Raw genomic sequence first — 115,343 nt, 5'->3', positions numbered from 1 at the left:
TTTGTCGGGCGTGAGAATGTCCGCGCAGGGGTCCAATGGCTTTCTAAACGCATTCCCTCAACTGAAGAGCTTGTCGATCAACGGCAATGAGTTGCCGGCATTACCCGATGCCGTCCAACACATGGACCAGCTTGAACGATTGGAGCTGTCGGGCAATCAATTCTCCAGTCTTGGACCCTTGTATCAACGTCAGGGCAACGAGCGCCTGCGGTGGATTGATCTGAGGCAGAACATCCTGGCCACTTTCGATTGCCGCCCCTTCTCTCATCTGGAAACACTGGAGCTTGGCTACAACTCGCTCACACAATGGCCGCAGGGGGCACTGGAAGCTCGGCATCTGCGCGCATTGGACCTGACAGGCAACTCGATCACTGACGTCCCAGAAGCACTGTTGAGCGGCAATCATGACGAATTGGTAGCCGGCACAGACATGGGTGACAACCTTGATCTTTCACTTCCAACCCTTGAGCGCATCAGGGGCTACAGCGATGCAAACGGGGGCGGGAGCGTGATGGGGATATCACGAGAGGAGTTGAACAGGAGAATTGAAGACCCGCTAAGCGATGATGGGAGCGGTTCCGAGGATATATCGGATGATAGCGATGATTCTGACGATGATTCTGACGGTGACGATCGTCCTGACGCGGATGCCACCGTTCGGCCCGTCGAACCCCTTTATCGTCCTGGGCTCGATACGGCAGCACCGGCATTAGAGCCCTGGCTTGCCAATACAAGCACTGAACTGGCAGCGCTAAGGCGTGATATCTGGAGGCGCCTGGCCCAGGAAGACAATCATGAACGCTTCTTCCAGTTGATTACGCTGTTGCGTGATACCGATGAATTCAGATTCGTACGCGCTGACCTGACACGACGGCTGTGGGATGTCATGGATGCCGCCGCCGAAAATACCGAACTGCGGGAATTGCTGTTCCATAACGCCGAGACCCACGGCACCTGTATCGACGGGCGAATTCTGACGTTCAGCGAGCTGGAAGTTCGCGTGTATGTGTACCGCGCCTTGCGTGACATTCCCCCAGGACGCCCCCTGCAGCGAGGCCGGGCCCTGTTGCAGCTGTCACGGCAGCTGTTCAGGCTGGAGAGAGTCGAAACAATAGCGGAGGCAGCCGCACAACGCCGCGATAGAGCCGAGGTGCGCCTGCGTTATCGCATTGGTTTGGCGGGGGGCTGGGAAGACGGGTTGGAGCTGCCGGGGCAGCCCGCGCACATGGCGTTCGACAGACCCATCAGAGGCCAACTGTTGGCGGATACCCGGGCATCGATCCTTGCCGCCGAGCGTTCCGATGCGTTACTGCACAGTATGGTCGCCAGGGATTACTGGACGGAGTACCTGCAGGAGCGCTATCCCGACGAGATCTCTGCCATCGAGGAAGCACTTGGCGAAGAGCGCCTGCAACAACTGAGTGAATTGGAGGACCGTAGAGCGAATGGGGCGATCGCCGATCAGGAGTACGAGAAGGACGTGGTTGAACTGGGCAAGCAAACCCAGACCAGACGCACGCAGAAACTGATCGAATTGTCCCGAAGGGCAATACAGGCGCTTCAGGCTTTGGCCGGTGAGACGGAAGTGCCGGGAACCCTTTCGCCCCAGCCAGGACCGTCACGACGTAACTGATCTCGTTTGTGCCACCCTGAGTCACTAGAACCTGTAGCAAGATTCGCCCGCGAAGGCGTCCTCAGATACGCCAGAAACTTCGCGGGCCACGGGTAGGGGCAGGCCCCTTCCCGTAATCGATACAGCCTCAGTTGTCGTAACCCAGGTTCGGTGCCAGCCACCGCTCGGTCACACTCAACTCCTGACCCTTGCGCGACGTGTAGCTCTGCACCTGATCCTTGTCGATCTTGCCCACGGCGAAGTACTGCGCCTGCGGGTGAGCGAAGTACCAGCCGCTGACCGCTGCCGCCGGGAACATCGCGTAATGCTCGGTGAGGAACACACCGCTGCGCCCGGCCTGCATTTCGCTGGCTTCGGGATCGAGCAGGGTAAACAGCGTGCCTTTCTCGGTGTGATCGGGGCAGGCCGGGTAGCCCGGAGCAGGGCGAATGCCGGTGTATTGCTCTTTGATCAATGCCTCGTTGTCGAGCGTTTCGTCCTTGGCGTAACCCCAATAGTCCTTACGCACCTGCTGGTGCAGCCACTCGGCGCAGGCCTCGGCCAAGCGGTCGGCCAGGGCCTTGACCATGATCGAGTTGTAATCGTCGCCAGCGTCCTGATAGGCCTTTGCCACTTCCTCGGCGCCGATGCCGGCGGTGGTGATGAAACCGCCGACGTAGTCGGTGATTTCGCTGTCCTTTGGCGCGACAAAGTCGGCCAGGGAGAAATTCGGCTTGCCGTCGGTCTTGATGATCTGCTGACGCAGGTGATGCAGCTTGGCGATGGGCTTGCCGTCATCACCATATACTTCAATGTCGTCGTCACGCACCTGATTGGCCGGCCAGAAACCGAACACCGCGCGGGCACTGATGAGCTTCTCGTCGATCAGTTTGGCGAGCATTTCCCGGGCATCGGCGTACAGCGACGTAGCGGCTTCACCGACCACTTCATCGGTGAGGATGCGCGGGAACTTGCCGGCCAGGTCCCAGGAGATGAAAAACGGCGTCCAGTCGATGTATTCGGCGAGGACTTTCAGGTCGATGTTGTCCAGCACCTTGGCGCCGGTGAACGTTGGCTTGACCGGGGTGTAGGTGCTCCAGTCGAACTGCGGTTTCTTGGCGATGGCGGCCGGGTAGCTCAAGCGTTCGGTGCGCGCGCTGCGGTTGGCCGTACGCTCGCGAACCTCGACGTATTCCAGGCGGGTTTTCTCGACGAATGCCGGTTTCAATTCCTTGGACAGCAACTGCGTCGCCACGCCCACCGCGCGGGAAGCGTCGGTCACGTAGATCACTGCATCGTTGCTGTACTTGGGTTCGATCTTCACCGCCGTGTGCGCCTTGGAAGTCGTCGCGCCTCCGATCATCAGCGGCAGGTGGAAATCCTGGCGCTGCATCTCGCGGGCCACGTGGACCATTTCATCCAGCGAAGGCGTGATCAGGCCGGACAGGCCGATGATGTCGCACTTCTGCTCCTTGGCCACTTGGAGGATTTTCTCCGCCGGCACCATCACGCCGAGGTCGACGATGTCGTAGCCGTTGCAACCCAACACCACGCCGACGATGTTCTTGCCGATGTCGTGCACGTCACCCTTGACCGTGGCCATCAGGATCTTGCCCTTGGCTTCGGGTTTGTCGCCTTTTTCCAGTTCGATGAACGGGATCAAGTGGGCTACGGCCTGCTTCATCACCCGGGCGGATTTCACCACTTGCGGGAGGAACATTTTGCCGGCGCCGAACAGGTCGCCAACGATGTTCATGCCGGACATCAACGGGCCTTCGATCACTTCGATCGGGCGGGCAAACGACTGGCGCGACTCTTCGGTGTCTTCAACGATGTGTGTGGTGATGCCTTTGACCAGCGCATGCTCCAGACGCTTGTTGACCGGCCAGCCACGCCATTCTTCGGTCTCGGCTTCCTTGACGCTGCCGTCGCCTTTGTACTTGTCGGCGATGGCGAGGAGGGCGTCGGTGCCTTCCGGGGTGCGGTTCAGCACCACGTCTTCCACGGCGTCACGCAGCTCGGCCGGGATCTGGTCGTAGATCTCCAGCTGGCCGGCGTTGACGATGCCCATGGTCAGGCCGTTGCGGATTGCGTACAGCAGGAACACCGAGTGAATCGCTTCGCGCACCGGGTTGTTGCCCCGGAACGAGAACGACACATTGGACACGCCGCCGGACGTCAGCGCATACGGCAGCTCGTCGCGGATGTAGGCGCAGGCATTGATGAAGTCCACGGCATAGTTGTTGTGTTCTTCGATGCCGGTGGCGACGGCGAAAATGTTCGGGTCGAAGATGATGTCTTCCGGCGGGAATCCCACTTCGTTGACCAGAATGTCGTAGGAGCGTTTGCAGATTTCTTTTTTGCGCGCTTCAGTGTCGGCCTGGCCGGCTTCGTCGAACGCCATCACCACCACGGCGGCGCCGTAGCGCTTGCACAGTTTAGCGTGGTGAATGAACTGCTCGACGCCTTCTTTCATGCTGATCGAGTTGACGATGCCCTTGCCCTGAATGCACTTGAGGCCGGCTTCGATCACTTCCCATTTCGAGGAGTCGATCATGATCGGCACGCGGGAGATGTCCGGTTCACCGGCAATCAGATTGAGGAAGGTCACCATGGCCTTCTTCGAATCGAGCATCCCTTCGTCCATGTTGATGTCGATGATCTGCGCACCGGCTTCAACCTGTTGCAGGGCAACTTCCAGGGCTTCGGTGTAGTTGTCTTCGCGGATCAGGCGGGCGAATTTGGCGGAACCGGTAATGTTGGTCCGCTCGCCGACGTTCACGAACAGCGAACTGCGATCGATGGTGAAAGGTTCCAGGCCCGAGAGGCGGCAGGCCTTGGGAATGTCCGGAATCTCGCGCGGCGCGTAACCGGCCACCGCCTTGGCGATGGCTTCAATGTGGCCCGGCGTGGTGCCGCAGCAACCGCCGACGATGTTCAGGAAGCCGCTTTGCGCGAACTCCTCGATGACTTTGGCGGTCTGCGACGGTAATTCGTCGTACTCACCGAATTCGTTCGGCAGACCGGCGTTCGGGTGCGCCGATACGTGAGTGCCGGCCTTGTTCGACAGTTCTTCCAGGTACGGACGCAGCTCGCTGGCACCCAGGGCGCAGTTCAGGCCGACCGAGATCGGCTTGGCGTGGGCCACGGAGTTCCAGAACGCTTCGGTGGTCTGGCCGGACAGGGTGCGGCCAGAGGCATCGGTGATGGTGCCGGAAATCATGATTGGCAGTTCGAAGCCCAGTTCTTCGAACACTCCCTGTACGGCGAAGATCGCCGCTTTGGCGTTGAGGGTGTCGAAAATGGTTTCGATCAGAATCAGGTCGGAGCCTCCTTCGATCAGGCCTTTGGCGGCCTCGGTGTAGTTTTCCACCAGCTCATCGAAGGTCACGTTGCGGTAGCCGGGGTTGTTCACGTCAGGCGACAGCGAGCAGGTGCGGCTGGTCGGCCCGATCACGCCGGCCACAAAGCGCGGCTTGTCCGGGGTTTCCAGGGTCTTGGCGTCGGCGACCTTGCGGGCCAGGCGCGCACCTTCTACGTTTAACTCGTACGCCAGGCCTTGCATGCCGTAGTCGGCCAGGGAAACCTGGGTGGCGTTGAAAGTGTTGGTTTCCAGAATGTCGGCGCCGGCATCCAGGTAAGCCTTTTCAATTGAGCCGATCACGTCCGGGCGGGTCAGCACCAGCAGGTCGTTGTTGCCCTTGACGTCGCTCGGCCAGTCGGCAAATCGTTTGCCACGGTAATCCTGCTCCTCGAGCTTGTAGCTCTGGATCATCGTGCCCATGCCGCCATCGAGAATCAGGATGCGCTCTTTGAGGGCGTGCTTGAGAGCTTGAAGGCGAACACTACGATCGGACATGTGGACTACTCGGAAAGACCATTACGAAGGGCCGGGATCATAGCAAACCTGTGCGCTTTTAGAGCATGCCGTGGTTTTGCATGAATATCGCTCATGTTGGTGGTGGGCACAGCCCGGTAGAATCGCGGCGTTTTTTCATGATCGGGACCAGGGACATGTCGTATCGCGTCGCCATCAGCATGATTGTGCTGTGTTTAAGCTGGGGCGCCGAGGCGCAAGGTCCAGTCATTGCACCTGTATCATCCCCGGCCATTTCCTACAGTCGGGACATACAACCGATCTTCACTGAAAAGTGTGTGGCCTGCCACGCCTGCAATGACGCCGCTTGTCAGCTCAACCTGGGCAGCGGCGAGGGCGCAGCACGGGGCGCGTCAAAGGCCCCGGTATACGATGGCGAACGCAGAAGCGCAGCCGCGCCGACCCGACTGTTTTATGACGCCTTTGGTCAACACGCCTGGCAGCAGAAGGGTTTCTATCCGGTGCTCGACGGCCAGGCCAGTCAGGCGTCGTTGATGGCGAGGATGCTGGAGCTGGGCCACAACACCCCATTGCAGCCCAATGCGAAGTTGCCGCAAGACATCGTGCTCGGCATGAACCGACAAAACATGTGTGCCATGCCGTCCGAATTCGCTGGTTACGCCAGCGTTCATCCGAAAGAGGGGATGCCGCTGGCGGTTACGGGCCTGACTGACCAGCAATACCAGACCTTGCAACGTTGGCTGGCCTCCGGCGCGCCAATCGATGAGCAAGGCCTGGTGCCGTCGGCGCAGGAAGCGTTACAGGTGGTGCAATGGGAGAACCTGCTCAATGCGCCTGGTGCGCGGGAAAGCCTGGTGGGGCGGTGGTTGTTCGAGCACTGGTTTCTGGCGCACGTTTACTTCAAAGACGGTGAACCGGGGCATTTCTTCCAGTGGGTGCGCTCGCGTACGCCTACCGGACAGCCCATTGACCTGATCCAGACACGCCGTCCCAATGACGATCCAGGGACTCAGGTGTATTACCGCCTGTGGCCTGTGCAGGGCGTCATTGTGCAAAAGACCCACATCACCTACCCGTTGAGTGCGGCGAAGATGGCGCGGGTCAAAACCCTGTTCTACAGCGGTGACTGGCAGGTCAATGCATTGCCGGGTTACGGGCCGAAACGTCGAGCCAATCCGTTCTCCACTTTCGAAGCGATTCCGGCGCAGGCGCGCTATCAGTTCATGCTCGATAACGCTGAATACTTTGTGCGCACGTTCATTCGTGGGCCGGTTTGTCGTGGCCAGATCGCCACCGACGTGATTCGCGATAACTTTTGGGCAATGTTCCAGGCGCCGGAACACGACCTCTACATCACCGACCCGAATTATCGCGGCCAGGCCACGCCTTTACTGGCAATGCCGGGGCAGAACGATGACGTCGGCAGCGTGTTGACCCTGTGGCATGACTACCGCAACAAGCGTAACGAGTACGAGGCGTTGCGCCGTGACAGCTACGCCGATGCGCCGGCGCCGAGTTGGTCGACCTTGTGGGCCGGAAACGACAATGCATTGCTGAGTATCTTCCGGCATTTCGACAGCGCTTCGGTGAACAAGGGCCTGATCGGCGAAGTGCCTCAGACGATGTGGCTGTTCGACTTCCCGTTGCTGGAGCGCACCTATTATCAGCTGGCGGTTAACTTTGACGTATTCGGCAATGTCAGCCATCAGGCGCAGACGCGGCTGTATTTCGACTTGATTCGTAACGGTGCGGAGCAGAACTTCCTGCGCTTGATGCCGGCCGATTCCCGGGAGGGTTACCTGGATGACTGGTATCAGAACGGCGGCAAAATCAAGATGTGGCTGGATTACGAGTCCATCGACAATGACAAAGACACCGCGCTGAAGCTTGACGCAAAAGACCCCAAGCGCGATTTTTCCATGCAGTTGCTGGCCCGGTATGGCGACCTCAATGCCAGCCCCGATCCGATCAATCGCTGCGACGGTGCGTATTGCTCGCGCCCGAACATCGATCCTGATTTACAGAATGCCGAACAGGCCTTGAGTAACCTGACGTCCCGTCCGGCGGCGGGGTTGAGGGTGATCGATCAATTGCCGGAGGCGACGATGCTGCGTATCGAAACCGCGAGTGGCAAACGTGCGGTTTACAGCCTGCTGCGCAACCGGGCGCACAGCAATGTGGCGTTTCTGCTGGGGGAATCGCTGCGCTATCAGCCGGGGCTCGATACGCTGACTATCTACCCGGGCGTGCTCAGCAGCTATCCGAATTTCATGTTCAACATTCCCGCCGATCAGGTGCCGGCGTTCGTTGCCGCCATGGAAAATGCCAAGGACGCCAATCGCTTCGAGAAAATCGTCGAGCGTTGGGGGATTCGTCGCAGCCATCCGCAGTTCTGGTTCTACTTCCACGATATGAGCCGCTACGTGCATGAAACCGACCCGTTGGAGGAGGGCGTGCTGGATATGAATCGGTACGAGAATCTTTGATCGACCTTTGAGCGGTGGCGGGTGTCCGATCTATCAAGCACCGCTGATACCTGCAGGAGCAAGCTTTGCTCCTGCAACAGGGAGGTGGTGGATTTTTAGATCGGAGGGCCATCAATGTTGATTTCAGTGCAGGCATTGCGTGCACTCGCGGCCTGGGCGGTGGTCGGCCACCATTTCATGCAGATTTTCTTCGACTTCCAGGCCCGCGGCCCGGTGGGGCAGTTTTTCATCGACAAGGGTGCGGTGGGCGTGGATGTGTTTTTCGTTATCAGTGGTCTGGTGATTTTTCTGTCCACCGAGGGCAAATCGCTACCGCCAGGTCGATTCCTGCTGTATCGGCTGTTTCGCATTGTTCCGGCGTACTGGCTATACACGGTGCTCATGGCACTGGTGGTGGTGTTCGCGCAGCCTGTGTTGCCGGATCAGACGGTCGACTGGTCGCACTTCCTGCTGTCGCTGTTGTTCATTCCTACCGAAAACCCCGGCGGCTACGGGATTTATCCGACGCTGAATGTCGGCTGGACGCTGAACTTCGAAATGCTCTTTTACGTGGTGTTTGCCTGGGCGTTGTTGTTTCGCTTGCAAGTCAGGTTGATGATCGTTGCGGCGCTGCTGTTTGCGGTGTGCCAGGCGTGGACGGGGTATGGCTGGATCAGTGAGTTCTATCGTTCAGACATTGTCTATGAGTTTTTGCTGGGGATCGCCATCGGCATGATCTACCGTCGTGGCTGGATCAAACCCGGCTTGTGGTTGCCGCTGTTAAGTATTGGGGGCGCATTGCTGGCGATCTATCACCTTGCACCGCAACCCCGATTGTTGACCTGGGGCCTGCCCAGCGCGGTGCTGGTGATGGCGAGCATGTCGCTGGAACGGTACTTCGAACACAATCGGGTGCTGAAACTGTTGGGCGATTGTTCCTACTCGGTGTACCTGATGCACGTGCTGGTGCTGTCCGCCGGTGGTTTCGTCGCGCAACGTTATGGCGTGAATCCTTATGTGATGTTTGCCGTGTGCGTGCTGGCCATCGGCGTGGGTTCATGGGCCAGTTACGAATGGGTGGAAAAACGCAGCTATCGGTGGCTTAAAGCCCGAGTTGATGACTCGACAGCCACAGAGACGGCCCCGACGCTTTCCCGACAAAAATACTAGGACTTTGTGCGGCGCGTTGATTGGCGTAAACTGCGCCCAAGCCTGCGAGGAGTTTCCATGACCGCTATTACCATCACCGACGCCGCACACGATTACCTGGCCGATCTGCTGTCCAAGCAGAACACCCCGGGTATCGGCATCCGCGTCTTTATCACCCAGCCTGGCACCCAGTACGCCGAAACCTGCATTGCTTACTGCAAGCCGGGCGAAGAAAAGCCTGAAGACACCGCTCTGGGGCTGAAAAGCTTCACGGCCTACATCGATTCGTTCAGCGAAGCCTTCCTGGATGATGCGGTTGTCGATTACGCCACCGACCGTATGGGCGGCCAGCTGACCATCAAGGCGCCAAACGCCAAAGTACCAATGGTCAACGCCGACAGTCCGATCAACGAGCGGATCAACTATTACCTGCAGACCGAGATCAACCCGGGGCTTGCCAGCCACGGCGGTCAGGTCAGCCTGATAGACGTGGTTGACGACGGTATCGCCGTTCTCAAGTTCGGCGGCGGCTGCCAGGGCTGTGGCCAGGCGGACGTCACCCTGCGTGAAGGTATCGAGCGCACCTTGCTCGAGCGCGTTCCCGAGCTCAAGGGTGTGCGGGACGTTACCGACCACACGCAGAAAGAAAACGCCTACTACTAAGGCGTTCGCTGCGAAATGAAAAAACGGCACCCGTGAGTGCCGTTTTTTTATGGGTAAAGCTAAAAGATCGCAGCCTTCGGCAGCTCCTACAGGGGAATGAGCTCTCCTGTAGGAGCTGCCGAAGGCTGCGATGTTTTGATCTTAGGGGCGATACAAATGTGCATGCCCCGCACGGTATAGCGATGACTCGCTGAACTGATCACTCCCCAGCACCCGACCCACCAGAATCAATGCCGTACGCCTGAACCCCTTCGCCTCAACCTTCCCGGCAATGTCCTCAATCGTCCCCACCACCCAATCCTGATCCGGCCATGTCGCGCGATGGATCACCGCGATCGGGCAGTCGGCGCCGTAATGGGGAAGCAATTCGGCGAGGATTTTTTCAAGGTGATTGACCCCCAAATGGATCGCCATGGTCGCCTTGTGCTGCGCCAGGCTGGCGAGTTCTTCGCCAGCGGGCATCACGGTCTTGTCGGCATAACGGGTCAGAATCACGCTTTGGGAGATATCCGGCAGCGTCAGTTCGGCTCCCAATAGCGCTGCGCAAGCCGCGGTTGCGGTCACGCCGGGAATGATTTCAAACGGGATGTCGAGCTCACGCAAGTAGCGGATCTGTTCGCCAATCGCGCCGTACAGGCTCGGATCACCGGAATGCACCCGCGCCACATCCTTGCCTTCGCTGTGGGCGGTTTTGATCAATTCAATGATCTGTTCCAGATGCAGTTCGGCGCTGTTCACCACCGTTTCGGCGTGATGCCCCTCCAAGACTGCAGCGGGCACCAGAGATCCTGCATAGATGATTACCGGGCAGCTGCGAATCAGCCGCTGGCCTTTGACGGTGATCAGTTCCGGGTCGCCGGGGCCTGCGCCAATGAAGAAGACGGTCATCGTCGTATCCTGTGAAAAAAGGGGCGAGGCACACCTTCAGATGAAGATTGCTCATGATCGGGGTGGGGATTATCGAAGATTTTAAGCGGCACACGCCAATGCGAGGGTCGCCTGAGCGTATTTTTGTCGCGAAATCAGCAGCTTTGCCGGTGCGTCAGCCAGCTGTTCGGCGAGGGCCAGGGCGGCGCTTTCGGCGATGCCATAGCAACCCGTGCGCTCAAAGGCGATGTCTGAATGATGACTGAGCTGCCCGTGATAACCCGCCAACTGCTCACTGCTGAAGTACACGATCGGTAGCTCCAGCTGTTCGGCGAGTGCGATCAGGCCCGGTTCATCACGTTTCAGGTCGATGCTGGCAAGTGCCTTGATCTGGTGAAATTCAATCTGATGAGCCTGCAGAGCCTGATCGAGCAGCGCCCGCAACGTGCTGACAGGGCAGCCGCGTTGGCAGCCCAGGCCGACCACGAGTGTCTGCGCTGTGCTGGCATGGGTCATGCGCGGTATTGGCCTTCACCTTTGCGGCGGAACAACCAGGCGCTGATCAGGCCCAGGGCCAGCCAGAACGCGACGTTGGTCAACTGCGAAGCGATTTTGAATTGAGCTTCCAGCGCTTCCGGGGCGAGCATCGAGTGCACTTCCGGTTGCGGCGCGCCGATCACGTGGGGAACGGCCAGGATCGCCACGCCCAGGACTTTCATCAGCCAGTGACGGCTGAACACGATCAATGCGATACCGACGGCGGTAGAGGCGGCGGTGCCGATCCACCAGATCTGGCGTTGCGCCAGGTCGGCAGCGGCAGTGCCGGGCAATTCAGGCGGCAGGCCCAGGGTTGGCGCGAGCACGAACGTGGCGTAACCGGCCAGTCCCCACAGCAAGCCTTGCGCGGTGCTATTGGGCGCACGCAGAGTGTAGAGGCCAGCGAGCATCAAGGCGAAACCAACCGCTACAACCAGGTTGCCACCGGTGGTGGACAGCACGCGCTGCCAGCCGTCTTGCGGCTCCCAGGCTTCGGCATCGTGGGCATGAGCGGCCATGGCGGTGCCGGTATGCTCATGGATTTCTACCGCGGCAGGCTCTGATTTTTCGTAGGTCTCGGCCTGCATAATCAGCGGAGCTACCCAGAAGCTCTGCAGCAGGGTCAGCAGCAGGGCGGCCAGCAGCCCGGTGAACCCTGCGGTTTGCGCAATACGCTTGATCATGTCGGCAGGTCTCAATGGCACGGGAATGCGGAGCTGTGACGGGTATCGTGGGCGGCGTTGTGCACCGCTTCGATGTGGGAGAACCCGGCAAAGTACACAAGGCATGCGCCCAGGATCGACGCACACAAGGCGGCGGTCAGGCGTTGGGTCAGGGTCGTGGTGGTGCTGGCGGTGTTGCTGCCGGTGGTGCTGATGGTCGACATGGCGCTTCCCTCTGGTCTGTCAGCGGGTGAATAGAGCGCATGGAAGATCCCTGCGAATCGGGCACGCAGAGATGCAACAGCGCCCGCCCACCGCGGGTTTGTTATTCAGTGAAGGTGAAAATCACTGTGTGTTGCGGGCCGGTCTCCGGGCTCACGAGGGGCTGGGGCTTCGCCTCAACCTGCAAGAATCACCTTCCCATGCCGAACTGCTGGCACAGTGGATTCGATTCCTCACTCGCTTACCGTTGCGGGGGCAGCACCGGACTGACATGGCCTTGAGTAAAGCACATGATTCACCGGTTTCCCGTTTCACCCTGTGAAGGGCACCCGTAACAAGGCGTGTAGGAGAGCATGGGCGGGGGTTTGGCGTCAATTGGCAAGGGTTCTCAACTCGGTATCGAATGTCTGGGGTTTACTTGTGGTGAGGGGATTCAGCGAAACGTCGCACCGCCCCGTTGGGTCGCGAAGCGGCCCCTTCAGAAACCTTAAAAAGAGCAGGACTGCTGCGCAGCCCAACGGGGATAAATCCCCTCGCCACAGGGGCCGTGTTGCCTCACGAACATTGACCGGCCCCAAGACCATGCGTAGCCTTGCGCTTTCGAGGTTCTTCGGTATTTACCGAAGCTAAGAAGGGAACGCGGTTCAAGCCGCGGCTGCCCCCGCAACTGTGAACGGTGATGTTCGCTGCCACGCCACTGCAAACCCTGTCCAACGGGTTCGCGGGAAGGCGCAGCGAATGCCAGGCGAAACCGCCAGGCACGCCGTCAGCCAGGAGACCTGCCTCGAAACAGATTCTCACTACAACCGGGCGGGGTGATCCGGTGGCGAACTCTTCCGCGCGCGCACCTGTCGCAGCGATTGTCGTCCCGCATGCCCGCCACCTTGCCAAAGGGCATCCGATGAAAACACTGGCCAAACTCCCCGTCACCATCGTTACCGGCTTCCTCGGCTCGGGCAAGACCACCTTGCTGCGGCACATGCTCGACAACGCTCAGGGCCGGCGCATCGCCGTCATCGTCAACGAGTTTGGCGAGCTGGGCATCGACGGTGAAATTCTCAAGCAGTGCGCCATCGGCTGCACCGAAGAAGAAGCCAACGGCCGCGTCTATGAACTGGCCAACGGTTGCCTGTGCTGCACCGTCCAGGAAGAATTTTTCCCGGTCATGCGCGAATTGGTTGCCCGTCGTGGTGACCTCGACCACATCCTTATTGAAACCTCCGGGCTGGCACTGCCCAAGCCATTGGTGCAAGCCTTCCAGTGGCCGGAAATCCGCAGCGCCTGCACCGTTGACGCGGTGATTACCGTGGTCGACAGCCCGGCCGTGGCGGCTGGCACCTTTGCCGCTTTCCCGGACCAGGTCGATGCCCAGCGCAAACTCGACCCGAACCTGGATCACGAGTCGCCGCTGCACGAATTGTTCGCCGACCAGTTGGCCAGCGCCGACCTGGTGATCCTCAACAAGGCAGACCTGATCAGCCCTGAAGACCTGGCCCGTGTGCGCCTCGAAGTCGCCGAAGAACTGCCGCCCGCAGTCAAGGTCATCGAAGCCAGCAGCGGCCGCGTTCCGCTGGATGTGCTGATCGGCCTCGGCGCCGGTTCCGAAGAACACATCGACAGCCGCCACAGCCACCACGATCACCACCATGAAGGTGAAGACGACCACGATCACGACGCATTCGACTCTATTTCCATTGAACTGCCGCAAGCCGACGAAAGCCTGCTGATGGACGCGTTGACCCAACTGGTGGTCAAGCACGGCATTTTGCGAGTCAAAGGTTTCGCGGCGATTCCGAACAAGCCGATGCGGCTGCTGATTCAGGGCGTGGGCACGCGTTTCGACAAGCACTTCGACCGTCAGTGGGGCGTTGACGAAGCGCGCACCACGCGTCTGGTGTTGATCGGCCAGGCGTTGGACGCTGCTCAACTTGAAGCGCAGTTGCGCGCTGCGCTCAGCGTTTAACCCATGCACCTGCTCAGGACTCAGCCCGGCGGATTCGTCTCGGATGACAACATTGCCGACCTTGGACAAACCCCCGCCGAGCTGGTGATCCTGTGCAGCGGTGACTCCAGCCTGGCGTTGCTCGCCGAAGCGGCGCAGCAGCTGCCCGACGATTACCCGAGCGTACGCCTGGCCAACCCGATGCAGGTGCAGAATCACGCTTCGGTCGACCTGTATGTCGACGAAGTGCTGCGCCATGCCAAGGTGATCCTGATCTCGCTGCACGGCGGCATCGGCTACTGGCGTTATGGCGTCGAGCGGCTGGTGCAGTTGTCCGAGCAAGGGGTGCAGCTGATCCTGGTGCCCGGCGATGATCGCCCCGACCCGGAACTCAGCGACCTGAGCACAGTGGCTGCCGGCGACCGTGACCGGCTCTGGCAGTTTTTGCGCCAGGGTGGCCTGAGCAACGCGCTGGACTTTTTCCGCTGCCTGGCCAATCGCTGGCTGGGGCGCGATTACGCCTGGTCCGAGCCGCAAACCCTGCCGCGCACGGCCATCTACCACCCTCATAAAAGCCCCGCCGATCTGAAGGACTGGCAAGCCGATTGGCAAGCCGATCAGCCGGTCGCCGCCGTGCTGTTTTACCGCTCGCATTTACAGGCGGCGAACACCGCGTTTATCGATGTGTTCTGCCAGCGCTTGCAGGCAGCGGGGTTAAACCCGTTGCCGATTGCGCTGGCCAGTTTGAAAGAGCCCGGCTGCCTGGCGGCGGTCGAGGATTGGCTGGATGAGGTCGACGCCGGGGTGATTCTCAACACCACCGGTTTCGCCCAGTCCAGCCCTGAAGCACCGCATTTGCGACCGTTTCGTCGCAATATTCCGGTCATTCAGGCGATCTGTGCTCAAGACAACGAGCCGGGTTGGCGTGCCAGTGAACAGGGACTCGGCCCTAGGGATCTGGCGATGCACATTGCGCTGCCGGAACTCGACGGGCGAATCATCAGCCGGCCGATCAGCTTCAAGGACCTGGCCTGGCGCAGCGAACGCAGTCAATCGGACGTGGTGTGCTACCGGGCGCAACCCGAACGCATGGATTTCGTCGCCGAACTGGCGCGGCGCTGGATCGATCTGGCGCGGGTGCCGAACGGCGAAAAACGCATCGCGCTGATTCTGGCCAACTACCCGACCCGGGACGGACGCATCGGCAACGGCGTCGGTCTTGATACACCGGCCGCTGCACTGAACATCCTGCGCGCGTTGCACACAGAAGGTTATCCGTTGCCTGCCGAACTGCCGGACAGCGGCACTGCGCTGATCCAGCAACTGCTTGGCGGCGTCAGCAACGACCTTGACACGATCGACCAGCGTCCGTGCCAGCAAAGCCTGGGGCTGGATGATTATTGGCTGATGTTCAACGCATTGCCCGAGGCCAACCGAGAAGCTGTCCTGGAACGTTGGGGGGCGCCGCAAAACGACCCGATGTTCCGCAGCGGCCGAATGATGATCGCCGGCCTGCGTTTCGGCCTGACGTTCGTCGGTATTCAACCGGCGCGGGGCTATCAGGTTGATCCCAGCGCGGTCTATCACGACCCCGACCTGGTGCCGCCGCACGGTTACCTGGCGTTCTATTTCTGGTTGCGCAACACCTATGGCGCTCATGGGGTTATTCACGTCGGCAAGCATGGCAACCTCGAATGGCTGCCGGGCAAGGGCGTCGGGCTGTCGGAAAACTGCTGGCCGGACGCACTGCTCGGGCCGCTGCCGAACATCTATCCGTTCATTGTCAACGACCCGGGCGAGGGGGCTCAGGCCAAGCGGCGCACTCAAGCGGTGATCATCGATCATTTGATGCCGCCGCTGACCCGCGCCGAAACCTACGGGCCGCTGCGCAACCTCGAATTGCTCGCCGACGAGTATTACGAAGCGCAGTTGCTGGACCCACGCCGGGCGCGGGAGCTGCAGCGCGACATCCTGCAACTGGTGCGCGATACCCACATCGACCGTGAGCTGCAACTGGACGAAAAGCTCAACAGCGATGCCGATGCGGCGATCTGGTTGCCGCGGCTGGACACGTATTTGTGCGACTTGAAGGAATCGCAGATCCGCGACGGCCTGCACATCTTCGGCGAGTCGCCGACCGGGCGGTTGCGCATCGACACCTTGCTTGCATTGCTGCGCATACCCCGGGCTGATGGACGAGGTGCGCAATCGAGTCTGTTGCGGGCGCTGGCCAAGGCGTTTGGCTTGGGTTTCGATCCATTGGATTGTGTGCTCGCCGAGCCGTGGATCGGTCCGCGTCCGCCTGAGCTGCAAGCCCTCACCGAGGAAGTCTGGCGCACGGCAGGCGATACCCGCGAACGTCTGGAACTGTTCGCCGCAGATCTGATCTCGCAGACTCTGAATGCCGAAGGCGACGCTGAACTCTGCGGGAGCGAGCTTTTGTGGCGAGGGGATTTATCCCCGTTGGGTCGCGAAGCGGCCCCAGAAAATGGGACTGCTGCGCAGTCCAACGGGGCGGTGCGACGTTTCGCTAAATCCCCTCGCCACAAAAGCGCGTTCCCACAGACTCCCGGCTGGGCTGAAGTAAACGCAATCCTCGATACTCTGCGCGAAGTGGTCGCGCCCCGACTGGATGCCTGCGGCCCCGCAGAAATGCGCGGTTTGCTCGACGCCTTGAGCGGCCGCTTCGTCCCGGCAGGCCCCAGCGGCGCGCCAAGTCGAGGTCGTCTGGACGTACTGCCGACCGGGCGCAATTTCTATTCGGTGGATGTGCGCAACCTGCCGACCACCACCGCGTGGCGTATAGGTTTCCAGTCGGCAAACCTGATTCTCGAGCGTCACCTGCAAGACCACGGCGACCATTTGCGTCAGCTTGGCCTGTCGGTCTGGGGCACCGCGACCATGCGTACCGGGGGCGATGACATCGCGCAGGCGATGGCATTGATGGGGGTACGGCCGGTGTGGGCCACGGGCAGTCAGCGGGTCGACGACTTCGAGATTCTACCGCTCAGCCTGCTGGACCGTCCGCGCGTGGACGTGACCTTGCGGGTCTCGGGCTTCTTCCGCGACGCCTTCGCCAACCTGATTCGCCTGTTCGACGCCGCCGTGCAAGCAGTGGCCGCGCTGGACGAACCGGACGACCTTAATCCGCTGGCGGCCAAGGTGCGCGCCGAGCGCGAAGCGTTGCTGCAATCGGGGCTGGACGAAGAGGCTGCTCGACGTCAGGCCGGCTGGCGCATCTTTGGTGCCAAACCCGGTGCTTATGGCGCGGGCGTGCAGGGCGCCATCGACGGTCGCTTGTGGCAAAGCCGCGAGGACCTGGCCGAGGTTTATCTGAATTGGGGCGGCTACGCTTACGGTGGCTCCGACGAGGGCACTGTCGCCCGAGACCAATTCGCCCAGCGCTTGAGCCAGGTGCAGGCAGTGCTGCAGAACCAGGACAACCGCGAGCACGACCTGCTCGATTCCAACGACTATTACCAATTCCAGGGTGGCATGCTGGCGGCCGTCGAGAGCCTCAGCGGTGAATCGGCCGCCAGCTACCACGGCGATCACAGCCAGCCGGACTTGCCGAAGATTCGAACGCTCAAAGAGGAACTGAACCGGGTGATTCGCTCGCGGGCGGCTAATCCGAAGTGGATCGACGGCGTGAAGCGCCATGGCTACAAAGGCGCGTTTGAACTGGCTGCGACGGTGGACAACCTGTTCGCCTTCGACGCCACCACGCAGCTGATCGATGACCATCAGTATGCGTTGCTGGCCGACGCCTATCTGCTCGACCCGAGCACCCGGGATTTTGTTCGTGAGCATAATCCTCATGCGCTACGGGATATGACCGAGCGGATGCTGGAGGCGCAGCAGCGGGGGATGTGGAAGGAACCGGGGGAGTATCGCGAAGCGCTCGAGAGTTTGTTGCTGGATATAGAAGAAGACAGTTAGAACACTAAGGCCCCTGTGGGAGCGGGCTTGCCCGCGAAGGCGTCCTTCGAGTCAATATCAATGCTGAATTTGATGGCCCCATCGCGGGCAAGTCCGCTCCCACAGGAACCGACGCACCTGTGAGATATATTGATCAATGCCCGACCATCACCGAGTAATGAAAATGACCGACACCCCCCATTTCCCGCTCTCCGCCGTGGTCGGCGCTGACGATCTCAAACTCGCGCTCTGCCTTACTGCCATTGACCCGAAAATCGGCGGCGTGCTTATCGAAGGCCCTCGGGGCATGGCCAAATCGACCCTGGCCCGTGGCCTGGCGGACTTGCTGGCCAGCGGTCAATTCGTCACCTTGCCCCTCGGAGCGACCGAAGAACGTCTGGTCGGCACCCTCGACCTCGATGCAGCCCTGAGCGAGGGTCGCGCGCAGTTTTCCCCCGGTGTATTGGCCAAGGCTGACGGGGGCGTGCTCTACGTCGATGAGGTCAACTTGTTGCCTGATCACCTCGTTGACCTGCTGCTCGACGTCGCGGCCAGTGGCACCAACCTGATCGAGCGCGACGGCATTTCCCATCGGCATTCGGCGAAGTTCGTACTGATCGGCACCATGAACCCGGAAGAGGGTGAATTGCGCCCGCAACTGCTTGACCGCTTCGGCCTGAACGTCGCCCTCAGTGGCCACACAGTGCCGACCGAGCGCGGCCAGATCATCCGTCGGCGCCTCGATTTTGATAGCGACCCACAACATTTCTGCGCGCAATGGGAGAGCCAGCAGCAGTCCCTGCGCGAACAGTGCGAGCGGGCGCGCAGCGCGTTGGCTGGTATTCCACTCGACGATCAGGCGCTGGCACAGATTACCCAGCGCTGCTTCGCTGCCGGCGTCGATGGCCTGCGCGCAGACCTGGTCTGGTTGCGCGCTGCGCGTGCCCATGCAGCCTGGCGCGGATTGAAGGCCATTGCCGAGGAGGATATCGACGCCGTCGCCGAGTTCGCCTTGCGCCATCGTCGTCGTGAGCACACCCCACCGGCCCCGCAACATGGCCAGCCACCCTCCGGCGAGAACACGCAGCCGAGCGAAGGCCAGGGTCAATGGGGTGAAATGCCTGCTCAGGCGCTGCCGGTCGGCGCCCGACGTGAAGTGCCGAGCTGGCCAAAAAAGCCTTAGGCATTCGCCCTCGATCGGACGTGGGGGCGAATGCCAGACCCCGTGCCGGACGGCTCGATAAGGGCAAGCAGGGCAAACGTCATGCGGCACGCAGTGGTTCGATCAATTGGCCCGGCACGTTACTCAATGGCCGTCCGCGTCAACGTGAGGACGTCCTGTTCCACCTGCGCACCCGGTCGCCCCATGAGCTGTGGCTGGTGATCGTCGATGCCTCGGCTTCGACGCGTCGCCATCAGGCCTTAAGCGATGCCAAAGGGCTGCTGGCCCAGCTGTTTGATGACGCCTATCGCCAGCGTGCGCGGTTGGCGTTGCTGACCGCCAGTGGTGCGGTGCCGAATTGGCAGGTGCAAGGGTTGAAAGCGTCGAGCGGTCTGCGCACCTGGCTGGATGGGTTAGGTGCCGGAGGAGGAACGCCATTGCTGGCGGCACTGGGCGAAGCGGGGCGTTGGCTGATCGCTCGGCAAAAGCGTTTTCCGGCTGAGCAACAGCGTGTGCTGCTGCTGACGGATGGGCGCTTGAAGGCGTGGTCGATGTTGCCGACGCTGGCATGCCCGGGGGTGCTGATCGATATCGAGCGAGGGCCGATTCGGTTGGGACGGGCGAAGTTGCTGGCGGCGGAACTGCAAGCGCAATACCGGCATATCGACGATCTGGGTTGAGGCACTGTAGGAGCAAGCTTTGCTCCTACAGATATCTGCATTGTGGGAGCAAAGCTTGCTCGCGATTGGGCGTTACACGATCATCAGCGAAACAGGTTGGTCCGCGCCAACTCGATCACCTCATCCCCACGCCCGCTCATTACCGCTTTGAGCATGTACAAACTGAACCCCTTGGCCTGTTCCAGCTTGATGGTGGGGGGCATCGCCAATTCCTGGGTGGCGGTCACCACATCCACCAGCACCGGCCCATCATGCGCCAGCGCCCGGCGCAACGCCTGTTCCAGATCCTCTGACTCCTCGACACGAATCCCCAGAATGCCCATCGCATTGGCCATCGCCGCAAAGTCCGGGTTGTGCAGATCAGTGCCGGTATCCAATAGCCCGCTGGACTTCATTTCCATGGCGACGAAGCCCAGTGACGCGTTGTCGTAGACGATGATTTTTACCGGCAACTTCAACTGCGCCAGGGAAATGAAATCCCCCATCAACATGCTGAAACCACCGTCTCCGGACAGGGAAATCACCTGGCGATCAGGGAACGCTGCCTGCGCGCCGATGGCTTGAGGCATGGCGTTGGCCATCGATCCGTGATTGAACGAACCGAGCAGGCGCCGCTTGCCGTTCATTTTCAGATAACGGGCGGCCCACACCGTCGGGGTGCCGACGTCGGCCGTGAAGATCGCATCGTCTTCGGCCAGCTCGCTGAGCAGGCGCGTAAGGTATTGCGGATGAATCGGGCGACCTGGTGCTGAAGGTTGCGCCAGGTCATCAAGGCCCTGGCGCGCTTTTTCGTAATGCTTGAGCGAGGATTCCAGAAAGCTCCGGTCCGCGCGATACGGCAAGCGCGGAAGCAGCGCCGCCAGGGTTTCGCCAACGTCTGCGGCGATTCCGAGATCCAGCGCGGTGCGGCGACCAAGGGCTTGCGGGTCATGGTCGATCTGAATGATGGTGGCGTCGGTCGGGTAAAACTGGCGATAGGGGAAGTCGGTACCGAGCATCACCAGCGTGTCGCAGTTGAGCATCGCGTGATAACCGGAGCTGAAGCCGATCAAACCGGTCATGCCGACATCGAACGGGTTGTCCCACTCGACATGTTCCTTGCCGCGCAATGCGTGAACCACCGGCGCGCCAAGGGCGTCGGCCAGTGCCACCACCTGATCATGCGCGCCTGCGCAACCGGCACCGCACATCAGTGTCACGGCTTTGCCCTGGCTCAACAACTCGACCAGTCGATCAAGGTCGTGAGGCGCTGCCAAGGTGCGCGGTTTGGCGAGGGCTGGCCAGGGCTTGAGGTTGTCTTCGACTTCCTGCAGGGCGACGTCACCGGGAATCACCACTACCGCCACACCACGATTGAGAATTGCACTGCGCATGGCCCGGTGCAGCACATGCGGCATCTGGGCCGGGCTGCTCACCAGCTCGACGAAATGGCTGCATTCCTTAAACAATTCCTGGGGGTGGGTTTCCTGAAAGTAATTCAGGCCGACTTCCGAAGACGGAATCTGCGCAGCAATCGCCAGCACCGGCACATGGTTCCTGTGGCAATCGAACAGCCCGTTGATCAAATGCAAATTGCCCGGTCCGCAACTGCCCGCGCACACCGCCAGTTCCCCGGTCACCGCTGCTTCCGCGCCGGCAGCAAACGCGGCGACTTCTTCATGGCGCACATGCATCCACTCGATGCTGTCCATGGTGCGCAGGGCGTCGGTCAGGCCGTTGAGGCTGTCGCCCGTCAGGCCCCAGATGCGTTTGACGCCGGCCTGTTCAAGGGTGGTGGCCAGTTGCTGGGCAATGGTGATTTTCGCCATGGGAAGGGCTCCAGTGATCAATGAGTTGTCTTCAGGGTTTAGAGAGGACAACTCAACGCAGGCCATGACTCCCTTGTTTATTCCAGGCTCATGGACACGCGAGTCGGCACCGGAATTGGATTGCGCATCAACGTGCCCACCACCAGGGCTCCCAGCAGTGCCAGCAAACCGGCGACCAGCAGCAACAAACTGAAGCCACCGACGAACGCCTGACGTGCCATGGTTTCGACTGCCGCGCGAGCGGTTTCAGGCAGCAGACTCATGGCCGCCGTCATGTCACCGGCCACCACGCGAGATGCAATGCCCTGCGTCTGATCGAGCCATTGCCCACCCTGTGTCGCCAGTTGGCCGCGCAGCAAGGCTTCGGTATGGCTCGACAGCAAGGCGCCGTACACACCGATGGCCAGCACGATGGCGCTGAAACGCATGGTGGTGCTCATGCCCGACGCCATGCCGGTGCGTTCCCGAGGCACGCAGGCCATGATGTTTTTCTGCGTGTCGCCATTGAGCAGGCCCGCGCCGGCCCCCGTCACGGCGATCGCCAGGGCAAAGAGCAGGTAGCCCCCGCTGGAGACGGCCCAGGCACTGAGCAGGTTGCCGCTGCCGACCAGTGCCAGTCCTGTCGCCATCAAGGTTGCCGGCGCAAACCGCGTCGCCAGTCGGGCGCCAATCTTCGGGCAGATCAGCATGGTCACGGCAAACGGCAACATCCCCACTCCCGAGGCAATCGCGGAAAAGCCGAGGCCGTTTTGCAGGTAGAACGGCAGCAAGGTCATCATCACCTGGGCACATCCGGCGTAGGCAAACATGCCCAGCAACGCGCCGATGAAGCGTGGATGCCTGAACAATTGCAGGTCGACCATGGGGCGCTGCTGCATCCGTTCGATCACGACGAACGCGCCTAGCAGTAGCGCGCCCCCGACGAGTCTTGCGTAGGTCAGCGGGTTGCTCCAGCCGATCCGGTTGGCCTCGATCAGGCCCCAGATCAGGCACGCCAGACTGGCACTGAACGCCAGGCTGCCCCAAGGATCGAGGCGCGCCGACTGGGTGTCCCGGGACTCGGGAATCGCGCGCCAGACCATCACCATCAGCAACAGACCCACGGGCAGGTTCAGGTAGAAAATCCAGCGCCAGCCGATGTATTCGGTGATCACGCCACCCAGGGTGGGGGCGGCCGTCATCGCCACGCCCATGCACGCACCCCAGAACGCCCACGCCTTGGCTCGCTCCACCTCATCGTGAAAAGCGTGGCCGATGGAGGCCAGCGCCGAGGTCAACAGCAGCGCCGCGCCGACACCTTTGATGGCCCGTGCGATGTCCAGGAATAACGCGTTCGGCGCCGCCCCGCAGCCGATCGACGCCAGGATGAAAATGCTCAGGCCCCAGATCAGGGTTTTCTGTCGTCCGAAGCGGTCGGCAAAACTGCCCGCCGGCAATAGCAGCGCGGCAAATGCCAGCATATAGGCGCTGACGACCCATTCGATGTCCGCGAAATTCGCGCCCAGATCTCTGGCGATGGTGGGCAACGTCACGGCGACAATGTTGGTGTCGAGGACAATCAGCGAACAGACGCCTGAGGCCGTCAATAACGTCAGGCGCGGACTGACGCGGCTCATGACGGGATTGCCTTTTGGGCAAGGTCGCTGGTCGCGGAGAAATTACGAAGCTTAGTGGGCATGATTCGGGCTCTTTACTGTGATTGCCCGATGAGCTTATCGTGACCCACCAGGGACTTTGTTAGCCAGGCCCCTGGACTTCATTACCTTTGAGCTAATGCATTCATGGACATACGGCATTTCCGCTATTTTCTGGCCGTTGCCCGGCAAGGCAACTTCACCCGCGCCGCCGAGCAACTGGGTATCGCGCCGCCGACCCTGACGCGACAGATTCAGGACATGGAGAACGAACTCGGTACACGCTTGTTCGTGCGGCAAACCCGTGAAATCAGCCTGACCGAGGCTGGCGCGGCTCTGGTGATCGAAGCCGAAGCGACGGTGCGGCAATTTGAATTCGCCCAGCAAAATGCCCAGCGCGCGGGACGTGGGGAGATCGGTCATATCGAACTTGCCTACGTGGCTTCGGCGGTGTACTCGGGCCTGCTGCAGAAACAAGTGCAGGCCTTCAGCCGTGCATGCCCCGACGTCAGTGTGAACGTGCGCGAATACCCGATGGCGTCATTGCCGGCGATGGTGGACGAGGGTCGATTCGATATCGGTTACGTACGTTCACCCATGACATTGCCTGAAGGCCTGGAAGCGATCCGTCTTGACGCTGAGGGTTTCGTATTGGCACTGCCGAGCGAATCATGGCTATCGCGACTGACGGAGATCGGCCCGGAACACCTGCAGGGCGAGACGTTCATTCTTCCGGAACAGATCAGCGGCACCTTGCAAGTTGCCGCCGCTGGCGGGTTTGCGCCCAGATTGGGGGCTCAACCGGGCGGGCTGGTGGCGGTGCTGGCGCTGGTGTCCTTGGGACAGGGCGTGGCGGTGGTGCCGGAGTCGGTGGTCGGGCATGTCGGGTTGCCGGGTGTGGTGTATCGGTCGATCAAGGGCTGTGAGGCGAGTTCGTGGTTGTCGCTGGTGTATCGGCGGTTCGAGAAGTCGGCGGCGGTGGTCAGGTATATCGAACTGGTTAAACAACGCTAAAAGCTTCGCGAGCAGGCTCTCTCCAACAGGCGGATTGCGAAACGGCACACATCCAGTGTGGGAGCGGGCTTGCCCGCGATGGCGGCCACCCGAACAGCAACTATCCCGAGGTTCTACAGATTTTGTAATAATTCCAGGCTGTAGGAAAAGAGACTTTCGCCTGTACGCTTCAAGACCTTTTTCCTTTCAGGATTTGCATGAACACCGTTTCGGAGCCTCCCAGTTACCCTTTCCCCACGCGCAACCGCGCGGTCCTGATGCACGCGAAACATCCGGTCTTCCGACTTCAGAACGCCTTTTTCATTGCCACTCCACGGCCCCTGCGCCGTGCCTTGCCGTGTTCGGCATTCTGAATTCACTGAAGAGATCGAGACGTTTTTATGGAATGGATTGCTGACCCTACCGCGTGGCTGGGCTTGTTGACGTTGATCGTGCTGGAGCTGGTGCTCGGCATCGACAACCTGGTGTTTATCGCCATTCTGGCGGACAAACTGCCGCCGGAGCAGCGGGATCGGGCACGTCTCATTGGCTTGTCGCTGGCGTTGTTGATGCGTCTGGGCCTGCTGGCGAGTATTTCCTGGCTCGTCACCCTCACGCAGCCATTGTTCGAAGTGTTCGATAAGAGCTTCTCCGGACGTGACCTGATCATGTTGTTCGGTGGTGTGTTCCTGCTGTTCAAGGCCACCATGGAATTGCACGAGCGACTCGAAGGTCATGTCGGCGAACGCTCGACCAACGCAGCTTATGCGCTGTTCTGGCCGATCGTGGCGCAGATTGTGGTGCTCGATGCGGTGTTTTCCCTGGACGCAGTGATCACCGCCGTGGGCATGGTCGATGAGCTGGCAGTGATGATGATCGCCGTGATCATTTCCATCGGCCTGATGATTGTCGCCAGTAAACCGCTGACCCGTTTCGTCAACGCGCACCCGACAGTGATCATGCTGTGCTTGGGCTTCTTGATGATGATCGGCTTCGCGCTGACCGCTGAAGGCCTGGGTTTCCACATTCCCAAGGGTTACCTGTATGCGGCAATCGGTTTCTCGATCCTGATCGAGGTGTTCAACCAGATCGCCCGGGCGCGTCGTAAACGCTCGATGCAGGGCGTACGTCCAATGCGCGAACGCACGGCACATGCGGTGATGCGTTTGCTCGGTGGCCGCAGGCTGGCGGCTGAAGAGGTCGATGACGAGATTGCCGACCTCCTGGACAACGGCGAGGCGCCGAGTGAAGTGCTGTTCGACCGACGTGAGCGGGTGATGATCAGTGGCGTACTGCAACTGGCCGAACGCCCGATTCGCAGCCTGATGACCGTGCGCGCCGACGTTGATCACATCGACTTGTCTGACGACGCCAGCGCGATTCGCACGCGGCTGATGCATTCGTCCTACTCGCGTTTGCCGCTGATCCGCGATGGTGCGGTCGATGAGCCGCTGGGCTTCGTGCACAAGAAGGAGCTGTTGAAAGAGTACCTGGCCGGCAACGAGCCCGACCTTGAGCATCTGGCGCGCAAGGCCATCAACTTGCTGGAAAGTTATTCGATCCTCAATGCCCTGGAGCAGATGCGCAAAGCCTCGACGCACATCGCGTTTGTGGTCAATGAATTCGGCGACTTCGTGGGTGTGCTGACCATGACCGACATTCTTGAATCCATTGCCGGCGAGTTGCCCGATGCCAGCGAAATCGAAGGCCCGGATGTGGTTGAGGAACAGGGCGGGTTCATGGTCAGCGGCGCGCTGAACCTGATGCGCGTACGGCAACTAACCGGTTTCGCCGCGGAACCGACCGAGGATTATCAGACCCTGGCCGGTTTGGTGGTGAGCGTGCTCGACCGGCTGCCGATGATCGGGGACAGCCATGAGTGGGAAGGCTGGCGGATGACCGTCATGGCGGTCGAAGAGCGACGGGTGACGCGAGTGTTGCTGGTGCCTGTCGGCTCGTAGTCATTCGCCGATTCTCAGGGCCTCATCGCGAGCAGGCTCACTCCCACCCTGGACTGCACTCGCCAATGCGGCTCGGTCTCTTGTAGGAGTGAGCCTGCTCGCGATGGCAATCTCCCCGAGAGCTGAAAACTCAGCCCATGTCGCACACATGGGCATCGGCGCACCGATTGTGAACCTCATACCCGCCTGCCGTAGCTAACGGTAGCGCTTGTGCCCTGTGCCTTTCGTAACACCGGTTTTCGCGTTTTCTTGCATCCCTCTGATTCAAAACACTTTCCATTCTCCTCAACATTCCCGTCACAACCTGTGGCACACTTTCTGCTGTCTATTCCGCTGTTACAAACCACTATCCGCTATAGCGGAATAAACAACACCCTGGAGTGCTTGCCATGCATCGCCGACCTTCCTTGTTTAAAGCGTGTGTTTTTCTGTTTGTAGCTTCGGCTGCTGCCGTGGGTGTGGCCCAGGCGGCGGACGGTAAGCTCGATAGCGTGCTGGCCCGCGGAAAGCTCATTGTGGGTACGGGCAGTACCAATGCGCCGTGGCACTTCCAGGGAGCGGATGGCAAATTGCAGGGTTTCGATATCGACATCGGGCACATGATCGCCAAGGGGCTGTTTAACGACCCGAGCAAGGTTGAGTACGTAGTGCAATCGTCCGATGCGCGGATTCCCAATCTGCTGACCGACAAGGTCGACATCAGTTGCCAGTTCATTACCGTCACCGCCAGCCGTGCCCAGCAGGTGGCGTTCACCCTGCCGTACTACCGCGAAGGTGTGGGGCTGTTGCTGCCGGCCAACAGCAAGTACAAGGAAATCGAAGACCTGAATGCCGCGGGCGACAGTGTGACGGTGGCGGTGCTGCAGAACGTGTACGCCGAAGAGTTGGTGCATCAGGCGTTACCCAAGGCCAAGGTCGACCAGTACGACAGCGTGGACCTGATGTACCAGGCGGTGAACTCCGGCCGTGCCGACGCGGCGGCGACCGATCAATCGTCGGTTAAATACCTGATGGTGCAAAACCAGGGTCGCTATCGCAGCCCGGCCTACGCCTGGAGCCCGCAAACCTACGCCTGTGCGGTCAAACGTGGCGATCAGGACTGGCTGAACTTCGTTAACACCACCTTGCATGAAGCCATGACTGGCGTTGAGTTCCCGGCTTACGCGGCGTCGTTCAAGCAGTGGTTCGGTGTGGATCTGCCTACCCCAGCCATCGGTTTCCCCGTCGAATTCAAATGACCCCGTGAGAGTGGGGTGCCCAACAGCGCCCCGCTCAAGGTACTGCTGACCATGAACTATCAGTTGAACTTTGCCGCCGTGTGGCGCGATTTCGACACCTTGCTGGCAGGGCTCGGTCTGGGGCTTGAGCTGGCGCTGGTGTCGATCGCCATCGGTTGTGTGATCGGTCTGATGATGGCGTTTGCCTTGCTGTCCAGGCACCGGGCGCTGCGGGTGATGGCGTCGGTGTATGTGACGGTGATCCGCAATACGCCGATTCTGGTGTTGATTTTGTTGATCTATTTCGCGTTGCCAAGCCTGGGCATTCGTCTGGACAAGATTCCGTCGTTCATCATCACCCTGTCGTTGTATGCCGGGGCCTACCTGACCGAAGTGTTCCGTGGCGGACTGTTGAGCATTCCCAAGGGCCAGCGCGAAGCGGGGTTGGCGATCGGTTTGGGCGAGTGGCAGGTCAAGGCCTACGTCACCGTGCCGGTGATGCTGCGCAATGTGCTGCCAGCCCTGTCGAACAACTTCATTTCGCTGTTCAAGGACACCTCGCTGGCGGCCGCGATTGCGGTGCCGGAGCTGACCTATTACGCGCGCAAGATCAATGTCGAGAGCTACCGGGTGATTGAAACCTGGATGGTCACCACTGCGCTCTATGTCGCGGCCTGTTACCTCATTGCCATGATGCTGCGTTACCTCGAGCAGCGTCTGGCGATTCGCCGATAGGAGGCCCCATGTACGAATCTCCCAGTTGGTTGCATGAGTTATGGGTGGCGCGGGAAGTCCTGTGGCAGGGCTTTCTGACCAGTGTGCAGGTCTCGGCGCTGGCCATTCTGTTGGGCACGCTGGTCGGCATCGTCACGGGGTTGGTGCTGACTTACGGCAAGTTCTGGATGCGTGCACCGTTCCGTTTTTACGTCGACATCATTCGCGGTACACCGGTGTTTGTGCTGGTCCTGGCCTGCTTCTATATGGCGCCGGCGCTGGGCTGGCAAATCAGTGCGTTTCAGGCCGGAGCCCTGGGGCTGACGCTGTTTTGTGGTTCACATGTCGCCGAGATCGTGCGCGGTGCGCTGCAAGCGTTGCCGAGCGGGCAGATGGAAGCGAGCAAGGCCATTGGCCTGACGTTTTACCAATCCCTCGGGTATGTGCTGTTGCCTCAGGCGTTGCGGCAGATCCTGCCGACCTGGGTCAATTCTTCCACCGAAATCGTCAAGGCCTCGACCCTGTTATCGGTGATCGGCGTGGCGGAATTGCTGCTCAGTACGCAGCAGATCATCGCTCGCACGTTCATGACCCTGGAGTTTTATCTGTTCGCCGGATTTCTGTTTTTCGTCATCAACTACGGCATCGAGTTACTCGGCCGGCACATTGAAAAGCGGGTGGCCTTGCCATGACTCAGATCTCAAACGCAAACAACGTCAATCCTCAGAGCGGTCAGCCACTGCTGGATATTCGTGGGCTGCATAAGCAATACGGCAAGCTCGAAGTGCTCAAGGGCGTCGACCTGAGCATGCAGCGTGGCAACGTCGTGACGCTGATCGGCTCCAGTGGCTCGGGCAAGACCACACTGCTGCGCTGCGTGAACATGCTCGAAGAATTCCAGGGTGGGCAGATCGTGCTCGACGGTGAGTCCATCGGTTATGACGAGGTCAACGGCAAGCGCGTGCGGCACCCGGAAAAAACCATCGCGCGGCATCGGGCGATGACCGGGATGGCGTTCCAGCAGTTCAACCTTTTTCCGCACCTCACCGCGCTGCAGAACGTCACCCTCGGTTTGCTCAAGGTCAAGAAGCTGCACAAGGATGAAGCGGTGGCCCTGGCGGAGAAATGGCTGGAGCGGGTCGGCCTGCTGGAGCGTCGCGACCACTTTCCCGGTCAACTGTCCGGCGGCCAGCAGCAGCGCGTCGCGATTGCCCGGGCGATTGCGATGAACCCGAGCCTGATGCTGTTCGACGAAGTCACCTCGGCCCTCGACCCGGAGCTGGTGGGCGAAGTGTTGAACGTGATCAAGGGGCTGGCCGATGAAGGCATGACCATGCTGCTGGTGACCCACGAAATGCGCTTTGCGTTCGAGGTGTCGGACAAGATCGTTTTCATGAATCAGGGGCGAATCGAAGAGCAGGGGCCGCCCAAGGAATTGTTCGAACGCCCGCAATCGCCGCGACTGGCGGAATTTCTCAAGAACACGCGTTTTTGATGTTTACCCAAACATCTTCACTTTCAAATCAGGAGAAACACTCATGAGCATTACTCGTTACGGCACCGGTAGCACCGCCGCTGGCGGTCAGCCTCGCCCTTTCGCCCGCGCCGTTGAAGCCGATGGCTGGCTGCACGTTTCGGGGCAGGTGCCGGCGGTGGACGGTGAGATCATGTCGGGCGGCATTGTCGAGCAGACCCACCAGACGATGAAGAACCTGATCGCAATTCTCGAAGAGGCCGGTTATGGCCTGGAGGACGTGGTGCGTGCCGGCGTATGGCTGGAGGACCCGCGGGATTTCACGAGTTTCAACAAGGTCTTCTCCGAGTACTTCAAGCCCGAGCATGCCCCGGCCCGGGCCTGTGTGCAGGCGAACATGATGGTCGATTGCAAGGTCGAGATCGACTGCATCGCGTACAAGAAAAAGGCCTGAACCGCGATCGCTCTTGTAGGAGCTGCCGAAGGCTGCGATCTTTTGGCGTTTTTGCAGCTACCCCAGAAGCAAGATCGAAAGATCGCAGCCTGCGGCAGCTCCTACAGGGCGAATTTGTATGGGAATCACTGACATGACCGAAGACACCATCAAACGCCGGGCTCGCGGTCTGGATCGGGCGTTCGATATCCTCGATTTCCTCAAGGAAATCGGCAAACCCCTGCGTCCGAACGAGATCGCCAGCGGTATCGGCAGCCCTAAATCCACGGTCTACGAACTGGTGGCATCCTTGCTCGAACGGCGGATCCTCGAGCTCGTTGGCAAGGACGGTCACGTGTACCTGGGCCGTCAGCTGTACTTCCTCGGGCAGGCGCACCTGCGTCATTTCGACCTGACCCGCGAAGCCGATCACGCCTTGCAGGAAATCGTCACCCAGACCCGTGAAACTGCGCAGATGTGCCTGCTTAACGGGCGTAAGTACACGGTTGCCTTGATGAAGGAGGGCGAACGGCATTTCCGGATTTCCTCCGATATCGGAGAGAACGCGCCGATCCCGTGGACCGCGTCCGGGCGACTGCTGTTGGCGCACCTGAGCGATCAGGAAATCGTCGACCTGATCGACTATGACGACTTCATCCTGCCCGACGGCGAACGCCTGCCACTGGAGCAGTTTCTCAAGGAAATTCGTCAGGCCGACATCGACGGTTTTTTCTCTTTCGACAGCGTTGCCGACACCTTTACCCATTGCTTCGCCGCCCCGGTCAAAGACCCCAGTGGCGTGGCAATCGCGACCCTGTGCATCGTCGCTCCCCGAGCCGATGCCAAAAACAATTACAACGACTATCGCCAGGTGCTGATCGACAGCGCCAACAGCCTGGCCCGTCGCATCAACGAATAACAGCGACTGCCAGCAGCCGCGAAAAGTAAGGAGTTCGACCATGTCTATTGCCCAACGTACTGCCGCCGTCGAAAAGGGCTTCGCCCATACCGGCGCCAACCTGGTACGCGACGTCAGCCTGCCGGCCCTGGTACTGCACCGTGAAGCCCTGGAGCACAACATCCGCTGGATGCAGGCCTTCGTCAGCGACAGCGGCGCCGAGCTCGCGCCCCACGGTAAAACCAGCATGACGCCGGCACTGTTTCGCCGCCAACTGGACGCCGGCGCCTGGGGCATCACCCTGGCCAGCGCCACGCAAACCCGTGCGGCGTATGCCCATGGCGTGCGTCGGGTGTTGATGGCGAACCAACTGGTGGGCACGCCGAACATGGCGCTGATTGCCGACCTGCTGGCGGACTCGGGTTTTGAATTCCATTGCATGGTCGATCACCCGGATAACGTCGCCGACCTGGGGGCGTACTTCGCTTCGCGCGGAGTGCGGTTGAACGTGATGATCGAGTACGGCGTGGTCGGCGGGCGGTGCGGTTGCCGTACGGAAGAGGAAGTGGTCGCACTGGCCAAAGCCATCGCGGCGCAACCGTCCCTGGCGCTGACCGGCATCGAGGGTTACGAAGGGGTGATTCATGGCGATCACGCGGTGACGGGTATCCGCGAGTTTGCCGCTTCACTCGTGCGGCTGGCGGTGCAGTTGCAGAACAGCGGCGCCTTCGCCATTGCCAAACCGATCATTACCGCATCGGGCTCGGCCTGGTATGACCTGATCGCCGAATCCTTCGAAGCACAGAATGCCGGCGGACGCTTCCTCAGCGTTCTGCGTCCCGGTAGCTACGTGGCGCATGACCATGGCATCTACAAAGAAGCGCAATGCTGCGTGCTCGACCGGCGCAGTGATCTGCATGAAGGACTGCGTCCGGCGCTGGAAATCTGGGCGCATGTTCAATCGTTGCCTGAGCCAGGGTTTGCGGTGATTGCCCTGGGCAAACGCGACGTGGCTTATGACGCCGGCTTACCCGTGCCATTGCTGCGTTACAAGGCCGGTGTCGTGCCAGCCGTGGGCGACGATGTGGGTGCCTGCAAGGTGACGGCCGTGATGGACCAGCATGCGTTCATGACCGTGGCGCCGGGGGTCGATTTGCGGGTGGGTGACATCATTTCCTTCGGTACTTCGCATCCTTGCCTGACGTTCGACAAGTGGCGTGTGGGGTGCCTGGTGGATGAGCAGTTGAATGTCATCGAGACCATGGAAACCTGTTTTTAAGGTTTGAAACCGAGGTGCGGCCATCGCGAGCAGGCTCACTCACACAGTGATCTTCAGTGACCACAACATTTGTGTACGACACGAATCCCTGTGGGAGGGAGCCTGCTCCCGATGGCGTCCAGCCGGACACCCTCGAATCATCAGAGAACAACAATGACCACCCCCAACACCCCACGCATCGCCCTGATCGGCGAATGCATGATCGAACTGCAACAACGCGCCGACGGCAGCCTGCAGCAAAGCTTTGGCGGCGACACCTTGAACATGGCGGTTTACCTGTCCCGGGCACTTGGTGCAGGCGGTTCGGTGGATTACGTCACCGCCCTGGGCGATGACAGTTTCAGCGACGCCATGTGCCGCACCTGGACCGACGAAAACATCGGTCTGGGCATGGTCCAGCGCTTGCCCGGTCGCTTGCCCGGCCTTTACTGCATCCAGACGGATGCCGCAGGCGAGCGGCGCTTTCTCTACTGGCGCAACGAAGCCGCCGTCCGCGATTGCTTCACCACCCCGGCAGCCGCACCGATCCTCGCGGCGTTGCCGGGTTATGACGTGCTGTATTTCAGCGGTATCACCTTGGCGGTGCTTGGCGCGCAAGGCCGGGAAAAGTTGCTGGAAACGCTGATCGAAGCCCGACAGCGGGGCGCTCGGATTGTCTTCGACAACAACTATCGACCGCGATTGTGGACTTCGGTGGACGAGGCGCGGGCGGCCTATCGCAGCGTGTTGCCGCACGTGGACCTGGCGTTGCTGACCGTCGATGACGAGCAGGCACTGTTTCAGTTTTCCGATTGCGAGGCGGTGTTTGCTGCCTATGAGCAGATCGGAACACCCGAGATCGTGCTCAAGCGTGGCGCCGAAGCGTGTTTGATTCGCTGTGGTGGGGAGTCGTTTGAAGTGCTGGCGCAGAGGGTCGAACGGGTGGTGGACACCACGGCTGCGGGGGATTCATTCAGTGCTGCGTATCTGGCGAGCCGGCTCAAGGGCGGCAGCCCGGAGGAAGCCGCGGAGGCCGGGCATCATTTGGCGAGTCGGGTGATTCAGGTGCCGGGGGCGTTGATTCCCAGGTAAGTGGAGGATGGCCGCTGGCTGCGCCAACGGATCGCCAGCAGGCTGGCTCCCACAAGGGGGTGTGGGCACTGAAGATGCATTGTAGGAGCTGACTCCCACATTGGTGTGTGGGCACTGAAGATGCATTGTAGGAGCTGACTCCCACATTGGTGTGTGGGTACTGAAGATGCATTGTAGGAGCTGGCTCCCACAAGGGGGTGTGGGCACTGAAGATGCATTGTAGGAGCTGACTCCCACATTGGTGTGCGGGCACTGAAGATCCACTGTGAGCTGGCTTCCCCAGGGTTTGTGGGCACTGAAAATCCATTGTGGGAGCCAGCCTGCTGGCGATGGGGCCCTTAAGCCAACCCGTCAATCCCGATAAAACACCTGCACCAGGTGATACCCGAATTTGCTCTTGATCGGCCCATGCACCACCCGCAACGGCTTTTTGAAGATCACCGCATCGATCACCCCGACCATCTGCCCGGGCCGCACTTCACCCAGGTCGCCGCCGCGCTTGCCGGACGGGCAGGTGGAGTACTTCTTGGCCAGCACATCAAACGCTTCACCCTTGGCGATGCGTTGTTTGAGCTGCTCGGCTTCTTCCGAGGTTTTCACCAGAATATGGCGGGCTTGAGCTTTCATGGGGCAGGTACCTTGCAACGGTGCTGACAGCGGGGCGGCGATTATGCCTTAACTCACTCGTGTTGGCCGATCATCGTGCGAATCTTGCTGGCCAGCAGGTCAATGGAAAAAGGCTTGGCCACCATGTCCATCCCTTGCTCAAGGAAGCCTTGGCGCTCGGCGGCTTTCTCCGCATAACCGGTCATGAACAGCACTTTAAGATCGGGCCGGTGCTGGCGCGCGATTTCCGCCAGTTGCCGACCATTCATGCCCGGCAACCCCACGTCGGTCACCAGCAGATCCACGCGTAAATCGGACTCCAGCAGCGGCAGGGCAGCTTTCGCATTTTCCGCTTCATGGATGTGATAACCCAGCTCCCGGAGCAGGTCGAGCACCAGCATTCGCACCGCCGGGTCGTCTTCGACCAGCACCACGGTTTCGCCAGCAATGGCCGCCGGGGCCTCGCCTGTGAAGGGTAGCAACGTGTTTTCCGGCGCGGTGACTCGCAAACGCGGCAAGTACAGGCGTACACAGGTGCCCTGATCGGGCACGCTGTCGAGGTGGACATGGCCGCCGGACTGCTGGGCAAACCCATAGATCATCGACAACCCGAGTCCCGTGCCCTGACCGATGGGTTTGGTGGTGAAGAACGGATCGAACGCTTTCGCCAGAATGGACGGCGTCATGCCAGTGCCGTTATCACTGACGGCAATCATCAAGTAGTCACCGGCCTTGACCGGTTCCAGGGTGATGATGTCGCTGTCGTCGAGGTAAACGTTAGCGGTTTCAATCAGCAGCTCACCGCCGTCGGGCATCGCGTCCCGTGCGTTGATCACCAGGTTGAGCAGGGCATTTTCCAGCTGGCTGACGTCGGTGCTGACGGGCCACACGTTGTCGACCAGTCGCAGTCTCAGCTCGATATGGTCGCCCTTGGTACGGCTGAGCAGGTCTTCCAGGGAGTGGATCAGGTCGTTGGCGTTCAACGGCTTGCGGTCCAGCGACTGCCGTCGGGAAAACGCCAGCAGACGATGGGTCAGGGCGGCGGCGCGGTTGGCGGAGGACACGGCAGCTTCGGTAAAACGGCCGATCTCGGCGGCGCGTCCATCTGCGATGTAGCGCTGCATCAGGTCGAGGCTACCGATGATGCCGGTGAGCATGTTGTTGAAGTCATGGGCAATGCCACCGGTGAGCTGGCCGACTGCTTCCATCTTCTGCGCATGGCGCAAGGCGTCCTCGGCGCGTTCACGTTCGATCATCTCGTTTTGCAGCCGCTCGTTGGCTTCCGCAAGCTGCTGGGTTCGCGCGGCGACACGTTCTTCCAGGGTTTCGTTGAGGTTGAGCAGCGCGTCTTCGGTCTTTTTACGCTCGGTTTCATCGATCACGAAAATATAGAAGCCATTCACGGCGCCGTCCGGCCCGTGACGCGGCAGGTAGTTCATCAACGCGTGGCGGCTGCTGCCGTCGCGGTGTCGGGTCTTGATGCTGAAGCGACAGGTCTTGCCGTTCAACGCCTTGGCGATGTGCTTGGCGCGCAGGGCGTAGGCTTCGTCCCCTATCACTTCGCGGATGGTGCGGCCGTACAGTTCCTGAGGCGTGCGACCGTACCAGTCGAGGTAGGCGGCGTTATTGAGGCGGAAGCGCTCTTCGCTGTCGACGTAACTGATCAGGATCGGCATCGCGTTGATGATCAGCTGCAGTTCGGTCTGGCTCTGGCGCAGCGCCTGTTCGGTGTGTTTGCGTTCGGTCAGGTCGAGTGCGGCACCCAGGAAGCGGATCGGTCGGCCATGATGGTCCTTGTAGCAACGCCCGCGGGCGAACACCCAGCGCACCTGGCCGTCAGGCTGCAGCAGGCGATATTCCTCGGTGTATTCAGTGCCGTGGGTGATGGCGTGCTTGATGCTGCGAGTGACCATGGCGCGGTCTTCGGGATGCACGCCCTGAAGGTACGCGCTGATCGGCAACTGGCTGGCGAGTAGCGGGTCGACGCCGTGTAGTTGAGCAAAGTGGGTGTCGGCGATGAATTGGTCGTCATTGATGTTCCAGTCCCAGGTACCTACCGCATCGGTCGCCGCGAGGGCAAGCTGCAGGCGTTCCTCGGTTTCGCGCTGGGCTTTGAGGCTGGCGGCGGAACGTTGTTCGAGTTCCAGGGCGATGCGCCGGCGTTCGTTGGTTTCAATGGCGGTGATCAGAATGCCGGCGACCTGGGCGTTTTCATCGCGAATGGGGCTGTAGGTCAGATCCAGCCAGAATTCGGATTCACCGTCGCCACGCTGCAACGTGAAGCGCTGCTCGCTGTAGGTGCGCACTTGTCCTTGTAGGACGGCGCTGTAAATCGGGTCGGTAAAATCTCTAAGTTCTGGCCATATCTGGTGGGTAGGCTGTCCGAAACCCTGTGGGTGCTTGTCACCGGCCAACAAGGCAAAGCCGTCGTTGTAGATCTGCGTCAACTGCGATCCCCACAACAGCAGCATGGGCATCGGCGAGTGAATCACGATGTCCACGGCGGTTCTCAGGCTCTGCGGCCAGGTGCTGGCGGGGCCCAGCGGGCTGCGGGTCCAGTCCATTCGGGCAATCAAAGCCTGGGCATCGCTGCCGATGGGTGATGCGTTCATCAAAAAATCCTGCACTAAAGTCGCTGAGGCGGCGTCTACTATCCTAGGCGGTAGACGCTGGATGACCCGATTGAGGTCATTTTTTTTACTCGATTGCTTCGCGGGTGCAATGTGCCATGGAAATCGATGCACTGTTAACGCTATTGGCTCAACAGAATGGTTCCGACCTTTATCTGTCCACTGGCGCGCCACCGAGCGCCCGGTTTGATGGGACGCTCAAAGTCCTGACCGACCAGCCATTCAAACCGGGGGAAGTCGCGGCCATTGCCGCCTCCATCATGGACGCCGAGCAACGCCTGGAGTTCGATCGGGAATTGGAGATGAACCTGGCGATTTCCTTGCCGGGTATCGGGCGCTTTCGGGTCAACATTTTCAAGCAGCGCAACGATGTGTCCATTGTGGCGCGTAACATCAAGCTCGACATTCCACGTTTCGAAGACCTTAAACTGCCGCCGGTGCTGCTCGAAACAGTGATGCTGAAACAAGGCCTGATGCTGTTCGTCGGTGCGACCGACTGTGGCAAGTCGACCTCGCTCGCGGCGTTGATCGACTACCGCAACCGCCACAGCAGTGGCCATATCATCACCATTGAAGACCCGGTCGAATACATCCATCGGCACAAGCGGTCGATCATCAATCAGCGTGAGGTGGGCGTCGATACGCGCAGTTTTCATGCCGCGTTGAAAAACACTCTGCGCCAGGCGCCGGACGTGGTGTTGATCGGCGAAATTCGCGACCGCGAGACCATGGAGCATGCGCTGGCGTTTGCTGATACCGGCCATCTGGTGATTTCCACGTTGCACGCGCACAACGCCAATCAGGCGCTGGATCGCATCATCAACTTCTTCCCCGACGAACGCCGAACCCAACTGCTGCACGACCTGGGCAATAACCTCAAGGCGTTCGTTTCGCAGCGTCTGGTACGCACCCGCGATGGTCAGCGCCGGGCGGCGGTGGAGGTGATGCTGGGCACGCCGACGATTGCGGATTTGATACGGCGCCATGAGTTTGATGAGCTCAAGGGGATCATGGAGAAGTCAGCGAACGTGGGCATGCAGACCTTTGATGGCGCGCTGTTCGCGTTGGTCGCCGAGGGAGCGATTGATGAAGCGCAAGCGTTGAAACATGCGGATTCGGTGAATAATTTGCGCTTACGCCTCAAGTTGCACAGTGAGGCGTCGCCCGGCTCACCGCCAGTCACAGGCGAATGGGGACTGATGGACTGATACATATCCCCCTGTAGGAGCTGCCGCAGGCTGCGATCTTTTGATCTGTTTTTTAAGATCAAAAGATCGCAGCCTGCGGCAGCTCCTACAGGGGGTATTTTTTCAGCTCTGGAGTTCAGCGCGGTTGCGAAATTGTTCCAGTGCCTCGGGATTGGCCAGTGCGTCGGTGTTTTTCACCTTCTGCCCATGCACCACATTCCTCACGGCCAGCTCGACCACTTTGCCGCTGATGGTTCGGGGGATGTCCGTAACCGCGAGAATCTTTGCCGGCACATGCCGGGGTGTGGTGTTGGCGCGAATGACCTGGCGAATCTGCTGCTCAAGCCATTCGTCCAGTTCGACGCCGTCACACAGTTTCACGAACAGCACCACACGCACATCGTCCTGCCATTGCTGACCAATGGCCACGCTGTCGATGACCTGCGTGACTTTCTCCACCTGACGATAGATCTCCGCCGTACCGATGCGCACGCCGCCGGGGTTGAGCACGGCGTCCGAGCGTCCGTGAATCATCATCCCGCCGTGGTGCAGTTCTTCGGCGTAATCACCCTGGGCCCAGACGCCGGGGAACTGGGTGAAGTACGACGCCCGGAGTTTTTCGCCGTCAGGGTCATTCCACAACCCGATGGGCATCGCCGGGAAGTGTCGCGTGCAGACCAGTTCGCCTTTATCGCCAATGACCGGTTGGCCGTCGTCGTTCCAGACTTCGATGGCCATGCCCAGGCTCTTGCCCTGCATTTCGCCACGGCGAACCGGCAGCAGCGGATTGCCGATGACGAAACACGAAACGATGTCGGTGCCGCCTGACATCGAGGCCAGGCACAGGTCTGGCTTGATGTCGCGGTAGACGAAGTCGTAGCTCTGGGGCGACAGCGCGGAGCCCGTGCAGAGCAGGGTTTTCAGGCTGTTCAGGTCATGGGTTTGCCGGGGTTTGATGCCACTGTTTTCCAGGGTCGCGAGAAACTTCGGGCTGGTGCCGAACACGCTGATGCGCTCGTCATCGATCATGTCGATCAAACGCTCGGGCTCCGGGTGAAACGGCGAGCCGTCATACAGCACCACTGCGCTGCCGACCGCCAGGGCCGAGACCAGCCAGTTCCACATCATCCAGCCGCAGGTGGTGTAGTAGAACAGTCGGTCACCGGCGCCGAGATCGGCGTGCAACCCGTGTTCCTTGACGTGTTGCAGCAGCACGCCACCGGTGCTGTGGATGATGCATTTGGGCACGCCGGTGGTGCCACTGGAGTAGAGGATGTACAGCGGGTGCGCGAAGGGCACTGGGACGAAATCCGGCTCGCCGCCGGCTTCATAAAAATCGTCCCACAGGGTGACATTGGCGGGGGTGTGGAAATCCCTGGCATGGGCCTGTGATCGCGCATAAGGCACAACGATCAATTCCTGCAGGGACGGCAGTCGTTCGATGACTTCGTTGATCTTGGCGGTCTGGTCGATTTCTTTGCCGGCATAGCGGTAACCGGCGCAGGTCACCAGGACTTTCGGTTCGATCTGACCAAAACGGTCGATCACCCCTTGGGTGCCGAAATCCGGCGATGAGCAGGACCAGATGGCGCCCAGGCTGGTCGTACCGAGCATCGCCACCAGGGTTTGCCAGGTATTCGGCATGCACGCGGCTACCCGGTCACCGACGCCGACACCGGCAGCCTTAAGGCTGTTCTGAAAACCTGCGACGTGTTCGGCCAGTTCGGCCCAGGTCAGCTGTTCGCGCTGGCCGTTTTCAGCAATGGCGATCACCGCTACCGCGTCGTCGCGGCGGCGCAGCAGGTGATCGGCAAAATTCAAAGTGGCGCCCGGAAACCACTGAGCGCTGGGCATCTGTGGGCCTTCCTGCAGTACCGCGTCGGGCTGGTCGTGAAAGCGGATGTCGAAAAAGTCGACGATGGCTTGCCAGAAACCTTCCCGCTGATCGATGGACCATTGATGCAGGGCGGGGTAGTCGTCGATGTGCAGGTGGTGTCGTTGCGCGATGAAGCGCCGAAAGGCCTCCATGCGAGTCTTGGCGATGCGCTTGGCGTCGGGTTGCCAGAGGATGTCGGACATGGCTTGGCCTCTTGTTCTTATGTCTGTTCAGGCAGTGGCTGACGTTTACTGCGCAGCTAAAGACGCTTCGTGTGGCGAGGGAGTTTACTCCCGCTCGGCTGCGCAGCAGTCGTAAAAACAGGTGTCGCGACCATTTTTTTGGGCGGCTGCGCCACCCAGCGGGAGTAAACTCCCTCGCCACAAAAGCGCCTTTGCCACTGAACTGGGCGGGGTTACTGCGCCAACCAGCCGCCATCAATGTTCCAGGCCGCGCCACGCACCTGGCTGCCCGCTTCGCTGCACAGGAACAGCACCAGTTCACCCAGTTGCGAAGGCGTAACGAACTCCAGAGAAGGCTGCTTTTCGGCCAGCAAATCATGCTGCGCCTGCTGCGGGTCGATCCCTTTGGCCGCGCGATCATCGATCTGCTTCTGCACCAGCGGCGTCAGGACCCAGCCCGGGCAGATGGCGTTACAGGTAACGTGGGTCGTGGCGGTTTCCAGGCCGACGACTTTGGTCAGGCCGATCACCCCATGCTTGGCGGCAACGTACGCGGCCTTGCCGGTTGAACCGACCTGGCCGTGCACCGAGGCGATGTTGATGATGCGGCCCCAGTTCTGCGCGCGCATGTGCGGCAGGCCCAGGCGGGTGCTGTGGAATACCGATGACAGGTTGATCGCGATGATTGCGTCCCAGCGTTCCACCGGAAAATCTTCCACCGCCGCCACGTGCTGAATGCCGGCGTTATTCACCAGAATGTCGACGCCGCCGAATTCACGCTCGGCGTAGGCGAACATCTCGGCAATCTGCGCGGGGTCGCTGACGTCGGCGGGATGATGACCGACCTTGCTGCCGAACTGCTGTACCTCTGCGATGACCTTGGACGCATCACCAAACCCGTTGAGAACCACGTTGGCACCCGCCTTGGCCAGGCTCAGGGCGATGCCCAGGCCAATGCCGCTGGTGGAACCGGTGACCAGTGCGGTCTTGCCCGAAAGAGTCGTCATGAATACCTCACACAATGCCAGTGGCGTAGAAAGTACCGATCACCACAAAAACCGCCAGGGTCTTGATCAGCGTAATACAGAAAATGTCTTTGTAAGCTTCACGGTGCGTCAGGCCGGTGACGGCCAGCAGGGTGATCACCGCGCCGTTGTGCGGCAGGGTGTCCATGCCGCCACTGGCCATGGCGGCCACCCGGTGCAGCACTTCCAGAGGGATGTTGGCGGCGTGGGCGGCACTGATGAACTGCTCGGACATCGCCGCCAGGGCGATGCTCATGCCGCCGGACGCGGAGCCGGTGATGCCGGCCAGCAACGTAACGGTAATCGCTTCGTTGACCAATGGATTGGGGATGTTCTTGAGCCAGTCGGCCAACACCAGGAAGCCCGGCAGGGACGCGATCACCGCGCCGAAACCGTATTCCGATGCGGTGTTCATGGCCGCCAGCAATGCACCACTGACCGCGCTCTTGCTGCCTTCGGCCAGTTTGCTGCGAATGGCCGTAAAGCCGAACGCCAACACCATCAGGATGCCGATCAGCAGCGCGGCCTGAACCGCCCAGATCGCGGTGAGCTTGGCAATTTCGGTCGTCACCGGCGTGGTCATTCCCGGCAGCGCGAGGCTGTGGGTCTTGCCGTACCACTGCGGAATCCACTGGGTGAACAGCAGGTTCATGATGCCCACGGCCAGCAGCGGCGACAGGGCGATCCAGGGATTGGGCAGCTTGATGTCTTCAGCGGTTTCCGGTTCGTTGCGCAGTTCCGTGCCATAGCCTTCGCCCGCACGCTGGGCCTTGTTGCGCTGGCGCTGCAGAAACAGCATGCCGGTGCAGAACACGAAGATCGTGCCGATCACACCCAGCCACGGCGCTGCCCACGCGGTGGTGTTGAAGAAGGTGCTGGGGATGATGTTCTGGATTTGCGGGGTACCGGGCAGGGCGTCCATGGTGAACGAGAAGGCGCCGAGGGCAATGGTGGCCGGGATCAGGCGTTTGGGAATGTTGCTCTGGCGGAACATCTCCGCCGCGAACGGGTAGACGGCAAACACCACCACAAACAATGACACGCCGCCGTAGGTCAGCAACGCGCAGACCAGCACGATCACCAGCATCGCCTGGCGCGTCCCCAGCAGGCTGATCGCCGCTGCAACAATGGAGCGCGAGAAGCCTGACAACTCGATCAGCTTGCCGAAGACGGCGCCGAGCAGGAACACCGGGAAATAAAGTTTGATGAAGCCGACCATTTTCTCCATGAACACGCCCGTAAAGGCAGGCGCGACGGCGGACGGGTCGGTGAGCAGCACGGCGCCGAGGGCGGCAATGGGGGCAAAGAGGATAACGCTGTAGCCACGGTAAGCAGCCAGCATCAGCAGCGCCAGGGCTGCCAAGGCGATGATCACACTCATGGTGTGTCTCCTGGATTGTTATTTTTTTGGGTGAGGCTTGGTCGGAGAGTGTTAGCGAGTTTCGTGCCATCGTTGTAACGTGTTGATAAATAACGATATTTCTTTTTTATTGTGGGGTTTTTTGTTTATTTGTCTCTTTCTTGAGATATGCATTGCCATCATTGGCCTCATCGCGGGCAAGCCCGCTCCCACAGTGGTCCAGTTGTCTGGGCTAACGCCGTTCCCTGTGGGAGCGGGCTCGCCCGCGATGAGGCCTGATCTATCAATGGAGATTGGTGTCTCGTTATAGAGATTCTGCAATCCCCAGCGCCACCATCTTTTTGTACAGCGTCGACCGCCCCAGCCCCAATTGCGCGGCTGCTTCAACAACTTTTCCGCCACATTGCGCGAGGGCGGCTTCAATCACTTGCCGATCAGATCGCTCCCGAGCTTCGCTGAACGTCTCTCGGGGAGTCGGTTCCCGGTTAAGCGCCGCCGCGCGTTCCACCGGCGTAAACGTGCCAATCGCCGCCCGTATTTCTGTCGCGTCGAGGATCAGGTCATCGCTGAGCAACGCCGCGCGCTCCAACACGTTGCGCAGTTCACGAATATTCCCCGGCCAGGCGTGTTGCCCCAACAGCTCCAGCGCTTCGCCATTGAGTTCGTGCTGGCTGCGCAGTTCTTCGAGGATCGCTTCGCTGAGCGCCGGCAGGTCGTCGAGGCGATTACGCAGCGGTGGGACCTGAATGGGCAGTACGTTGAGGCGGTAATACAAGTCCGCGCGAAATTCACCACGTTTGATCGCCGCTTCCAGGTCCGTGGACGTGGCAGCGATCACGCGTACATCGCTCTGGATCATCTCGTTTGAGCCCACCGGCTCGAATTCCTTTTCCTGCAATACGCGCAGGAGTTTGCTTTGCAGGGGCAGCGGCATGTCGCCGATTTCATCGAGAAACAACGTACCGCCCTGGGCGAGCTGCAACTTGCCGACACGGCCTTTGCGGTCGGCGCCGGTAAACGCGCCGGGCGCTGTGCCGAAAAACTCGGCCTCCAGCAATGCCTCGGGGATCGCCGCGCTGTTGATGCTGACGAACGCTTTGTGCGCCCGTGGGGAGGCGCCGTGGATGGCCTGCGCGAGCAACTCTTTGCCCGTGCCGGTTTCACCGAGCAGCAACACCGGCGACTCTGCGCTGGCACTGCGTCGGGCGCGGCGTTTGACTTCCAGACTGGCGGCGCTGGTGCCGATGAAATGGGCAAAGTTGTACTTGCTTTGCCGGGCCCGCAACAGCGAACGCGTGGACGCGAGTTCTTCCTGCATGCTCATGTAGCGCTTGAGCATCGGCGACAGGCTGCGCAATTCGTCGAACAGCGCAAAACCGATGGCGCCGATCACCTCGCCGGTGTCGTCATGAATCGGCAGGCGCATGACCACCAGCGGTTCTTTCGGGGTGTCCTGCATGTCGAGCAGTATTGGCCGGCCGGAGCGCACCACCTCGCGCAACAGGCTGCCGGGGATCACGCTTTCGCACGGTTTGCCGATCGCCACCTGCGCCGATTCCAGGCCAAACCGGCGGGCATAACGTTCGTTCATCCAGACGATGTTGGCGTCGCGATCGACAATGACCGTGCCTTCGCTGGATTGCTCGATGATCTCGAACAACGAACGGATCGCCAGCAGGCGCACGCGTTGGTAGTCCTTGAGGCTTTCGGTGGGGTTCATGGGGTATTGATCCTGAATATTTTCGCCAGTTAGGGCCTCATCGCGAGCTGGCTCACTCCTACAGGGGATTTAAGTTGCCAGCAAAATCCCTGTGGGAGACAGCTTGCCCGCGATGGGCGCGACGCGGTTTCAAGCCTGCATCGAATCATGTCGCCCCGACATGCGCCGCCGCCAGCAGCTCCTTGGTATAGGGATGTTGCGGCGATTCAAACACCTCATGACTCGCTCCACGCTCAACGACCTTGCCATCCTTGATCACGATCATGTCATGGGCCAGCGCTCGCACCACCGCCAGGTCATGGCTGATGAACAGGTACGTCAGCCCGTGTTTTTCCTGGAGCTGGCGGAGCAGGGCGACCACTTGTTTTTGCACCGTGCGGTCCAGTGCCGAGGTTGGCTCATCGAGCAGGATCAGCGCCGGTTTCAGCACCAGTGCGCGGGCGATGGCGATGCGTTGGCGTTGACCGCCCGAGAACTCGTGGGGATAGCGATCGCGACTTTGCGGATCGAGACCGACTTCCTCAAGGGCCCGTATCACCTCGGCCTTGCACTCCTCAGCCGTCAATTGGCTATGCACTTCGAGGCCTTCGCTGATGATCTGCGCCACCGACATGCGCGGGCTCAGGCTGCCATAGGGGTCCTGGAACACCACCTGCATTTTCTTGCGCCATGGCCGCAGCTGCTTTTGCGTCAGGCCATCCAGCGCTTCGCCCTGAAAGCGAATGCTGCCTTCGGAATCGAGCAGGCGCAGGATCGCCTGGCCCAATGTCGACTTGCCGGAACCGGACTCGCCGACAATACCCAGGGTCTTGCCGCGCTGAATATTCAGGCTGATGCCATCCACCGCGTGCAGCCAGGTCTTGCGCTGAAACAGCCCGCCAGCGAGGGCGAACTTCACGCTGAGGTTGTCCACTTCCAGCACATTCTCGCGTTCGTCCCGAGTTAGTGCTTCGCCCTCCGGCTCGGCGTTCAGCAGCACGCAGCTGTAAGGATGCTTCGGCTCGGTAAACAGTGTTTCGCAGGGCGCTTGCTCGACGATTTCGCCGGCCTTCATCACGCACACCCGCTGGGCGATGCTGCGCACCAGATTAAGGTCATGGCTGATCAGCAACAGCGACATGCCGAGGCGTTGCTGTAGCGATTTGAGCAGCAACAGGATCTTGCGCTGCACGGTGACGTCCAGCGCCGTGGTCGGCTCATCGGCGATCAACAGCTCCGGTTCACAGGCCAGGGCCATGGCGATCATCACCCGCTGGCGTTGGCCGCCGGACAATTGATGCGGGTAGGCTTTGAGGCGCTCCTTGGGTTTTTGAATACCCACCAGGTGCAGCAATTCAAGGGTTCGCGCCTGTGCCGGTTTACCGGTGAGGCCTTTGTGCAGCAGCAAGGTTTCGCCGATCTGTTTTTCGATGGTGTGCAGCGGGTTCAGCGAGGTCATCGGCTCTTGGAAAATCATCGCGATCCGGTTTCCGCGCAGCTCTCGCAGCACTTTCGACGAGGCACCGAGCAGTTCCTTGCCGCGATAACGGATGCTGCCGGTGGACTGAGTGCCGGTTTCGGGCAGCAGCTGCAGGATCGAATGCGCGGTCACCGATTTGCCGGAGCCCGACTCACCCACCAACGCCAGGCATTCGCCGGGGAGGATGTCCAGGCTCAGATTGCGCACCACGGTCTGCCCGCTGAAGGCCACGCTCAGGTCACGGATTTCGATCAGGTTACTCATATCAACAGTTCGTCTCTAAAGATCGCAGCTCAAGATCGCGGATCAAGATCGCGGATCAAGATCGCGGATCAAAGGCATCACGCAGCGCCTCGCCGATAAACACCAGCAAGGACAAAATCAGTGCGAGGGTAAAGAACGCGGTCAATCCCAGCCACGGCGCTTGCAGGTTTTGCTTGCCCTGACCAATCAGTTCGCCCAGCGACGCGCTCCCCGCCGGCATGCCGAAACCGAGGAAATCCAGCGCCGTAAGTGTCGAAATCGCTCCGGTCAGGATGAAGGGCAGATAGCTCAGGGTCGCGTTCATCGCGTTGGGCAGAATGTGCCTCACGATGACTTTACGATCAGTCAGCCCCAGTGCCCGGGCGGCCTTGACGTATTCCAGGTTGCGTCCGCGCAAGAACTCGGCGCGCACCACATCGACCAGGGCCAGCCAGGAAAACAGCGCCATGATCCCCAGTAGCCACCAGAAATTCGGCTCGACAAATCCAGAGAGAATAATCAGCAAATAAAGCACGGGCAGACCGGACCAGACTTCCAGCAAGCGCTGGCCAAGAAGGTCCACCCAGCCGCCGTAATACCCTTGCAGTGCACCGGCGGCGATGCCGATGAGGGCGCTGACAACGGTTAGCATCAGCGCGAACAAAATCGACACCCGAGCGCCGAAAATCACACGGGCCAAGACGTCGCGCGCCTGGTCGTCAGTGCCCAGCCAGTTGACACTTGAGGGTGGGCTGGGCGCCGGTTTGCTCAGGTCGTAGTTGGGCGTGTCATCGCTGAACGGAATCGGCGGGAACAGCATCCAGCCGCCGTCCTTCTCGATCAGTTTTTTCACGTAATCGCTACGGTAATCGGCCTGGAACGGCAGTTGCCCGCCGAACTCCTGTTCGGTGTGTCGTTTGAATGCCGGGAAGTACAGCTCGCCCTGATAGCTCACGACCAGCGGTTTGTCGTTGGCGATCAGTTCACCGCCGAGGGTGAGCAGGAACAGGCCGATGAACAGCCACAGCGACCACCACCCACGACGGTTTTTCTTGAAGCGTTCGAAGCGCCGGCGACCCAGCGGCGAGAGCTTGAGCATCAGGCGTTCCTCGCGGCGAAATCGATACGCGGGTCGACCAGGGTGTAGCAGAGGTCGCCGACCAGTTTTATCAGCAGGCCAAACAGCGTGAAGATGAACAGCGAGCCGAACACCACCGGGTAATCCCGTGAGACGGCTGCTTCGTAACTCATGCGGCCCAGGCCATCGAGGGAGAAAATGACCTCGATCAGCAGCGAGCCGGCGAAGAACACACTGATGAACGCCTGGGGAATGCCCGAAACGACCAGCAGCATGGCATTGCGGAATACATGGCCGTAGAGAACGCGACGTTCGCTCATGCCCTTGGCGCGGGCAGTGACCACGTATTGGCGGGTGATTTCATTGAGGAAAGAGTTCTTGGTCAGGATGGTCAGGGTGGCGAAACCGCCGATGACCAGCGCCGTGACGGGCAGCACCAGGTGCCAGAAGTAGTCGGCGATCTTGCCCACGGTGGACAGTGACTCGAAGTTGTCCGAGACCAGCCCGCGCACCGGAAACCAGTTCAGCGAAGTGCCGCCGGCGAACACCACGATCAGGAACATCGCGAACAGGAACGCCGGCATGGCATAGCCGATGATGATCGCGGTGCTGCTCCAGATGTCGAAGTGGCTGCCGTGGCGCACGGCCTTGCGGATGCCCAGCGGGATCGACACCAGGTAGGTGATCAGCGTTGCCCAGAGGCCGAGGGAAATCGTCACCGGCATTTTTTCCAGGATCAGGTCGGTGACGGTGGCGCCGCGGAAGAAGCTTTTGCCGAAGTCCAGGCGGGCGTAGCTGGTGAGCATCAGCCACAGGCGTTCGTGGGCGGGCTTGTCGAAGCCGTACTGCTTTTCGATCTCCTTGATCAATTGAGGGTCGAGCCCACGACTGGCCCGTGAGGTGCCGGACAGGGTTTCGCCGGAGCCACCGCTGACACTTGCGCCGCCGATGCCTTGCAGGTGCGCGATGGCTTGTTCCACCGGGCCGCCCGGCGCCGCCTGGACGATGACGAAGTTGACCAGAAGAATGATCACCAGCGTCGGGATGATCAATAGCAGGCGACGCGCTATATAAGCCCACATCAATGCGGTCCTCCGGGTTTGCCGCGGGTAATGCGTTCGGCGGTCATTTGCTGATTGGTCAGCGGCGTGGTGCTCACTTCCCACCAGCTTTCGATGGCCTCGTCATTGCTCGCCTGTTCGTTGGGCATGCCGAAACGGTTCCACCACACGGTGGAAGATCCGGGCGGGTAATAGTTGGGGATCCAGTAGTAATTCCACTGCAACACCCGGTCCAGTGCGTGGGCGTAGCGCAGCATGTCGACCTGGGTGGTAGCGCGGATCAGGCCGTTGATCAGGGTGTCGACCGCAGGGTTTTTCAGCACCATGTAGTTGTTGGCGCCGGGGTCGTTGGCCGAGACCGAGCCGAAATAATTCAGCAGCTCGCCACCGGGCGACGTGGTCACCGGGTAGCCCGTGACGATCATGTCGTAGTCGCGGCTCATCAGGCGGTTGACGTACTGGGACGCGTCGATACGGCGGATGTTCATGTCGATGCCGATCTGCTTCAGCGTACGCTTGTAGGGCAAGAGCAGACGGTCCATGCCGTTTTGGCTGACCAAAAAGGTGAAGTTCAGCGATTTGCCATCGGCGTTGACCAGTTGATCGCCGTCCGGTTTCCATCCGGCCTGTTCGAGCAGCTCCAGAGCTTGCAACTGCTTGTCGCGTATCACGCCGCTGCCATCGGTTTTCGGTGCTTCGAAGACCTTGGTGAACACTTCGTCCGGCACTTGCCCGCGCAAGGGCTCAAGAATCGCCAGCTCGCCAGCGTCCGGTAGATGGCGGGCGGCCAGGTCAGTGTTGGAAAAATAGCTCTGCTGGCGGATGTACAGGTTGCGCATCATCTGCCGGTTGCTCCATTCGAAATCCCAGAGCATGGCCAATGCCTGGCGCGTGCGGCGATCCTGGAACATCGGGTTTTGCAGATTGAAAACAAAGCCCTGGCTGGGTTGCGGTGCCTGGGTCGCCAAATGCGCTTTCTGCAGTCGTCCATCGCTCAGGGCAGGGCTGTCGTAGCCGATGGAGTAACCCGTGGCGGAGAATTCGCGGTTGTAATCATAAGCGCCGCCGCGCAGCACCTGACGCGCCACGTCGGTGTCGCCGAAATACTCAATGCTGAAATGATCGAAATTGTAGAGCCCACGGCTGACCGGCAGGTCCTTGCCCCACCAGTCGGCATTGCGCTCGAAGGTGATGCTGCGCCCGGAGTCGACTTTGCCGACCCTGTACGGACCGCTGCCCAATGGCGCTTCGTATCCACCGCCGCCGGCAAAATCACGGGTCTTCCACCAGTGCTCGGGAAACACCGGCAGGGTCGCGATGTCCAGCGGCAGGGTGCGGTTTTCATTGCTTTTGAAATCGAACCGGACGGTCAGCGGCGATTCGATCTCGACGCCTTTCACGTCGGCGAACTGGGTGCGATAACGCAGGCTGCCCTGGGTCATCAGCAAATCGAAGGTGTAGCGCACGTCTTCAGCGGTGATGGGCTTGCCGTCGGCAAAACGGGCTTTTGGATTGAGGTAGAAGCGCAAGGACAAACCGTCTTCGGCGCGCTCCATTTTCTGTGCCACCAGGCCGTACACGGTGTAAGGCTCGTCCATCGAACGCTGGGCGAGCGGGGAGTAGAGCATGCCGTCGATCTGCGTGACGCCGATGCCTTTGTCGATGTACGGGAGAATGTGGTCGAAGTGACCGATTTCCACCGCCGAACGGCGCATCGTGCCGCCCTTGGGGGCTTGCGCATTGGTGTAGGCAAAATGACTGAATCCGGCAGGATACTTTGCCGGTTCGCCGTAGACGGTCAGCGCATGTTGCGGTGCTGCATTCACACCGGCAGCGCCCAACAGCAGGGCTACGGCAGTGAACAACAAAGTAGGGAAAGCCAGTCGCATTGTCAGCCTTAAAGCCGGATGGTCGATATCCGCAATTTGTACGCTAGCGGCGCATCCCTCGCCAGCCGTATTACACGTCGCAAACACAACGGCCCACCAAAAAGGCGGGCCGTTATAAGAAAGACTTCGCGGATTGATCAGTCCTGGCGACTGGTCACTTCCAGCAGGTGGTAGCCAAACTGGGTCTTGACCGGACCTTGCACAACGTTGATGGGTGCGCTGAAAACGACGGTGTCGAATTCCTTGACCATCTGGCCTGGACCGAACGAGCCCAGATCACCGCCCTGGCGGCTCGATGGGCAAGTGGAGTTGGCTTTGGCGACTTCGGCGAAATCAGCGCCGCCTTCGATTTGGGACTTCAGTTCGTTGCACTTGTCTTCGCTGGCAACCAGGATGTGACGGGCAGTAGCTTTAGGCATGGGAAAACTCTCCATTTAATGTTCAGTAAAGTGCTGAGCGTACCGGATTCAGTGGCCTAATTCTTCTCAAAGTTCCTTGCGGTATCACAGACCGGCCTTTCGCAAGCGATCCGCATGCTCCACATACAGCTCCACCGGGTTGACGCTTTTCCAGGTGCGACCGGCAGTCTGGTTAATGGTGCCCAGGTGATCCAGCGGATAGTCGGAGCGGATCACTTTGCCCAGGTGAGAACTGAAGCGCCCAACCAGGCCATCATTCTGATCGGCCTCGTTAATGAAGTAGTGAGAAAAGGCGCGGGACAGGAAATGCAGGGGATCGAGCGCATTCAGCCCGTCGTCGAGAATGCTGCCCTGCAAGGTGCCGCTCCAGGAATAGTAGTGAACCCCGCCAACCTTCTGCTGCCCCATGCCACCCCATTGCGTCGGTAACCCTTGCGGGTATTTCAGATTAAAGGCGCCGACACCTTCGGTGGTCAGGGCAGTCAGTGCCGCAATGGCGTTCTGGGGCATTTGTGGTTGGCCACTGAGCAACGACAGGAAGTCGGCGAACAAGGTCGCCACGGTCTCGGCGACCTGTTCTGGCAGGCCACCAGGGGTCAGCGCTTTGCGCAGGAAGTCGGCCAGTTCCGAACCGTGATTAGGGCCGCTGACCGACGTGACCGAGGCGACCATTTGTGGCGCGATCGCCGCGGCATAGCGTGACGCCAGTGCGCCTTGGCTATGCCCGATCAGGTTGACTTTGTCGTGCCCGGTGCCTTCCAGTACCCGTTCGATCTGTGCCAAGAGCTGCTCGCCGCGCGCCTCGTTGCTGTGTGTCGCGGACAGCTGAGGTACGAAGACCCTGGCACCGGCGAATCGCAGGGCCGGCCTGATGTCATGGAAGTGTTCCAGCGTGCCGATCCGATCAAAGCCGAATAGCCCGTGGACCAGCAGGATCGGGTACTGAGTCTGTGCATTCCGTTGCATGTTCATCCCTTTTTTCGAGAGTTAGGGTCGTGTACTGCGCCTCACTCTAATGCACTGTCATGCCGCGGGATGTCTGAAAAAGCCGCTGTCCTGTGGTGAAAACGGAGTAGGGGAGTGAGAAAAATCGCGGGTGGGTGCGGGGTGTTTCGCGGGTGTCGTTATTTCAAGATCGCTATTTCATAGTGGGAAACAACCTTCCAGCCCTCGTTTGAAGACTGGAAGGAGATCGCTGATTACGCGGGCTATCGAGCGCTGTGTTGTTCGCGCAACTGCTGCGCTGCCTCTCGCAACAAGTGCTCCGTCCCGCTCCAACCCAGGCAGCCGTCAGTCACGGAAACGCCGTAACGCAGCGAAGCGCTCAGCGGCTGGCAACCTTCGAACAGATGACTCTCGATCATCATGCCGATCAGCGAGCGATTGCCTTGCAGGCGTTGTTCCAGGACGTCGTTGAACACTGCCGGTTGGCGCAGCGGGTCTTTGCCGCTATTGGCATGGCTGCAGTCGACCATGATTCGCGCCGGGATCTTGAGTCGGGTCAGGTCGCTGTGTATTTGAGCAACGCTGTCGCGATCATAGTTTGGCCCGCGATGACCGCCGCGCAATACCAGATGGGTGTCCGGGTTTCCGGGTGTCTGGATGATTGCCGGATGCCCTTGGCTGTCGACGCCGAAATGACGATGTGGATGAGCGGCCGAGCGCATGGCGTCGCTGGCGACACCGACTCCACCATCGGTGCCGTTCTTGAAGCCTACCGGCATGTTCAGGCCGCTGGCCATTTCCCGGTGAATTTGCGATTCGGTGGTGCGCGCACCAATGGCAACCCAACTGAGCAGGTCGTCGAAGTAGCCTGCCGCCATGGGCTGCAGCAGTTCAGTGGTAATCGGCAATCCGAGCTGGATCATTTCGCGCATCAGTTCGCGCGACAGGGTCAGGCCGCCGGCCATGTCGTCGCTGCCGTCCAGGTGCGGATCGTAGGCCAGGCCTTTCCAGCCGACAGTGGTGCGGGGTTTTTCGACGTAGGCGCGCATGACGAGCAACATCTGATCACTGACGTCGGATGCCAGGCGCGCGAGGTGGGCGGCGTATTCCAGGGCTGACTGAGGGTCGTGAATCGAGCAAGGGCCGACGATGACCAGCAAACGGGAGTCTTCACCGTTGAGAATCGCGCGGATCGCCTGGCGATGGGCGGCGACTTGCTGGGTCAGGGTGTTGCTGAGGGGTAATTGCTGTTTGAGCTGCAACGAGCTGGGCAGACGCAGGGTCAGCGCTTCATTGGCCGGGCTCAAGTTGGACAGTGGCAGAGCAGAGACGGACGAGTTCATGTTCGGGCTTCCTGGGCTGGCGGCGGGTTCGTTCCCGCGCGCTCGGCCCTAGTGGGGTGTTCGACAATTAGCCGGATTGGCTGCGTGTGTGTGCTTGCCACCTGTGGGTGACCGATCGGAGGCGGCAGGCTGTCCCGAGCGGAGGCTGGTAAATCGCCAGGCGGTAAAAAAGTCGTAACGGTAATAAGTGGCGTAGTTCATTTTCTAAATCCTCGAGATGTCTGGTGTGTCGCTAAAAATGTGTGGGGCTGAAAAAACAAAACCCCCGGTCGGGAGGCCGACCGGGGGTTGAGAATTCTCTGGTGGCGACCCGTTTAAAGTGGGCGCCGTGTGGGTATCAGGCGCGCCAGTGGCTAAACCAATACCCAAAATAAAAGCTGACCGGAGCACAAACGTCTTTCACCCGGACAGCCGCAACCGAGCGCAAGGCGCTGGCGGTACGAAGCTGTGAAAGGGTGTTGAACATGGTCTGTCTCCGATGGATGCGCCGAGCTTACTAGAGGCGGGTACGTGGATTCAATCAGAAATTGCTATCGGCTGCCGTTGGCCTTTCCTATCGCTTGAGCGCTCCAAAGAGGTATAGCACGAGCGGTGCCTGTTGATTAGTCACGAGATTTGCTGGTCATTGCTCGCCATACCGCTGGTTGACCTCTGAAGCACGCATGCGACAAGCCTTACAAGACGTATTGAAACTTTTTATATAGCGCTTGCCGCTAGGTCTGCCAGTTGCTTTTTGCTAAGGTGTCCGGCAACCAACAAGCCCATTGCGCGAGGTGTCTGCTTGATTAGGGTGCTAGTAGTCGATGACCATGATCTCGTTCGTACAGGCATTACACGAATGCTGGCTGACATCGATGGCCTGCAAGTGGTCGGCCAGGCTGAGTCAGGGGAAGAGTCCCTGCTCAAGGCGCGAGAATTGAAGCCGGACGTGGTCCTGATGGATGTGAAGATGCCCGGTATCGGCGGTCTTGAAGCCACGCGCAAGTTGCTGCGCAGTCATCCCGACATCAAAGTCGTTGCGGTCACCGTGTGCGAGGAAGATCCGTTTCCTACACGACTGTTGCAGGCGGGGGCCGCGGGTTACCTGACCAAAGGAGCCGGTTTGCCCGAAATGGTCCAGGCCATTCGCCTGGTATTTGCCGGCCAGCGCTACATCAGTCCGCAGATCGCCCAGCAACTTGCCATCAAGTCTTTCCAGCCCACTAGCGATTCGCCGTTCGACGCCTTGTCCGAGCGGGAAATCCAGATCGCGCTGATGATCGTCGGTTGCCAGAAAGTCCAGATAATCTCCGATAAATTGTGCCTGTCGCCAAAAACCGTAAACACCTACCGATACCGCATTTTCGAAAAGCTTTCGATCAGCAGCGACGTCGAGTTGACGCTGTTGGCGGTTCGTCACGGCATGGTTGATGCCAGCCTCTGAAATGACTGAAATTTTCGATCCAAGCGCTTTTCTGTCGACGGTCAGTGGGCGTCCCGGTGTGTATCGCATGTTCGACAGCGATGCGCGCCTGCTCTACGTCGGCAAGGCCAAGAATCTCAAGAGTCGCCTGTCCAGTTACTTCCGCAAATCCGGTCTCGCCCCCAAGACTGCAGCACTGGTCGCGCGTATCGCGCAGGTCGAGACGACGATCACGTCTAACGAAACCGAAGCTTTGTTGCTCGAGCAGACGCTGATCAAGGAATGGCGTCCGCCGTACAACATCCTGATGCGGGACGACAAATCCTATCCTTATGTCTTCCTTTCAGATGGTCAATTTCCTCGTCTGAGCATCCATCGCGGTGCGAAGAAGGCCAAGGGCAAATATTTCGGTCCTTACCCCAGCGCTGGTGCGATTCGCGAAAGCCTCAGCTTGCTGCAGAAGACGTTTTTTGTTCGTCAGTGCGAAGACAGCTACTACAAGAACCGCACGCGCCCTTGCCTGCAATACCAGATCAAACGTTGCAAGGCACCCTGCGTCGGACTGGTCGAGCCCGAGGTTTACGCCGAGGACGTCCGGCACTCGGTGATGTTCCTGGAAGGGCGCAGCAATGCGCTGACCGACGAATTGTCCGCCGCCATGGAAGAGGCGGCGATCAACCTCGAGTTCGAGCGGGCGGCCGAGTTGCGGGACCAGATATCGCTGCTGCGCCGGGTTCAGGATCAGCAAAGCATGGAAGGCGGGACTGGTGATGTCGACGTGATCGCCGCGTTCGTCAATCCGGGCGGCGCCTGCGTTCATTTGATCAGCGTGCGGGGCGGCCGGGTTCTGGGCAGCAAGAACTACTTCCCTCAAGTTGGTATTGATGAAGACGTTTCCGAAGTCATGGCGGCTTTTCTTGGGCATTACTTCATCAGCAGCCCGGAACGCGACTTGCCGAGCGAGTTGATCGTCAACGTGGTGCATGAAGACTTTCCTACGCTGATCGCAGCCATTGAGGAATTGCGCGGCCGTGAACTGTCGATCAGTCATCGGGTGCGGGGTACGCGAGCCCGCTGGCAACAATTGGCGGTGACCAATGCCGAACAGGCACTGGGTGCGCGCTTGGCCAACCGGCAGCATGTCGCCGCGCGTTTCGATGCGCTGGCAGAAGTACTGAACCTGGATGAGCCTCCACAGCGCCTCGAGTGCTATGACATCAGTCACTCGAGCGGCGAGGCGACGGTGGCGTCGTGCGTGGTGTTCGGCCCGGAAGGTCCGATCAAATCGGATTACCGTCGTTACAACATTGAAGGCGTTACCCCAGGCGATGATTACGCCGCCATGCACCAGGCGTTGACCCGTCGTTTCAGCAAGCTGAAGGACGGGGAGGGCAAATTACCGGACATTCTGCTGGTGGACGGTGGTAAAGGTCAGCTGTCGATGGCGCGTGATGTACTCAACGAGTTGGCGGTACCCGACCTGATTCTGCTGGGTGTGGCCAAGGGGGCAACCCGAAAGGCCGGCTTCGAAACTTTGTACCTGAATGATGCAGCGCATGAGTTCACGTTGCGTGGGGATTCGCCGGCACTGCATCTAATCCAGCAAATTCGTGATGAAGCTCACCGATTCGCCATTACCGGGCACCGCGCCCGTCGCGGCAAAACCCGCCGTACGTCTACGCTTGAAGGCGTAGCCGGGGTCGGGCCGACACGTCGGCGCGATTTGCTTAAACATTTTGGTGGATTGCAAGAGCTGTCTCGTGCCAGCATCGAAGAGATCGCCAAAGCGCCCGGGATCAGTAAAAAACTCGCAGAGTTGATTTATGCAAACCTGCACAGCGAGTAGAATGCCACCTCACCTCGTAGCCAGTTGTGCCGATGAATATCCCTAATCTGATTACCGTTCTACGCGTCCTGCTCATCCCGATCTTCATACTGTTGTTTTACCTGCCATACCATTGGAGCTACATGGCGTCCGCTTCGGTGTTTGCATTTGCCGCCGCTACGGACTGGCTGGATGGTTATCTGGCCCGCCGTCTGGAGCAAAGCACGCCGTTCGGGGCTTTTCTCGACCCGGTTGCCGACAAGCTGATGGTCGCCGTTGCGCTGGTGTTGCTGGTGCAAGAACACGGTAACTTGTGGCTTACGCTGCCGGCCGCCGTCATCATCGGTCGTGAAATTGTCGTGTCGGCACTGCGTGAGTGGATGGCCGAACTCGGTGCCCGCGCTCATGTGGCGGTGTCGAACCTGGGTAAATGGAAAACCGCTGCGCAGATGTTGGCACTGGTGATCCTGCTGGCCAATCCGTCAGACTTCACCTTCTGGGTATTGGTGGGTTATGGCTTGCTGTTGGTATCAGCCGGACTGACGTTGTGGTCGATGGTCCAGTACCTGCGGGCTGCGTGGCCGCATCTGAAGACCGACGTTGAAAAGAAATAAAACTTTTTTGAATCAAAGGGTTGACGGGGCTTCTGGATTCTATAGAATGCGCCACACCAAGACGCGGGAATAGCTCAGTTGGTAGAGCACGACCTTGCCAAGGTCGGGGTCGCGAGTTCGAGTCTCGTTTCCCGCTCCAAATACAAAGAAAAAGCCACTCAATAGAGTGGCTTTTTTTTGCCTGAAATTTTAGAAGACGCTTCGGCGTCTTTTTTCGTTTTGTGGCAAAAAGCGGGCTAAACGCACATTGCCATTCAATTTTCATAAAAGCGTAACAATCCTATTGCAGAGTACGGGAGCCCGAAATCACAAGGAGTTCCCTGAATGAAAAGCTTGATGAAGTCTGCTGCACTCGCCGTTGCGGTTTCTCTTTGTGCCAGCTCGATGACTTTCGCTGCGGAAAGCGTTCGTCTGACCGGTTCCGGCGCCAGTTTCCCGGCCCCGATCTACCTCACCTGGTTCAAGGATTTCAGCAAGAAAACCGCAGGTGTCACTGTGGATTATCAATCCAAAGGCAGCGGCGCGGGTGTGCAGGACTTCCTGAATAAAACCGTCGATTTCGCCGCCAGTGATTCGGCCATGAAAGACGAAGACATCGCCAAAGTTGCCGAAGGCGCACAGTTGCTGCCGATGACGGCGGGCGAAATCGTGCTGGCCTATAACCTGCCAGGCAACCCCAAGGGCCTGAAGCTGCCACGGGATGTTTACTCCAATATCTTCCTGGGCAAGATCACCAAGTGGAACGATCCGCAGATCGCTGCCGCCAACCCGGACCTGAAGCTGACTGATACGCCGATTACCGTCGTCGTACGTGCAGACTCCAGCGGTACCACTGCGGTGTTCACCAAGCACCTGTCAACGATCAACCCGGAGTTCCAAAAGGCGCTGGGTGAAGGCAACACGGTCAACTGGCCAGCCAGTGACAAATTCATCAAATCGCCGAAAAACGATGGCGTCACAGCCACCGTGCGCCAGACCCCGGGCGCCATTGGCTATATCGAATACGGCTTCGCCAAGCTGGCCAAGGTCGACTTCGCCCAGTTGCAGAACAAGGCCGGTCATTACGTCGTACCGAACGCCGAAAGCGGTGCCGAGGCCCTGGCCGCGGTGAACATGCCGGAAAGCCTGGTGGCCTGGCTGCCGGATCCGGACGGTGCCAAGTCCTACCCGATCACTTCCTACACCTGGATGATCTTCCGCAAGGACAACGGTAACCCGGCCAAGGCCAAGGCCATGCGCGAAATGGTCGAATACAGCCTGACCGAGGGGCAGAAAATCGCCGATTCGATGGGTTACATCCCGTTGCCGCAATCGGTTGTCGATCAGGTTCGCAAAGCGTCCGCCAACATTCAGTAACGCTCGTAAGGCCTCTCTCGGCGTGCGCGTTCAGCCTGCCGGGGGAGTTTTCCCCCTGTACCGGAATTAGCCAATGAACACACCTTTTGTCGTACCGGTTAACCCGGGTTCGGCCTGCCAGCCGCCTTCCACGAAGGACTTCCTGGTTGATCGCACCTTCCGTGCGCTTGCGCGAATAGGGGTGGTTCTGATTCTGGCGTTGGTCTTTGCCTTGGTTTTCGAGGTGGGACGCAAGGCCCTTCCTGGCATGGAAAAACACGGTTTTGACGTGATCTTTGGCAGCGTCTGGGACGTTAACCAAGGCAAGTACGGCATTCTGCCGGCGATTTGGGGCACGCTTTACAGTGCCTTTATCGCGTTGCTGATCGCAGGCGTTTTCGGCGTCAGCATGGCGATCTTCCTCACCCAGGATTTCCTGCCGGCGAAGCTGGCAGCGGTGTTTCGCACTATCGTCGAATTACTCGCGGCCATCCCCAGCGTCGTTTATGGCCTGTGGGGGATTTACGTGGTAATCCCGGCGATCCGCCCCCTTACGGCGTGGTTGAACAGCGAACTGGGTTGGATTCCTTTTTTCAGCACGTCCTTGAGCGGTCCGGGACTGCTGCCTGCGGCGCTGGTACTGGCCATCATGATTCTGCCAACCATCGCTGCCGTTTCGCAGGACGCCCTGACCGGCGTACCGATGAAAACCAAACAGGCGGCCTACGGCATGGGGACCACCCATTGGGAAGCGATTCTCAAGGTGATGGTGCCATCCGCCGCCACCGGCATTTTCGGCTCCCTGGTCCTCGGCCTGGGTCGCGCGCTGGGTGAAACCATGGCGCTGGCCATGCTGGTGGGCAACGCCAACAACATTTCGCTTTCTCTGTTTGCGCCGGCCAACACATTGGCTGCCTTGTTGGCGCTGAACTTCCCCGAAGCCGGTCCCAACGAGATCGAGGTGTTGATGTATGCCGCACTGGTGCTGATGTTCATCACGCTGCTGGTGAACGTCCTCGGTTCCATGATCATGCTCTACGCCCAGCGGGGTAACAAATAATGACTGACCTCACGTCCCCTATCACCGCCGTGCCGAGCCTGCAGCGCAAGTTCGAAGGCCGCGCCCTGCGCAGCCTCGTGTTGACCACGCTGGTGTGGACCGGTGCGGTGCTGGCCAGCGTCCCGCTGATTTCCGTGCTGTACATGCTGATCATGCGGGGCGGGGCACGCTTGAGCCTGGAAGTATTCACCGAATTGCCGCCCACCGGTTTCGAGACGGGTGGAGGCTTTGGCAACGCGATGGCAGGCACCTTCGTGATGGTCGGTATCGCCGCCGCCATCGCGGTTCCGGTCGGCATCATGGCCGCCATCTTCCTGGCTGAACTCGGGCCCGACAGCAAGCTGGCAAACACCGCCCGCTTTGCCGCCAAGATGCTTACGGGGCTGCCTTCCATCCTGGCCGGGGTGTTTGCCTACGCCCTGGTGGTGATGACCACCGGTACTTACTCGGCGCCGGCAGGCGGCGTGGCACTGGCGGTACTGATGCTGCCCATCGTTGTACTGACGGCTGAAGAGTCGATGAGGATGGTGCCCAAGATCATGAAGGATGCGGCGTACGGCATGGGCTGCACGCGCTCGCAGGTGATCTGGAAAATCATCTTGCCGACCGGCATGCCGGCGATCCTCACAGGCGTGATGCTGGCCGTGGCACGCGCAGCAGGCGAAACCGCGCCGCTGTTGTTTACCGCGCTGTTCAGCAACTACTGGATCTACCACGACGGCAGCCTCGCGGTGATGAACCCGACGGCATCGCTTGCCGTGCTGATTTACAACTTCTCCGGCATGCCCTTCGACAACCAGCTGGAGCTCGCATGGGCGGCCTCGCTGGTGCTGGTGATGATCGTGCTGGTCGTGAATATATTGAGCCGTATTTTCGGCAAGCCCAAGTATTGAGAACGGGAGCACCTGAATTTTGAACGTATCAACTGCGCAAATAGCCGCTCCGTTTGTTACCAAGACACCTGTGGTCATGGACTGCAAGCTCGACAAGATTTTCTACGGCAACTTCATGGCGGTACGCGACAGCCATGTGCCGATTGAAAAAAACAAGATCACCGGGTTCATCGGTCCGTCGGGCTGCGGTAAAAGCACCGTGCTGCGCAGCCTTAACCGAATGAATGACCTGGTCAAAGGGTTCCGTTTCGAAGGCCATGTACATTTTCTGGGGCAGGACGTGTACGGCAAGGGCGTTGATCCCGTGGTGGTACGCCGCTACATCGGCATGGTGTTCCAGCAGCCGAATCCGTTCTCGATGAGCATCTTCGACAACGTTGCCTTCGGCCTGCGCCTCAATCGCTATAAAGGTGACCTGGGCGACCGCGTCAAGCACGCCTTGCAGGGCGCCGCGTTATGGGATGAGGTCAAGGACAAGCTCAAGGTCAGCGGGCTGTCGCTCTCCGGCGGTCAGCAGCAACGGCTGTGCATCGCCCGCGCCATTGCCACTGAACCGGAAGTGCTGTTGCTGGATGAGCCGTGTTCAGCGCTTGACCCGATAGCCACTCGCCGGGTTGAAGAGCTGATGGTCGAGTTGAAGAAGGACTACACCATCGCCTTGGTGACTCACAACATGCAGCAGGCCATCCGCGTGGCCGATACGACAGCCTTTTTCTCGGTGGATATTTCCCAGGGCACGCGCACCGGCTACCTGGTAGAGATGGGCCCGACCGCCCAGATCTTCGGCAGCCCGCGTGAGCAAATGACCGAGGATTACATCAGCGGCAAATTCAGCTAAGCGGCACACGTCTCGTTTTAGTTTTTTATTTTACGGATTCGCAGGATCGCCAATGTCTGCAACGCGTCGTCTTGATTTACCCGCGATAGAACGAGCACTGCGCAAAGTGCAGGGCCGTTTTGCCGAGCTCAGCCGGCACTTTACCGAGCCGCGAGATCCCTTGACCGACGAGGTGTTGCAGAACGTGCTCGAAGGCTATGCGCTGATTGATGACTATGTCGCACGTGGCGTCGACCTGTTTGATCTCCAGCAACTGAACCTGATGCTGGAGATCAATGCCACCGTGCTGTGCGGCCGAGACCCGGCGCGCCGGCTTGAGTACGCCCAACACCTCGCGGCTACGGAAGAGCACTTCTTCAACAATGTGGAGGGGGGAATAAAGGATCTGTACAACTGGTATTGCGCCTATCACAGCGAGTCCGTGTGGAAGCGCGCGGCGGGCGTGTATGTGCGCATCCTCAGCAAGCCGCAGTTGTTCATTGAAGGTAACAACCGCACCGGGTCGCTTATCGTCAGTTATTTGCTCATGCGTGCAGGCTTGCCGCCATTCGTGCTGACGCTGGAAAACGCCGAGGGCTATTTCAACCCGTCATCGGTCATACGCAACTCCGCCAAGCACGGCGTCAAGGCACTGTACGAATTACCCAAGATCAAGAAAAAATATGCAGCCTTCCTGGAAGAACAGGCGCCTGATCCGAAGAAGTTTTTCCTGGACGAAACGCCGCTAGCCATTGTTCAGGGAGGCCGTTGATGAGCGAGTCTCCAGCGCTGTCAAAATGCCGGGCCGCGATCGGCCGAGTGTGGCAAGCCATCCCATTGATCTCGGTCCAGCGTCCGCGTATCCGTATTTCGTTCGATATCGATGACACATTGGCTTGTCAGCTCGACCACAGCGCCGTCGAGCACAGCCGGCTGCCGGCCTGCATTCACCGTTGGCTGGGCGAGCCGTTGCGCATGGGAACACGCTCCCTTACGCGTGAGCTGCGCCGTCAGGGTTGCAGTATCTGGGTCTACACCTCGTCCGGTCGAACGCCTTCCTACATTCAGCGTTGGCTCATGCTGTATGGCATCCGCGTAGACGGTGTGGTCAACAGCGTGCTGCATAATCGTGCCCTGACAGCACACGGGCTAACGAACACTCCCTCGAAATATCCTCCCGCATTCGATATCGACCTGCATGTCGATGACTCCGAGGGCGTGCGCATTGAGGGGCATGACCATGGTTTTCGCGTGGTTGTGGTGGATCCGCAGGATGAGAACTGGGCACAAAAAGTCCTGGATGCTGTCGCACACGTCCAGGCGCAACTCGCCTGGCAGCAACCACAACGGTACAAGCAGCCGGCGCGTTCAGAGGCTTTTTCCTCTTGAGTTCTTTACCTCAAATACTGTTGGGATGAGAGCCCCGGGACCGCAGCCAGGTGTGAGTCTCATGCTCCCAATCAGCAAATACGCCACTTGTTTAGAGTGGCGTTTTTGCTTGTGCGCTTTGCGCCTGGATTTCATTCAGCGGGTATGCACTCAAATTTCAGCTAGTGATGTTATAGGGTAACAATGTAAGCTTTGCGGCGATCTGCCTGAGGCACACATTTATCAACCCTTGGTATCGCGAAATCTCCATGACGAATACGGCGACTCTCTCCACCGGCCAGGCGAACAGCCGGCTTACGTCCATCGATGCGTTAAGAGGCATGGTGATTGTGCTCATGCTGCTTGACCATGTCCGCGAAACCTTTTTCCTGCATCGGCAAGTGTCCGACCCCATGGACATTGCCACGACGGAACCTGCACTGTTCCTCAGCCGGACACTCGCACATCTGTGCGCTCCCGTATTTGTACTGCTCACCGGTCTATCAGCCTGGTTGTACGGCGAGAAATACGCGGGCAAGGCTGATGTGTGCAGCTTTCTGTTCAAGCGCGGGCTGTTTCTGGTGGTGCTTGAGTTCACCTTGGTGAACTTTGCCTGGACGTTTCAGTTTCCACCCTCGGTGATTTACCTGCAGGTGATCTGGGCCATCGGTTTGAGCATGATTGCGCTCTCGGTGATGGTCTGGCTGCCTCGAGCTTTATTGCTGTTGCTGAGCCTGGTAATCATCGCCGGACACAACGCATTGGACGCGCTTCATTTTCCGGTGGATTCGGTCATGCACCTCCCGTGGGCCATTCTTCATGACCGGGGCTGGATCGAGTTGAGTGAAGGCTTGCGTCTGCGGACTTCTTACCCGGTGCTGCCGTGGATAGGTGTCATCGGTCTTGGCTACGCCATCGGGCCCTGGTTCAGCCGGGCAATGGATGCTCGCAAGCGTCAACGGCAACTATTGCTATGCGGCGCCATCGGGCTTTGCGTTTTCATCGCGTTGCGCCTGCTCAATGGTTACGGCGAGAAGCCCTGGTCTGCGGGAGATACGGGCGTGCAGACACTGATGAGCTTTTTCAATATCACCAAGTATCCGCCGTCTTTGCTGTTCGTGACGCTGACCTTGAGCGTGGGTTTGCTGTTGCTGCTGGGGTTCGAGCGCGTGCAGAAAAGCCGCTGGCTGCGTCCGCTGACGGTATTTGGATCGGCCCCGATGTTCTTTTACTTATTACATCTATACGCCCTGAAGGTGCTGTACATCATGGCGGTCGCGTTGTTTGGATTGAACCAGGGGGCATGGTTCGCTTTTGACTCGGTAGCGTCTGTCTGGCTGGCCGCCGCTGTCATGGCCATTGCGCTGTATCGGCCGGTCAACTGGTTCGCTGAACTGAAAGCACGACGTCGGGATATTGCCTGGCTCAAATACCTGTAAGGACGTGCACTTTTATAAGGCCGCGGAGCGTTCGCTGCACTATGGCATGGCAGTGGACGGGGCTTCCTGAGTGCGTCTGCCCGAGCTTAGGCCCGCGCATAGGGGCGTAGTAACGATCTGGCACAAACGCTGCATTACGTTGAACAGGCCCATTGCGAGAACATTCGAATGGGCAGCCCTCACGGTCAACGACGACCGATTGGCCGCACAGGTCGTGGGCAGCAGCGGTGGATCGGGCAGAGACGTCCGGTTTTAACGCCGCAAACGAACAGGCAAAGACGCCTGGAACCGAAAGGTTTCAGGCGTTTTTTTTTGCTTTTTTTCCGTGACGGGCTTTGGCCGGGTGCTATTTATGAACTCCATTGTTGCCACGTTGAACAAGTTGCAGACGCTGATCGTGATCGGTAATGGCATGGTCGGACATCACTGTGTCGAGCAGTTGATTGAGCGCGGCGCCCTTAATCATTACCGGGTGCACGTCTTCAGCGAGGAGCCCGTACGCGCCTATGATCGCGTGCATCTTTCCGAGTATTTCACCGGGCGGGACGCTGAGGCGCTGGCGCTCAGCGAAGCCGCGCTTTACCAGACTCCGGGTGTTACGTTGCATCTGGGCGTGCCGGTCCTAGAGATCGACCGCGCCCGCCATGAGGTGATTACCGCCCAAGGCTCGGTCGCGTACGACAAACTGATCCTGGCAACGGGTTCGTACCCATTTGTGCCATCAATTGAAGGCGCGCAGGACGATTCACGCTTGGTGTACCGCACGCTCGAAGACCTGGACGCTATTCGAGCCGCCGCTGCCAACGCGCGACGTGGTGTGGTCGTGGGAGGAGGGCTTCTCGGGCTTGAGGCAGCCAATGCACTGAAGAGTCTGGGCCTGGAAGCCCATGTCGTCGAATTCGCTCCGCGCTTGATGCCTGTGCAACTGGACGAACACGGCGGCCTGGCGCTCAAGGCGCAAATCGAAAAGCTGGGCGTCGGTGTGCACCTGTCGCGAGCGACACAATCGATCAGCGCCGGCGAGCATTACCGGTACCGGATGAATTTCGCCAATGATGAATTCCTCGAAACCGACCTGATCGTGTTCTCCGCCGGCATTCGTGCGCAAGACGCACTGGCTCGTCAATGCGCGCTGGCGATCGGGCCACGCGGCGGGGTGGTCATCGACGACGCGTGCCTCAGCAGCGATCCAGACATTTACGCCATTGGCGAATGTGCCTCATGGAACGGCAGCCTGTTCGGCCTGGTGGCGCCGGGGTATCAAATGGCGCGCAGTGTGGCGGCCAGGCTTTGCAAGCAGGTCGCCGAGCCGTTTATGGGCGCCGACATGTCGACCAAGCTCAAGCTATTGGGCGTCGACGTGGGCTCCATTGGCGATGCTCACGGTATTACTCCGGGCGCACGTAGTTTTCAATTTATCGACGAGAGCACCTCCAGCTATCGACGCCTGGTGGTAGATGCCACGGGTAAACAGGTGCTCGGCGCTGTATTGGTCGGTGATAACAGCTACTACGACACGCTGCTGCAATACATGCAGAACGCGATTGCACTGCCAAAGGAACCGGCTGGCTTGATTCTGTCATCGTCCGGGGGCGCACCAACGCTTGGACCAGGCGCATTGCCCCAATCGGCCACGGTGTGTTCGTGTCACAACGTCACCAAGGGCTCGATCTGCTCAGCCATCGATAGCGGCTGCACCGATCTGGCTCAACTCAAGTCGCAAACCAAGGCCTGTACCGGCTGCGGAGGCTGTGCCGGGTTGCTCAAGCAAGTCTTCGAGCACGAGTTGACCGCGCGTGGCGTCAATGTCGACAAAAGTCTGTGCGAACACTTTGCCTACACTCGCCAGGAACTCTACGCGCTGGTGCGTGTGGAAGGGGTGATCACCTTCGAAGAACTGCTGGCCAGACACGGTAGCGGTCACACGGGCTGTGATGTGTGCAAGCCGGCGGTGGGCTCGATTCTCGCCTCGTGCTGGAACCAGCCCATCATGGATCCATCGCTGGTGCCACTTCAGGACACCAACGACACCTTCATGGCCAACATGCAGAAAAACGGCACCTATTCAGTCGTGCCGCGAATAGCCGGGGGTGAAATCACAGCCGACAAGCTGATCGCGATTGGGGTGGTCGCGAAAAAATACGAGCTCTACACCAAAATCACCGGTGGCCAGCGAATTGACCTGTTCGGCGCGCAACTGCATCAACTGCCAGACATCTGGGCGGAGTTGATTGAGGCGGGATTCGAAACCGGCCACGCGTACGGTAAATCGACGCGTACAGTCAAGTCATGCGTTGGCAGCACCTGGTGCCGTTACGGCGTTCAGGACAGTGTGAAAATGGCGCTGTTGATTGAGGATCGTTACAAGGGATTGCGCTCGCCACACAAGCTCAAGTTCGCCGTGTCCGGCTGCACCCGCGAATGTGCCGAGGCGCAGAGTAAAGACGTTGGCGTGATCGCTACCGAGAAGGGCTGGAACCTCTACGTATGCGGCAACGGCGGCATGCGCCCGCGCCACGCCGAGCTGTTTGCCACCGACCTCGACGATGCGACCCTGATCCGCTACATCGACCGCTTCCTGATGTTCTACATCCGCACGGCCGACAAACTGCAGCGCACATCGGTCTGGCGTGAAAGCCTGGAGGGCGGCCTGGATTACTTGAAGGAAGTGATCATCAACGACAGCCTCGGGCTTGGTGATGAACTCGAATCGCAGATGCAGCTGGTGGTCAGTCGCTATGAATGCGAATGGGCCAATGCGCTGAAAAGCCCGGATAAGCTCAAGCGCTTCCGCACCTTCGTCAACGATAAGCGTCCGGACCCGGACATCCACTTTGTCGAGGAACGAGGGCAGCGGCGGCCAATCATGGCCAGCGAACTCAACCTTATTCCAGTCCGCGAGGAGATTGTCTGATGAACCCATTAAATACCCTGCGCACCCATGACACTCTGGCGTCTGAACAGGACGCGGTCTGGCAATCGGTGTGCAGCGAGCAGGATCTGGTCATCAACTCCGGGGTCGTGGTGTGGCTCGACGGCGCACAAGTCGCGCTGTTTTACCTGCCAGACGCGCAAGGCAAGATCCTCTACGCTATCGACAACCACGACCCGAAATCCGGGGCCAATGTCATTGGTCGCGGTTTGATCGCCGATATCAAGGGTGAACTGGTGGTGGCGTCGCCTATTTACAAGCAGCACTTCCGTCTTGAGGACGGCACCTGCCTCGAGTATCCGCAACAGTGCCTGCGTGTCTGGCCGGTGCGGTTGAGCAGGGGAGACGTGGAAATCGACTGCCGGGGTCGTGGTTAATAAGGCAAAAAAGGCCCGGCAGAATAAATGCCGGGCTGGATAATTTTTTTTGAAATCAAGGGGTTGCCAGCCTCCGTAAATCAGTCCATAATTCACGCCATCGAAAGCACTGACCGCTTAAAAAGCTCAATGTTTTCAAGGGCTTAGATCTTGTATCTAAATCCAAGTTTGTATGCGTAGGGTGTTGTGCTACATGACATCAAACGTTTGAGGCCGAGTAGCAAAATGGTTATGCAGTGGATTGCAAATCCACCTACGCCGGTTCGATTCCGACCTCGGCCTCCACTTTAAACAAGCTCCGTAGATCGATGATTTACGGAGCTTTTTTATTTGCACCGCCTGGCAAGATTTAGTCTTGAAAATGCCAGATGCGAACTTGCTTCACCGGGGCGGGATGTATATATTTCCACCTCTGCTGCACAAGCGTCTGAGTGGTGTAAGGGTCGTTGACCCGCCTCCAGACAGCTTCACCGCGCTACCGCCCGAATGGCGAAACTGGTAGACGCATGGGACTTAAAATCCCCCGCTCGTAAGGGCGTGCCGGTTCGATTCCGGCTTCGGGCACCATCTTAAATCAAAGGTTTGCGGGCGAAAGCTGTCGCAAACCTTTGTTTGTTTCTGATCCGCATTCGTCACTTCATAAGCCCAGCCATCGCGCTGGGTTTTTTGTATCCGCCGTTCGTCCATCGTCTGGCACTTAGGATCCTCGGCCGTCTCTCAATGCTAAGCACGCGCAATTCTGCGTTTCACAAGGGAGAGCGAGTATGGACATTGATGAAAATGCACCCGGGAATATTTCCCAGAAGGGCGTAATGAGTGGCACCGATAACGAAATGGGCCACGACCCTAGAAGAACTGATCCAGAGGTCCCGTTACCGGCGGACGATGAGTCGCCGGTCGATGAAGACATGGCCGACGTTGCTGCCACTGACTCGGTATCGAGTGAGCATCCAGAAGCGGGTACGGCCAGCCGCGTCGCTAACCCGAAGGCCGACCCACAGATGAACGATCAGGACGAAAATGAACAGGAGGCTCGCGGCATGCCTGCTAGCGATCCTGAATCAGGCGCTTGAATGAGTTCGACTGCTCTAGCGTAGTAAAACGCGAAAGCCCGGCACCAGGCCGGGCTTTCTTTTGCACGTGGCCAAATCCTTTTGGCTGATTGCAGTGTGATTGGGCAGTGTGACGAGCACGTGACGGGTAAACAAAAAAAAGATGACGGATTAGAGATGACTCAAGCAGTCAGCCCGCCATCGCAATTCTCAGCGCTACCGATGCCTCGAGCAATTTGTTGGCCTGATCCGACACGGTCGTTGACAGGACATCATTCCCATCGTCTTTGAGCATCGTGGCTAAATCGAGCAGTTTTCCCACCTCAATCTCTACGACACGAACGGATTCGGTTATCTGGTATTTGAGTGAGTGAGCCATGGGATAAGCCTATTTTCAGATTCTTGGCGGTCATCTATTAAACCTCGCAACCCTGCGACTTCGCCAATTCCGATCCGGTCCAGCGCCCGATATATAGAATCCAAAGCCTCATGGTGCACGCTTGATTTCGCTGTCGAGTAAAGCACTGCTCGGCAGTTTACCCGAATGAACAACAACCTGACGGAGTCTCTGCAGGGATGTCAGCTGCACCTTTGTAATGTTCCGCCAACTACCTGGCCTTTATCTGGTTTTCCAACTACCGCCACCGGTTTCGCAGTCGATCTTTGATTGATTCAAGTGCTCGGCCCCGTAGTAGTACGTGGTGATTTGGGCATTGTTAGGGATGTTGACCGACTGGCTGTTTTTGTCCTTGCTGATGGACTGGGGATTCGCCAGGGATTCTTGCGTCAGTGTGGCCAGGCAGGTGGCTTGATAATGATCACCACATTGTTCGACTTTTTTCTTGGTGCTGGTGAGCATCTCTTTGCTTTCATTGCTGCAGGACCAGTCGATGGCGTCCACCGGCATGCCTTCGTATTCGTAACAGGTGTGGGATTCAACAACCGGGACCGAAGGGCTCTGGGACCGGGTCATCACGTCACACCCTTGGGCCATGACCAGGTTCGGACTCAGGCTGACGATGACGAGAAGCAGGAATCGACTGTTCATCAGGATTTCCTCTGCAGCAAGGGCGGCTGAGCACCGATGACCGGATCCAGCCGCCGACCATCAAGCTAAACGAAAGGTTGACCGGTAAATCCGCGAGGCAATCGCTGTCGTCCGGCCAGCGCGGTGAGGCGCTCGACCCAAGCCGCGCGCCAGTCATTGGCGGTATGCGTGACTTTGGTTTTGCGTGCAGCCCGGCGTGCCGAGTTGCGTTGATCTTTGCGTGCATCTTTGTACGCGTCGGTGTTTCGGCAGCTTCTGCATTTCACCCGGTTCAGTTCGCGCGTTGAAACCAGGTTTTTGCCTTGGTGACCGCAGGCAAGATGCCCGCTGACGCTGAAGTGAGTAACCATTAGACGTCTCCTTGTGACGTGTAAGGTTTTGACCTTCTGTGCTCGACGACGTTCGATGGTCCGAAAAAAGGCAAAAAAATGGCCCGCATGCGGGCGGGCCAAGGGGATTCATCAAAGGAGTGATTCCACCTTAGGGCAAGCAATGTGAAAGCAACGTGAAAGGTATGGGCAAAAAAAATCCCGGCGCGGGGCCAGGCGGTATTTGCAAGAGCACTCAGACAAGGACGCACCCGGTAGCGATAACGCCGCCGTTCATGCGTCCTGAATCAGGCCATGTCCGCGAATCGAGTATCCCGATCAGACTATCTGAAACGTGGCAGCGGCCGGTCGACGGGTTTGAGCGAAGACAGGGTGTTGCGGATCAACGGTGTGTCTTTCTCGATATCGTTCAGGCGATCACGGATTCGCAGGGCAGTCGGGTGTCCGCCTTGGTGATCGACCCAGTCGGCGATTTCCTTGCACGCCGCAGCCAAACGCGCCTGGCGTGAATCAAGCAAGGTGAGCAGGGTGGTGATGGACTCTTTTTCGGACATGTAACACCTCCGTTCAAGAAACCTGGCAATGGCAGCAAAAAGCCCGCGAGGTGCGAGCTTTCTGCCGATGGGGACGCTGTTCCTTCAGCTTTTTCAGTATAGACCCGCCTTTCAGCCTTGTCGGGCCGTCACGCGGGACCTGGCATTAAGCAGCTGGCATGCGCGCCGGGCGTCTTCTTCAAGATCGAAGCCGTCACCGATGAAGCCGCGAGTGCGGGAATCGGCAATTCGATACCAGACAGCGGCGTCGGGGGGTTGATGACTGACTTCCCCGGCTCGGCGGCCATGGATGATGATCTTGTTGCAACGCTTAACGACGAAAATGTCTTCCATGGCGCCACCGCAGCTGATTTCTGTCACATCAACTATAGAAGCCATTTGCAATCGTGCAAAACCAGGACGGTTCAATTCGTCTGATCGCGCTCATCCATCGTCGATAAATGCCATCCCTGCGACGCCCAGTTGAGGGCATGAGTCGGTGCCAATGCGGCGAGAAAATGCTGATCGTGAGAGACCGCCACGATTGCTCCGGGAAATGCCTGCAACGCTGTTTCAAAGGCTGATATGGATTCCAGGTCGAGGTGATTGCTCGGCTCATCGAGCAGCAGCAGTTGCGCGGGTGTTTGCCGCCACAGCGCAATAGCGATCGCAGCCTTCAAGCGTTCGCCGCCGCTGAGTAAACCGCTCGGGCGGGTGACGTGGTTGGCGCCCAGGTGTAGATGTGCCAGGTGGCTACGCAACGTGCCTTCTGTCAGTGGTGTATCCAACAGCGCCAGTTGTTCCAGGATGGAGCGCTGATCATCCAGTATCGCCAGTTGCTGATCCAGAAAAGCGCAGGGAACGTGAGTACTGCACTGTCCACTGACTGGCTCGACTTCCCCCGCGAGCATCCGTAACAAAGTCGACTTGCCGCAACCGTTCGGGCCACTCACAACGATTCGCACGGGCCCCGCGAGAGAAAGGCTTAAAGGCGCTGCGTCTGCTGGCTGCCAAGGCAGCTGCACGTCAACCAGCGTCAGTACTTGCCTGGTCGTCGGGATCAGCGTGCCGGGCAAGTACACCATGACGGGCTCATCGAGCAGTGTTCTGGCGTTGGCATCGGATACCCGAACATCGAGCAGGTTTTTGCGGGCCTTATGTGCCCGGTGAATGGGCCCCATCGCATCCATGGCCGCGCCCTTCATTTTTGCGCGTTCGAATCCCGATACGTTGGCGCTTTCAGCCTTTTTACGGGCGCAGGCAGCGTGTCGCTGAACCGTGTCGTGCTCACGCTGCAAACGAACCCGTTCCCGCTTGCGATCAGTGCGTGCCCGATCAAGCGTCGCACGGCTCGCCGCTTGGTCGATCGCTCGTTGGGCCCGGAACACCTCATGGTTGCCGCCAAAAACGTTTGATCCAAGCGGCGTGAGTTCGACGATTCGATCAACCTGATTGAGCAGCTGTCGATCGTGGCTGACAACAATCAACCCGCCGCGCCATTGTGCAAGTTTGCGCTTCAGCCACTGACGTCCTTCCGTGTCCAGATGATTAGTGGGCTCATCCAGCACCAGCAATTGCGCCTGCGCGAGAAACGCGCCGATCAACGCGATCCGCGCTTGTTGTCCGCCGCTCAGGAGGTGAGTCGGGGTGTCGTGCCGAACGTCGAAAAGCCCTGCTTCGTCCAGCTGCGAGCGCAGCCGGTCCGCCACATCCCAGCGTTCAGCCAGGGTCTCGAGATCTTCATTCGAGGCAATTCCCAGACGCACACGCGACAACGCCATCAGCGCGTCTGCGGTACCCGTCGCCTGGGCGACCGTTTGCTCGACGTGTAGCGAAAATGTTTGCGGCACATACCCCACCTCAGCCTGGACATCCAGTGTTCCTGAGGTGGGTTTGAGTCGTCCGGCAATCAAGCGGGCAAGCACGCTTTTGCCAATGCCATTTCGGCCGACGATGGCTGTATGAACGCGGTCGAAGCTCAGGGTCAAGGCGTCGAAAACAGTTTCGCCATTGGCGAACTTGAAACCCAGATGGTTCAGTGAGACGAGTGCAGGCAGACGCGTGACGTGAGTCATAGGCACCTCCGGAAAATGTCGAAAAGACCAACAAGCGCCGTTGGCAACTTGTCGTGGAAACATTTTTTGGAAGGCTTAGTTGTTCACGTCGAAGGTCATCCTGAAGGGAAGGAGAAGGCGGCTAGCCTAGACGAGGATTCAGCATCGTTCAAGATTCCTGTAGGAGCAGCCTTCGACAGCTCCTACAGGGATCACCGAAGTTCAGCGTTCTGCGCAGCTTCGACCATTTGCTCCAGAAACATCGCCAGCCCGACTTCCTCAGCCCGCAGTCCTTTGCGCGTCCTGGGTTTCGGCAGTTCGGCCAGCGCACCCAGCAGAAATCCGTCCAGCACCGCCGGATGGATGTAGCACTTGCGGCAGACCGCAGGGGTGTTGCCCAGCTGTTTGGCGACGTTCTTCACCATCTCCACCACATGCCGCTTGGCATCCGATTCCGGCTCCCAGTGCAATTCGCGCAACACCGACAACGCCAGCGCGCTGCCGGCCCAGGTGCGGTAATCCTTGGCGGTGAAATCTGCGCCAGTGAGGGATTGCAGATAGGCGTTGATGTCGGAGGAGCTGACGGTATGGCGTTCGCCGTTTTCGTCCAGGTACTGGAACAGATTTTGCCCGGGAATCTCCAGGCAACGCTTGATGATCCGAGCCAGGCGCCGGTCTTTCACCGTGATCTGGTGTTCAACGCCGCTTTTGCCGCGGAATTGAAACAGGATGGCACTGCCATTGACCTCAACGTGACGGCTGCGCAGGGTGGTGAGGCCATACGAACGGTTGTCACGAGCGTATTGGGTATTGCCGACCCTGATCAGAGTGGCGTCAAGCAAGGTAATCACAGTGGCCATGACTTTCTCGCGACTGAAGCCTGGAGCCTCCAGCAACGCCTCAAGCTGTTTGCGCAGTTTTGGCAGGGCCCGTCCGAAATCCCTCAGGCGTGAGTATTTATCTGCGTCGCGTACTTCGCGCCAGCGCGCGTGGTAACGGTATTGCTTACGCCCGCGTGCATCGCGCCCGGTGGCTTGCAGATGGCCACGCGGGTCGGCGCAAATCCACACATCAATGTAGGCCGGTGGGACGGCGAGGGCATTGATGCGTTTGATTTCATCCGGGTCAGTGATGCGCTGACCTGAAGGATCGAAATAACAGAACTTGCCGCGCAATTTCTTGCGCGTGATTCCAGGCTGCGTGTCATCGACATAATGCAGGTCCGGTGGCAGCACATCAGGCAACGCGGTATCGGGCATGGCGGTTTTCCTTGGCGCAAATCAGGGGCCGTTACAGCCATTGACCGCGCACTTTTGCAGTCGTGCCAGCGGATTTACGCCAGCACGGCCACCGCCTTGATCTGCGCCCAGAGTTGCTGGCCCGGGTGTATGGCCAGTTGGTCTCGGGAAAAACGCGTAATGCGTGCCAGCAAGGGTGTGCCCGCGGCGTCCAGGCGCACCAGCACGTGAGCGGCGTTGTCCGCACCCATTTCACTGATCACCGTGACGGGCAGGCGATTGAGGATGCTGCTTTGTCCGACACTCTGCAGGCTCAGGCTGACATCCCGTGCGTGAACTTTGCAGCGCAACGCCTGACCTTGGGTCATGGGCGCGTGGGCCACGCGAATGCTCATGTCGGTGTTCGGCAGTTGCAACGTCAGCAGTTGGTAGTCAGCGTCATAGGCGCTGACATGGCCTTCGATCACCACGCCGGCATCACCGCCCATCGCCAGCGGCAGGTCCAGGCGCGCGAGGGTTTCACCAATCGGGCCGCTGGCCAGCGCTTTACCGTCGTTGAGTAAAACGATGTGGTCGGCCAACCGCGCCACTTCATCCTGAGAATGGCTGACGTACAAAACCGGGATGTCCAGCTCATCGTGCAACCGTTGCAAGTAAGGCAGGATTTCGTTTTTTCGCTGACTGTCGAGCGCTGCCAGCGGCTCGTCCATCAGCAACAATTTCGGGCTGGTGAGCAGGGCACGAGCGATGCCGATGCGCTGACGTTCGCCGCCTGACAGATGCTGGGGATGCCGGTCCAGCAGATGGCCGATCCCGAGCAGTTCGGTGGCGTGGGCCATGTCGACCCGGCGTTGTGCTTTCGGGATTCGCTTGAGACCAAACTCCAGATTGGCCAGCACTGACAGATGAGGAAACAGGCTGGCTTCCTGGAAAACATAGCCCAGCGCGCGTTTATGCGGCGGGACGAAAAGGTGCTTTTCGCTGTCCTGCCAGACTTCATCGTTGACCTGGATAAACCCCAGATCGGCTTTTTCCAGGCCGGCGATGCAGCGCAAGCAGGTGGTCTTGCCGGAGCCGGAGTGCCCATACAGCGCGGTGACGCCACGACCCGGCAACTGCAGGTCCACGTCCAGAGCGAACCCGGAATAACTGAGTTTAAGGCGCGTATGAATCATCGGTCAGCTCCAGCCCGTTTTGATTTTGCGGCTGGAATAGAGCGCCAGCAACACGGCAAAAGAGAAGACCAACATGGCACCGGCCAACCAATGGGCCTGGGCGTATTCCATGGCCTCGACGTGATCGTAAATCTGCACTGAGACCACTCGGGTCTTGTCCGGAATGTTGCCACCGATCATCAGCACCACGCCGAATTCACCCACGGTGTGAGCGAAACCGAGTATCGCCGCCGTTATGAAACCGGGGCGCGCCAGTGGCAGGATCACGCTGAAAAACGTGTCCCAGGGATTGGCGCGCAACGTCGCGGCGACCTCCAGTGGGCGGGTGCCGATGGCAGAAAAAGCGTTTTGCAGCGGCTGAACCACGAAGGGCATCGAGTAGAGCACTGAGCCGATGACCAACCCTGCAAAACTGAAGGTGAGGGTGCCGAGCCCGAGTGACTGGGTGAACTGGCCGATAAACCCGTGCGGGCCGAGTGCCAGTAACAAGTAAAAGCCAATCACCGTGGGCGGCAGGACCAAAGGCAGGGCGACGATCGCCCCGACCGGTCCGCGCAACCAGGACGAGGTGCGCGACAGCCATAACGCGATCGGAGTGCCGATCACCAGCAGGATAACCGTCGTCAGCGACGCGAGTTTCAGGGTCAGCCAGATCGCGGCGAAGTCGGCACTCGATAGCGTCATTTAGAGTTGGTAACCGTAGGACTTGATGAGAGCGGCGGCTTTTGGACCTTTGAGGTATTCAACCAGCGCCTTGGCGGCCGGGTTGTCCTTGCCTTTGTTGAGGATCACCGCGTCCTGCTTGATCGGGTCGTGCATGTCGGCCGGAACAATCCAGGCCGAACCACCCGTGACTTTGCCGTCCTTGTAGATCTGTGAAAGGGCGACGAAGCCCAGTTCGGCGTTGCCGGTGGAGACGAACTGATAGGCCTGAGTGATGTTCTGGCCTTCAACGATCTTGCCTTTGACCTGGTCGGTCAGGCCCAGTCTGGCCAACACCTGGGTGGCGGCCAGTCCGTAAGGCGCCGTTTTCGGGTTGGCGATGGAGAGGTGCTGATACTGGTTGTCGCTCAACACTTTGCCTTTGCTGTCGACGTAACCTTCCTTGGCCGACCACAGCGCCAGCGTGCCGATGGCGTAAGTGAAGCGCGAGCCCTTGACCGTATCGCCTTCGGCTTCCAGTTTTTGCGGGGTGGTGTCGTCTGCCGAGAGGAACACCTCGAACGGCGCGCCATTCTTGATCTGGGTGTAGAACTGACCCGTCGCACCATAAGCAGCCACCAGTTTGTGCCCGGTGTCCTTTTCGAAATCAGCGGCAATGGCCTGAATCGGCGCGGTGAAGTTGGCCGCGACGGCCACCTGAACTTCGTCAGCCTGGGCAGAGCCGAAGGCGAATACCGCGATCAGGCTGGCAAAGGCTGTGGGGGCAAAACGTGAGGCGCATAGGGTCATGAAACGGCTCCGTAGTCGGCAGGACAGCGAGTTGGGTAAACGCTATGTAGCGAAATATATAGCGAAATGCCTGCAAACGGAACGGGATTGTATACATCTGATTGGCTATAAACCGTATAGCAGCTGGCGAAGCCTGCGTTCGCCTCTGTTGTGGAGAGGGGATTTATCGAAACGTCGCACCGCCCCGTTCGGCTGCGCAGCAGTCGTAAAAATTTGGGGCCACTGCGTGACCCAACGGGGATAAATCCCCTCGCCACAGAGCCGCCGAACGCAGGCTTCGCCAGCCGCTACACGGGTCGAGGTGTTTACCTAACCTAACGAATCAACTTCGCCAGGCCTTCTTCCGCCAGCCGTCGGGTCAGCTCTTCGGTGGTCAACTCCACTCCGAGGGTGAAAGCCTGACCCGCCCACAGGTTACTGAAATCCGCTTCTCCTTTGGCCCGCAACGGCATCAAAGCGCCACCCGCAAGTGGGAAGGCCGGCGCTGTGTTGCTGATCGGCCCGAGTTCGCGCATCACCCGATTGAGAATTCCCCGCGCCGGGCGCCCCGTGAAAATATTGGTGACGGCGGTTTCACTTTCTTTGGCCGTTCGCAGCGCCTTGTGGTGTGACGCGCTGACCTTGGCTTCCGGCGTAAACAAGTATGCGGTGCCGACCTGCACCGCCGACGCGCCCAGCAGAAACGCCGCCGCGACACCGCGAGCGTCGCTGATGCCGCCTGCTGCAATCACCGGCACAGTCACCGCGTCGACAATCTGCGGCACGAGCGCGAAGGTGCCCACCTGGCTGTTGAGATCATCGCTCAGGAACATCCCGCGATGGCCGCCGGCTTCATAGCCCATGGCGATGATCGCATCACAGCCCTGACGCTCAAGCCATATGGCTTCTTCGACGGTGGTGGCCGAAGACAGCACTTTTGCGCCGGTTGCCTTGACCCGATCCAGCAACGATTTTTCGGGTAGGCCGAAATGAAAACTCACCACAGGAGGACGGAGCGCTTCGATCACTTCACAGGTGGCGTTATCGAAGGGCGCGCGATTGGACACCGGCGTCGGTGCGTCGAAGTCGACACCCAACTCGCGATAGTACGGTTCCAGCAGGTTCTTCCAGTCACGGGTACGCTGGTCATCTGGTGCGGGAGGTTGATGGCAGAAGAAGTTGACGCTGAACGGCCGCTGGGTCTGCTGGCGAATGGTCGTCAGTTCCTCACGCAACTGATCGGTACTCAGCATGGCGGCGGGCATCGAGCCCAGGCCACCGGCATTGCTGGCAGCGATGACCATGGCCGAGCCGGTCGCACCGGCCATGGGGGCCTGAATGATGGGCAGTTCGATCCCTAACAGGTCGAGAATGCGCGTGTCTGGCCATTGACTCATTGGGTGTGCTCTCCGGCGAAATAACAGGACAGGGCAGTGGCGCTGAATGTGTATCTTAATGCCTGACGCAAGGCCAGCCCAACCCATCGCCCGCCCCATCAAACCCGGATTGGCTTAAAGTCGGGTAGGGCAACACAGTGCCAAGTGCTATTTGAACGGCACCCACTCTGCAAGTTTTCTCAGGAGGCATCAATGTTCAACGGCATTCTGATCAACAAAGATGACAGCGGTTACCAGGCCACACTGCAAGCGATCAATGACGATCAATTGCCCGAAGGCAATGTGACGGTGCGCGTGGCTTACAGCACGCTGAACTTCAAGGATGGCCTGGCGATTACCGGTAGCAGCCCGGTGGTGCGAAAATTCCCGATGGTGCCGGGAATCGATCTGGCCGGTACTGTCGAAAGCAGCGAGCATCCGGACTACAAAGTCGGGGATAACGTCTTACTCAATGGCTGGGGTGTGGGTGAAGGGCACTGGGGTGGATTGGCACAAAAAGCGCGCCTGAACGGCGACTGGCTGATTCCGTTGCCCGAGGCGTTCACAGCGGCCCAGGCGATGGCCATTGGCACGGCGGGCTACACGGCGATGTTGAGTATCCTGGCGCTGGAACACAACGGTGTGACGCCGGAACAGGGCGAAGTACTGGTCACGGGTGCCAACGGAGGCGTAGGCAGTTTCGCCATCGCATTGCTGAGCAAGCTGGGCTATCGGGTGGTCGCGTCCACGGGCCGGACTTCCGAGCATGAGTACCTCAAGCAATTGGGTGCCAGTGACATCATTGATCGTGGCACATTGTCCGAGCCGGGCAAGCCGTTGGCCAAGGAACGCTGGGCGGCGGTCATCGATTCAGTCGGCAGCCATACCCTGGCCAACGCCTGCGCCGCCACAAAATCCAACGGAACCGTTGCAGCGTGCGGGCTGGCACAAGGGATGGATTTCCCGGCATCTGTTGCCCCTTTCATTTTGCGCGGCGTCACCCTGGCCGGTATCAATAGCGTGACCCAGCCAAAAGCCAGGCGTGTGCTGGCCTGGGATCGCCTGGCGCGGGATCTGGACGTCGCATTGTTGCCGCTGATCAGCCACGAGATCGGATTGAACGAGGTCATCGAGGCCGCTCCACGGTTGCTGGCGGGTCAGTTGCGGGGGAGAGTGGTGGTGGACGTTAATCGCTAAATTTAAAAGATCGCAGCCTCGTTTCACTCGACAGCTCCTACAGGTGTACGCATAACCCTTGTAGAAACTGTCGAGTGAAACGAGGCTGCGATCTTTTGATCTTGAAAACCTAACGCCCCTCACGCTCCAACAATTGCCGCTTGCGCTCAACCCCCCAGCGATACCCTGAAAGATCGCCATCGCTGCGCACAACCCGGTGGCAAGGAATCGCCACCGCCAGGCTGTTAGCCCCACAGGCTTGAGCCACGGCGCGGTAGGATTTCGGCGCACCGATACGCTGCGCGATTTCGGCATAGCTGGCCGTACTGCCTACAGGAATCTCGCGCAATGCCAGCCAGACCCGCTCCTGAAACGCGGTACCGCGCAGATCCAGCGGCAAGTCCAGGCCAAGCGCCGGGGCCTCGATAAAGCCAACCACCTTGGCGATCAGTTGCTCGAACGCGTGATCAGCGCCAATCAGATTGGCTCTACGGAATTTGTCCTGCAGATCGCAGACCAGTTGATGCGGATCATCGCCCAGCAGGATCGCGCAAACGCCGCGTTCACTTTGCGCCACCAGGATCGCCCCCAGCGAACACTGGCCGACGGCAAACCTGATGTCGTTGTTTTGGCCGGCGGCTCGGTAATCAGCGGGTTTCATGCCCAGCACATGGTCCGCCGCTGCGTAAAACCGGCTATTGGAATTGAAGCCGGCGTCGTACAACGCATCAGTGACCGAGCCGCCATTGCCCAGATGCTCGCGCACTTTGCGAGATCGATGTGCGCGGGCGTACTCCCTGGGCGTCAGCCCGGTCACGGCCTTGAACACCCGGTGGAAGTGAAAGCTGCTGAGCCCTGCCGCTAACGCCAGGTCACTGAGCGCCGGTAGCTCCTCGGCCTCTTCGATCTGCCGGCAGGCACCGGCGACCGTGGCCGCATGCTGCGCCGCGATCTCGCTCTGATCTTTTGCTGCGCGTTTGCTGGGGCGATATCCCGCGGCCTGGGCCAGTTCGGCGGTGTCGAAGAATTCGACATTTTGCGGGTTGGGCAACCGCGCCAGACTGCTGGGCCGGCAATAGACGCCGGTGGTTTTGACCGCGTACACGAATTGCCCGTCCGCACGCGGGTCGCGTGCAACCACGGCGGCCCAGCGCGGGTCGTTCTCGATGGTGATCCTGGTCGAATGAGTGGTCATTGCGTCATTTCCGTTGCGACGTTTCATTCAGACTAAGTCCCGCACCCGTTCACCACACTCCGGTGCTTGCGGTTGAATTCGGATGTTCATCGGGCGGTACGAAACGTGAAGTTGATCCGTTGTTCGCCCAGTCGCGGGTGCTGCCCTTCCTTGATAGGCAAAACGCCGTGATATCGCAAACGGTCGACACCGCCCCAAACCACAATATCGCCATGCAACAGCGGCACTCGTTGGCATTTATCGCTGCGTTCAAATCCGCCGAACAGGAACATCGCCGGCAACCCCAGGGACACTGAGACAATGGGCGCGTCGTAGGACGTTTCGTTCTTGTCCTGGTGCAATGACATTTTTGCACCGGGAACGTAGCGATTGATCAAGCAGGAATCAGGCAGGAACGCTTCGAATCCCGCCTCTCGCGCTGCTGCCTGGGCAAGATGAAAAAACACCTCGGGCATGTCCGGCCAAGGCTCGCCACTTAGCGGGTCTTGTCGGGTATAGCGATAGCCACTGCGGTCGGTCGTCCAGCCCCAGGTGCCGCAACTGCTCATGGCTGCCGACATGGTGAACCCGCCCGGCGTGACCATCTGCCGAAATGGTGCAGCCTTCAGCACCGCCTCGAGTTCAGGCAGTAATCGATCCAGCCAGGGCAGGGCGAAGCCCCTGAGCACGTAGGACTGTTTCCCCATCTGCTCGCGCCTGGGATGTTGCTCGGGTTCGAGGTTGGCGAACATGTCTAAAGTAGTCGGGTTCATGGCTCATAACGCGTCGTGAAAGATGATGCCCAAGGTGTGCCGCTTTCCAGTGTGCAGACGACTCACGCCATGGCGCAGGGTAACGCGGTAGTCACCGCGGATGCCTTTGACCGGACGTTGATTGACCGCAAAGATGACCCCGTCGCCTTTTTTCAGACCGATGACTTGCGGGCGCGACTGCATTCGTGGGCGCTGTTCGGTCAGCACGAACTCGCCTCCTGTGAAGTCTTCATCCGGTTCTGACAGAAGAATCGCCACTTGCAGCGGGAAAACGTGTTCACCGTACAAATCCTGGTGCAGGCAGTTGTAGTCTTGAGGACCGTACTGCAGCAATAAGGGGGTCGGACGTTCCTGACCAGCGGCATGGCAGCGCTGAATAAACGCTTCATGTTGATCGGGGAATCGGGTGGGCAAGTTCATGCATTCGTACCAGCGATTGGCGATCGCCACCAGACGAGGGTAGAGCGCGCGACGCAAGCGGCTGACGAGTTCAGGCAGTGGATACTTGAAGTACTTGTACTCGCCACGGCCAAAGCCATGGCGAGCCATCATCACTTGAGAGCGGAATGGCTCGAATTGCGAATACATCGCGCTGATATCCGCGCAATCCTCATCGCTCAACAACGACTTGATCACGGCGCAGCCATCCTGGTCGAGTTGCTGTTGCAGACCGTCCCAGTCGAATCCATCGAGCGAACGCTCATCAAACATGTCCTGACTCCTTAACGCAGGGTTAAAGGTGACAGTCTGGGACGGGCCTGCGGCGGAATCACTCCGGCGCTTGCGGTCGAACTCTGGCAGGCGCCGGTCGCATTGCTCCTACAGCGCTTTGCTCACGCTAATTTCGCTTATCACGTCGTCGCCTTGGCCGTGAATCACATCCAGCGCAGCCTTGGCTTCTTCTGTCGTGCCGTTTTCGAGCTGTGCAAACTCGAACCGACGTTCGCCGTTGAGTTTGTATTTGATGACGTATTTGGTCGTTTGGGCCACGGTCATTCCTGCTGTCTTCGTGTAAGAGCGTTACTCAACTCAGTTTCGAGTTGGAGCGGCGGATGATCTTGATCGAGTGTGTCAGGGTCGGTTTGCGGGTCACGCTGATGGCCCGGTTGCTGACCGTGTCGATCGTGATGTTCCAGAAACCGGTACTCGGTGCAGTAATTCGCGCCGGGAAAGTGTCAAACGCTCCGCCGTGATACGTATGACGGCCGCCATTTTTGAAGCTGCGAAAGTTGGCGTCGTTCATCAAGCGGATGTTGCAGGTTTGGGAGCATTGAATGACGACGATGTCGTCTTCGTTGAGGTGCTCGCGCTGGTGGATAAATTTCATGAGGCGCCTCCAGAAGGGCTTTTTCTACAAAATCAAAACGATAGCTTGGGCGATGGGCGCAGTTTATCAGCCCGAACAGGTTATTATCCGGCCGCCGTGGTCCACTTTGACAATTAAACCGGTTATTTGGAGATCCATGAGCGATAAACGCAGTGAGCCTCGGAGAAAAACGGCATTTGTGCTGTCGGAGGCTCTTTATCGGAGGTTTTGTATGAAGTGGGGTGTGTTGGTTTTGCCATTGGCGTTGTCGATCGGTGGTTGCGCAAGTGTTTCGGAGATCAATGAAACGTTGCCGACCATGAGCGTGATCTCAGGCAAGAAGCCCCAGGAGTATGCGCAGTGCCTGACCGAGAAGCTGGCCAGTAGCCGGGGCGCTCTGCAAATCGAACCGCACAAGGACGGTGTCCGAGTGATCGTTCCGCAAAAGCTGACCTCTGGGCCGGCCGCGGTGTTTGATATCGAAGATCGCTCAACGGGCAGCAGCATCAAGCTGCACGAGCGCATTTCCAATGTGCCGTTGCGCCCATGGGATGTTCGAAATGCCGCCACGGCCTGCATATCGGGCTGATAAACTACAGTCCGCACGCATAGATGCCGTCAAAGCAACGCTTTGGCGGCATTGTCATTTCTGGAGTCGAGTAATGAAAAGAGAGCAGGTACGGGAACGTCATGCAGAGGGCCTGATTTCTGCCACGCATGTGATTCAGAACCCGGCCAATTCAGGGGAGTGGATCGTTTTTTTCAAGAAAAGCGAGGGGCGTAGCTACTTTCTGGTCGATGAAAACGACGAAGTCGAATCCTTCAGTCGTCTCGACGATTTGATCGAGACCGTTCGAGGTCTCGGAATCAAATTCGCCGAAATCCACATGTAGGGCAGGGGCCCTACTTGCACACCACCACGACACTGCGGTTTTTGAAGTTGCCGACATCGACGCCCAAGGTCTTGTCGCTTTCCTTGAGTGAAGGTGTGCCGTCAGTGCCTACGATTCGATAGCCGGTACCGGCGCACGATGCATCGGCTTTCTCGTAACACGTTGCCCAGGAATTGGCTTCCCCGGAGCAATCGATCGCAAGCCCTTGTTCCCCGTTGTTCAGGTAGGTTGTTTCGGATGTTGCGCAGCCGCCAAGGGCCAATAGTGCGATCAGGGGTAAGAATTTATTCATGTCGTTGTCGTCGTCAGGATAATGGGGCTAAGCCTGTGACAGCGCTGGCATCAAAAGGTTATAGCGAAAGGCCACTTCGTTGCGGGTCATCACAAAAAAGCCCTGCACAGTGCAGGGCTTCTGTCACGAATAAGTTCAAATCAGATCTTGTCTTTACCGCGTCGCTTGGTGGGCGGGTGTTCGAGTTGCAACACTGATGCCACTTCAATCGCGCTGGCTTCAGTCGGGAACGGCCCGGCAATACTCTCGCCATTAGCGCCAGCCACCCACCATTGTCCGTCCTTCGCCTGATTGATCAGGAACCCGTTGACGCTTTTTGCTTCCGACATCTATCTGCCTCGTTGGCTTGGTTCAATGCGCAATGATAGCGCCAAATGCCCTAAGGTGGTGCCGATCAGCGTATGGTGATCCGACGCCTGCCCGATTGCCGGTACAGGCAGGACGGACGATCTCTGCTATCTATAGGAGCCGGCGCAATCTACAAAACCGGTTTGCGGAACTATCCGACAGAATATTTCTCTATGATGGCATCGGTTAGCCAGCGCGGGGCATTGTAAGGTGCCCGCCGCCTGATTAGACTGCGCCGAAACTCGTACACACAGCCCTTACAAGGACTTTTATGATCAAGAAATGCTTGTTCCCAGCAGCCGGTTACGGTACTCGCTTCCTGCCAGCGACTAAAGCCATGCCCAAAGAAATGCTGCCGGTGGTAAACAAGCCACTGATCCAGTACGGCGTTGAAGAAGCCCTGGACGCTGGGTTGACCGAAATTTCCATCGTGACCGGTCGCGGCAAACGCGCACTGGAAGACCACTTCGATATCAGCTACGAGTTGGAAAACCAGATCAAAGGCACCGACAAGGAAAAATACCTGGTCGGTATCCGCAAACTGCTCGACAACTGCTCGTTCTCCTACACCCGCCAGACCGAAATGAAAGGCCTGGGCCACGCAATCCTGACCGGTCGTCCGCTGATCGGCGACGAACCGTTCGCCGTGGTGCTTGCGGATGACTTGTGCGTCAACCTTGAAGGTGACGGCGTACTGACCCAGATGGTCAAGCTGTACAAGCAGTTCCGCTGCTCGATCGTCGCCATCCAGGAAGTCGATCCGCAAGAGACTCACAAGTACGGTGTGATTGCCGGCGAGATGATCCGCGATGACATCTACCGCGTTCACAGCATGGTTGAAAAACCAAAGCCTGAAGACGCGCCGTCGAACCTGGCCATTATCGGTCGCTACATCCTGACACCGGACATCTTCGACCTGATCGAACAGACCGAGCCAGGCAAGGGCGGTGAAATCCAGATCACCGACGCGCTGATGAAACAGGCGCAGAATGGCTGTGTGATGGCCTACAAGTTCAAAGGCAAGCGTTTCGACTGTGGTGGTGCTGAAGGCTACATCGACGCGACCAACTTCTGCTTCGAGAACTTCTACAAGACTGGCAAGGCCTACTAATAGCGCCTGACCTGCTTGTATTGAAAAAGCCACCTTCGGGTGGCTTTTTCATGTTCAGCCAATACCGAATGCTTTACCTGTAGCAGCTGCCGAAGGCTGCGTCCGACTGCGAAGCGGTCGCTTTTGCGGGATGCTTTGATGTCGGCTTGAAAATCAGGGCCGCTTCGCGCCCCAACGCAGGCTGCGCCAGCTGCTACAGGGGGTCTCCGGCTTTTGTCGGTCAGGTCCGTTCCAAAATCGTGTATTGCGCTTGCCCGCCCGGCGTCTGCGGGTATGCTGTTGGCCTGCCGAGGAGATTGAAGATGGCCTACGATTTTGACCTTTATGTGATTGGTGCCGGTTCCGGCGGTGTGCGTGCTGCGCGTTTTGCGGCGGGATTTGGCGCGAAAGTGGCAGTGGCTGAAAGCCGCTATCTGGGTGGCACCTGTGTAAACGTCGGCTGTGTGCCGAAGAAATTGCTGGTCTACGGTGCGCATTTTGCCGATGACTTCGAGCAATCGTCCGGATTTGGCTGGACACCGGGCGAGGCTGATTTCGATTGGGCGACGCTGATCGCCAACAAGGATCGCGAGATCAACCGCCTGAACGGGATTTACCGCAACCTGCTGGTAAACAGTGGCGTGACCTTGCATGAAGGCCACGCCAAGATCGTCGATCCCCATACCGTCGAGATCAATGGCGCGCGCCATACCGCAAAAAACATCCTGATTGCCACCGGTGGCTGGCCGCAGATCCCGGAAATCCCAGGGCATGAACATGCGATCAGCTCCAATCAGGCGTTCTTCCTGAAAGAGTTGCCCAAGCGTGTACTGGTCGTCGGTGGCGGGTACATCGCGGTTGAATTTGCCGGGATTTTCCAGGGGCTGGGCGCCGAGACGACATTGCTGTATCGCGGCGATCTGTTCTTGCGCGGTTTCGACGGTTCGGTGCGCAAGCATTTGCAGGAAGAGCTGACCAAGCGCGGCATGAATCTGCAATTCAATGCCGACATCGAGCGTATCGACAAGCAGTCCGACGGCAGCCTGAAAGCGACCCTCAAGGACGGTCGCGAGCTGCACGCCGACTGTATTTTCTACGCTACGGGTCGACGTCCGATGCTGGACAACCTGGGGCTGGAAAACACCGGCGTCAAACTGGACAAGAAAGGCTTTGTCGAAGTCGACGAACAGTATCAGACGGCAGAGCCTTCGATACTGGCGCTGGGCGATGTAATTGGTCGAGTGCAGCTGACCCCCGTCGCACTCGCCGAAGGCATGGCCGTTGCGCGTCGCCTGTTCAAGCCTGAGCACTATCGTCCGGTGGATTACAAAATGATCCCGACGGCAGTGTTCAGCTTGCCGAACATCGGCACTGTCGGTTTGACCGAGGAAGAGGCGCGGGATGCCGGACACGACGTGGTGATCTACGAAAGCCGTTTCCGTCCGATGAAACTGACCCTGACCGAATGCCAGGAGCGCACCCTGATGAAACTGGTGGTGGATGCCAAGACCGACAAGGTGCTGGGATGTCACATGGTCGGTCCGGACGCGGGTGAAATCGTCCAGGGCCTGGCAATCGCCCTGAAGGCGGGCGCCACCAAGCGTGACTTCGACGACACCATCGGGGTGCACCCGACTGCCGCCGAAGAGTTCGTCACCATGCGAACGCCTGTCGCGGGTTAATCGGCCTCCGCTGTGGCTGGCGCTGTCGCAACGACAGCCGCCAGTCGCACGCGCTCATCGAGACTCGCCTGAGTCTTGAGCAATTCAATCTCCAGCATCTTGTTCGCCTGCGACTGCTCCTCGACGCTCTGTTTAAGTGACTGGCTTTCCAGCAGTGCTGCACGCAAGCGTTCCTGGAGGAGGGTGCGTTCGGTGTCGATCCGGTTGACCTGTTCGAGCAACTGATCCTGCCGGCTGTGCGTTTGCTTGAGCTGGTCCTGCAGCAGGCTCAATTCGCGCAACGTTCCGCGGTTTTCCGTCAGCAGGCGCTCATTGTCGCGGTGCAGTTGCGTGATTTCGTCCTGACGTACCAGTGCGCTTTGCTGCGCCTGACGCAACTCCATCTGCACCTGTTGCACCTGTCCTTCGTGGCGTCGCTGCTCCTGCTCGCGTTGCTCTTTGACCGCGTTGCGGTAGTGCTCCAGAGCATCCCGGGCGTGCAGGTGTTTCTCTTCAAGGGAGCGGATCTGCTCATCCTTGTCTTGCAACCTTAATTCGAAATCGGCCAGTGCCTGGTTCAGTCCGGCATTGCGGGTCTGTTCGGTTTGCAGCAGGGCGACAGTGTTCTGCAGCGTGTCCGATTCCTGTGTCAGCGCCAGCGTCTGAATCTCGTACTGATGATGCAATTCGGTGTTGGCTTCCTGTGCCTGTGCCAACTGCGCATCCAGTGCGGTCTTTTGCTGATCGAACTGGGCGCGAGCCTGGTCGATGGGCTCCTGGGCCTGTTCTTTGAGGCGCTGCGCAAGGCGAGAAACCAGCGCAGTCAGCTCATCATCGATGGGTTCGGATGGGCTTTCTGTGGGTTCTACGCCGTCATCCAGCTCTTTCAGATACCGATGAATCGTGGTTTTAGAACCGGTATTGCCCATCTCGATACGTACCGCGTCGATGCTGGGATGCTCGCCCCGGGCAAGGATTGCCAGGCGTGCCGTTTGAACCACTGCTTTATTGATGCCGCCGCGAGCCATGCACTCTCCTACGATTTCGTACTGTGGTACGTACCACTAAAAACGGCAGTGTACCACGTTGGTTGTAAAGTTAAATAAGGTCACTTTATGATGCGGGATATACTGGTATTATCCCGTGTCAGCGCATTTTTGACGCGTTTTCACCGCTATGTCCGTACACCCCAACCCCGTAGGAGCAAGCGATGCTCCCACAGGCTCTGCGCAAGGCCATTTCCATGAGTGATCTCGATCGATACCTGCAAGCCGCCACTCGGGACAACACCCGTCGCAGCTATCGCGCGGCCATCGAACACTTTGAGGTCAGTTGGGGCGGCTTCCTGCCTGCGACTGCAGACAGCGTCGCGCGTTATCTGGTGGCGCATGCCGGTGTGTTGTCGATCAATACGTTGAAGCTGCGTTTATCGGCGCTTGCGCAATGGCACAACAGCCAGGGCTTCGCCGATCCCACCAAGGCGCCTGTCGTGCGCAAAGTGTTCAAGGGCATACGCGCGCTTCATCCGGCTCAGGAGAAACAGGCCGAGCCTTTGCAGTTGCAGCATCTTGAGCAAGTAATTGCCTGGCTGGAGCAGGAAGCGCAGACCGCTAAATCTGAGCACGATCAATCGGCACTGCTTAGGGCCCGACGCGATACGGCGCTGATCCTGATGGGCTTCTGGCGTGGCTTTCGCAGCGATGAGCTGTGCCGAATCCAGATCGAGCACGTTCAAGCGAGCGCCGGCACCGGCATCAGCCTTTACCTGCCTCGCACCAAGGGTGACCGCGAAAACCTTGGCAAGACGTACCAAACGCCAGCGCTGCAGCGTTTGTGTCCCGTGCAGGCCTATATCGAGTGGATCACCGAAGCCGCGCTGGTGCGGGGGGCGGTGTTTCGAGGGATTGACCGTTGGGGGCATTTGAGCGAGGCGGGCCTGCACCCTAACAGCGTGATCCCGCTGCTGCGTCAGGCGCTGGAGCGCGCAGGCATTTCTGCCGAGCATTACACCAGCCATTCGCTGCGACGCGGATTTGCTACGTGGGCACATCAGAGCGGATGGGATTTGAAGTCGCTGATGAGTTATGTCGGCTGGAAGGACATGAAGTCAGCCATGCGTTATGTGGAGGCGAGTCCGTTTCCAGGCATGACGCGACTCACGGAAAAACCGTTGGCACCCTGACGCTGCACATCACCCTGAAGCAGCTGTCGATCCTGGTTCTTGTGGTGAGGGGATTCAGCGAAACGTCGCACCGCCTCGTTGATTTGCGAAGCAACCCCGAAATCCGGTTATCAGGTGAATCAGGCATACCGCGCGCACTGGTTTTGCGACGACTACGTCGCCGAACGGGGATAAATCCCCTCGCCACAAGTGCTCGGCTCCTGGCTCTTGGCTCTTGGCTCTTGGCTCCAGGCTTATGGCACCTGACTCTTGGTTCCTGGCTCTTAGCGCTCACCGAACCCCGCTAGATACCCATTTCTTCTATTAATACAGTCGGCTAATAGCCAAAACCAATCAGCAGCATGAGCTTTGCCAATGAGCCATCGGGGAATTGAATAGGTAGGATTCATTCCATCAACTTTTCAACCCCTGACGGAGAGTCATCGATGCCTATCATCAACAGCCAAGTTAAACCCTTCAAAGCTGACGCCTTCAAAAACGGCGACTTCGTAAAAGTGTCGGACGCTGACCTGAAAGGCAAATGGTCTGTCGTGTTCTTCTACCCAGCCGACTTCACTTTTGTTTGCCCGACCGAGCTGGAAGACCTGGCTGATAACTACGACGCATTCCAGAAACTGGGCGTCGAGATCTACAGCGTTTCCACCGACACCCATTTTGCCCACGCTGCCTGGCACAACACGTCGCCAGCCATTGGCAAAATCCAGTACACCATGATTGGCGACCCGACCCACGCCATCTCCCGCAACTTCGACGTACTGATCGAAGACGCCGGTCTGGCTGACCGTGGCACTTTCGTGATCAACCCTGAAGGCCAGATCAAAATCGTCGAGCTGAACGACGGCGGTGTGGGTCGTGACGCTTCCGAACTGCTGCGCAAAATCAAGGCTGCTCAGTACGTCGCTGCTCACCCAGGCCAGGTTTGCCCAGCCAAGTGGAAAGAAGGCGAGGCTACTTTGGCTCCGTCTTTGGACCTGGTCGGCAAGATCTAAGTCTGTGACACGCACCATCAGGGCGGTCTCCCGCACCTAAGTAAGCTGCACCGCCCTCAAAAACGCCCGGGCGAGATTCGCTCGGGCGTTTTTTTTACGAATTCAAAAAAAGGAAATCGCCCGTATGTTGGACGCCAATTTAAAAGCCCAGTTGAAGTCATACCTGGAACGGGTCACCCAGCCGATCGAGATCGTTGCCTCCCTCGACGACGGTGCGAAATCCCGTGAAATGCTCGAACTCTTGAAAGACGTTGCCAGTCTTTCCACACACATTACGTTGCTCGACAACGGTGACGATGCGCGCAAACCATCGTTCTCGATCAACCGCCCGGGTGCCGATATCAGCCTGCGTTTCGCCGGTATCCCCATGGGCCACGAATTCACCTCGTTGGTGCTGGCCCTGCTGCAAGTGGGTGGCCACCCATCGAAAGCCAGCGCTGAAGTGATCGAACAGATCCGTTCCATCAAGGGCGAGTTCAGCTTCGAGACCTACTTCTCGCTGTCCTGCCAGAACTGCCCGGACGTGGTCCAGGCGCTGAACTTGATGGCGGTGCTCAATCCGAACATCCGCCACGTGGCCATCGACGGCGCGCTGTTCCAGGCGGAAGTCGATGAGCGCCAGATCATGGCCGTGCCAAGTATCTACCTTAACGGGGTGAACTTCGGTCAGGGTCGCATGGGTTTGGAAGAAATCCTCGCCAAGATCGACACCAGCGGTATCGAGCGTCAGGCCGAAAAAATCAGCGCCAAAGAAGCCTTCGATGTGCTCGTGGTCGGCGGTGGCCCTGCCGGTGCTTCGGCTGCCATCTACGCTGCCCGTAAAGGCATTCGTACCGGTGTTGCGGCGGAGCGTTTTGGTGGGCAGGTGCTGGACACCATGGCGATCGAAAACTTCATCTCCGTACAGGAAACCGAAGGGCCGAAACTGGCTGTGGCGCTGGAAGAACACGTCAAGCAATACGACGTCGACATCATGAACCTGCAGCGTGCCGACAAGCTGGTGCCGGGCAAGAATGGCGAGCTGCACGAAATCCACTTCGCCAGCGGTGCGTCGCTGAAAGCGCGGACCGTAATTCTGGCGACTGGTGCGCGGTGGCGTGAAATGAACGTCCCGGGTGAGCAGCAGTACCGCAACAAAGGCGTGGCGTACTGCCCGCACTGTGACGGTCCGCTGTTCAAAGGCAAGCGCGTGGCAGTGATTGGCGGCGGCAACTCCGGCGTCGAAGCGGCCATCGATCTGGCGGGTATTGTCGCTCACGTGACCCTGCTGGAGTTCGACGTGCAACTGCGCGCCGACGCCGTTCTGCAACGCAAATTGCACAGCCTGTCCAACGTGACGGTGATCACCAGTGCGCAAACCACGGAAGTGACGGGCGACGGTCAGAAGGTCAATGGCTTGCGTTACAAGGATCGTCAAACTGACGAGCTGCGCACCGTCGACCTGGAAGGCATCTTCGTACAGATCGGTCTGTTACCGAACACCGATTGGCTCAAAGGCACCATTGAGCTGTCGCCACGCGGCGAGATCATTGTTGATGCTCGAGGCGAGACATCGATGCCGGGTGTATTTGCCGCTGGAGACGTGACCACGGTGCCGTACAAACAGATTGTGATTGCAGTGGGCGAGGGCGCCAAGGCTTCGCTCAGCGCATTCGATCACTTGATCCGCACGTCCGCCCCGGCATAAACGCCGGCGCTGAAAACACAAAAACCCCATGAGCGATCATGGGGTTTTTTGTGGGAACGATCATCTTTTGATTTTGATTACATCGGCGCTGGCTGAATGATCTCGACCCAGTAAGCATCCGGGTCCTTGATGAACGCCAGGCTCTTCATGCGGCCGTCGTTCAGGCGCTTCTGGAAATCGCAACCCAGCGCTTCAAAACGCTCGCAGGCAGCCACGATATCCGGCACCGAAATGCAGATATGGCCAAACCCACGTGGGTCGGTGTTGCCGTTGTGGTAAGCGAAATCCGCGTCGTTCTCGGTGCCGTGGTTGTGCGTCAGTTCCAGAATGCCAGGAATCGACTTCATCCATTCGGTGCGCGCGGCAGCGTCGGCAGGGATCTGGTTTTTATCGACCAGTGCCAGGAAGTACAGGCTGAATTCGGCGTCCGGGAAGTCGCGCTTTTCAACCAGCGAGAAACCCAGGATGCGGGTGTAGAAATCCAGCGACTTGGTGATGTCCTTTACTCGCAACATGGTGTGGTTGAAGACGAACTTCTGGGTCGCGGAATCAGGTTGGGCGGTGACGCCAGGGAAGGTGTTCAATTCGTGCAGGCTCATGGGCCCTCCGGTAAATAAGTGGGGCTAACGAATGGCAGCAATGATACGCAAGGCTTGGGACATCACCAAACCCAATGCATCCGCTATTGCCTGACGGGCGGGCGCAGCTCAGACTTTACCGCTCCACCCCTGAGTGTTTAGCGCAATGTCCCGATTTCGTGTATCGACCCTCGTCTTGATTGGCTCACTGTCTGCCGTGACCTGTGTTCACGCGCAGACACCGGTGATCACCTGGCCAATCGGTTGGGAAATCGAAGCCATCGTGCCCGACGACGCAACGTCCAGGGTTTCGCGCCAGCGTGCAGTGAAAAACGATCAGGACGGGTCACCGACACTGGTCATGGAGTTGACCATGACGCAGGTGGAAAACGGGCATCAAGTCAACCTTGAGGGGGTGTTGCTGGAGATGCGCAAAGCCGTCCAGAAAGACTTCTTCCAGAGCGGTTATCAAAGTGTTTGCAACAAGATTCACGAGACGCGCTTGAGCCGTTTAGCGGCACTGGAAACCACCTGCACCATCACACAAAACGGGCGGCATGTGCTGTCACAAACATTGGTTGCCGCGGTGGATGGCGATAAGGCCTATGTACTTTCGTATGCGGGACAGGCGCAGGTTTATAAGGCGAGCCAGGAAGAAATAGCGGCGGCTCGCAACAGTTTGCAACTTTAACCGAAGGGGCAACGCGTGACGCGATCGATGATGTTTGGATGCCCAAAAGGATTAAGCCGAAAGTTAGTCGGGCGCTACCGATTTAACATTCTTTAGTCCATGTCTTTTAGTGTGCCCATGAAAAAGCCCTGCAGGACAGGGCTTTGTTTTATCACGGAGATGCTTTAACCGCGCAGCCAGGCGTCAACGGTGTCGGCACCGTATTGTTCCTTCCATGCTTTCAGGCCGCGGTGGTTGCCGCCCTTGGTCTCGATCAGCTCACCGGTGTGCGGGTTCTGATAAACCTTGACCACGCGAGCGCGGCGGGTTTTGGGTGCCGAGGCCTGTTGCAGGCCGGACCTTGCCGGGTTCGGATCGAGAATGGCGATGATGTCGCGCAAGCTTTTGCCGTAAGTTTTCATCAGGCCCTGGAGCTTCTCTTCGAATTCGATTTCTTTCTTGAGCCCGGCGTCATTCTTCAGGGATTCCAGCTGTTTGAGCTGCTCTTGAAGGGCTTTTTCAGCTGCACGAAATTCAGCGAGTCTGGACAAAATCTTTACTCCAATAGTGTGTTTGGCTAATACCTACCGCAAACAAAGCTATAAGCCAAGAGCCTTGAAGCGACCCGGTGATAGTGGCTCGCCCTGCCAATTTTGCACAGGCAACAAAAAGTGTAGTAGTTAATGCGCCAAGAGTAAATCATGATGTTTTCTTCATGTAACAAAAGTGAATGTCTGAAATATTTTGGTGCATTGTCTCGTCGGGTGTATTTAAGCTGCTAGTTAATGGTCACTTAATTTAATAATGAACTGCTCGCCAGGCATCGGCCGGCCGAACAGATAACCCTGCAAATAGTTTACGCCGTGAGCAGTCAGGTAATCACTTTGCTCCTCGGTTTCCACGCCCTCGGCAACGATGCCCAGGTCGAGCTTGACCGACAGCTCGATAATGCTGTCGAGGATGTGCCGGGACAGGGCATCGGCGCCAATCATGGCGACAAAACTCTGGTCGATTTTCAGAAAGTCCACGTTGAATTCGCGCAGGTAACCGAGGCTCGAGTGGCCGGTACCAAAGTCGTCGATGGCGATCATCACGCCAAGCGCGTGAAGTTGTTCGAACAGTTGATGGGTGATGGCCGTCGGTTCGATCAGTTCTCGTTCGGTCAACTCCAATACCAGGCTGATGGACCCGGGCGCGAAGTTGGCCAGGAACTCGCGACAATCCTCAACCAGTTGCAAGTCCTTGCAGTGCCGGGCGGTGATATTGATGCCGATATGGAACGGCGCCTCGAACGATCCTGACAGCGGCGCCAACAGCGCTGCAGTTTGGCGCATCAGTGAGCGTGTCATCGGCACGATCAGCCCAGAGTGCTCGGCGAACGGGATGAACAAATCGGGTCGTACCAGGCCTTCCTTCGGATGGTTCCAGCGCATCAACACTTCGGCGCCGGACCACTTCTTGTTGTCGCCAAGAACCACCGGTTGAAAATAAGGAATGAACTCCGCGGCTTCCAGCGCGCGTTGCATTTCAACGCTGGGCGATGTCGAGCGCTTTTGCAGAACGTGTCCGATCAACCCGGACACAACGCCGAAAAAAATCAGCAAACTGAACAGCGGCGGGTACTCACTGAGCATGTATCGCCAGGTCTCACCTTCAGGAAACCCCGCCGCCACGGTGAAGGCATAACGCGAGGAGTTCAGCGTGGTTTGCGCCACCGGTAAATCGGGAAGAGGACCTGCGTGGTATTTCCCGTCAGGCGACAGCCAGTTCGATCCGACCTGCAACAGCAGTATCGTCTTGCGGCCGATCAATCGCAGTACGTTGCTCAGGTGATAGCCGTCCAGGGTGCTCAGTGCACCGCGTTGCCCGTCGCTGAGTCGATACACCAAAAGCGCAGTGCCAGGGGTAACCGGGTTGCCGTTCATGAGCCACAGTTTGCCTTCGGTGTAATCGCCGGGGTCGATTTTTTCGTGGATATCCCCGAACAGCGAACTGCAGTAAAGCGTGTTGTCCTTTACCAGATTGGTCGAGCGCACAAACGGTCGGCGGGTGACTTGCTCGCGTAATGCCAGCGTGACGTCTTGGCAAGGTTGGCCAGCCAGCGGCAGCAATACCTGCGCGGCCTGGGCGGTGTTGTCGAGCATCAGATCAAATTGGCGGACGGCTTCTTCGGCGGTCAATGCGGCACTTTGCTCCAGTACACGCTGCGCCTGCATGTACAGCATGGCGCCTCCCAACAGCACTGGAAGCAGGCCACTGAGCAGGGTTACCGCAATCCGGGCACCGCGTTTACGACGGGTTCTGACAGTTAATGGCATTTGTGAAACCTGGACGATGGAAGAGGGCTCTCAAATGCGGGCAGGACAACGACACACTTCCCAGAAGAGTTCAGCTAAGGCCCATGATAGTTGGCCTTTTCCGCTTGCGCCGGAGAACGTGGTGCCATTTTTCCGGTGCAACAAACCCCTTGCACACCAGGCGCGAAAGGGGATTTGATAGAGAAGACGGACAAATATGTTTACGCTGTGTAGAATCCGGTTACGCATATAAGAATAATCGTCTTCTGGCAGCAGAAGCCTCGCCCGCATCAGCCTTGGGTCGACAATGAAGAGTTTTGGGTTCCAATTGATCTACGGTGACTTCCTCGCCCGCAGCGTGCGGGGCATCTCCTGCGCGCCACCCGCCGGTCTCAGCATTGCTAGCAACTAACATTTGTTAACTTCAGCTGTTAATTCTAAAAGCATGATGAGGCGCCAACCATGGCAGATTTATACGAAAACCCAATGGGCCTGATGGGCTTCGAGTTCATCGAATTCGCATCGCCAACCCCGAATACCCTGGAGCCGATCTTCGAGATCATGGGCTTCACCAAGGTTGCGACCCACCGCTCCAAAGACGTGCACCTGTACCGCCAGGGCGCGATCAATCTGATCCTCAACAACGAACCTCATAGCGTGGCTTCTTACTTCGCGGCCGAACATGGCCCGTCGGTCTGTGGCATGGCGTTTCGGGTCAAGGATTCGCAAAAGGCCTACAGCCGTGCGCTGGAATTGGGCGCGCAGCCGATTCACATCGAGACCGGTCCGATGGAATTGAACCTGCCCGCGATCAAAGGCATCGGCGGTGCGCCGTTATACCTGATCGACCGTTTCGGCGAAGGCAGTTCGATCTACGACATCGACTTCGTGTTCATCGAAGGCGTTGACCGCAATCCGGAAGGGGCGGGCCTGAAGATCATCGATCACCTGACCCACAACGTGTATCGCGGTCGCATGGCGTACTGGGCGAACTTCTACGAGAAACTGTTCAACTTCCGTGAAATTCGTTATTTCGACATCAAGGGCGAATACACCGGCCTGACCTCCAAGGCCATGACCGCGCCGGATGGCATGATCCGCATCCCGTTGAACGAAGAGTCGTCCAAGGGCGCTGGCCAGATCGAAGAGTTCCTGATGCAGTTCAACGGGGAGGGCATCCAGCACGTGGCGTTCCTCAGCGATAACCTGATCGACACCTGGGATCGCCTGAAGAAGATCGGCATGCGCTTCATGACCGCGCCGCCAGAGACGTATTACGAAATGCTTGAAGGCCGTTTGCCAAATCACGGCGAGCCGGTGGATCAGCTGCAAATGCGCGGGATACTGCTGGACGGTTCGTCCGAGTCGGGTGACAAGCGCCTGTTACTGCAGATCTTCTCGGAAACCCTGATGGGCCCGGTGTTCTTCGAGTTCATCCAGCGCAAAGGCGATGATGGTTTCGGCGAAGGCAACTTCAAGGCGCTGTTCGAATCGATCGAACGTGATCAGGTTCGTCGTGGTGTGTTGTCCACTGACTAACTGAGCAAACGCTATACCTGTGGGAGCTAGCCTGCTGGCGATTGCGGTCTTTCAGCCAACATCAATGTTGAAACTGAAGATGCCATCGCTAGCAGGCTAGCTCCCACATTTGTTTTCTTTTGGGCCTAAGGCCGCCGCTGCCGCACCATGTGTTTGAACCCTTCAAACATCAGCACCAGCACCGCCATCCAGATCGGAATGTACGTCAACCATTCCCCGCCCTTGATACTCTCCCCGAGCAGCAAGGCGACCCCGAGCAACAGCACCGGCTCCACATAGCTCAGCAACCCGAACAGGCTGAACGGCAACAGCCGGCTGGCGATGATGTAGACCACCAGTGCCGAAGCACTGATCACCCCGAGCATCGGGATCAGCAGCGACAGCCACGGGTATTGATCGAACACGCCGAAGCCTTGTTCACCGCTCTGCACGAACCATAAAGCCACTGGTAGCGTCAGCGTCATGTCCAGCCACAACCCGCCGAGATTGTCCGTCGCCAGGCGTTTGCGCAGTACGAAATACGTGGGGTAACCGATCGCGACCAGCAACGTTGCCCAGGAAAAACCACCGACCTGGTAGACCTCATTGACCACCCCGAGGCAGGCAAAAAATACCGCGATCTTCTGCAGGTACGAGAGGCGTTCGCCATAGGCGATGCGGCCTGTCAGGACCATCGTCAGTGGCAACAGGAAATAGCCCAGCGACACATCAAGGCTGTAGCCATTGAGCGGCGCCCACATGAACAGCCAGAGCTGCACACCCACCAGTGCCGAGGAGGCGATCAGGCCGGCTGCCAATTTTGGTTGTGCGCCGAGACGCTTGAGAATGCCGACCACATGTTTCCATTCGCCGGAGACCACCATGAACACGGTCATGCAGGGCACGGTCAGCAGCATGCGCCAGCCAAAAATCTCCACGCCGCTCAAGGGTGTGAGCAGGGAGGTGTAGTAATACATCACGGCAAACAGCACCGAGGCTGTGACCGATAGAGCGATACCTTTAGACAACTTGTCCTCGCGAGGTTGAACGTGAAACTGGGGGGCGGAGGATACGTGGTTTTGGCGCTAATTATTGACCAACTGATCAACAACCATCGATTGTGTGCTCATTTCACCGGGCCGAAGCCGACCTTCGTCGCAAGTACCCATTCGTGGCGATTGCCGGCAATGGCTTCACCCACGATTTCCTCGGAGCGACCATTGGTATAAACGTCAGCGGTGTCGATGAAATTGATGCCCTGGTCCCAGGCCTTGTCGATGATCCGCAGGGAATCTTCAGTGCTGGTCTGTTCACCAAACATCATGGTGCCCAGGGTGAGCGTGGAAACCTGCCGATCCGAATACCCCAGCGTGTGGTAGCTCATGAAGAAATCCTTTTACCAATGAGAAAGGCATAATCAAATACCAGAACAACTGCTGGGGCAAACGGAAAATTTCACTGTATTTAATAGGGAAGGGGATTGCCCAATACTACGTTCCGGTGATCTTGACTCTCACGCCTACGTATTTACCCCGAAATTAGTCGCGTTCGATTATTACGCAGCTTGCCTCGTTAGTGAAATCCGGTTTTGTACCTTCGTTTTTGACCTTCATTATGCCAGGAACGACGACTTCTCCATCTTTGGTGTTCCAGATAGTTTCAAATTTAACCCAGTCTGAAAGTTGGGCGCCGCCAGTTGGCGCAGTGTTAGTGGGTTGTTTTATTGTCTTAAAGGTAAAACTCCAGTTATCTTTATGATCCGAGCACCAGCCATGGTCCATAATAGTAATAGTCAGCGCGGAATCTAGGTTTTTTAACATAACCAAGTCGTAGTCATCCGTGTAGCAACCTTTTAACCTGTTTAGCATGTGCCAGCCTGTGGTCGTAGGTAAGTGGCACCACTCTTCATCTACGGTTCCGCTAGCTTGAATTTCGCTTAGAATAACTTCTCCGTTGAAAGGCTCATTAGCAAAAGTGGCCTCGCTGGATAGCATGAGCGCAAATCCTGTGAACATCGCAGCCTTGAAAAGGTTAATAAAATTCATACTTCCTCCTGTCATTAATCGAATGGCCTAAGTAGGGCCACGGAACAAACACTACCATGATTCCCTGAGCGCGAAACCTAGCACTTCTGTTAGGTATGCCGCCAAGGTACCTGTCAACATTGACAGTATCGGCTTTCAAAAAATGCGTGCTTAATTTACCGAGGCTTCAACTGGGCCGGCAGAGCGACAGGGCGTTTCTTTGCAGTGCTCGACGTGATCCACGCTGCCAGACAGTCATGACTGAATACCCACTTTTTTTGGAGAATTCGATATGGCAGTTTCGGAGAGTCAACTGAAAGCGCAACAAGTGCGGGATAACGACAGGAAACTTCGTGACCGATAGAGCGATACCTTTAGACAACTTGTCCTCGCGAGGTTGAACGTGAAACAGGGGTGCGGGGGATACGTGGTTTCAGCGCGCTAATTATTGACCAACTGACCAACTGATCAACAACACATCGACTGTGTGCACATTCCCTTGCAGGAGCAAAGCTTGCTCGCGATGAGGTCAGTCCGTCCAACATCCATTCAGCCTGACACATCGCTATCGCGAGCAAGCCCAGCTTCTACGGTTATCTCAAACCGAACGCGATCCACGCCCCGAGACAAAATGGCTCACATCATTGAACCCCGGTGTCGATGCATGCCCCGGTGTCACCAGCGAATCAATGAATGCCTCATCCTCGGCCGTGATCCTCACCGCCTGCGCCTTGGTGTACGCATCCCATTGTGCTTCGGTACGTGGCCCGACAATGGCTGAGGTCACAGCGCCATTGTTCAGCACCCAGGCAATCGCGAACTCGACGATACCGACGCTGCGCTCTTGAGTGTAGTGCTGGATCTGCTGGGCGATGCGCAAGGATTCCACGCGCCATTCGGTTTCCAGAATGCGTTTATCCGCGCGGCCTGCGCGGCTGTTGATATCCGGTTTTGAATCAGGTGCGTACTTGCCACTGAGCACCCCACGCGCCAACGGACTGTAGGGCACGACGCCGAGGCCATAATTCTGCGCCGCCGTGATCTGCTCGGCCTCAGCCTGGCGATTGACGATGTTGTACAGCGGCTGACTGATCACCGGCCGGTCTACGCCCAGTTTATCCGCCACGCGAATCACTTCAGCGATACGCCAGCCACGGTAGTTCGATAGCCCCCAGTAGCGAATTTTGCCCTGGCGAATCAGATCACCAATGGCCGATACCGTGACCTCCAGCGGCGTGTTGTGGTCTTCGCGGTGCAGGTAATAGATGTCCACATAATCGGTACCAAGGCGCGTCAGACTGGCATCGATGCCAATGAAGATATGCTTGCGGCTGAGGCCGCTGCGGTTCGGCACACCGTCAACCGGGCCGAAGCCAACCTTGGTCGCCAATACCCATTCGTGGCGATTGCCAGCAATGGCTTCACCCACGATTTCCTCGGAGCGACCGTTGGTATAAACGTCAGCGGTGTCGATGAAATTGATGCCTTGGTCCCAGGCCTTGTCGATGATCCGCAGGGAATCCTCGGTGCTGGTCTGTTCGCCAAACATCATCGTGCCCAAAGTCAGGGTCGACACTCGTAAACCCGAATGACCCAGTGTGCGGTAACTCATGAAGAAGTCCTTTTACCATTGGGAAAGGCTCAATCAAATACCAGACCAGCTGCAAGGATCAAACTTAAATATCGAATTCTCCAGACCCGCATTGCAGGAGCGGGGAGGGCGGCGATCCGATTCGCGGGCGTGAAATTTCACCGACCCTGACGCGGAAAAATGTGGGGCTACCTGTCAACTTTGACAGTTACGCCGCTGAAAAAAAAAGAGCTTACTTCACCCAAGCGCAGAACGACGGGATGTACTTGGGTAGTGCCCGGCAGTAATTCGGTCTGCTTTTCCGGCCCAAATGCGATGGCAAGTCCATGGCGCCAGATTATGAATACGGAGAGCGACACTATGGCTGGTCCAGAAAAAAAAGAGCAACGTCTTGCGGCTGGCGAGTCCTCGTCCGGTGGGGCCCAGCCGCTAGTGGTTCAGGATCCGGACGTCAAGCATATCGTGATCGACGGTGATGCTACCGGGCTGATACGTCGGGAAAAGCTCAAGACCGATCAAACAGTCACGATTACCACATGGGGCGGGACTCTGCCGGGAACCGGTGATGGTACTGATTATTTTCGCCTTGAGCGTGCGCGTGGGGGCAGTGAAGAGTGGACATTGATCGAAGAGCTCGAATTTGAAGGGGGGGATATCTGGATTCCTCTGGTTTTTACTATCACCAAAGAATTCTTTCTGGACCCGGAAAACGAAGGCCCCTTTGACCTTAGATATGAGCATATAAGCCATCAAGGACCAACTGACCATTCCAACCGTGTTCGTATTTTTATCGACAAAATCCCTCCGAATGGCACGACATCTCCGAGCAAAATGATTTTTACCATCACGCCACCGATCAAGGATTCGACGTTTGGGGCGGATGACTTCCTCGAAGCTACAATTCCCGATTGGACCGGCGATCCAGTCGGCACTCATATCGCCTTCGGTTGGATAAAAGGAGAGCTGCCCGAGAAACCCGAAGACATCGATATGATCGGTCCGCTACCTATTCTCGGCGGCGGCAAGGTACAAATCCCCAAGGCCAAGTTCCTTGCGGCGGGGGACGGCAACTGTTGTGCCGGCTATGTCCTGATTGACAAGGCGGGGAACGAAAGCAAGCTGTCTGAGTACGAGCTCATGTCAGTGGCGCTCGGTCCGTTGCCGCTCACGCCACTGCCCAAGCCTACGGTGACGGATGCTACCGGTGGTGAACTCCTTCGTGAGGACATTATCGATGGCGGTGTAATCGTCCATATAGACAAAGTCACCAACGGCAAAGCCAACGACAGCATCATCGTCAAATGGAAAGACCTGGAACTCAAGCCCGGCACGCCTGTAGGGCCTAATCCAACGACCGGATTCGATATCTTCGTGCCGTGGAATATGATCAAGCAAGCGTACGGCGATTCGAAAGGCGTTGTTGATATTCCTGTGAGTTACACGGTACTGCGCGGTGTCGAGCCTTTTGGTTCAGCAGTTGAAACCGTCAAATGCAACCTGTCCAATGCCGGCCCTGATAACCCGGACCCGGAGCCTGGTAACCCCAATCTGAAAGAAGTGGCGGTTGTGGGTGAGTCCGCAGTAAAAAACGTGTTGGTCGATACCGATGAAGGCAAAGACGTATTTGCAGAAATCGAGCTTGTATTGCCGCTGGTAAATGATGATACATACCAGGTCATGTGGAACGGAAAACCGATCGGCCCTCCTTATGTTATCGATACCACCAACGACAAGGAAGACGACGTTATCCGGATCCCGCTCGACTGGGACGTTATTCGCGGCGAAGGCCCCAGCGATGCCATGCCGGTCTGGTATATGCTGACCAACGCGGCCCACAGCAATCCGCAAGAACCGAAGCCCCGTTCAACGGTCGAGATCAAATTCCTGGTCTTGAAATTACCGACTGCCGAACCGTTGCACACGTTTCAACCTGACCGCTTCAACTGCAATTCGTTGCGCTGGAACGCCGGCCAGACCGAATACGGCTTTGAATACAGAATCCCGCCAAGTGCTCATTTGAAAGCGGGCGATGATGTCGAAGTGGTGTGGGAGGCTTATCAGAACTTTGCAGCGCCGGTACATCTGCCAGGGGCCAAGAAAACAGCAGAATTTCTCAATATCAGCGCAGAGCAGGCGCGAGACGGAATTGTCTGGCTCATTGAGCCCTACGACACCCATATCAAGCCTATCTATGTCAAAGATGTTTCGTTCGGCAAAGGCGATGTGACTTACACCATCAAGACCAAACCCGCTGCAGCAGCGCCTTCCAACACAAGGGTCGGGCTGTTACAGGGCGAGGGGAGTTGCGAAATACCTGCCAAGCCTTGAGCAAGTAAGCCCAGCAAAAGCACCGCCAGAAGAAACGACCGCAGTCACCCGTTTCTTCTGGCGACGTATCTCATTGCTCAATAGTTCCTTCAGATAAGTCCTACATACCACGACGTTCACGATCTATAACCTGCGCGGCTTTCTGTTCACTTGCCAATGGGGTCTGTATGTCCACGGTCAACCTGTTCAAACTGCATCCGCTGTCCCGTACTTTGAAGCTACTGTCTATCGCGCCTTTGTTGCTGATCAGCGACCTGGGGTACGCAAGCGTTTTGAACCCTGGCGAGGTCTTGAACATTGACAGTAACACCGCCCCCGACAATTACGTATTGAACGGTGCGTCGACCCTGAATGCCAATGGTGGCGATACCCGTGATATCACCGTCAACAACTCGACTCTGAACCTTAATGGCACCACCGTTCAAGCCACCCGCGCCAATGGTGTGCATTTGAACGCCGGCAGGGCGAATATTGCCGGCGCTACCGTTTCAAGTGACCGGGTCGGTCTGGTGGTCAGTCGTGATCCGGCGGGGACTGAAGGATCTATTGCATCCGTCAGTAAAAGTACGATCACCGGCGTAACCAACGGTGCCACGGTCAATGCCTTGAGCCACTTGACGCTGAACGAATCGACGCTCATCGGCACCGGGCCGAATGCTGGCGGCCTGCGCGTATTCGGTGGCACAGTCGAGGCCAATGGCAGCACGATCACCGGGAGCCGAAACGGGATCGATATCAACCCCGATAACGGACTCGACTCCGCCAGCTCGCTGGTCTTGAACAAGACCAATGTCGAAGGCCTCAATGGTTCGGCAATTGTCGTGGATGCCGGCACTGCGGGGACGTCCCAGGCAAACATCGCCGTGCTCAACGGTTCTACGCTATCGTCCTCCAATGGCATACTGATGAACGTGGTCAGGGGCGCCGAAGCCAATTTGCGGGTCGGCAGCAGCACACTTGTCGGCGATATCATCGCGGACGACACCAGTACGGCGAATGTCTTGCTGGAAGACTCCGCCACCCTGACCGGTCGTTTGCAGAACGTGCAGAATCTGGGTATCAACAGCGGTGCACGCTGGGTCATGATCGGTGACGGTTCGGTGCAAAATCTGGACATGAATGGCGGTGCCATCCAGTTCGGCAATCCGGGTGAGTACTTCAAGTTGAACGTGGGAACGCTGTCGGGTACCGGCGGCACGTTCTTCATCCACACCAATCTCCAGACCGGCCAGGTCGATACCCTGACCGTAGCCGGAAATGCCACCGGCAAACACACCGTAGAACTTGATGCCAGTGGTTCGGAACCTGTGGGCGCCGGCACGATTCCTGTGGTCCACATCGGCAGTGGCGATGCGACGTTCAACCTCGCCGGTGGCGGTGTGAACCTGGGGGCGTACTCCTATGACCTGGTCAAGCTGAGCAACACCGATTGGTACCTCAATACCCTCACTCGCACCATCAGCCCGGGCACCCAATCGGTGATCGCGCTGTTCAATGCGGCACCGACTGCCTGGTATGGCGAACTCAGTACCTTGCGCAGCCGCATGGGTGAAGTGCGCATGGACCACGGCAAGGCCGGTGGCTGGATGCGTGCCTACGGCAACAAATTCAACGTCGATGCCAGTTCGGGTGTCGCTTACCAGCAAGTCCAGCAGGGTCTGTCGTTCGGTGCCGATGCGCCGTTGCCGATGGGTGACGGGCAGTGGCTGGTGGGTGTGCTGGGTGGTTACAGCAAGTCCGACCTGGATTTGAGTCGTGGCACCAGTGGCACTATCGATAGCTACTACCTGGGCGCCTACACCACCTGGGTCGATGAGCCGAGCGGCTACTACTTCGATGGCGTGCTCAAGTTCAACCGTTTCCAGAATGAGTCCGATGTGCACCTTAGCGATGGCAAGAAAACCAAGGGCAACTACGACAGTCATGGTGTCGGTGGGTCTCTGGAGTTTGGTCGCCATATCAAACTGGCTGACGACTATTTCGTTGAACCCTTCACCCAATTGTCTGGTGTGATTATCCAGGGCAAGGATTACGACCTGGATAACGGTTTGTCCGCCGAAGGCGATCGCACCCATTCGTTGCTCGCCAAGGCAGGGGCAACTGCCGGGCGCAACTTCAAGTGGGATGACAAGACGGTTCAGCCCTACCTTCGCGCCGCCTTTGTGCACGAGTTCGCCAACAATAACGAAGTGAAAGTCAATGACCACTCGTTCAACAACGACCTATCGGGTTCTCGTGGCGAGTTGGGTGCTGGTGTAGCCGTGTCGCTGAGCGACAAGGTGTCGATTCATGCCGATTTCGATTACAGCAACGGCAACAAAATCGAACAACCGTGGGGAGCCAACGTGGGCGTGCGTTATCTTTGGTAAGCGCTCAGGGCCACGAGGCGAACGGCACTGGGCGCTAGCCCGGTACCTTCCCGTCACGGTGTTGACTGTTCATCGGGATTTGCGGATGCCCGGACTCCCGTCTGGGTGTGTCCGACTTTCAGCAAGGAGAACTCGAAATGTCAGCATCCGAATTCATGCATCAAATCGACCCAACGATGACCCCTCCGTGGACACGACCCGCTCCGTTGCCCGATGTACCGGGCGGGGAAACCAATCTGCTGCCCCGCAATGCCTGGGCAGATCCGGGCAATCCGTTGCGGGTTGAGTTCAAACCCTGGTACGACACGCCGCCTTCAGATGACGGGACCGAGCGGGTCGACGTTTTTCTGGATGACAATGAAACCGATATAATCGGCACCCGGACATGGCCTCTGCCCATGGACCCCGCCGACTATTTCATCGAGATAGCCGCCGACAAGCTGCCTCAGGGCGAGCATCAGATCAGTTTCATCATGGAGAATTTCCAAGGGGTGTCAGCGCGGTCCCATCCCTTTACCGTCACCATCGACAAACAAGCGCCACTGCTCAACGCTTCTAGCGAATTGATATTCCCTGCTGAAGTCAGACCTCCCAACAGTATCGATATCGACTACCTCGCCCGCCCGGAAAATAATGACCAGGTAATCGCCACTGTTCCCGCCTACACCACCGCCGCGCCGGGCGACGTGGTGATCGCAACCTGGAAAAACCCCGCCAATAGCGCGTCGCAAGAAATGCGGAGCCAGCCGCTCACTCACCTGAATTATAACGACCCCGTTAAATTGACGTTCACTGGCGAATTCATTCGCGCGATGGGCGATGGACCGCGCGTGGTCTTTTATCGTGTTGAGGATCGTGCCTCGAACCCCAGTGCCGAATCTACACCCGCCGACCTGGACGTGGCCGCAATCCGGCCGCCCCGTTTTGCACCAAACCCATGGGTCCTGGAAATAGAGGACGATCCCTCAGACTGGGGACCGCTCGATCCGTTAAACGCATTGAACGGGGTGACGGTGCGTATACCCGATGAGGCTGTTTACTTTAGAGACGACAGGGTAGAGGTGCAGTTTGGTGAGCCAGATACGGCCGGTGAAATTACGGTGCCGGTACCTTGGGGAACAAAAGAGGTAAAAATTCCCCCGGAGAATGTGGCGGCCTATTTCAAGAAAAGCATGCTGGTTAACTACATTATCTATCTACCGGAGGGTTCCAAAAAACCGTCCGACTTTCTGGAAGTAGCGGTGCGTGAATTTCCCCCCGCTCGATTCTCGCCCCCGCAACTGGTCTCACCTCACAGCGATCCGGTATTCAAGTCAGACATTTCTGATTCGGGTCTGCCGGCTCATCAGCGAACGTGGAATTTCATCAGCACGCGCAGCTTGATCACCATCACTGTCAGCGGGCGTGACCAAGGCGGTGTAACTAGATCAAGAACGGTTCTGAATAAAGAACCTGTCACCCTCGCGCAAATGACGGGCGGTGTACCGGCGACGCTGCCAAAGGACTTCATGATGAGTCTCAAGTCAGACGAGCGCTTCAAGGTGTTGACGCAAGTCAGTTTCGACGACGGCGAGAGCTGGTTTCCGTTTCCCGAGTTGACGCCAATGTTGCGCTCATGATTTTGAGGGCCTCGTGGCACGATCAAGCCCCTTTGTACAGGGGCTTTGCGCCTACTGGTAGGTGAGGGTGAAGCCCAATGAGCCTTCTGCTACACCCGCGCCAATCTGAGTACTGTCGTGAGTTTGAAAAAACGAGGCGTTGAACTCGAGTACCTTATCGACACCGTTTTCGATAAAGCCAAACGGAACATCGGTGCCCAAGGGCACCGGTGCTCCGGTGTCTGCACGCAGTACTTGTATTCCCACTCCTTTGGCTGTCGAGCCCGTCCCCAGAGTGAACACGCCATTGCTGCCATCCCCGACTGGTAAAGAACCGTTTGCCCCGTCAAGGCGAATGTGCGCAACCGCCTTGTTTACATCCCCAGGGTCCGATTCGCAGTTGGTCAGGGTGATCGTGAAAGCAGTTGGGGCAGTGGTGTAGCCAATGTGGGTGAAGTCAGAGGCGTTCCATGTGCCTAGCGGGACCGGGTCAACGCTGACGGGTTTGGCGCCCACGGTGCATTGAGACTGCATGACCGTGCCGCTGATCCCGTAGCTGAAGCCCTTCCCGATGCCTGTAAAAAACCCATCGAACAGCTGCTGGTTCAGAGCGTGTGAGCCGGGTGGAATGGCCCCGGTTTTTACCAGCGTTACGAAGCTCCTCATGTTACTAAACGCAATGGCAGCAGTAGGAAGGCGCTTGTTTTCGGCTTCAAAGGGCACGATCGGCAACCCAGCTATGGGTGTAAACGAGTTGGTGGCTACCCCATCGAATGGTCGCTCCAGTCTGATGCGTGCGCCAACACCCGGAATGTTGGTCATGAAAATTTTTCCTCTGGGGTCTGCGCCACCGAGGGGCTCATTGATGCTATGGCTGGGAGGGGCAGTCGCAATGGCGCTGAATCTTAGCGTTGTGCTGGTATTAGTACAGGAGATGCTTGCGCTGCCAGGGTTGGGCGTTATGACAAATTTGTCGATGGTGCCGATAACGCTGCCGATGCGCGCGTCTCGCGGAACGTAAACGTTGGCGACATTAGCGACGTAGTTGATCGGCCCGGGTGTCGCGGTGGCCCATGAGCACGTGTTCGCCTCGGCAGGCTGAATAAACTGATAGCCGGCAACCAGCCCCAGTACGCACATCCACGGTCGTGTAGATGATTTCATAACTGTTTTCCTTCAATGAGCGAGGCGCTGGACATCAAGCCCGGCGCCTTTTTGAATGAGTACGTCTCAATGGCAAGCCAGGGTCTGCAATCGGTAGCCTTGAGCCTGTTCCATGCCTTGCGGGTCGACTTCCAAGCGGCATTGTTGTTCGCTCTGATCACCCCAGCGAACCTCGAGGCTTTGTGGTTGGTCATGGGTACTGAGCATGACCTGGCCAGCCTGGCCGACGATGCCAAGCACTGCTTTGTCAGCGTCCACAACTTGTGCGCCGAAGGGCAGCGGTTGGCCGTTGAAGGACGCGGTGATGACCAGGCGATTCACTGCGCGAGCCGCGAACGTGCTCTTGACCACAGCGCCACGACGAGGGACGACCTGGGCAGTGCCATTGTCGATTTCGATTTCGGGGCCCAATTGATCGGTGTCCAGTTCTATTTGATTGACGCGATAGGGGCGCAGGTATGGCGCCAATGCATAGCCGTCTTCACTGGTGCGCACGCCCGGTGCGTTGTTGATGCCGACGTTCTTGACACCCGGCACATGGATCAGGCCCGCCGTTTCGCCCATATAAGGGCCAAATTCGATACCGTCGCCGTGCAACAACGCTGCACCGCTGGCATTGATGGACAGGTTCCGGTACTCGGTGCCTTGATTCAGACCCGCGCCGAAGCTTCCGACCGGCGTCTGGTAGCCCAGGGACAGTTCGGCTGAGCGTTGCAGGCCATCTTCATTGGCCACGGCAGCTCGATAACTGAGGCGGCTTTGATCGAGGTTGCCGCTCACGCTGGCGCGCTGGCTGAACGAATCGCCATTCTTTTGCAGGTCGAACGTGGCGGAGGCGCTATGCCCAAAGTCCAGCGGCAGGGAAACGCTGAGCCCCACCTGACGGTCGCTGTAGTCTTGTTTATCACTTAGCGACTGGCTGGCGAACAGGGAGTAGGTGACACGCTGATACTGTGTATTGAAGCTGAATTGAAACTGGCGACGCTGATAGTCGGTGCGCCAGAAGTCTTCTTGCGAGAGTGTCAGGTTCACCGAGCTACGGGTGCCGATGTTCTGATAGACCGCAGCTTCCATGCGGCTGCGACGGCTGCCCCTATAACTGGAATCCTGACTGCGCTGGCGCACCGCTTCATCGAAGTCCCGATACCCTTCTGTGGAGTAGCGATATCCAGCGAATCGCAGGCTGGTGCGAGTGGGAAAGGTCTTGCCGTATTTGATCGCGTAACTCATCCCCTGTACCGAGGCTACATCTGCGGAATCGATGTCCGCAGCGGAGCGGGTGACGTCCAGCGCCAGTGCACCGATCGCCCCCAGGTCCTGGGCCAGGCCGACGTTGGTTGCCCGGTAATATTCACCCGCCAGCAACCCTCCATAAACGGTCTTGCCGCCGCCAAGGCCCATCGCGATTGTGCCTTGCCACAGTAACGGATCATCGATGTGACTGGCCGCGTTGTAACGACCGACTGCGGCGTTGTAACGCCAGGTGCCTTCTCGCAGCAGGTTGCCCAGAGAGGCGTAAGGCTGGATGAATCGCCGGACCTGTCCATCGGCTTCCGTCAGCACAATTTCCAGTTCGCCGCTGCCGCCGCCAGTGCTCAAATCATCGATTTCGTAAGGGCCTGCACTGACGTAGGTGGAATAGATCGGGTAGCCATTCTGCCTGACTTCCAATCGGGCACGGGTCAGCGCAACGCCGCGAATGATCGGGGCATAACCTTGCAGGACGTCCGGCAGCATGGCGGTATCGGTGGCAATCAATGCCCCTGTGATCGGCAGGCTTTTGAACACATCACCACCGGTGAACGCTTCGCCCAGGGTCAGGTTGGCATTCATGCCGGGCAAGTCCCGCTGTGCATAGGTGTAGGCCCGGGACCATTTACGATCACCGTGACTGCCCTGAGTGCCTGTCTGGTTGGTTCGCAAGCGCCAGACACCCAGATTGACGCCGGCGTTCAGGTACACATCCTGGCTGTTGTTATTGCCGCCGTAACGGCTGGAGCCTTGCTGCGCCGACACCTGATAGTTGACGAAGGCAGCGTTGATGCCTTCATCCCAGCGCTTGGGGTCAACATGGCCGATCACGTCGCGGCGCATGGCGATTTGTGGAATGGAAATGCCCAATTGCAACCGGCCACCGTCAAAATCGGTGCGGGCACCGGGAATCAGCGCCGTCACGTCAACGCAGCCCGCTTCGAGCAGTTCGGGATCGGCCACCGCATCGAGGCGAACGCCGAATCGGGCGAGCAAATCTGCACTCAGGCAGGGCGACAGTGATGCCGTGCCCGCCTGCTTGAATTCGATGTCATGCAGCCCTTGGTATTCCTGATTGACCCGAACCTCGACGCGATAGCGCCCCGGCCCCACGTCCTGGGCGTTCGCCAGCACTTGCAGCGCCAAGTGCCCGGCGTCTGCTGGCTGTCCGGCGCCCTGATGCATGAAGCCAGACTGAAACGCCATGGGCGATTCGGCCCATGCGGGTTTGATCTCCAGAAGCGCTGCGCCGCTGCCGATGAAAATAACGTGGGCTAGGCGCAGGCGCGCAGGCACGCACCATCGACCTGGGAAGGGGATCATGATTATTGTCCTGGCAGTTGTTCGATGGGTATCAGCGGCCGGTTTGAATCGGCAGGGAGATCAATGGGGTCGTGCCGCCGTAATCGTTGAGAGTAGAAAACGACACCTGCATGCCGGGACCAGGTTTGACGTTGCCCAGGTCATATGCTTGACGATTCAGTGGTGCGGCCATCTCCGTGGGATCCACACGGTGGGACTGTCCATTCACCGTCACTTCGAGGCGATTGAAGGTGTAGTGGAAGGGTGTCGGATTGTTCACGACAAGCTGGGATTTGCCACCGAGGGTCTCAAGCGACCATTGCAGGTCCTTGATACGCACATTGGGTGTGTCCTTGATCTGACTGGGGCGGTAGAAAAACTTGATGCGCGTGCGGATGGCAATGTTCAGCACATTGCTTTGTTCGCTACTGGCCTGGGGGATTTCCTGGGCGTTGAAGTAAAAGAGCGACTCGCGATCGGTCGGCAGGGAATTGGGCAGCGCGTTGATTTGCAATTGCTGCTCCTTACCTGGATTGACCCGAAACAGCGGAGGCGAGGTCATGAAGGGCACGGCCGTCGTCGTATCGTCGGCGCTGGTGTTGACCCAGGTTTGCACGGCGTAGGGTTTATCGCTGGGGTTGGCGACGATCAGTGAGACGCTACGTTTTTCACTGTCAAAGACGACTCGCGTGCTGCTGAGGGTCAATGCGGCGTAACTCAAAGGCGCATGAACGGCCAACAGCAGCGCAGTGATGGCGCAAGAGAGTGCCGCCCTGTCGCGGCAGAGTGATTTAATCGATCCGAACATGGGATACCTATGGACGATGCGCACGCTTGCGCGAGGTCGTTTGCGTCCCTGAGCGCAGAGAGGGCTTTGCGCTCAGGGACACGCAGTTACGGCAGGGTAACGACGAAGTTAACGTTGGCGATGACTGGGCCTTGTACGACATTCACACTGGTGGAGCGATATTTAGCGTTGAAAATCATTCGGGTTTCGCCTGTGGCGTTTAGCGGGTAATCCTTGGACTGAGTACCGCTATCAACGTGCTTGCCGTCGTTGTCGTTGATCGCAAGTGCGACGCCTGTAGCTCCGCCGGTTTGAATGGCGTAGTACTTGCCACCGGTACCGGCGTTACCATGCGTGCTGTCAAATCGAACCTTTGCCATGTCGCCGATCGTGATGGAGCAAGCAGCACCATCCTTGATGCGCAGTGCAAATTCGCGCCCGCCCACTTCTTTATCGGTAGCACCGCCAAAGTCAATGACCGAGACGCTGCCCAGATTGATCGGGCCCGGAGCACCTGTGCCTGGATCGATAGGTTCGATAGGGCAAGTATTGGCGTTGATGTTTCCGGTGAAGTTGATTTGGCCGGTGCTGTCAGCAGCGAAAGCGGCAGTGCCCACCAGGGTAGTAGCCAGACCCAGGGTCAGTGCCAGTAAAGACTTCTTCATTTAGCAATCCTTGTTTTATAACCGGTGCAGTGAAATCGAGACAGCACCGGTTCCGCCCGCTGAAGCGCGGGCAGTGATTAAGTGATGAGGGTGAGCGTTGTCTCGGGGGCGGAGCTTATGGAGGGAGAAGGGCGGGGGATATGAGAGAACTCTCAAACAAAGGAGTAAGAAGTAAGCAATATGAAGGGTTTACAATAACGCCAGGCAACATGCTTGATGATGTCTGGCGCTTTGAACCACTTAAGTTTTTCTAGAGCGCAGGAGGTTTGGGCGGTTGAAGCCATCCGTCATGAATGTAACCAAAAAATCTTATAGTCTCTCTTCCAGTAAATCCTTGTAGTCGACCTGTTTGTCTTAACTGGCCATCAAATCGCGGCTTGTGCGTAATCGATGTCGACGTATGGGTTTCTCCTTTGATAAAAGCGGGAGCCTCGATTGTTTTTGTAAACGTTGTCGGTGTCGTTGTCGTTACGTCTCCAGCGGATTGATAAGCGAAAGACATGGCCTCATTTGATGCTTTAGATAAAGGAGAAGTCGCCGAGTCAATAGCAAATGCTTCTGCGTCAGAAACGTTAGCGCTCGAAGTGGCGAGTCGAGTGGCTGTAACCCCTGAGGGTGCACTTGTTTCTGCCGCTGCCGCGCTACTTGTTTTCGATATCGCTGCGCCTTCAACATACTGAGCAAATTTCAACAATTGAACTTGAGGAATTGGTGGTTTAAATGTTTTTAGTGACGGCAAAGCAATGAAGGAGATGCCATACCCTGCGTAAGACATCACCTCAGATGTGAGCGGGTCTCTCATAAACGTCGTGGAGGCTTCGAGCAGTGCACCAAAGAGAAAGAACCCCCCATTTGCAGCCCAGACAGATCCAGTGCTGAAGGCTGCGCCCGTTCCTACCGCTGTTGAAATCGTTGCTGCCGTCGCCTTGGCGCCGAACATTGCACCGACTTGCAGCACCAAGGTGCCTGTGGCAGAGGCGGTCGAAACTTTTAATGCGGCCGCTAACGGTCCAGGGTTAACCGTAACAATCGATAGCAGAACCCCGACCAGTATGGCGCCCACTGTCAGCCCGACCCCCAAATAAACGTTATTAATTGCACGGCCGGCGGCTGCATGCCCCGTCGGATCACTAAAGGCAATCGGGTTGCCCGCGCAGTACATATAAGCGTTAATTCCACCAGCGCCAAATGGGCTCATAGAGTCCGGACTGTGAAAGCGCATGAGGCCGGGGTTATAGGCTCTATAACCTCGACCGAGCAGGTACCAGCCACTGGCCGGGTCGCGCACTTCACCGTTGAAAGCCAGCAGGCTTTCGAGCCTGTTGTCACTGCTAAGCTCGCCGTAAGGGGTATATACCGCCGTGCGCAATTCAGTGTCCTGACTTTCGGCGATAATCGAGTTTTTGGCATCGGTCAGTAGTAGCAAGGTTTTCGAATCGTCCCCCGGCACTTGTTGACCAAGTGCTTGCCCCCGAGCGTGGAGCAATTGGGTGTGTTGGCCTTGATGCATCGTATCGCTTAGTTGATTGCCTTCATAAAAGCGTAACGTTTCAACATCGCCCTCCCGCTTGACCGCCAACAGATGATTATGCCCGTCATAACGGTAGGAACTGACGGGCTGACCTTGCGCGGTTGCAACTCCTAAAAGGCGACTTTGACTGTCGTATTGCAACTGTTGACCCAATTCATCATGAGTCAGGTTGCCGTCCGCGTCATAACTGAATTCGGTTTGGAGACTCTGATAGGCAGGGTGGCTATGGATAGCGCTCACCAGTTGGCAAGGGTCGTCCATTGCAAATCCGAATTCGACAGTGTCCTGGCTACCATCATTGAAGTCGGTTTGACTGTAAATGACGTTGTCCAGCGCATCGAACTCGAAATACTGCTTGACGATGGCATTGCCAAAGCGATCCTTTGGCAAGTCATCGCCTGAGCACTCGTAGATTTCCATCCGGCCGCGCAGATCGTATTGGAAGGTTTCCAGCAAGGCGGTTTTGCCGTCCACACTCAGATGCCGGGTCTGCAGGTTTCCATCGGCCAGATAAGTCAGATCGATACTCCGTTCCGCCTGTAACTTTTTCCCGGATGAGTTACGCAAAGTCAGCGTACGGTTTTTTTCTCGGCCAAGATCATCGAAGGACAGAGTCGTAACGAGCGAGTTACCCGTGCCCAAGTCTGAGGTCGTGGTGCGATAGAGGCGGCCAAGCGGGTCGTATTCAAATTCGCTCTCAAGCTGACGTTGGGTGACTTTAGTCAGCCGTCCGGTTCCGACGCCAGTGGCCGGGTTAACATCATATTCTGCGTGGGTGGTCTGTTCACCGACATCCGTTCGCGTCAGTTGCCGGCCTTTCAACGAACTGGTGTAGCGAGTGACCCATGGTTTTGGTGTGCCAGGTTCAGTCCAGGTCTCGACACTCAAATGGCCAGCACCGTTATAGGTGAAGTCATAGGTACCCTGGTCATTGCTTGATTTTTCGAGGTTGCCATTGAGCAGGTCATAGTTGAACGAAGCGTTATCGTCTTCCGCCTCGACGGCGGTGGGTTTGCTGGTCAGACCAGGTTTATATTTATATTTGATCGTTTTACCCGCAGCAGTTATTCGTTGATGCGGCTGAAGCCGGCCACCCTCATACTCCAGACGCGCTAACCGCGGACCGACGATAACGTGCGTCAATCGTTCCAAACCATCGAAGCGTTGCTCCCCCACGGTCACGGGTTCCAGTGCATTGTTGCCGGGTTTGACTGTTATGGCGGTCGGCAGCTCGGCACAGCTATGTTCGGCGTACCGATGACCGACGACTGTCCTGTCGGGCAGAATGGTGCTGATCATTCGACTCTTGCTGTCATAGCTGTAGCGGGTGACTCGACCTAACGGGTCAATTTCCTCGGTAGTGTTGCCGTACCCGTCGTACTTGTACTTGTGCAAGCTAACGCGTGTTTTTCCATCGAGTGCAAAGCGCTCGGTCTTGACTGGTTTGTCGAAGCGATTTGTGAGGGTCACGGACTTGCCTATGCCCTCAACCCAGCTTTCAGTGACGAACGTGATTGGATTTTTTCGCGTGTAATTTGTCACGCCGTTGGGACCTGTGGCGCTGTCTTGCTGCCCCCAGTCGTCGTAAGTAAAAGTGCTGGTCAGACGCAGGTCGGTTTTGCCTAGCCAATCGACCTCGGTTTCACTTTGCAACTGACCCCATGCGTCGTAATTGGCTTCATAGATAACGCGAAATACTGGTGTACCGCCGTCGGCGTTATCGATGTCCTCAAGCTCTTCCTTGGTCGCACGGGCAAGCCCGTCAAACCATGTACGGGTTTTGACTTTTTTAACGTCCGTCAATTCCTGATAAGCGAGCTCGGTCACAGGCTCTTCGCCAGGACAAGCCGGGCAGACCAGATGGTATGTGAAGGTCCGGGTTGCAGGGAATCCACTCTCTGGTGCCTCGGTTTCGCTGAGAACCCGACCTAATTCATCGTAGGTGTAACGTAGTTGCTCGTCCCTGTCGCTGACGAGCAACGATTCACCGGTCAGCAGTGAACGCTCCAGATTTACGGATTTGCTGACATCGTCGAAATCAGTCGTGAATGTTTCCTCGGTGTAGAGGACTGCTTCACCTGCAAAGGTCGCATACGTCGCTTTCTCGATGCTGTACTTGTAGTCGGTAAACAATGTTTTCTGCTTGTTACCGTTAACCAGCGTCATCGACTGACGTTGACGCTCCCCGTGCCTGAGGTGATCGTCAGGCTCATTGAAGTAACTATAGACACAGCGCTGAACCAGGGCTTCGGCTTCGTCCCCAACTTCAAGTATTTGTTCTTCAACCATTAATATCGAAGGTGTGGTGGCTGTGCTGACAGGAGGGTGCATCGCATAACGATATTGTGTACGCATTGTCGGCGCACCGGCCTGCAGATCGGGAATCAGCGTCAGGTCCGAGGCCGGAGTAACGGTCTTGGAACGCACGTTCCGTACGAAACCGTAAAGGTCTGCCGGGCATTCTCCGGGTACTCCTTTAGCCGGAAAGTATGTGATCGTTTCAGCAGTACCATTCGATGCACGCTTAAAAGTCAGGTTGCCGTGAATATCGTACTCACTGAGCTCTTTGTCCCGGCGCCAGGTGCGTGGGTCGTCGGTAATCGACCAGACGTTTGAAACCTCTTTGGCTAACTGGCACTGAGGTATTTGCTGATCAAACGATAGCGAATCGTCTGCATAGTAAGTCGTTCTGACGGCTTTACGCAGGTTGCCTTGTGTCGTTGCCTCCATGGTTTGCAAGTGAAAACGGTTGAAAATTCGAGTGACGGTGCGTACTGCACTACCGCCTACGATCAAGCTCTCGGTAGTCTCGTAGGTATAGGCTTCAGTAACCTTGTAGAGGTTATCCAGCCCATCGTCCTTCCATTCGATACTGGAGTTATTACCCAGGAAGTTACTGCCATCGTTACTATAACTGTATTTCACCGAAATCGGAGGTTGACCACCTCCAGGATCAGTGATGTGGTCCGTTACTCGCGGCAGGTTTTTCTGTCCTTGATTGCCGGGGAACCCGTGTCCCGAATCGTTGTACTGGATGAGCTCATGCCCGCCAACGGGCGTCCAGACTTCTTTGATGCACAATTGTTCGCGTTCAAGTCCGTAGAGAAAACGCCATCCCGCCCCGTTAATGGTGGGCAACTCGACGCGCGTCAACCGATTACCTTCCAGGTGCAGGATAAAAGTGGCCAGTGGCACATTGTTGATCGGTCTTACATTGATTTTAACGAAACCACTCCCTTTGATGACTTCCAGAATCACGCCCGTGCTATCACTGATGGTACTGAGCATTCGACCGTCGTGACCGTTGCCATAGGCCAGTGTCACTGAATGACCTACTGGCGAAAACATTTTCACGGGCATGGCCACTTCCGGGCTGGAACCCATTCTTTTGAGGATCTCCACAAGACCAGACTTGTGTACAATTTTGTATTCGCCGAATTGACGGTGTTCATCGGACTCCGCAAGTTCGTAGAATTTGAAACTCTCGATTTTCTGTTCTTTCATTTTTTGGCGACTGGGGTCCGGATTTTTTTTATCGTCCCCGTAATCGCCCGTGACGGCGAAAGTTTCTCCTGAATT

The 115,343-nt window shown here is 58.3% G+C and carries 96 protein-coding genes, 3 tRNA genes, 1 pseudogene and 2 riboswitches (2 of these 102 cut by a window edge); of the genes and pseudogenes, 48 read left to right on the top strand and 52 right to left on the bottom strand.

Annotated features, from left to right (window positions below; translation table 11 throughout):
• Positions 1-1,633, top strand: the end of a protein-coding gene (locus AC3ZVB_RS11090; protein WP_490146545.1) for an NEL-type E3 ubiquitin ligase domain-containing protein. Its footprint begins 5,597 nt before the window's first position; the window shows 1,633 of its 7,230 coding nt (coding positions 5,598-7,230); the start codon falls outside the window, past its left edge; the stop codon is at positions 1,631-1,633.
• Between the two features lie 127 nt (positions 1,634-1,760).
• On the opposite strand, the gene metH is transcribed toward AC3ZVB_RS11090, so the two are convergent.
• The gene (gene metH / locus AC3ZVB_RS11085) at positions 1,761-5,471 is read right to left on the bottom strand and encodes a methionine synthase (RefSeq protein WP_194692034.1); all 3,711 of its coding nucleotides are present in this window, start codon (positions 5,469-5,471) and stop codon (positions 1,761-1,763) included.
• A 155-nt stretch (positions 5,472-5,626) separates the two neighbouring features.
• On the opposite strand from metH, the gene AC3ZVB_RS11080 reads away from it, so the two are divergent.
• From AC3ZVB_RS11080 to nfuA, 3 genes are all read left to right on the top strand, one after another.
• Positions 5,627-7,936 (top strand): fatty acid cis/trans isomerase, encoded by a 2,310-nt coding sequence (locus AC3ZVB_RS11080; protein WP_490146544.1) that lies wholly within the window; start codon positions 5,627-5,629, stop codon positions 7,934-7,936.
• A gap of 114 nt (positions 7,937-8,050) precedes the next feature.
• Entirely contained in the window at positions 8,051-9,085 is a 1,035-nt protein-coding gene (locus tag AC3ZVB_RS11075; RefSeq protein ID WP_490146543.1) for an acyltransferase family protein, read from the top strand.
• A 57-nt stretch (positions 9,086-9,142) separates the two neighbouring features.
• Entirely contained in the window at positions 9,143-9,727 is a 585-nt protein-coding gene (gene nfuA, locus AC3ZVB_RS11070) for a Fe-S biogenesis protein NfuA (RefSeq protein ID WP_045057579.1), read from the top strand.
• Positions 9,728-9,868: 141 nt separating this feature from the next.
• Here nfuA and cobM read toward each other — a convergent pair whose 3' ends face one another.
• From cobM to AC3ZVB_RS11050, 4 genes are all read right to left on the bottom strand, one after another.
• Positions 9,869-10,615 carry a precorrin-4 C(11)-methyltransferase gene (gene cobM, locus AC3ZVB_RS11065; protein ID WP_490146542.1) on the bottom strand — a complete coding sequence of 249 codons (747 nt, stop codon included), beginning with the start codon at positions 10,613-10,615 and terminating at the stop codon, positions 9,869-9,871.
• A gap of 81 nt (positions 10,616-10,696) precedes the next feature.
• The gene (locus tag AC3ZVB_RS11060; protein WP_490146541.1) at positions 10,697-11,110 is read right to left on the bottom strand and encodes a cobalamin biosynthesis protein; all 414 of its coding nucleotides are present in this window, start codon (positions 11,108-11,110) and stop codon (positions 10,697-10,699) included.
• A complete protein-coding gene (locus tag AC3ZVB_RS11055; protein WP_490146540.1) occupies positions 11,107-11,814 on the bottom strand; it encodes a CbtA family protein in 708 nt (235 codons plus the stop codon). Before AC3ZVB_RS11055 ends, AC3ZVB_RS11060 begins: the two co-directional genes overlap by 4 nt.
• An 11-nt stretch (positions 11,815-11,825) precedes the next feature.
• Positions 11,826-12,017 carry a CbtB domain-containing protein gene (locus AC3ZVB_RS11050; protein WP_490146539.1) on the bottom strand — a complete coding sequence of 64 codons (192 nt, stop codon included), beginning with the start codon at positions 12,015-12,017 and terminating at the stop codon, positions 11,826-11,828.
• A gap of 119 nt (positions 12,018-12,136) precedes the next feature.
• Positions 12,137-12,363, bottom strand: a riboswitch (cobalamin riboswitch).
• A gap of 238 nt (positions 12,364-12,601) precedes the next feature.
• A riboswitch (cobalamin riboswitch) is annotated at positions 12,602-12,816 on the top strand.
• Between the two features lie 100 nt (positions 12,817-12,916).
• On the opposite strand from AC3ZVB_RS11050, the gene cobW reads away from it, so the two are divergent.
• The 4 genes from cobW to AC3ZVB_RS11030 all read left to right on the top strand — a co-directional run bounded on the left by cobW (position 12,917) and on the right by AC3ZVB_RS11030 (position 19,717).
• Positions 12,917-13,978 carry a cobalamin biosynthesis protein CobW gene (cobW, locus tag AC3ZVB_RS11045; protein ID WP_490146538.1) on the top strand — a complete coding sequence of 354 codons (1,062 nt, stop codon included), beginning with the start codon at positions 12,917-12,919 and terminating at the stop codon, positions 13,976-13,978.
• 3 nt (positions 13,979-13,981) lie between these two features.
• Positions 13,982-17,896 (top strand): cobaltochelatase subunit CobN, encoded by a 3,915-nt coding sequence (gene cobN, locus AC3ZVB_RS11040; protein ID WP_490146537.1) that lies wholly within the window; start codon positions 13,982-13,984, stop codon positions 17,894-17,896.
• A gap of 163 nt (positions 17,897-18,059) precedes the next feature.
• A complete protein-coding gene (locus AC3ZVB_RS11035; RefSeq protein WP_490146536.1) occupies positions 18,060-19,058 on the top strand; it encodes a magnesium chelatase ATPase subunit I in 999 nt (332 codons plus the stop codon).
• A gap of 20 nt (positions 19,059-19,078) precedes the next feature.
• Entirely contained in the window at positions 19,079-19,717 is a 639-nt protein-coding gene (locus tag AC3ZVB_RS11030; protein WP_490146535.1) for a vWA domain-containing protein, read from the top strand.
• A gap of 83 nt (positions 19,718-19,800) precedes the next feature.
• Here AC3ZVB_RS11030 and poxB read toward each other — a convergent pair whose 3' ends face one another.
• Complete coding sequence (gene poxB, locus AC3ZVB_RS11025) at positions 19,801-21,525, bottom strand: ubiquinone-dependent pyruvate dehydrogenase (RefSeq protein WP_490146534.1); 1,725 nt, start codon at positions 21,523-21,525, stop codon at positions 19,801-19,803.
• 77 nt (positions 21,526-21,602) lie between these two features.
• Positions 21,603-23,141, bottom strand: coding sequence for an MFS transporter (locus tag AC3ZVB_RS11020; RefSeq protein ID WP_490146533.1), 1,539 nt, complete (start codon positions 23,139-23,141; stop codon positions 21,603-21,605).
• A gap of 165 nt (positions 23,142-23,306) precedes the next feature.
• Between AC3ZVB_RS11020 and AC3ZVB_RS11015 the strand changes: the two genes are divergently transcribed.
• The 10 genes from AC3ZVB_RS11015 (at position 23,307) to AC3ZVB_RS10970 (ending at position 33,199) form a co-directional block, all read left to right on the top strand.
• On the top strand, positions 23,307-24,173 hold the full coding sequence (locus AC3ZVB_RS11015) for a LysR family transcriptional regulator (protein WP_194692046.1): 867 nt from the start codon (positions 23,307-23,309) through the stop codon (positions 24,171-24,173).
• A gap of 380 nt (positions 24,174-24,553) precedes the next feature.
• Positions 24,554-26,113 (top strand): TerC family protein, encoded by a 1,560-nt coding sequence (locus AC3ZVB_RS11010; protein ID WP_194692047.1) that lies wholly within the window; start codon positions 24,554-24,556, stop codon positions 26,111-26,113.
• Positions 26,114-26,502: 389 nt separating this feature from the next.
• Positions 26,503-27,351, top strand: coding sequence for a transporter substrate-binding protein (locus AC3ZVB_RS11005; protein ID WP_162436570.1), 849 nt, complete (start codon positions 26,503-26,505; stop codon positions 27,349-27,351).
• 51 nt (positions 27,352-27,402) lie between these two features.
• The gene (locus AC3ZVB_RS11000; protein WP_162436569.1) at positions 27,403-28,065 is read left to right on the top strand and encodes an amino acid ABC transporter permease; all 663 of its coding nucleotides are present in this window, start codon (positions 27,403-27,405) and stop codon (positions 28,063-28,065) included.
• An 8-nt stretch (positions 28,066-28,073) separates the two neighbouring features.
• Entirely contained in the window at positions 28,074-28,736 is a 663-nt protein-coding gene (locus AC3ZVB_RS10995; protein ID WP_490146532.1) for an amino acid ABC transporter permease, read from the top strand.
• A complete protein-coding gene (locus AC3ZVB_RS10990) occupies positions 28,733-29,539 on the top strand; it encodes an amino acid ABC transporter ATP-binding protein (RefSeq protein WP_162436567.1) in 807 nt (268 codons plus the stop codon). The genes AC3ZVB_RS10995 and AC3ZVB_RS10990 overlap by 4 nt, the downstream gene beginning before the upstream one ends.
• 43 nt (positions 29,540-29,582) lie before the next feature.
• Complete coding sequence (locus tag AC3ZVB_RS10985) at positions 29,583-29,972, top strand: RidA family protein (RefSeq protein WP_162436566.1); 390 nt, start codon at positions 29,583-29,585, stop codon at positions 29,970-29,972.
• Positions 29,973-30,105: 133 nt separating this feature from the next.
• Positions 30,106-30,870 carry an IclR family transcriptional regulator gene (locus AC3ZVB_RS10980; protein ID WP_490146531.1) on the top strand — a complete coding sequence of 255 codons (765 nt, stop codon included), beginning with the start codon at positions 30,106-30,108 and terminating at the stop codon, positions 30,868-30,870.
• Positions 30,871-30,910: 40 nt separating this feature from the next.
• Positions 30,911-32,128 (top strand): amino acid deaminase, encoded by a 1,218-nt coding sequence (locus AC3ZVB_RS10975; RefSeq protein ID WP_490146530.1) that lies wholly within the window; start codon positions 30,911-30,913, stop codon positions 32,126-32,128.
• A 153-nt stretch (positions 32,129-32,281) separates the two neighbouring features.
• Positions 32,282-33,199 carry a sugar kinase gene (locus AC3ZVB_RS10970; RefSeq protein ID WP_490146529.1) on the top strand — a complete coding sequence of 306 codons (918 nt, stop codon included), beginning with the start codon at positions 32,282-32,284 and terminating at the stop codon, positions 33,197-33,199.
• A 351-nt stretch (positions 33,200-33,550) separates the two neighbouring features.
• Here the strand turns inward: AC3ZVB_RS10970 and AC3ZVB_RS10965 are convergent, their stop codons facing one another.
• Together AC3ZVB_RS10965 and AC3ZVB_RS10960 are read right to left on the bottom strand one after the other, a co-directional pair.
• Positions 33,551-33,826: a peptidylprolyl isomerase gene (locus AC3ZVB_RS10965; RefSeq protein ID WP_007898282.1), complete on the bottom strand. Its 276-nt coding sequence runs from the start codon at positions 33,824-33,826 to the stop codon at positions 33,551-33,553.
• A 53-nt stretch (positions 33,827-33,879) separates the two neighbouring features.
• On the bottom strand, positions 33,880-36,417 hold the full coding sequence (locus AC3ZVB_RS10960) for a PAS domain-containing hybrid sensor histidine kinase/response regulator (protein ID WP_490146528.1): 2,538 nt from the start codon (positions 36,415-36,417) through the stop codon (positions 33,880-33,882).
• Positions 36,418-36,533: 116 nt separating this feature from the next.
• Here AC3ZVB_RS10960 and AC3ZVB_RS10955 point away from each other — a divergent pair, with 116 nt between their 5' ends.
• Entirely contained in the window at positions 36,534-37,643 is a 1,110-nt protein-coding gene (locus AC3ZVB_RS10955; protein WP_490146527.1) for a PilT/PilU family type 4a pilus ATPase, read from the top strand.
• A 102-nt stretch (positions 37,644-37,745) separates the two neighbouring features.
• Here the strand turns inward: AC3ZVB_RS10955 and AC3ZVB_RS10950 are convergent, their stop codons facing one another.
• The 12 genes from AC3ZVB_RS10950 to AC3ZVB_RS10895 all read right to left on the bottom strand — a co-directional run bounded on the left by AC3ZVB_RS10950 (position 37,746) and on the right by AC3ZVB_RS10895 (position 52,688).
• A complete protein-coding gene (locus AC3ZVB_RS10950) occupies positions 37,746-39,701 on the bottom strand; it encodes an acetoacetate--CoA ligase (RefSeq protein ID WP_490146526.1) in 1,956 nt (651 codons plus the stop codon).
• A 212-nt stretch (positions 39,702-39,913) separates the two neighbouring features.
• Positions 39,914-40,687, bottom strand: a complete 774-nt coding sequence (gene hbdH / locus AC3ZVB_RS10945) for a 3-hydroxybutyrate dehydrogenase (RefSeq protein ID WP_162436559.1) — start codon at positions 40,685-40,687, stop codon at positions 39,914-39,916.
• 7 nt (positions 40,688-40,694) lie between these two features.
• Entirely contained in the window at positions 40,695-42,086 is a 1,392-nt protein-coding gene (locus tag AC3ZVB_RS10940) for a GntP family permease (protein ID WP_162436558.1), read from the bottom strand.
• Between the two features lie 283 nt (positions 42,087-42,369).
• Positions 42,370-43,785: a sigma-54 interaction domain-containing protein gene (locus AC3ZVB_RS10935; protein WP_490146525.1), complete on the bottom strand. Its 1,416-nt coding sequence runs from the start codon at positions 43,783-43,785 to the stop codon at positions 42,370-42,372.
• 145 nt (positions 43,786-43,930) lie between these two features.
• Positions 43,931-45,508 (bottom strand): ABC transporter ATP-binding protein, encoded by a 1,578-nt coding sequence (locus AC3ZVB_RS10930; protein WP_162436556.1) that lies wholly within the window; start codon positions 45,506-45,508, stop codon positions 43,931-43,933.
• Positions 45,509-45,563: 55 nt separating this feature from the next.
• A complete protein-coding gene (locus tag AC3ZVB_RS10925) occupies positions 45,564-46,586 on the bottom strand; it encodes an ABC transporter permease (protein ID WP_162436555.1) in 1,023 nt (340 codons plus the stop codon).
• A complete protein-coding gene (locus AC3ZVB_RS10920) occupies positions 46,586-47,647 on the bottom strand; it encodes a microcin C ABC transporter permease YejB (protein WP_162436554.1) in 1,062 nt (353 codons plus the stop codon). The genes AC3ZVB_RS10925 and AC3ZVB_RS10920 overlap by 1 nt, the downstream gene beginning before the upstream one ends.
• Positions 47,647-49,515 carry an extracellular solute-binding protein gene (locus AC3ZVB_RS10915; protein WP_490146524.1) on the bottom strand — a complete coding sequence of 623 codons (1,869 nt, stop codon included), beginning with the start codon at positions 49,513-49,515 and terminating at the stop codon, positions 47,647-47,649. The genes AC3ZVB_RS10920 and AC3ZVB_RS10915 overlap by 1 nt, the downstream gene beginning before the upstream one ends.
• A 137-nt stretch (positions 49,516-49,652) precedes the next feature.
• Entirely contained in the window at positions 49,653-49,934 is a 282-nt protein-coding gene (locus AC3ZVB_RS10910; protein WP_162436552.1) for a peptidylprolyl isomerase, read from the bottom strand.
• 84 nt (positions 49,935-50,018) lie between these two features.
• On the bottom strand, positions 50,019-50,900 hold the full coding sequence (locus AC3ZVB_RS10905) for a lipase family alpha/beta hydrolase (RefSeq protein ID WP_490146523.1): 882 nt from the start codon (positions 50,898-50,900) through the stop codon (positions 50,019-50,021).
• A 242-nt stretch (positions 50,901-51,142) separates the two neighbouring features.
• The gene (locus AC3ZVB_RS10900; protein WP_490146522.1) at positions 51,143-52,222 is read right to left on the bottom strand and encodes a 3-deoxy-7-phosphoheptulonate synthase; all 1,080 of its coding nucleotides are present in this window, start codon (positions 52,220-52,222) and stop codon (positions 51,143-51,145) included.
• Between the two features lie 337 nt (positions 52,223-52,559).
• Positions 52,560-52,688: a hypothetical protein gene (locus AC3ZVB_RS10895; RefSeq protein ID WP_490146521.1), complete on the bottom strand. Its 129-nt coding sequence runs from the start codon at positions 52,686-52,688 to the stop codon at positions 52,560-52,562.
• 315 nt (positions 52,689-53,003) lie between these two features.
• Here AC3ZVB_RS10895 and gacA point away from each other — a divergent pair, with 315 nt between their 5' ends.
• The 16 genes from gacA to AC3ZVB_RS10815 all read left to right on the top strand — a co-directional run bounded on the left by gacA (position 53,004) and on the right by AC3ZVB_RS10815 (position 67,357).
• Positions 53,004-53,645 carry a response regulator transcription factor GacA gene (gacA, locus tag AC3ZVB_RS10890; protein WP_082069126.1) on the top strand — a complete coding sequence of 214 codons (642 nt, stop codon included), beginning with the start codon at positions 53,004-53,006 and terminating at the stop codon, positions 53,643-53,645.
• 1 nt (position 53,646) lies between these two features.
• On the top strand, positions 53,647-55,470 hold the full coding sequence (uvrC, locus tag AC3ZVB_RS10885) for an excinuclease ABC subunit UvrC (RefSeq protein ID WP_162436586.1): 1,824 nt from the start codon (positions 53,647-53,649) through the stop codon (positions 55,468-55,470).
• 32 nt (positions 55,471-55,502) lie between these two features.
• Positions 55,503-56,063, top strand: a complete 561-nt coding sequence (gene pgsA / locus AC3ZVB_RS10880) for a CDP-diacylglycerol--glycerol-3-phosphate 3-phosphatidyltransferase (protein WP_162436549.1) — start codon at positions 55,503-55,505, stop codon at positions 56,061-56,063.
• 63 nt (positions 56,064-56,126) lie between these two features.
• Positions 56,127-56,202, top strand: a tRNA-Gly gene (locus AC3ZVB_RS10875).
• 185 nt (positions 56,203-56,387) lie between these two features.
• Positions 56,388-57,419 (top strand): phosphate ABC transporter substrate-binding protein PstS, encoded by a 1,032-nt coding sequence (pstS, locus tag AC3ZVB_RS10870; RefSeq protein WP_490146520.1) that lies wholly within the window; start codon positions 56,388-56,390, stop codon positions 57,417-57,419.
• A 73-nt stretch (positions 57,420-57,492) separates the two neighbouring features.
• Positions 57,493-58,458: a phosphate ABC transporter permease subunit PstC gene (pstC, locus tag AC3ZVB_RS10865; protein ID WP_490146519.1), complete on the top strand. Its 966-nt coding sequence runs from the start codon at positions 57,493-57,495 to the stop codon at positions 58,456-58,458.
• On the top strand, positions 58,458-59,351 hold the full coding sequence (gene pstA / locus AC3ZVB_RS10860; protein ID WP_162436546.1) for a phosphate ABC transporter permease PstA: 894 nt from the start codon (positions 58,458-58,460) through the stop codon (positions 59,349-59,351). Before pstC ends, pstA begins: the two co-directional genes overlap by 1 nt.
• A gap of 76 nt (positions 59,352-59,427) precedes the next feature.
• On the top strand, positions 59,428-60,189 hold the full coding sequence (gene pstB / locus AC3ZVB_RS10855; RefSeq protein ID WP_218171024.1) for a phosphate ABC transporter ATP-binding protein PstB: 762 nt from the start codon (positions 59,428-59,430) through the stop codon (positions 60,187-60,189).
• Positions 60,190-60,241: 52 nt separating this feature from the next.
• On the top strand, positions 60,242-60,940 hold the full coding sequence (locus tag AC3ZVB_RS10850; RefSeq protein WP_490146518.1) for a hypothetical protein: 699 nt from the start codon (positions 60,242-60,244) through the stop codon (positions 60,938-60,940).
• Entirely contained in the window at positions 60,940-61,557 is a 618-nt protein-coding gene (locus AC3ZVB_RS10845; RefSeq protein ID WP_490146517.1) for a hypothetical protein, read from the top strand. Before AC3ZVB_RS10850 ends, AC3ZVB_RS10845 begins: the two co-directional genes overlap by 1 nt.
• Positions 61,558-61,805: 248 nt before the next feature.
• On the top strand, positions 61,806-62,975 hold the full coding sequence (locus AC3ZVB_RS10840; RefSeq protein ID WP_490146516.1) for an acetyltransferase domain-containing protein: 1,170 nt from the start codon (positions 61,806-61,808) through the stop codon (positions 62,973-62,975).
• Positions 62,976-63,327: 352 nt separating this feature from the next.
• Positions 63,328-65,889 (top strand): nitrite reductase large subunit NirB, encoded by a 2,562-nt coding sequence (nirB, locus tag AC3ZVB_RS10835; RefSeq protein WP_490146515.1) that lies wholly within the window; start codon positions 63,328-63,330, stop codon positions 65,887-65,889.
• Positions 65,889-66,284: a nitrite reductase small subunit NirD gene (gene nirD / locus AC3ZVB_RS10830; RefSeq protein WP_490146514.1), complete on the top strand. Its 396-nt coding sequence runs from the start codon at positions 65,889-65,891 to the stop codon at positions 66,282-66,284. Before nirB ends, nirD begins: the two co-directional genes overlap by 1 nt.
• Positions 66,285-66,495: 211 nt before the next feature.
• A tRNA-Cys gene (locus AC3ZVB_RS10825) sits at positions 66,496-66,569 on the top strand.
• Positions 66,570-66,764: 195 nt separating this feature from the next.
• Positions 66,765-66,851: transfer RNA gene (locus AC3ZVB_RS10820), tRNA-Leu, on the top strand.
• A 197-nt stretch (positions 66,852-67,048) separates the two neighbouring features.
• Positions 67,049-67,357 carry a hypothetical protein gene (locus AC3ZVB_RS10815; RefSeq protein WP_490146513.1) on the top strand — a complete coding sequence of 103 codons (309 nt, stop codon included), beginning with the start codon at positions 67,049-67,051 and terminating at the stop codon, positions 67,355-67,357.
• Positions 67,358-67,526: 169 nt separating this feature from the next.
• Here AC3ZVB_RS10815 and AC3ZVB_RS10810 read toward each other — a convergent pair whose 3' ends face one another.
• The 11 genes from AC3ZVB_RS10810 to AC3ZVB_RS10760 form a co-directional block, all read right to left on the bottom strand.
• A complete protein-coding gene (locus AC3ZVB_RS10810; RefSeq protein WP_162436508.1) occupies positions 67,527-67,715 on the bottom strand; it encodes a hypothetical protein in 189 nt (62 codons plus the stop codon).
• Positions 67,716-67,955: 240 nt separating this feature from the next.
• Positions 67,956-68,384 carry a hypothetical protein gene (locus AC3ZVB_RS10805; RefSeq protein ID WP_490146512.1) on the bottom strand — a complete coding sequence of 143 codons (429 nt, stop codon included), beginning with the start codon at positions 68,382-68,384 and terminating at the stop codon, positions 67,956-67,958.
• A gap of 65 nt (positions 68,385-68,449) precedes the next feature.
• Positions 68,450-68,734, bottom strand: coding sequence for a hypothetical protein (locus AC3ZVB_RS10800; RefSeq protein ID WP_162436506.1), 285 nt, complete (start codon positions 68,732-68,734; stop codon positions 68,450-68,452).
• A 302-nt stretch (positions 68,735-69,036) separates the two neighbouring features.
• Positions 69,037-69,267, bottom strand: coding sequence for a hypothetical protein (locus AC3ZVB_RS10795; protein ID WP_140671772.1), 231 nt, complete (start codon positions 69,265-69,267; stop codon positions 69,037-69,039).
• 111 nt (positions 69,268-69,378) lie between these two features.
• A complete protein-coding gene (locus tag AC3ZVB_RS10790) occupies positions 69,379-69,600 on the bottom strand; it encodes a hypothetical protein (RefSeq protein ID WP_162436580.1) in 222 nt (73 codons plus the stop codon).
• A gap of 71 nt (positions 69,601-69,671) precedes the next feature.
• Positions 69,672-71,321 (bottom strand): ABC-F family ATP-binding cassette domain-containing protein, encoded by a 1,650-nt coding sequence (locus AC3ZVB_RS10785; RefSeq protein WP_490146511.1) that lies wholly within the window; start codon positions 71,319-71,321, stop codon positions 69,672-69,674.
• Positions 71,322-71,512: 191 nt separating this feature from the next.
• The gene (locus AC3ZVB_RS10780; RefSeq protein WP_194692070.1) at positions 71,513-72,559 is read right to left on the bottom strand and encodes a DNA topoisomerase IB; all 1,047 of its coding nucleotides are present in this window, start codon (positions 72,557-72,559) and stop codon (positions 71,513-71,515) included.
• A 74-nt stretch (positions 72,560-72,633) separates the two neighbouring features.
• Positions 72,634-73,713, bottom strand: coding sequence for a molybdenum ABC transporter ATP-binding protein (gene modC / locus AC3ZVB_RS10775; protein WP_490146510.1), 1,080 nt, complete (start codon positions 73,711-73,713; stop codon positions 72,634-72,636).
• A 3-nt stretch (positions 73,714-73,716) separates the two neighbouring features.
• The gene (gene modB, locus AC3ZVB_RS10770; protein WP_490146509.1) at positions 73,717-74,397 is read right to left on the bottom strand and encodes a molybdate ABC transporter permease subunit; all 681 of its coding nucleotides are present in this window, start codon (positions 74,395-74,397) and stop codon (positions 73,717-73,719) included.
• On the bottom strand, positions 74,398-75,165 hold the full coding sequence (gene modA / locus AC3ZVB_RS10765; protein WP_490146508.1) for a molybdate ABC transporter substrate-binding protein: 768 nt from the start codon (positions 75,163-75,165) through the stop codon (positions 74,398-74,400).
• Positions 75,166-75,479: 314 nt separating this feature from the next.
• Positions 75,480-76,541, bottom strand: a complete 1,062-nt coding sequence (locus tag AC3ZVB_RS10760) for an NAD(P)H-dependent flavin oxidoreductase (protein ID WP_490146507.1) — start codon at positions 76,539-76,541, stop codon at positions 75,480-75,482.
• Positions 76,542-76,733: 192 nt separating this feature from the next.
• On the opposite strand from AC3ZVB_RS10760, the gene acuI reads away from it, so the two are divergent.
• The gene (gene acuI, locus AC3ZVB_RS10755; RefSeq protein WP_490146506.1) at positions 76,734-77,717 is read left to right on the top strand and encodes an acrylyl-CoA reductase (NADPH); all 984 of its coding nucleotides are present in this window, start codon (positions 76,734-76,736) and stop codon (positions 77,715-77,717) included.
• A 109-nt stretch (positions 77,718-77,826) separates the two neighbouring features.
• Here acuI and ada read toward each other — a convergent pair whose 3' ends face one another.
• From ada to AC3ZVB_RS10730, 5 genes are all read right to left on the bottom strand, one after another.
• Positions 77,827-78,891, bottom strand: coding sequence for a bifunctional DNA-binding transcriptional regulator/O6-methylguanine-DNA methyltransferase Ada (ada, locus tag AC3ZVB_RS10750; protein ID WP_490146505.1), 1,065 nt, complete (start codon positions 78,889-78,891; stop codon positions 77,827-77,829).
• 86 nt (positions 78,892-78,977) lie between these two features.
• On the bottom strand, positions 78,978-79,643 hold the full coding sequence (gene alkB, locus AC3ZVB_RS10745) for a DNA oxidative demethylase AlkB (protein WP_490146504.1): 666 nt from the start codon (positions 79,641-79,643) through the stop codon (positions 78,978-78,980).
• A 3-nt stretch (positions 79,644-79,646) separates the two neighbouring features.
• The gene (locus AC3ZVB_RS10740; RefSeq protein ID WP_490146503.1) at positions 79,647-80,354 is read right to left on the bottom strand and encodes a 2OG-Fe(II) oxygenase; all 708 of its coding nucleotides are present in this window, start codon (positions 80,352-80,354) and stop codon (positions 79,647-79,649) included.
• A 108-nt stretch (positions 80,355-80,462) separates the two neighbouring features.
• Positions 80,463-80,639: a hypothetical protein gene (locus tag AC3ZVB_RS10735; RefSeq protein ID WP_178114276.1), complete on the bottom strand. Its 177-nt coding sequence runs from the start codon at positions 80,637-80,639 to the stop codon at positions 80,463-80,465.
• Positions 80,640-80,667: 28 nt separating this feature from the next.
• The gene (locus AC3ZVB_RS10730) at positions 80,668-80,970 is read right to left on the bottom strand and encodes a DUF1883 domain-containing protein (RefSeq protein WP_162436496.1); all 303 of its coding nucleotides are present in this window, start codon (positions 80,968-80,970) and stop codon (positions 80,668-80,670) included.
• 211 nt (positions 80,971-81,181) lie between these two features.
• Here AC3ZVB_RS10730 and AC3ZVB_RS10725 point away from each other — a divergent pair, with 211 nt between their 5' ends.
• Both AC3ZVB_RS10725 and AC3ZVB_RS10720 read left to right on the top strand, forming a co-directional pair.
• Entirely contained in the window at positions 81,182-81,538 is a 357-nt protein-coding gene (locus tag AC3ZVB_RS10725) for a hypothetical protein (RefSeq protein ID WP_162436578.1), read from the top strand.
• A 73-nt stretch (positions 81,539-81,611) separates the two neighbouring features.
• A complete protein-coding gene (locus AC3ZVB_RS10720) occupies positions 81,612-81,842 on the top strand; it encodes a hypothetical protein (RefSeq protein WP_162436495.1) in 231 nt (76 codons plus the stop codon).
• Between the two features lie 10 nt (positions 81,843-81,852).
• Here AC3ZVB_RS10720 and AC3ZVB_RS10715 read toward each other — a convergent pair whose 3' ends face one another.
• Complete coding sequence (locus AC3ZVB_RS10715; RefSeq protein WP_162436494.1) at positions 81,853-82,134, bottom strand: hypothetical protein; 282 nt, start codon at positions 82,132-82,134, stop codon at positions 81,853-81,855.
• 140 nt (positions 82,135-82,274) lie between these two features.
• Complete coding sequence (locus AC3ZVB_RS10710; protein ID WP_490146502.1) at positions 82,275-82,463, bottom strand: hypothetical protein; 189 nt, start codon at positions 82,461-82,463, stop codon at positions 82,275-82,277.
• 290 nt (positions 82,464-82,753) lie between these two features.
• Between AC3ZVB_RS10710 and galU the strand changes: the two genes are divergently transcribed.
• Both galU and gorA read left to right on the top strand, forming a co-directional pair.
• A complete protein-coding gene (gene galU, locus AC3ZVB_RS10705) occupies positions 82,754-83,593 on the top strand; it encodes a UTP--glucose-1-phosphate uridylyltransferase GalU (RefSeq protein ID WP_010460715.1) in 840 nt (279 codons plus the stop codon).
• Between the two features lie 302 nt (positions 83,594-83,895).
• On the top strand, positions 83,896-85,254 hold the full coding sequence (gorA, locus tag AC3ZVB_RS10700; protein WP_490146501.1) for a glutathione-disulfide reductase: 1,359 nt from the start codon (positions 83,896-83,898) through the stop codon (positions 85,252-85,254).
• Here the strand turns inward: gorA and AC3ZVB_RS10695 are convergent.
• Complete coding sequence (locus tag AC3ZVB_RS10695) at positions 85,251-86,261, bottom strand: DNA-binding protein (RefSeq protein ID WP_490146500.1); 1,011 nt, start codon at positions 86,259-86,261, stop codon at positions 85,251-85,253. The two genes, gorA and AC3ZVB_RS10695, sit on opposite strands and share 4 nt — an antisense overlap.
• Before the next feature lie 182 nt (positions 86,262-86,443).
• Here AC3ZVB_RS10695 and AC3ZVB_RS10690 point away from each other — a divergent pair, with 182 nt between their 5' ends.
• The 3 genes from AC3ZVB_RS10690 (at position 86,444) to ahpF (ending at position 90,091) form a co-directional block, all read left to right on the top strand.
• On the top strand, positions 86,444-87,415 hold the full coding sequence (locus tag AC3ZVB_RS10690; RefSeq protein WP_490146499.1) for a site-specific integrase: 972 nt from the start codon (positions 86,444-86,446) through the stop codon (positions 87,413-87,415).
• A gap of 425 nt (positions 87,416-87,840) precedes the next feature.
• Positions 87,841-88,404 carry an alkyl hydroperoxide reductase subunit C gene (gene ahpC / locus AC3ZVB_RS10685; protein ID WP_010460707.1) on the top strand — a complete coding sequence of 188 codons (564 nt, stop codon included), beginning with the start codon at positions 87,841-87,843 and terminating at the stop codon, positions 88,402-88,404.
• Positions 88,405-88,528: 124 nt separating this feature from the next.
• Entirely contained in the window at positions 88,529-90,091 is a 1,563-nt protein-coding gene (ahpF, locus tag AC3ZVB_RS10680) for an alkyl hydroperoxide reductase subunit F (RefSeq protein WP_490146498.1), read from the top strand.
• A 77-nt stretch (positions 90,092-90,168) separates the two neighbouring features.
• On the opposite strand, the gene gloA is transcribed toward ahpF, so the two are convergent.
• A complete protein-coding gene (gloA, locus tag AC3ZVB_RS10675) occupies positions 90,169-90,690 on the bottom strand; it encodes a lactoylglutathione lyase (RefSeq protein WP_162436488.1) in 522 nt (173 codons plus the stop codon).
• Positions 90,691-90,835: 145 nt separating this feature from the next.
• On the opposite strand from gloA, the gene AC3ZVB_RS10670 reads away from it, so the two are divergent.
• Complete coding sequence (locus AC3ZVB_RS10670; RefSeq protein WP_490146497.1) at positions 90,836-91,360, top strand: DUF4946 domain-containing protein; 525 nt, start codon at positions 90,836-90,838, stop codon at positions 91,358-91,360.
• Between the two features lie 164 nt (positions 91,361-91,524).
• On the opposite strand, the gene AC3ZVB_RS10665 is transcribed toward AC3ZVB_RS10670, so the two are convergent.
• Both AC3ZVB_RS10665 and AC3ZVB_RS10660 read right to left on the bottom strand, forming a co-directional pair.
• A complete protein-coding gene (locus tag AC3ZVB_RS10665) occupies positions 91,525-91,890 on the bottom strand; it encodes a histone-like nucleoid-structuring protein, MvaT/MvaU family (RefSeq protein ID WP_162436486.1) in 366 nt (121 codons plus the stop codon).
• A 231-nt stretch (positions 91,891-92,121) separates the two neighbouring features.
• Positions 92,122-93,657, bottom strand: a complete 1,536-nt coding sequence (locus tag AC3ZVB_RS10660; protein WP_490146496.1) for an EAL domain-containing protein — start codon at positions 93,655-93,657, stop codon at positions 92,122-92,124.
• A gap of 441 nt (positions 93,658-94,098) precedes the next feature.
• On the opposite strand from AC3ZVB_RS10660, the gene hppD reads away from it, so the two are divergent.
• Positions 94,099-95,175 carry a 4-hydroxyphenylpyruvate dioxygenase gene (gene hppD, locus AC3ZVB_RS10655; RefSeq protein WP_162436485.1) on the top strand — a complete coding sequence of 359 codons (1,077 nt, stop codon included), beginning with the start codon at positions 94,099-94,101 and terminating at the stop codon, positions 95,173-95,175.
• 125 nt (positions 95,176-95,300) lie between these two features.
• Here the strand turns inward: hppD and rarD are convergent, their stop codons facing one another.
• The 4 genes and pseudogenes from rarD to AC3ZVB_RS10635 form a co-directional block, all read right to left on the bottom strand.
• On the bottom strand, positions 95,301-96,182 hold the full coding sequence (rarD, locus tag AC3ZVB_RS10650) for an EamA family transporter RarD (protein WP_490146495.1): 882 nt from the start codon (positions 96,180-96,182) through the stop codon (positions 95,301-95,303).
• A 104-nt stretch (positions 96,183-96,286) separates the two neighbouring features.
• Positions 96,287-96,538, bottom strand: a pseudogene (locus AC3ZVB_RS10645) (aldo/keto reductase); the annotation flags it as partial.
• A gap of 154 nt (positions 96,539-96,692) precedes the next feature.
• Positions 96,693-97,199, bottom strand: a complete 507-nt coding sequence (locus tag AC3ZVB_RS10640) for a hypothetical protein (RefSeq protein ID WP_490146494.1) — start codon at positions 97,197-97,199, stop codon at positions 96,693-96,695.
• Between the two features lie 577 nt (positions 97,200-97,776).
• Positions 97,777-98,790, bottom strand: a complete 1,014-nt coding sequence (locus tag AC3ZVB_RS10635; protein ID WP_490146493.1) for an aldo/keto reductase — start codon at positions 98,788-98,790, stop codon at positions 97,777-97,779.
• A gap of 339 nt (positions 98,791-99,129) precedes the next feature.
• Here AC3ZVB_RS10635 and AC3ZVB_RS10630 point away from each other — a divergent pair, with 339 nt between their 5' ends.
• From AC3ZVB_RS10630 to AC3ZVB_RS10620, 3 genes are all read left to right on the top strand, one after another.
• Positions 99,130-101,097, top strand: a complete 1,968-nt coding sequence (locus AC3ZVB_RS10630) for a hypothetical protein (protein ID WP_490146492.1) — start codon at positions 99,130-99,132, stop codon at positions 101,095-101,097.
• A 167-nt stretch (positions 101,098-101,264) separates the two neighbouring features.
• On the top strand, positions 101,265-103,466 hold the full coding sequence (locus AC3ZVB_RS10625) for an autotransporter outer membrane beta-barrel domain-containing protein (RefSeq protein ID WP_490146491.1): 2,202 nt from the start codon (positions 101,265-101,267) through the stop codon (positions 103,464-103,466).
• A 137-nt stretch (positions 103,467-103,603) separates the two neighbouring features.
• Positions 103,604-105,085 (top strand): hypothetical protein, encoded by a 1,482-nt coding sequence (locus tag AC3ZVB_RS10620; RefSeq protein WP_490146490.1) that lies wholly within the window; start codon positions 103,604-103,606, stop codon positions 105,083-105,085.
• A 51-nt stretch (positions 105,086-105,136) separates the two neighbouring features.
• Here AC3ZVB_RS10620 and AC3ZVB_RS10615 read toward each other — a convergent pair whose 3' ends face one another.
• From AC3ZVB_RS10615 to AC3ZVB_RS10595, 5 genes are all read right to left on the bottom strand, one after another.
• Positions 105,137-106,228 carry a fimbrial protein gene (locus AC3ZVB_RS10615; protein ID WP_490146489.1) on the bottom strand — a complete coding sequence of 364 codons (1,092 nt, stop codon included), beginning with the start codon at positions 106,226-106,228 and terminating at the stop codon, positions 105,137-105,139.
• A 66-nt stretch (positions 106,229-106,294) separates the two neighbouring features.
• Entirely contained in the window at positions 106,295-108,802 is a 2,508-nt protein-coding gene (locus AC3ZVB_RS10610; RefSeq protein ID WP_490146488.1) for a fimbria/pilus outer membrane usher protein, read from the bottom strand.
• Between the two features lie 31 nt (positions 108,803-108,833).
• The gene (locus AC3ZVB_RS10605) at positions 108,834-109,589 is read right to left on the bottom strand and encodes a fimbrial biogenesis chaperone (RefSeq protein WP_490146487.1); all 756 of its coding nucleotides are present in this window, start codon (positions 109,587-109,589) and stop codon (positions 108,834-108,836) included.
• 86 nt (positions 109,590-109,675) lie between these two features.
• Positions 109,676-110,233 (bottom strand): fimbrial protein, encoded by a 558-nt coding sequence (locus AC3ZVB_RS10600; RefSeq protein ID WP_490146486.1) that lies wholly within the window; start codon positions 110,231-110,233, stop codon positions 109,676-109,678.
• 250 nt (positions 110,234-110,483) lie between these two features.
• On the bottom strand, positions 110,484-115,343 hold the 3' portion of the coding sequence (locus tag AC3ZVB_RS10595; RefSeq protein ID WP_490146485.1) for an RHS repeat domain-containing protein. It continues 252 nt past the right edge of the window; only the last 4,860 of its 5,112 coding nucleotides appear in the window; its start codon lies beyond the right edge, outside the window; the stop codon is at positions 110,484-110,486.

It is taken from the genome of Pseudomonas sp. MDV22-iso1 (assembly GCF_058145095.1).
The sequence above is the reverse complement of the archived record's forward strand: the minus strand, read 5'-3'. Positions and strand labels throughout refer to the sequence as shown.

Coding starts and splice junctions, on each gene's coding strand:
- metH (WP_194692034.1), bottom strand. CDS start 5,471: ATGTCCGATCGTAGTGTTCGCCTTCAAGCTCTCAAGCACGCCCTCAAA.
- AC3ZVB_RS11080 (WP_490146544.1), top strand. CDS start 5,627: ATGTCGTATCGCGTCGCCATCAGCATGATTGTGCTGTGTTTAAGCTGG.
- AC3ZVB_RS11075 (WP_490146543.1), top strand. CDS start 8,051: ATGTTGATTTCAGTGCAGGCATTGCGTGCACTCGCGGCCTGGGCGGTG.
- nfuA (WP_045057579.1), top strand. CDS start 9,143: ATGACCGCTATTACCATCACCGACGCCGCACACGATTACCTGGCCGAT.
- cobM (WP_490146542.1), bottom strand. CDS start 10,615: ATGACCGTCTTCTTCATTGGCGCAGGCCCCGGCGACCCGGAACTGATC.
- AC3ZVB_RS11060 (WP_490146541.1), bottom strand. CDS start 11,110: ATGACCCATGCCAGCACAGCGCAGACACTCGTGGTCGGCCTGGGCTGC.
- AC3ZVB_RS11055 (WP_490146540.1), bottom strand. CDS start 11,814: ATGATCAAGCGTATTGCGCAAACCGCAGGGTTCACCGGGCTGCTGGCC.
- AC3ZVB_RS11050 (WP_490146539.1), bottom strand. CDS start 12,017: ATGTCGACCATCAGCACCACCGGCAGCAACACCGCCAGCACCACCACG.
- cobW (WP_490146538.1), top strand. CDS start 12,917: ATGAAAACACTGGCCAAACTCCCCGTCACCATCGTTACCGGCTTCCTC.
- cobN (WP_490146537.1), top strand. CDS start 13,982: ATGCACCTGCTCAGGACTCAGCCCGGCGGATTCGTCTCGGATGACAAC.
- AC3ZVB_RS11035 (WP_490146536.1), top strand. CDS start 18,060: ATGACCGACACCCCCCATTTCCCGCTCTCCGCCGTGGTCGGCGCTGAC.
- poxB (WP_490146534.1), bottom strand. CDS start 21,525: ATGGCGAAAATCACCATTGCCCAGCAACTGGCCACCACCCTTGAACAG.
- AC3ZVB_RS11020 (WP_490146533.1), bottom strand. CDS start 23,141: ATGAGCCGCGTCAGTCCGCGCCTGACGTTATTGACGGCCTCAGGCGTC.
- AC3ZVB_RS11015 (WP_194692046.1), top strand. CDS start 23,307: ATGGACATACGGCATTTCCGCTATTTTCTGGCCGTTGCCCGGCAAGGC.
- AC3ZVB_RS11010 (WP_194692047.1), top strand. CDS start 24,554: ATGGAATGGATTGCTGACCCTACCGCGTGGCTGGGCTTGTTGACGTTG.
- AC3ZVB_RS11005 (WP_162436570.1), top strand. CDS start 26,503: ATGCATCGCCGACCTTCCTTGTTTAAAGCGTGTGTTTTTCTGTTTGTA.
- AC3ZVB_RS11000 (WP_162436569.1), top strand. CDS start 27,403: ATGAACTATCAGTTGAACTTTGCCGCCGTGTGGCGCGATTTCGACACC.
- AC3ZVB_RS10995 (WP_490146532.1), top strand. CDS start 28,074: ATGTACGAATCTCCCAGTTGGTTGCATGAGTTATGGGTGGCGCGGGAA.
- AC3ZVB_RS10990 (WP_162436567.1), top strand. CDS start 28,733: ATGACTCAGATCTCAAACGCAAACAACGTCAATCCTCAGAGCGGTCAG.
- AC3ZVB_RS10985 (WP_162436566.1), top strand. CDS start 29,583: ATGAGCATTACTCGTTACGGCACCGGTAGCACCGCCGCTGGCGGTCAG.
- AC3ZVB_RS10980 (WP_490146531.1), top strand. CDS start 30,106: ATGACCGAAGACACCATCAAACGCCGGGCTCGCGGTCTGGATCGGGCG.
- AC3ZVB_RS10975 (WP_490146530.1), top strand. CDS start 30,911: ATGTCTATTGCCCAACGTACTGCCGCCGTCGAAAAGGGCTTCGCCCAT.
- AC3ZVB_RS10970 (WP_490146529.1), top strand. CDS start 32,282: ATGACCACCCCCAACACCCCACGCATCGCCCTGATCGGCGAATGCATG.
- AC3ZVB_RS10965 (WP_007898282.1), bottom strand. CDS start 33,826: ATGAAAGCTCAAGCCCGCCATATTCTGGTGAAAACCTCGGAAGAAGCC.
- AC3ZVB_RS10960 (WP_490146528.1), bottom strand. CDS start 36,417: ATGAACGCATCACCCATCGGCAGCGATGCCCAGGCTTTGATTGCCCGA.
- AC3ZVB_RS10955 (WP_490146527.1), top strand. CDS start 36,534: ATGGAAATCGATGCACTGTTAACGCTATTGGCTCAACAGAATGGTTCC.
- AC3ZVB_RS10950 (WP_490146526.1), bottom strand. CDS start 39,701: ATGTCCGACATCCTCTGGCAACCCGACGCCAAGCGCATCGCCAAGACT.
- hbdH (WP_162436559.1), bottom strand. CDS start 40,687: ATGACGACTCTTTCGGGCAAGACCGCACTGGTCACCGGTTCCACCAGC.
- AC3ZVB_RS10940 (WP_162436558.1), bottom strand. CDS start 42,086: ATGAGTGTGATCATCGCCTTGGCAGCCCTGGCGCTGCTGATGCTGGCT.
- AC3ZVB_RS10935 (WP_490146525.1), bottom strand. CDS start 43,785: ATGAACCCCACCGAAAGCCTCAAGGACTACCAACGCGTGCGCCTGCTG.
- AC3ZVB_RS10930 (WP_162436556.1), bottom strand. CDS start 45,508: ATGAGTAACCTGATCGAAATCCGTGACCTGAGCGTGGCCTTCAGCGGG.
- AC3ZVB_RS10925 (WP_162436555.1), bottom strand. CDS start 46,586: ATGCTCAAGCTCTCGCCGCTGGGTCGCCGGCGCTTCGAACGCTTCAAG.
- AC3ZVB_RS10920 (WP_162436554.1), bottom strand. CDS start 47,647: ATGTGGGCTTATATAGCGCGTCGCCTGCTATTGATCATCCCGACGCTG.
- AC3ZVB_RS10915 (WP_490146524.1), bottom strand. CDS start 49,515: ATGCGACTGGCTTTCCCTACTTTGTTGTTCACTGCCGTAGCCCTGCTG.
- AC3ZVB_RS10910 (WP_162436552.1), bottom strand. CDS start 49,934: ATGCCTAAAGCTACTGCCCGTCACATCCTGGTTGCCAGCGAAGACAAG.
- AC3ZVB_RS10905 (WP_490146523.1), bottom strand. CDS start 50,900: ATGCAACGGAATGCACAGACTCAGTACCCGATCCTGCTGGTCCACGGG.
- AC3ZVB_RS10900 (WP_490146522.1), bottom strand. CDS start 52,222: ATGAACTCGTCCGTCTCTGCTCTGCCACTGTCCAACTTGAGCCCGGCC.
- AC3ZVB_RS10895 (WP_490146521.1), bottom strand. CDS start 52,688: ATGTTCAACACCCTTTCACAGCTTCGTACCGCCAGCGCCTTGCGCTCG.
- uvrC (WP_162436586.1), top strand. CDS start 53,647: ATGACTGAAATTTTCGATCCAAGCGCTTTTCTGTCGACGGTCAGTGGG.
- pgsA (WP_162436549.1), top strand. CDS start 55,503: ATGAATATCCCTAATCTGATTACCGTTCTACGCGTCCTGCTCATCCCG.
- pstS (WP_490146520.1), top strand. CDS start 56,388: ATGAAAAGCTTGATGAAGTCTGCTGCACTCGCCGTTGCGGTTTCTCTT.
- pstC (WP_490146519.1), top strand. CDS start 57,493: ATGAACACACCTTTTGTCGTACCGGTTAACCCGGGTTCGGCCTGCCAG.
- pstA (WP_162436546.1), top strand. CDS start 58,458: ATGACTGACCTCACGTCCCCTATCACCGCCGTGCCGAGCCTGCAGCGC.
- pstB (WP_218171024.1), top strand. CDS start 59,428: ATGGACTGCAAGCTCGACAAGATTTTCTACGGCAACTTCATGGCGGTA.
- AC3ZVB_RS10850 (WP_490146518.1), top strand. CDS start 60,242: ATGTCTGCAACGCGTCGTCTTGATTTACCCGCGATAGAACGAGCACTG.
- AC3ZVB_RS10845 (WP_490146517.1), top strand. CDS start 60,940: ATGAGCGAGTCTCCAGCGCTGTCAAAATGCCGGGCCGCGATCGGCCGA.
- AC3ZVB_RS10840 (WP_490146516.1), top strand. CDS start 61,806: ATGACGAATACGGCGACTCTCTCCACCGGCCAGGCGAACAGCCGGCTT.
- nirB (WP_490146515.1), top strand. CDS start 63,328: ATGAACTCCATTGTTGCCACGTTGAACAAGTTGCAGACGCTGATCGTG.
- nirD (WP_490146514.1), top strand. CDS start 65,889: ATGAACCCATTAAATACCCTGCGCACCCATGACACTCTGGCGTCTGAA.
- AC3ZVB_RS10815 (WP_490146513.1), top strand. CDS start 67,049: ATGGACATTGATGAAAATGCACCCGGGAATATTTCCCAGAAGGGCGTA.
- AC3ZVB_RS10810 (WP_162436508.1), bottom strand. CDS start 67,715: ATGGCTCACTCACTCAAATACCAGATAACCGAATCCGTTCGTGTCGTA.
- AC3ZVB_RS10805 (WP_490146512.1), bottom strand. CDS start 68,384: ATGAACAGTCGATTCCTGCTTCTCGTCATCGTCAGCCTGAGTCCGAAC.
- AC3ZVB_RS10800 (WP_162436506.1), bottom strand. CDS start 68,734: ATGGTTACTCACTTCAGCGTCAGCGGGCATCTTGCCTGCGGTCACCAA.
- AC3ZVB_RS10795 (WP_140671772.1), bottom strand. CDS start 69,267: ATGTCCGAAAAAGAGTCCATCACCACCCTGCTCACCTTGCTTGATTCA.
- AC3ZVB_RS10790 (WP_162436580.1), bottom strand. CDS start 69,600: ATGGAAGACATTTTCGTCGTTAAGCGTTGCAACAAGATCATCATCCAT.
- AC3ZVB_RS10785 (WP_490146511.1), bottom strand. CDS start 71,321: ATGACTCACGTCACGCGTCTGCCTGCACTCGTCTCACTGAACCATCTG.
- AC3ZVB_RS10780 (WP_194692070.1), bottom strand. CDS start 72,559: ATGCCCGATACCGCGTTGCCTGATGTGCTGCCACCGGACCTGCATTAT.
- modC (WP_490146510.1), bottom strand. CDS start 73,713: ATGATTCATACGCGCCTTAAACTCAGTTATTCCGGGTTCGCTCTGGAC.
- modB (WP_490146509.1), bottom strand. CDS start 74,397: ATGACGCTATCGAGTGCCGACTTCGCCGCGATCTGGCTGACCCTGAAA.
- modA (WP_490146508.1), bottom strand. CDS start 75,165: ATGACCCTATGCGCCTCACGTTTTGCCCCCACAGCCTTTGCCAGCCTG.
- AC3ZVB_RS10760 (WP_490146507.1), bottom strand. CDS start 76,541: ATGAGTCAATGGCCAGACACGCGCATTCTCGACCTGTTAGGGATCGAA.
- acuI (WP_490146506.1), top strand. CDS start 76,734: ATGTTCAACGGCATTCTGATCAACAAAGATGACAGCGGTTACCAGGCC.
- ada (WP_490146505.1), bottom strand. CDS start 78,891: ATGACCACTCATTCGACCAGGATCACCATCGAGAACGACCCGCGCTGG.
- alkB (WP_490146504.1), bottom strand. CDS start 79,643: ATGAACCCGACTACTTTAGACATGTTCGCCAACCTCGAACCCGAGCAA.
- AC3ZVB_RS10740 (WP_490146503.1), bottom strand. CDS start 80,354: ATGTTTGATGAGCGTTCGCTCGATGGATTCGACTGGGACGGTCTGCAA.
- AC3ZVB_RS10735 (WP_178114276.1), bottom strand. CDS start 80,639: ATGACCGTGGCCCAAACGACCAAATACGTCATCAAATACAAACTCAAC.
- AC3ZVB_RS10730 (WP_162436496.1), bottom strand. CDS start 80,970: ATGAAATTTATCCACCAGCGCGAGCACCTCAACGAAGACGACATCGTC.
- AC3ZVB_RS10725 (WP_162436578.1), top strand. CDS start 81,182: ATGAAGTGGGGTGTGTTGGTTTTGCCATTGGCGTTGTCGATCGGTGGT.
- AC3ZVB_RS10720 (WP_162436495.1), top strand. CDS start 81,612: ATGAAAAGAGAGCAGGTACGGGAACGTCATGCAGAGGGCCTGATTTCT.
- AC3ZVB_RS10715 (WP_162436494.1), bottom strand. CDS start 82,134: ATGAATAAATTCTTACCCCTGATCGCACTATTGGCCCTTGGCGGCTGC.
- AC3ZVB_RS10710 (WP_490146502.1), bottom strand. CDS start 82,463: ATGTCGGAAGCAAAAAGCGTCAACGGGTTCCTGATCAATCAGGCGAAG.
- galU (WP_010460715.1), top strand. CDS start 82,754: ATGATCAAGAAATGCTTGTTCCCAGCAGCCGGTTACGGTACTCGCTTC.
- gorA (WP_490146501.1), top strand. CDS start 83,896: ATGGCCTACGATTTTGACCTTTATGTGATTGGTGCCGGTTCCGGCGGT.
- AC3ZVB_RS10695 (WP_490146500.1), bottom strand. CDS start 86,261: ATGGCTCGCGGCGGCATCAATAAAGCAGTGGTTCAAACGGCACGCCTG.
- AC3ZVB_RS10690 (WP_490146499.1), top strand. CDS start 86,444: ATGCTCCCACAGGCTCTGCGCAAGGCCATTTCCATGAGTGATCTCGAT.
- ahpC (WP_010460707.1), top strand. CDS start 87,841: ATGCCTATCATCAACAGCCAAGTTAAACCCTTCAAAGCTGACGCCTTC.
- ahpF (WP_490146498.1), top strand. CDS start 88,529: ATGTTGGACGCCAATTTAAAAGCCCAGTTGAAGTCATACCTGGAACGG.
- gloA (WP_162436488.1), bottom strand. CDS start 90,690: ATGAGCCTGCACGAATTGAACACCTTCCCTGGCGTCACCGCCCAACCT.
- AC3ZVB_RS10670 (WP_490146497.1), top strand. CDS start 90,836: ATGTCCCGATTTCGTGTATCGACCCTCGTCTTGATTGGCTCACTGTCT.
- AC3ZVB_RS10660 (WP_490146496.1), bottom strand. CDS start 93,657: ATGCCATTAACTGTCAGAACCCGTCGTAAACGCGGTGCCCGGATTGCG.
- hppD (WP_162436485.1), top strand. CDS start 94,099: ATGGCAGATTTATACGAAAACCCAATGGGCCTGATGGGCTTCGAGTTC.
- AC3ZVB_RS10640 (WP_490146494.1), bottom strand. CDS start 97,199: ATGAATTTTATTAACCTTTTCAAGGCTGCGATGTTCACAGGATTTGCG.
- AC3ZVB_RS10635 (WP_490146493.1), bottom strand. CDS start 98,790: ATGAGTTACCGCACACTGGGTCATTCGGGTTTACGAGTGTCGACCCTG.
- AC3ZVB_RS10630 (WP_490146492.1), top strand. CDS start 99,130: ATGGCTGGTCCAGAAAAAAAAGAGCAACGTCTTGCGGCTGGCGAGTCC.
- AC3ZVB_RS10625 (WP_490146491.1), top strand. CDS start 101,265: ATGTCCACGGTCAACCTGTTCAAACTGCATCCGCTGTCCCGTACTTTG.
- AC3ZVB_RS10620 (WP_490146490.1), top strand. CDS start 103,604: ATGTCAGCATCCGAATTCATGCATCAAATCGACCCAACGATGACCCCT.
- AC3ZVB_RS10615 (WP_490146489.1), bottom strand. CDS start 106,228: ATGAAATCATCTACACGACCGTGGATGTGCGTACTGGGGCTGGTTGCC.
- AC3ZVB_RS10610 (WP_490146488.1), bottom strand. CDS start 108,802: ATGATCCCCTTCCCAGGTCGATGGTGCGTGCCTGCGCGCCTGCGCCTA.
- AC3ZVB_RS10605 (WP_490146487.1), bottom strand. CDS start 109,589: ATGTTCGGATCGATTAAATCACTCTGCCGCGACAGGGCGGCACTCTCT.
- AC3ZVB_RS10600 (WP_490146486.1), bottom strand. CDS start 110,233: ATGAAGAAGTCTTTACTGGCACTGACCCTGGGTCTGGCTACTACCCTG.